General features: G+C 60.9%; 128 protein-coding genes, 2 tRNA genes and 5 pseudogenes (1 of these 135 cut by a window edge). 50 read left to right on the top strand and 85 right to left on the bottom strand.

Annotation, left to right across the window (positions count from 1 at the left end; translation table 11 throughout):
* The coding region (locus ACTJKL_RS00005) for a cadherin-like domain-containing protein (RefSeq protein ID WP_440851842.1) at positions 1-1,236 on the top strand (1,236 nt) is incomplete at its 5' end.
* A 63-nt stretch (positions 1,237-1,299) separates the two neighbouring features.
* Here the strand turns inward: ACTJKL_RS00005 and ACTJKL_RS00010 are convergent.
* The gene (locus tag ACTJKL_RS00010) at positions 1,300-2,133 is read right to left on the bottom strand and encodes a response regulator (RefSeq protein WP_440851843.1); all 834 of its coding nucleotides are present in this window, start codon (positions 2,131-2,133) and stop codon (positions 1,300-1,302) included.
* A gap of 104 nt (positions 2,134-2,237) precedes the next feature.
* Positions 2,238-3,851 (bottom strand): SMc04171 family calcium-binding repeat protein, encoded by a 1,614-nt coding sequence (locus tag ACTJKL_RS00015; RefSeq protein ID WP_440851844.1) that lies wholly within the window; start codon positions 3,849-3,851, stop codon positions 2,238-2,240.
* Between the two features lie 187 nt (positions 3,852-4,038).
* Between ACTJKL_RS00015 and ACTJKL_RS00020 the strand changes: the two genes are divergently transcribed.
* Together ACTJKL_RS00020 and ACTJKL_RS00025 are read left to right on the top strand one after the other, a co-directional pair.
* The gene (locus ACTJKL_RS00020; RefSeq protein ID WP_440851845.1) at positions 4,039-5,448 is read left to right on the top strand and encodes an adenylate/guanylate cyclase domain-containing protein; all 1,410 of its coding nucleotides are present in this window, start codon (positions 4,039-4,041) and stop codon (positions 5,446-5,448) included.
* Positions 5,449-5,563: 115 nt separating this feature from the next.
* Positions 5,564-6,223, top strand: coding sequence for a dihydrofolate reductase family protein (locus ACTJKL_RS00025; RefSeq protein WP_440851846.1), 660 nt, complete (start codon positions 5,564-5,566; stop codon positions 6,221-6,223).
* Positions 6,224-6,318: 95 nt separating this feature from the next.
* Here ACTJKL_RS00025 and ACTJKL_RS00030 read toward each other — a convergent pair whose 3' ends face one another.
* Positions 6,319-6,582, bottom strand: a complete 264-nt coding sequence (locus ACTJKL_RS00030) for a hypothetical protein (protein WP_198516835.1) — start codon at positions 6,580-6,582, stop codon at positions 6,319-6,321.
* 402 nt (positions 6,583-6,984) lie between these two features.
* Between ACTJKL_RS00030 and ACTJKL_RS00035 the strand changes: the two genes are divergently transcribed.
* Positions 6,985-7,626, top strand: coding sequence for a TerC family protein (locus ACTJKL_RS00035; RefSeq protein WP_100673778.1), 642 nt, complete (start codon positions 6,985-6,987; stop codon positions 7,624-7,626).
* A 166-nt stretch (positions 7,627-7,792) separates the two neighbouring features.
* Here the strand turns inward: ACTJKL_RS00035 and ACTJKL_RS00040 are convergent, their stop codons facing one another.
* The 4 genes from ACTJKL_RS00040 to ACTJKL_RS00055 all read right to left on the bottom strand — a co-directional run bounded on the left by ACTJKL_RS00040 (position 7,793) and on the right by ACTJKL_RS00055 (position 13,458).
* On the bottom strand, positions 7,793-10,432 hold the full coding sequence (locus ACTJKL_RS00040; protein WP_440851847.1) for a mechanosensitive ion channel domain-containing protein: 2,640 nt from the start codon (positions 10,430-10,432) through the stop codon (positions 7,793-7,795).
* Positions 10,433-10,471: 39 nt separating this feature from the next.
* Positions 10,472-10,933 carry a GFA family protein gene (locus tag ACTJKL_RS00045; protein WP_275597743.1) on the bottom strand — a complete coding sequence of 154 codons (462 nt, stop codon included), beginning with the start codon at positions 10,931-10,933 and terminating at the stop codon, positions 10,472-10,474.
* A 41-nt stretch (positions 10,934-10,974) separates the two neighbouring features.
* Positions 10,975-11,535: a DUF924 family protein gene (locus ACTJKL_RS00050; RefSeq protein WP_100673781.1), complete on the bottom strand. Its 561-nt coding sequence runs from the start codon at positions 11,533-11,535 to the stop codon at positions 10,975-10,977.
* A gap of 147 nt (positions 11,536-11,682) precedes the next feature.
* Positions 11,683-13,458, bottom strand: coding sequence for an SLC13 family permease (locus tag ACTJKL_RS00055; RefSeq protein WP_275597742.1), 1,776 nt, complete (start codon positions 13,456-13,458; stop codon positions 11,683-11,685).
* A gap of 283 nt (positions 13,459-13,741) precedes the next feature.
* On the opposite strand from ACTJKL_RS00055, the gene ACTJKL_RS00060 reads away from it, so the two are divergent.
* The gene (locus tag ACTJKL_RS00060) at positions 13,742-14,161 is read left to right on the top strand and encodes a hypothetical protein (protein WP_440851848.1); all 420 of its coding nucleotides are present in this window, start codon (positions 13,742-13,744) and stop codon (positions 14,159-14,161) included.
* A 36-nt stretch (positions 14,162-14,197) separates the two neighbouring features.
* Positions 14,198-14,482, top strand: a complete 285-nt coding sequence (locus ACTJKL_RS00065) for a hypothetical protein (protein ID WP_026168635.1) — start codon at positions 14,198-14,200, stop codon at positions 14,480-14,482.
* 144 nt (positions 14,483-14,626) lie between these two features.
* On the opposite strand, the gene ACTJKL_RS00070 is transcribed toward ACTJKL_RS00065, so the two are convergent.
* From ACTJKL_RS00070 to ACTJKL_RS00080, 3 genes and pseudogenes are all read right to left on the bottom strand, one after another.
* Positions 14,627-14,965 carry a DUF1515 family protein gene (locus ACTJKL_RS00070; protein ID WP_338283495.1) on the bottom strand — a complete coding sequence of 113 codons (339 nt, stop codon included), beginning with the start codon at positions 14,963-14,965 and terminating at the stop codon, positions 14,627-14,629.
* A complete protein-coding gene (locus ACTJKL_RS00075) occupies positions 14,958-15,209 on the bottom strand; it encodes a hypothetical protein (RefSeq protein WP_440851849.1) in 252 nt (83 codons plus the stop codon). The genes ACTJKL_RS00070 and ACTJKL_RS00075 overlap by 8 nt, the downstream gene beginning before the upstream one ends.
* Before the next feature lie 120 nt (positions 15,210-15,329).
* Positions 15,330-16,141, bottom strand: a pseudogene (locus tag ACTJKL_RS00080) (lysozyme family protein).
* A gap of 229 nt (positions 16,142-16,370) precedes the next feature.
* On the opposite strand from ACTJKL_RS00080, the gene ACTJKL_RS00085 reads away from it, so the two are divergent.
* Entirely contained in the window at positions 16,371-17,213 is an 843-nt protein-coding gene (locus tag ACTJKL_RS00085; RefSeq protein ID WP_440852180.1) for a glycosyltransferase family 2 protein, read from the top strand.
* A gap of 67 nt (positions 17,214-17,280) precedes the next feature.
* Here the strand turns inward: ACTJKL_RS00085 and ACTJKL_RS00090 are convergent.
* The 4 genes and pseudogenes from ACTJKL_RS00090 to ACTJKL_RS00105 form a co-directional block, all read right to left on the bottom strand.
* Positions 17,281-17,764, bottom strand: a pseudogene (locus tag ACTJKL_RS00090) (hypothetical protein).
* Positions 17,765-19,561, bottom strand: a complete 1,797-nt coding sequence (locus ACTJKL_RS00095) for a hypothetical protein (RefSeq protein ID WP_440851850.1) — start codon at positions 19,559-19,561, stop codon at positions 17,765-17,767.
* Positions 19,562-19,759: 198 nt separating this feature from the next.
* A complete protein-coding gene (locus ACTJKL_RS00100; protein WP_440851851.1) occupies positions 19,760-20,179 on the bottom strand; it encodes a hypothetical protein in 420 nt (139 codons plus the stop codon).
* A 50-nt stretch (positions 20,180-20,229) separates the two neighbouring features.
* Positions 20,230-21,066, bottom strand: a pseudogene (locus ACTJKL_RS00105) (terminase large subunit domain-containing protein); the annotation flags it as partial.
* Positions 21,067-21,208: 142 nt separating this feature from the next.
* Here ACTJKL_RS00105 and ACTJKL_RS00110 point away from each other — a divergent pair.
* The gene (locus ACTJKL_RS00110) at positions 21,209-21,550 is read left to right on the top strand and encodes a GFA family protein (protein WP_018095310.1); all 342 of its coding nucleotides are present in this window, start codon (positions 21,209-21,211) and stop codon (positions 21,548-21,550) included.
* A gap of 25 nt (positions 21,551-21,575) precedes the next feature.
* On the opposite strand, the gene ACTJKL_RS00115 is transcribed toward ACTJKL_RS00110, so the two are convergent.
* The gene (locus ACTJKL_RS00115; RefSeq protein WP_020487478.1) at positions 21,576-21,731 is read right to left on the bottom strand and encodes a DUF3309 family protein; all 156 of its coding nucleotides are present in this window, start codon (positions 21,729-21,731) and stop codon (positions 21,576-21,578) included.
* 338 nt (positions 21,732-22,069) lie between these two features.
* On the opposite strand from ACTJKL_RS00115, the gene ACTJKL_RS00120 reads away from it, so the two are divergent.
* Positions 22,070-22,474, top strand: a complete 405-nt coding sequence (locus ACTJKL_RS00120) for a hypothetical protein (protein ID WP_018095312.1) — start codon at positions 22,070-22,072, stop codon at positions 22,472-22,474.
* On the opposite strand, the gene ACTJKL_RS00125 is transcribed toward ACTJKL_RS00120, so the two are convergent.
* The gene (locus tag ACTJKL_RS00125) at positions 22,471-22,836 is read right to left on the bottom strand and encodes a hypothetical protein (protein ID WP_100674885.1); all 366 of its coding nucleotides are present in this window, start codon (positions 22,834-22,836) and stop codon (positions 22,471-22,473) included. The two genes, ACTJKL_RS00120 and ACTJKL_RS00125, sit on opposite strands and share 4 nt — an antisense overlap.
* Before the next feature lie 171 nt (positions 22,837-23,007).
* Here ACTJKL_RS00125 and ACTJKL_RS00130 point away from each other — a divergent pair, with 171 nt between their 5' ends.
* From ACTJKL_RS00130 to ACTJKL_RS00140, 3 genes are all read left to right on the top strand, one after another.
* Positions 23,008-23,415, top strand: coding sequence for a hypothetical protein (locus ACTJKL_RS00130; protein WP_440852181.1), 408 nt, complete (start codon positions 23,008-23,010; stop codon positions 23,413-23,415).
* Positions 23,416-24,589: 1,174 nt separating this feature from the next.
* Positions 24,590-24,790 (top strand): hypothetical protein, encoded by a 201-nt coding sequence (locus ACTJKL_RS00135; protein ID WP_018095315.1) that lies wholly within the window; start codon positions 24,590-24,592, stop codon positions 24,788-24,790.
* Between the two features lie 163 nt (positions 24,791-24,953).
* Positions 24,954-25,133, top strand: a complete 180-nt coding sequence (locus ACTJKL_RS00140; RefSeq protein WP_275597732.1) for a hypothetical protein — start codon at positions 24,954-24,956, stop codon at positions 25,131-25,133.
* A gap of 13 nt (positions 25,134-25,146) precedes the next feature.
* On the opposite strand, the gene ACTJKL_RS00145 is transcribed toward ACTJKL_RS00140, so the two are convergent.
* From ACTJKL_RS00145 to ACTJKL_RS00155, 3 genes and pseudogenes are all read right to left on the bottom strand, one after another.
* The gene (locus ACTJKL_RS00145; protein WP_440852182.1) at positions 25,147-25,512 is read right to left on the bottom strand and encodes a BA14K family protein; all 366 of its coding nucleotides are present in this window, start codon (positions 25,510-25,512) and stop codon (positions 25,147-25,149) included.
* A gap of 246 nt (positions 25,513-25,758) precedes the next feature.
* Positions 25,759-26,376: pseudogene (locus tag ACTJKL_RS00150) on the bottom strand (hypothetical protein).
* Positions 26,377-26,498: 122 nt separating this feature from the next.
* Complete coding sequence (locus tag ACTJKL_RS00155; protein WP_324761938.1) at positions 26,499-27,035, bottom strand: helix-turn-helix domain-containing protein; 537 nt, start codon at positions 27,033-27,035, stop codon at positions 26,499-26,501.
* A gap of 134 nt (positions 27,036-27,169) precedes the next feature.
* Between ACTJKL_RS00155 and ACTJKL_RS00160 the strand changes: the two genes are divergently transcribed.
* The 3 genes from ACTJKL_RS00160 (at position 27,170) to ACTJKL_RS00170 (ending at position 28,675) form a co-directional block, all read left to right on the top strand.
* Positions 27,170-27,859 carry a S24 family peptidase gene (locus ACTJKL_RS00160; RefSeq protein WP_440851852.1) on the top strand — a complete coding sequence of 230 codons (690 nt, stop codon included), beginning with the start codon at positions 27,170-27,172 and terminating at the stop codon, positions 27,857-27,859.
* A 205-nt stretch (positions 27,860-28,064) separates the two neighbouring features.
* Positions 28,065-28,394, top strand: a complete 330-nt coding sequence (locus ACTJKL_RS00165) for a hypothetical protein (RefSeq protein WP_338283476.1) — start codon at positions 28,065-28,067, stop codon at positions 28,392-28,394.
* Positions 28,391-28,675 carry a hypothetical protein gene (locus tag ACTJKL_RS00170; protein ID WP_100674863.1) on the top strand — a complete coding sequence of 95 codons (285 nt, stop codon included), beginning with the start codon at positions 28,391-28,393 and terminating at the stop codon, positions 28,673-28,675. The genes ACTJKL_RS00165 and ACTJKL_RS00170 overlap by 4 nt, the downstream gene beginning before the upstream one ends.
* 19 nt (positions 28,676-28,694) lie before the next feature.
* On the opposite strand, the gene ACTJKL_RS00175 is transcribed toward ACTJKL_RS00170, so the two are convergent.
* The 4 genes and pseudogenes from ACTJKL_RS00175 to ACTJKL_RS00190 form a co-directional block, all read right to left on the bottom strand.
* Complete coding sequence (locus tag ACTJKL_RS00175) at positions 28,695-29,417, bottom strand: pentapeptide repeat-containing protein (RefSeq protein ID WP_440851853.1); 723 nt, start codon at positions 29,415-29,417, stop codon at positions 28,695-28,697.
* Between the two features lie 228 nt (positions 29,418-29,645).
* A complete protein-coding gene (locus tag ACTJKL_RS00180; RefSeq protein ID WP_440851854.1) occupies positions 29,646-30,644 on the bottom strand; it encodes a Tim44 domain-containing protein in 999 nt (332 codons plus the stop codon).
* A 180-nt stretch (positions 30,645-30,824) separates the two neighbouring features.
* Positions 30,825-31,724 (bottom strand): glycosyltransferase family 2 protein, encoded by a 900-nt coding sequence (locus ACTJKL_RS00185; protein ID WP_440852183.1) that lies wholly within the window; start codon positions 31,722-31,724, stop codon positions 30,825-30,827.
* Between the two features lie 246 nt (positions 31,725-31,970).
* A pseudogene (locus ACTJKL_RS00190) lies at positions 31,971-32,063 on the bottom strand (Stf0 family sulfotransferase); the annotation flags it as partial.
* Between the two features lie 1,121 nt (positions 32,064-33,184).
* Between ACTJKL_RS00190 and ACTJKL_RS00195 the strand changes: the two are divergent.
* From ACTJKL_RS00195 to ACTJKL_RS00205, 3 genes are all read left to right on the top strand, one after another.
* Complete coding sequence (locus tag ACTJKL_RS00195) at positions 33,185-33,598, top strand: hypothetical protein (RefSeq protein ID WP_440851855.1); 414 nt, start codon at positions 33,185-33,187, stop codon at positions 33,596-33,598.
* Between the two features lie 296 nt (positions 33,599-33,894).
* Entirely contained in the window at positions 33,895-34,368 is a 474-nt protein-coding gene (locus tag ACTJKL_RS00200; protein ID WP_440851856.1) for an SMI1/KNR4 family protein, read from the top strand.
* A complete protein-coding gene (locus ACTJKL_RS00205) occupies positions 34,365-34,793 on the top strand; it encodes a hypothetical protein (RefSeq protein WP_440851857.1) in 429 nt (142 codons plus the stop codon). The genes ACTJKL_RS00200 and ACTJKL_RS00205 overlap by 4 nt, the downstream gene beginning before the upstream one ends.
* On the opposite strand, the gene ligD is transcribed toward ACTJKL_RS00205, so the two are convergent.
* Complete coding sequence (ligD, locus tag ACTJKL_RS00210; protein ID WP_440851858.1) at positions 34,770-35,759, bottom strand: non-homologous end-joining DNA ligase; 990 nt, start codon at positions 35,757-35,759, stop codon at positions 34,770-34,772. The two genes, ACTJKL_RS00205 and ligD, sit on opposite strands and share 24 nt — an antisense overlap.
* A 129-nt stretch (positions 35,760-35,888) precedes the next feature.
* Here ligD and ACTJKL_RS00215 point away from each other — a divergent pair, with 129 nt between their 5' ends.
* Entirely contained in the window at positions 35,889-36,341 is a 453-nt protein-coding gene (locus ACTJKL_RS00215) for a hypothetical protein (protein ID WP_440851859.1), read from the top strand.
* Positions 36,334-36,573: an EsV-1-7 cysteine-rich motif-containing protein gene (locus tag ACTJKL_RS00220; protein WP_440851860.1), complete on the top strand. Its 240-nt coding sequence runs from the start codon at positions 36,334-36,336 to the stop codon at positions 36,571-36,573. The genes ACTJKL_RS00215 and ACTJKL_RS00220 overlap by 8 nt, the downstream gene beginning before the upstream one ends.
* Before the next feature lie 737 nt (positions 36,574-37,310).
* Here the strand turns inward: ACTJKL_RS00220 and ACTJKL_RS00225 are convergent.
* The 6 genes from ACTJKL_RS00225 to ACTJKL_RS00250 all read right to left on the bottom strand — a co-directional run bounded on the left by ACTJKL_RS00225 (position 37,311) and on the right by ACTJKL_RS00250 (position 39,839).
* A complete protein-coding gene (locus ACTJKL_RS00225) occupies positions 37,311-37,514 on the bottom strand; it encodes a hypothetical protein (protein ID WP_440851861.1) in 204 nt (67 codons plus the stop codon).
* 315 nt (positions 37,515-37,829) lie between these two features.
* Complete coding sequence (locus ACTJKL_RS00230; RefSeq protein WP_440851862.1) at positions 37,830-38,030, bottom strand: hypothetical protein; 201 nt, start codon at positions 38,028-38,030, stop codon at positions 37,830-37,832.
* Between the two features lie 52 nt (positions 38,031-38,082).
* Positions 38,083-38,448 carry a hypothetical protein gene (locus ACTJKL_RS00235; RefSeq protein WP_003528213.1) on the bottom strand — a complete coding sequence of 122 codons (366 nt, stop codon included), beginning with the start codon at positions 38,446-38,448 and terminating at the stop codon, positions 38,083-38,085.
* A 59-nt stretch (positions 38,449-38,507) separates the two neighbouring features.
* Positions 38,508-38,750: a hypothetical protein gene (locus ACTJKL_RS00240; protein ID WP_440851863.1), complete on the bottom strand. Its 243-nt coding sequence runs from the start codon at positions 38,748-38,750 to the stop codon at positions 38,508-38,510.
* Positions 38,635-38,871 carry a hypothetical protein gene (locus ACTJKL_RS00245; RefSeq protein WP_440851864.1) on the bottom strand — a complete coding sequence of 79 codons (237 nt, stop codon included), beginning with the start codon at positions 38,869-38,871 and terminating at the stop codon, positions 38,635-38,637. The genes ACTJKL_RS00240 and ACTJKL_RS00245 overlap by 116 nt, the downstream gene beginning before the upstream one ends.
* Entirely contained in the window at positions 38,871-39,839 is a 969-nt protein-coding gene (locus ACTJKL_RS00250) for a peptidoglycan-binding protein (RefSeq protein ID WP_440851865.1), read from the bottom strand. The genes ACTJKL_RS00245 and ACTJKL_RS00250 overlap by 1 nt, the downstream gene beginning before the upstream one ends.
* Positions 39,840-40,029: 190 nt before the next feature.
* Here ACTJKL_RS00250 and ACTJKL_RS00255 point away from each other — a divergent pair, with 190 nt between their 5' ends.
* Complete coding sequence (locus tag ACTJKL_RS00255; protein WP_440852184.1) at positions 40,030-40,251, top strand: hypothetical protein; 222 nt, start codon at positions 40,030-40,032, stop codon at positions 40,249-40,251.
* 316 nt (positions 40,252-40,567) lie between these two features.
* On the opposite strand, the gene ACTJKL_RS00260 is transcribed toward ACTJKL_RS00255, so the two are convergent.
* The gene (locus ACTJKL_RS00260) at positions 40,568-40,774 is read right to left on the bottom strand and encodes a CsbD family protein (RefSeq protein ID WP_028006131.1); all 207 of its coding nucleotides are present in this window, start codon (positions 40,772-40,774) and stop codon (positions 40,568-40,570) included.
* A gap of 178 nt (positions 40,775-40,952) precedes the next feature.
* Between ACTJKL_RS00260 and ACTJKL_RS00265 the strand changes: the two genes are divergently transcribed.
* Positions 40,953-41,213 (top strand): hypothetical protein, encoded by a 261-nt coding sequence (locus ACTJKL_RS00265; protein ID WP_440851866.1) that lies wholly within the window; start codon positions 40,953-40,955, stop codon positions 41,211-41,213.
* 298 nt (positions 41,214-41,511) lie between these two features.
* Here ACTJKL_RS00265 and ACTJKL_RS00270 read toward each other — a convergent pair whose 3' ends face one another.
* Genes ACTJKL_RS00270 through ACTJKL_RS00285 form a run of 4 tightly spaced genes read right to left on the bottom strand, consistent with a single transcriptional unit; the run spans position 41,512 to position 48,301 of the window.
* Positions 41,512-43,629, bottom strand: a complete 2,118-nt coding sequence (locus ACTJKL_RS00270; RefSeq protein ID WP_440851867.1) for a pyocin knob domain-containing S74 family peptidase — start codon at positions 43,627-43,629, stop codon at positions 41,512-41,514.
* A gap of 11 nt (positions 43,630-43,640) precedes the next feature.
* Positions 43,641-45,143 (bottom strand): hypothetical protein, encoded by a 1,503-nt coding sequence (locus ACTJKL_RS00275; RefSeq protein ID WP_440851868.1) that lies wholly within the window; start codon positions 45,141-45,143, stop codon positions 43,641-43,643.
* Positions 45,143-47,890: a phage tail protein gene (locus ACTJKL_RS00280; protein WP_440851869.1), complete on the bottom strand. Its 2,748-nt coding sequence runs from the start codon at positions 47,888-47,890 to the stop codon at positions 45,143-45,145. The genes ACTJKL_RS00275 and ACTJKL_RS00280 overlap by 1 nt, the downstream gene beginning before the upstream one ends.
* A gap of 6 nt (positions 47,891-47,896) precedes the next feature.
* On the bottom strand, positions 47,897-48,301 hold the full coding sequence (locus ACTJKL_RS00285; protein ID WP_440851870.1) for a DUF6950 family protein: 405 nt from the start codon (positions 48,299-48,301) through the stop codon (positions 47,897-47,899).
* Positions 48,302-48,366: 65 nt separating this feature from the next.
* Between ACTJKL_RS00285 and ACTJKL_RS00290 the strand changes: the two genes are divergently transcribed.
* Positions 48,367-48,636 (top strand): hypothetical protein, encoded by a 270-nt coding sequence (locus ACTJKL_RS00290; protein ID WP_440851871.1) that lies wholly within the window; start codon positions 48,367-48,369, stop codon positions 48,634-48,636.
* Here the strand turns inward: ACTJKL_RS00290 and ACTJKL_RS00295 are convergent.
* Both ACTJKL_RS00295 and ACTJKL_RS00300 read right to left on the bottom strand, forming a co-directional pair.
* Complete coding sequence (locus ACTJKL_RS00295; RefSeq protein ID WP_440851872.1) at positions 48,633-49,223, bottom strand: DUF2163 domain-containing protein; 591 nt, start codon at positions 49,221-49,223, stop codon at positions 48,633-48,635. The genes ACTJKL_RS00290 and ACTJKL_RS00295 overlap by 4 nt on opposite strands.
* A complete protein-coding gene (locus ACTJKL_RS00300; protein ID WP_440851873.1) occupies positions 49,220-49,873 on the bottom strand; it encodes a hypothetical protein in 654 nt (217 codons plus the stop codon). The genes ACTJKL_RS00295 and ACTJKL_RS00300 overlap by 4 nt, the downstream gene beginning before the upstream one ends.
* A gap of 63 nt (positions 49,874-49,936) precedes the next feature.
* Here ACTJKL_RS00300 and ACTJKL_RS00305 point away from each other — a divergent pair, with 63 nt between their 5' ends.
* Positions 49,937-50,332 carry a hypothetical protein gene (locus ACTJKL_RS00305; RefSeq protein ID WP_440851874.1) on the top strand — a complete coding sequence of 132 codons (396 nt, stop codon included), beginning with the start codon at positions 49,937-49,939 and terminating at the stop codon, positions 50,330-50,332.
* On the opposite strand, the gene ACTJKL_RS00310 is transcribed toward ACTJKL_RS00305, so the two are convergent.
* Positions 50,329-52,425: a phage tail length tape measure family protein gene (locus tag ACTJKL_RS00310; protein ID WP_440851875.1), complete on the bottom strand. Its 2,097-nt coding sequence runs from the start codon at positions 52,423-52,425 to the stop codon at positions 50,329-50,331. The two genes, ACTJKL_RS00305 and ACTJKL_RS00310, sit on opposite strands and share 4 nt — an antisense overlap.
* A gap of 60 nt (positions 52,426-52,485) precedes the next feature.
* Between ACTJKL_RS00310 and ACTJKL_RS00315 the strand changes: the two genes are divergently transcribed.
* A complete protein-coding gene (locus tag ACTJKL_RS00315) occupies positions 52,486-52,881 on the top strand; it encodes a hypothetical protein (protein WP_127615553.1) in 396 nt (131 codons plus the stop codon).
* Between the two features lie 53 nt (positions 52,882-52,934).
* Here the strand turns inward: ACTJKL_RS00315 and ACTJKL_RS00320 are convergent, their stop codons facing one another.
* The 6 genes from ACTJKL_RS00320 to ACTJKL_RS00345 form a co-directional block, all read right to left on the bottom strand.
* Positions 52,935-53,174, bottom strand: coding sequence for a phage tail assembly chaperone (locus tag ACTJKL_RS00320; RefSeq protein ID WP_127644567.1), 240 nt, complete (start codon positions 53,172-53,174; stop codon positions 52,935-52,937).
* 95 nt (positions 53,175-53,269) lie between these two features.
* A complete protein-coding gene (locus tag ACTJKL_RS00325) occupies positions 53,270-53,671 on the bottom strand; it encodes a hypothetical protein (RefSeq protein ID WP_017272432.1) in 402 nt (133 codons plus the stop codon).
* A 14-nt stretch (positions 53,672-53,685) separates the two neighbouring features.
* The gene (locus ACTJKL_RS00330) at positions 53,686-54,171 is read right to left on the bottom strand and encodes a hypothetical protein (RefSeq protein WP_440851876.1); all 486 of its coding nucleotides are present in this window, start codon (positions 54,169-54,171) and stop codon (positions 53,686-53,688) included.
* Position 54,172: 1 nt separating this feature from the next.
* Positions 54,173-54,598 carry a phage tail terminator-like protein gene (locus ACTJKL_RS00335; RefSeq protein ID WP_440851877.1) on the bottom strand — a complete coding sequence of 142 codons (426 nt, stop codon included), beginning with the start codon at positions 54,596-54,598 and terminating at the stop codon, positions 54,173-54,175.
* Positions 54,599-54,804: 206 nt separating this feature from the next.
* Entirely contained in the window at positions 54,805-55,251 is a 447-nt protein-coding gene (locus ACTJKL_RS00340; RefSeq protein WP_440851878.1) for an HK97 gp10 family phage protein, read from the bottom strand.
* Positions 55,251-56,288 (bottom strand): phage minor head protein, encoded by a 1,038-nt coding sequence (locus ACTJKL_RS00345; protein WP_440851879.1) that lies wholly within the window; start codon positions 56,286-56,288, stop codon positions 55,251-55,253. The genes ACTJKL_RS00340 and ACTJKL_RS00345 overlap by 1 nt, the downstream gene beginning before the upstream one ends.
* 61 nt (positions 56,289-56,349) lie before the next feature.
* On the opposite strand from ACTJKL_RS00345, the gene ACTJKL_RS00350 reads away from it, so the two are divergent.
* Positions 56,350-56,493, top strand: a complete 144-nt coding sequence (locus ACTJKL_RS00350) for a hypothetical protein (protein WP_440851880.1) — start codon at positions 56,350-56,352, stop codon at positions 56,491-56,493.
* Here the strand turns inward: ACTJKL_RS00350 and ACTJKL_RS00355 are convergent.
* Positions 56,490-56,855 carry a hypothetical protein gene (locus ACTJKL_RS00355; protein WP_440851881.1) on the bottom strand — a complete coding sequence of 122 codons (366 nt, stop codon included), beginning with the start codon at positions 56,853-56,855 and terminating at the stop codon, positions 56,490-56,492. The two genes, ACTJKL_RS00350 and ACTJKL_RS00355, sit on opposite strands and share 4 nt — an antisense overlap.
* 80 nt (positions 56,856-56,935) lie before the next feature.
* Here ACTJKL_RS00355 and ACTJKL_RS00360 point away from each other — a divergent pair, with 80 nt between their 5' ends.
* Entirely contained in the window at positions 56,936-57,097 is a 162-nt protein-coding gene (locus ACTJKL_RS00360; RefSeq protein WP_127520902.1) for a Thivi_2564 family membrane protein, read from the top strand.
* A 23-nt stretch (positions 57,098-57,120) separates the two neighbouring features.
* Here ACTJKL_RS00360 and ACTJKL_RS00365 read toward each other — a convergent pair whose 3' ends face one another.
* The 5 genes from ACTJKL_RS00365 to ACTJKL_RS00385 are packed head-to-tail and all read right to left on the bottom strand — an operon-like array spanning position 57,121 to position 60,645.
* The gene (locus ACTJKL_RS00365) at positions 57,121-57,615 is read right to left on the bottom strand and encodes a DnaT-like ssDNA-binding protein (RefSeq protein ID WP_440851882.1); all 495 of its coding nucleotides are present in this window, start codon (positions 57,613-57,615) and stop codon (positions 57,121-57,123) included.
* 51 nt (positions 57,616-57,666) lie between these two features.
* Positions 57,667-58,008, bottom strand: a complete 342-nt coding sequence (locus tag ACTJKL_RS00370) for a hypothetical protein (RefSeq protein ID WP_440851883.1) — start codon at positions 58,006-58,008, stop codon at positions 57,667-57,669.
* A 14-nt stretch (positions 58,009-58,022) separates the two neighbouring features.
* Positions 58,023-58,991 carry a DUF2184 domain-containing protein gene (locus ACTJKL_RS00375; protein ID WP_088195469.1) on the bottom strand — a complete coding sequence of 323 codons (969 nt, stop codon included), beginning with the start codon at positions 58,989-58,991 and terminating at the stop codon, positions 58,023-58,025.
* Positions 58,992-59,016: 25 nt separating this feature from the next.
* Positions 59,017-59,487: a structural cement protein Gp24 gene (locus ACTJKL_RS00380; RefSeq protein ID WP_440851884.1), complete on the bottom strand. Its 471-nt coding sequence runs from the start codon at positions 59,485-59,487 to the stop codon at positions 59,017-59,019.
* Positions 59,488-59,499: 12 nt separating this feature from the next.
* Positions 59,500-60,645 carry a DUF2213 domain-containing protein gene (locus tag ACTJKL_RS00385; RefSeq protein ID WP_440851885.1) on the bottom strand — a complete coding sequence of 382 codons (1,146 nt, stop codon included), beginning with the start codon at positions 60,643-60,645 and terminating at the stop codon, positions 59,500-59,502.
* Positions 60,646-60,738: 93 nt separating this feature from the next.
* Here ACTJKL_RS00385 and ACTJKL_RS00390 point away from each other — a divergent pair, with 93 nt between their 5' ends.
* The gene (locus tag ACTJKL_RS00390) at positions 60,739-61,215 is read left to right on the top strand and encodes a hypothetical protein (protein ID WP_437405123.1); all 477 of its coding nucleotides are present in this window, start codon (positions 60,739-60,741) and stop codon (positions 61,213-61,215) included.
* Between the two features lie 2 nt (positions 61,216-61,217).
* Here the strand turns inward: ACTJKL_RS00390 and ACTJKL_RS00395 are convergent, their stop codons facing one another.
* Genes ACTJKL_RS00395 through ACTJKL_RS00405 form a run of 3 tightly spaced genes read right to left on the bottom strand, consistent with a single transcriptional unit; the run spans position 61,218 to position 64,444 of the window.
* Positions 61,218-62,600, bottom strand: a complete 1,383-nt coding sequence (locus tag ACTJKL_RS00395) for a phage portal protein (RefSeq protein ID WP_440851886.1) — start codon at positions 62,598-62,600, stop codon at positions 61,218-61,220.
* 8 nt (positions 62,601-62,608) lie between these two features.
* On the bottom strand, positions 62,609-63,940 hold the full coding sequence (locus ACTJKL_RS00400; protein ID WP_440851887.1) for a phage terminase large subunit: 1,332 nt from the start codon (positions 63,938-63,940) through the stop codon (positions 62,609-62,611).
* A gap of 3 nt (positions 63,941-63,943) precedes the next feature.
* Positions 63,944-64,444, bottom strand: coding sequence for a terminase small subunit (locus ACTJKL_RS00405; RefSeq protein WP_440851888.1), 501 nt, complete (start codon positions 64,442-64,444; stop codon positions 63,944-63,946).
* Positions 64,445-64,466: 22 nt separating this feature from the next.
* Here ACTJKL_RS00405 and ACTJKL_RS00410 point away from each other — a divergent pair, with 22 nt between their 5' ends.
* The gene (locus tag ACTJKL_RS00410) at positions 64,467-65,210 is read left to right on the top strand and encodes a trypsin-like peptidase domain-containing protein (protein WP_440851889.1); all 744 of its coding nucleotides are present in this window, start codon (positions 64,467-64,469) and stop codon (positions 65,208-65,210) included.
* Between the two features lie 119 nt (positions 65,211-65,329).
* Here the strand turns inward: ACTJKL_RS00410 and ACTJKL_RS00415 are convergent, their stop codons facing one another.
* The 10 genes from ACTJKL_RS00415 to ACTJKL_RS00460 form a co-directional block, all read right to left on the bottom strand.
* Positions 65,330-65,599, bottom strand: coding sequence for a hypothetical protein (locus ACTJKL_RS00415; protein ID WP_440851890.1), 270 nt, complete (start codon positions 65,597-65,599; stop codon positions 65,330-65,332).
* Complete coding sequence (locus ACTJKL_RS00420; protein ID WP_440851891.1) at positions 65,599-65,961, bottom strand: DUF6864 domain-containing function; 363 nt, start codon at positions 65,959-65,961, stop codon at positions 65,599-65,601. Before ACTJKL_RS00420 ends, ACTJKL_RS00415 begins: the two co-directional genes overlap by 1 nt.
* Positions 65,962-66,096: 135 nt before the next feature.
* Positions 66,097-66,282, bottom strand: a complete 186-nt coding sequence (locus ACTJKL_RS00425; protein WP_440851892.1) for a DUF4177 domain-containing protein — start codon at positions 66,280-66,282, stop codon at positions 66,097-66,099.
* A gap of 490 nt (positions 66,283-66,772) precedes the next feature.
* Positions 66,773-66,847: transfer RNA gene (locus ACTJKL_RS00430), tRNA-Met, on the bottom strand.
* Entirely contained in the window at positions 66,827-67,180 is a 354-nt protein-coding gene (locus ACTJKL_RS00435) for a hypothetical protein (RefSeq protein WP_440851893.1), read from the bottom strand. The genes ACTJKL_RS00430 and ACTJKL_RS00435 overlap by 21 nt, the downstream gene beginning before the upstream one ends.
* 386 nt (positions 67,181-67,566) lie before the next feature.
* Entirely contained in the window at positions 67,567-68,184 is a 618-nt protein-coding gene (gene nusG / locus ACTJKL_RS00440) for a transcription termination/antitermination protein NusG (RefSeq protein WP_440851894.1), read from the bottom strand.
* Positions 68,181-68,624: a GcrA family cell cycle regulator gene (locus ACTJKL_RS00445; RefSeq protein WP_440851895.1), complete on the bottom strand. Its 444-nt coding sequence runs from the start codon at positions 68,622-68,624 to the stop codon at positions 68,181-68,183. Before ACTJKL_RS00445 ends, nusG begins: the two co-directional genes overlap by 4 nt.
* On the bottom strand, positions 68,621-69,397 hold the full coding sequence (locus ACTJKL_RS00450; RefSeq protein WP_440851896.1) for a hypothetical protein: 777 nt from the start codon (positions 69,395-69,397) through the stop codon (positions 68,621-68,623). The genes ACTJKL_RS00445 and ACTJKL_RS00450 overlap by 4 nt, the downstream gene beginning before the upstream one ends.
* Positions 69,339-70,079: a DNA replication protein gene (locus ACTJKL_RS00455; RefSeq protein WP_440851897.1), complete on the bottom strand. Its 741-nt coding sequence runs from the start codon at positions 70,077-70,079 to the stop codon at positions 69,339-69,341. The genes ACTJKL_RS00450 and ACTJKL_RS00455 overlap by 59 nt, the downstream gene beginning before the upstream one ends.
* A 1-nt stretch (position 70,080) precedes the next feature.
* Positions 70,081-70,296, bottom strand: a complete 216-nt coding sequence (locus ACTJKL_RS00460) for a hypothetical protein (RefSeq protein WP_003528137.1) — start codon at positions 70,294-70,296, stop codon at positions 70,081-70,083.
* A gap of 137 nt (positions 70,297-70,433) precedes the next feature.
* Between ACTJKL_RS00460 and ACTJKL_RS00465 the strand changes: the two genes are divergently transcribed.
* Positions 70,434-70,736, top strand: coding sequence for a DUF982 domain-containing protein (locus ACTJKL_RS00465; protein WP_003528135.1), 303 nt, complete (start codon positions 70,434-70,436; stop codon positions 70,734-70,736).
* A gap of 80 nt (positions 70,737-70,816) precedes the next feature.
* Here the strand turns inward: ACTJKL_RS00465 and ACTJKL_RS00470 are convergent, their stop codons facing one another.
* From ACTJKL_RS00470 to ACTJKL_RS00495, 6 genes are all read right to left on the bottom strand, one after another.
* Positions 70,817-71,386, bottom strand: coding sequence for an MT-A70 family methyltransferase (locus tag ACTJKL_RS00470; protein ID WP_440851898.1), 570 nt, complete (start codon positions 71,384-71,386; stop codon positions 70,817-70,819).
* Between the two features lie 235 nt (positions 71,387-71,621).
* A complete protein-coding gene (locus tag ACTJKL_RS00475; protein WP_440851899.1) occupies positions 71,622-71,831 on the bottom strand; it encodes a hypothetical protein in 210 nt (69 codons plus the stop codon).
* Complete coding sequence (locus tag ACTJKL_RS00480) at positions 71,831-72,208, bottom strand: hypothetical protein (RefSeq protein WP_440851900.1); 378 nt, start codon at positions 72,206-72,208, stop codon at positions 71,831-71,833. Before ACTJKL_RS00480 ends, ACTJKL_RS00475 begins: the two co-directional genes overlap by 1 nt.
* A 60-nt stretch (positions 72,209-72,268) precedes the next feature.
* Positions 72,269-72,673, bottom strand: coding sequence for a hypothetical protein (locus ACTJKL_RS00485; protein ID WP_440851901.1), 405 nt, complete (start codon positions 72,671-72,673; stop codon positions 72,269-72,271).
* A 340-nt stretch (positions 72,674-73,013) separates the two neighbouring features.
* Positions 73,014-73,136, bottom strand: a complete 123-nt coding sequence (locus ACTJKL_RS00490) for a hypothetical protein (RefSeq protein ID WP_440851902.1) — start codon at positions 73,134-73,136, stop codon at positions 73,014-73,016.
* A 133-nt stretch (positions 73,137-73,269) separates the two neighbouring features.
* Positions 73,270-73,926, bottom strand: coding sequence for a DUF2312 domain-containing protein (locus ACTJKL_RS00495; protein WP_440851903.1), 657 nt, complete (start codon positions 73,924-73,926; stop codon positions 73,270-73,272).
* Positions 73,927-74,003: 77 nt separating this feature from the next.
* Between ACTJKL_RS00495 and ACTJKL_RS00500 the strand changes: the two genes are divergently transcribed.
* On the top strand, positions 74,004-74,261 hold the full coding sequence (locus tag ACTJKL_RS00500; RefSeq protein ID WP_318875660.1) for a hypothetical protein: 258 nt from the start codon (positions 74,004-74,006) through the stop codon (positions 74,259-74,261).
* Between the two features lie 2 nt (positions 74,262-74,263).
* Here the strand turns inward: ACTJKL_RS00500 and ACTJKL_RS00505 are convergent, their stop codons facing one another.
* On the bottom strand, positions 74,264-74,515 hold the full coding sequence (locus tag ACTJKL_RS00505) for a hypothetical protein (protein WP_318875663.1): 252 nt from the start codon (positions 74,513-74,515) through the stop codon (positions 74,264-74,266).
* Between the two features lie 86 nt (positions 74,516-74,601).
* Here ACTJKL_RS00505 and ACTJKL_RS00510 point away from each other — a divergent pair, with 86 nt between their 5' ends.
* Complete coding sequence (locus ACTJKL_RS00510) at positions 74,602-75,387, top strand: S24 family peptidase (RefSeq protein WP_440851904.1); 786 nt, start codon at positions 74,602-74,604, stop codon at positions 75,385-75,387.
* Positions 75,388-75,396: 9 nt separating this feature from the next.
* Here ACTJKL_RS00510 and ACTJKL_RS00515 read toward each other — a convergent pair whose 3' ends face one another.
* Entirely contained in the window at positions 75,397-75,672 is a 276-nt protein-coding gene (locus ACTJKL_RS00515; RefSeq protein ID WP_440851905.1) for a hypothetical protein, read from the bottom strand.
* 569 nt (positions 75,673-76,241) lie between these two features.
* On the opposite strand from ACTJKL_RS00515, the gene ACTJKL_RS00520 reads away from it, so the two are divergent.
* Genes ACTJKL_RS00520 through ACTJKL_RS00590 form a run of 15 tightly spaced genes read left to right on the top strand, consistent with a single transcriptional unit; the run spans position 76,242 to position 83,792 of the window.
* Complete coding sequence (locus ACTJKL_RS00520) at positions 76,242-76,499, top strand: hypothetical protein (protein ID WP_440852185.1); 258 nt, start codon at positions 76,242-76,244, stop codon at positions 76,497-76,499.
* The gene (locus ACTJKL_RS00525; protein ID WP_440851906.1) at positions 76,499-76,735 is read left to right on the top strand and encodes a hypothetical protein; all 237 of its coding nucleotides are present in this window, start codon (positions 76,499-76,501) and stop codon (positions 76,733-76,735) included. Before ACTJKL_RS00520 ends, ACTJKL_RS00525 begins: the two co-directional genes overlap by 1 nt.
* Before the next feature lie 35 nt (positions 76,736-76,770).
* Positions 76,771-77,706, top strand: a complete 936-nt coding sequence (locus ACTJKL_RS00530) for a hypothetical protein (RefSeq protein ID WP_440851907.1) — start codon at positions 76,771-76,773, stop codon at positions 77,704-77,706.
* Positions 77,706-77,948 (top strand): primosomal protein N' family DNA-binding protein, encoded by a 243-nt coding sequence (locus ACTJKL_RS00535; RefSeq protein ID WP_440851908.1) that lies wholly within the window; start codon positions 77,706-77,708, stop codon positions 77,946-77,948. Before ACTJKL_RS00530 ends, ACTJKL_RS00535 begins: the two co-directional genes overlap by 1 nt.
* On the top strand, positions 77,945-78,895 hold the full coding sequence (locus tag ACTJKL_RS00540) for a recombinase family protein (protein WP_440851909.1): 951 nt from the start codon (positions 77,945-77,947) through the stop codon (positions 78,893-78,895). The genes ACTJKL_RS00535 and ACTJKL_RS00540 overlap by 4 nt, the downstream gene beginning before the upstream one ends.
* Before the next feature lie 2 nt (positions 78,896-78,897).
* Positions 78,898-79,329, top strand: coding sequence for a hypothetical protein (locus ACTJKL_RS00545; RefSeq protein WP_440851910.1), 432 nt, complete (start codon positions 78,898-78,900; stop codon positions 79,327-79,329).
* Complete coding sequence (locus ACTJKL_RS00550) at positions 79,326-79,640, top strand: hypothetical protein (RefSeq protein ID WP_127642683.1); 315 nt, start codon at positions 79,326-79,328, stop codon at positions 79,638-79,640. Before ACTJKL_RS00545 ends, ACTJKL_RS00550 begins: the two co-directional genes overlap by 4 nt.
* 1 nt (position 79,641) lies before the next feature.
* Positions 79,642-80,391: a DUF5131 family protein gene (locus ACTJKL_RS00555; protein WP_440851911.1), complete on the top strand. Its 750-nt coding sequence runs from the start codon at positions 79,642-79,644 to the stop codon at positions 80,389-80,391.
* Positions 80,388-81,017: a hypothetical protein gene (locus ACTJKL_RS00560; protein ID WP_440851912.1), complete on the top strand. Its 630-nt coding sequence runs from the start codon at positions 80,388-80,390 to the stop codon at positions 81,015-81,017. Before ACTJKL_RS00555 ends, ACTJKL_RS00560 begins: the two co-directional genes overlap by 4 nt.
* A complete protein-coding gene (locus tag ACTJKL_RS00565; protein ID WP_088203249.1) occupies positions 81,014-81,220 on the top strand; it encodes a hypothetical protein in 207 nt (68 codons plus the stop codon). Before ACTJKL_RS00560 ends, ACTJKL_RS00565 begins: the two co-directional genes overlap by 4 nt.
* A 3-nt stretch (positions 81,221-81,223) precedes the next feature.
* On the top strand, positions 81,224-81,643 hold the full coding sequence (locus ACTJKL_RS00570) for a DUF968 domain-containing protein (RefSeq protein WP_440851913.1): 420 nt from the start codon (positions 81,224-81,226) through the stop codon (positions 81,641-81,643).
* Positions 81,640-82,152, top strand: a complete 513-nt coding sequence (locus ACTJKL_RS00575) for a DUF1643 domain-containing protein (RefSeq protein WP_440851914.1) — start codon at positions 81,640-81,642, stop codon at positions 82,150-82,152. The genes ACTJKL_RS00570 and ACTJKL_RS00575 overlap by 4 nt, the downstream gene beginning before the upstream one ends.
* Positions 82,149-82,340 (top strand): hypothetical protein, encoded by a 192-nt coding sequence (locus tag ACTJKL_RS00580; RefSeq protein WP_440851915.1) that lies wholly within the window; start codon positions 82,149-82,151, stop codon positions 82,338-82,340. Before ACTJKL_RS00575 ends, ACTJKL_RS00580 begins: the two co-directional genes overlap by 4 nt.
* A gap of 47 nt (positions 82,341-82,387) precedes the next feature.
* Positions 82,388-82,621 (top strand): hypothetical protein, encoded by a 234-nt coding sequence (locus ACTJKL_RS00585; RefSeq protein ID WP_440851916.1) that lies wholly within the window; start codon positions 82,388-82,390, stop codon positions 82,619-82,621.
* Entirely contained in the window at positions 82,608-83,792 is a 1,185-nt protein-coding gene (locus ACTJKL_RS00590) for a site-specific integrase (protein ID WP_440851917.1), read from the top strand. Before ACTJKL_RS00585 ends, ACTJKL_RS00590 begins: the two co-directional genes overlap by 14 nt.
* A gap of 87 nt (positions 83,793-83,879) precedes the next feature.
* On the opposite strand, the gene ACTJKL_RS00595 is transcribed toward ACTJKL_RS00590, so the two are convergent.
* From ACTJKL_RS00595 to ACTJKL_RS00635, 9 genes are all read right to left on the bottom strand, one after another.
* Positions 83,880-83,955 (bottom strand) — tRNA-Lys (locus ACTJKL_RS00595).
* Between the two features lie 126 nt (positions 83,956-84,081).
* Positions 84,082-84,999, bottom strand: coding sequence for a PhzF family protein (locus tag ACTJKL_RS00600; RefSeq protein ID WP_440851918.1), 918 nt, complete (start codon positions 84,997-84,999; stop codon positions 84,082-84,084).
* Positions 85,000-85,175: 176 nt separating this feature from the next.
* Positions 85,176-85,925, bottom strand: a complete 750-nt coding sequence (locus ACTJKL_RS00605) for an NUDIX hydrolase (protein ID WP_440851919.1) — start codon at positions 85,923-85,925, stop codon at positions 85,176-85,178.
* A gap of 2 nt (positions 85,926-85,927) precedes the next feature.
* Positions 85,928-87,034 (bottom strand): endonuclease/exonuclease/phosphatase family protein, encoded by a 1,107-nt coding sequence (locus ACTJKL_RS00610; RefSeq protein WP_440851920.1) that lies wholly within the window; start codon positions 87,032-87,034, stop codon positions 85,928-85,930.
* 145 nt (positions 87,035-87,179) lie between these two features.
* Positions 87,180-87,623, bottom strand: coding sequence for an NlpC/P60 family protein (locus ACTJKL_RS00615; RefSeq protein WP_100674869.1), 444 nt, complete (start codon positions 87,621-87,623; stop codon positions 87,180-87,182).
* Positions 87,624-88,401: 778 nt separating this feature from the next.
* Positions 88,402-89,736: a TadE/TadG family type IV pilus assembly protein gene (locus tag ACTJKL_RS00620; RefSeq protein ID WP_440851921.1), complete on the bottom strand. Its 1,335-nt coding sequence runs from the start codon at positions 89,734-89,736 to the stop codon at positions 88,402-88,404.
* A gap of 546 nt (positions 89,737-90,282) precedes the next feature.
* The gene (locus ACTJKL_RS00625) at positions 90,283-92,022 is read right to left on the bottom strand and encodes a TRAP transporter large permease (protein WP_275599866.1); all 1,740 of its coding nucleotides are present in this window, start codon (positions 92,020-92,022) and stop codon (positions 90,283-90,285) included.
* Complete coding sequence (locus tag ACTJKL_RS00630; protein WP_338283959.1) at positions 92,019-92,720, bottom strand: TRAP transporter small permease subunit; 702 nt, start codon at positions 92,718-92,720, stop codon at positions 92,019-92,021. Before ACTJKL_RS00630 ends, ACTJKL_RS00625 begins: the two co-directional genes overlap by 4 nt.
* A gap of 40 nt (positions 92,721-92,760) precedes the next feature.
* The gene (locus ACTJKL_RS00635; protein WP_275597723.1) at positions 92,761-93,900 is read right to left on the bottom strand and encodes a TRAP transporter substrate-binding protein; all 1,140 of its coding nucleotides are present in this window, start codon (positions 93,898-93,900) and stop codon (positions 92,761-92,763) included.
* A 275-nt stretch (positions 93,901-94,175) separates the two neighbouring features.
* Here ACTJKL_RS00635 and ACTJKL_RS00640 point away from each other — a divergent pair, with 275 nt between their 5' ends.
* Entirely contained in the window at positions 94,176-95,504 is a 1,329-nt protein-coding gene (locus ACTJKL_RS00640; RefSeq protein ID WP_440851922.1) for a PQQ-dependent sugar dehydrogenase, read from the top strand.
* A gap of 185 nt (positions 95,505-95,689) precedes the next feature.
* On the top strand, positions 95,690-97,459 hold the full coding sequence (locus ACTJKL_RS00645) for an adenylate/guanylate cyclase domain-containing protein (RefSeq protein WP_440851923.1): 1,770 nt from the start codon (positions 95,690-95,692) through the stop codon (positions 97,457-97,459).
* A 234-nt stretch (positions 97,460-97,693) separates the two neighbouring features.
* On the opposite strand, the gene ftsZ is transcribed toward ACTJKL_RS00645, so the two are convergent.
* Entirely contained in the window at positions 97,694-98,731 is a 1,038-nt protein-coding gene (ftsZ, locus tag ACTJKL_RS00650) for a cell division protein FtsZ (protein ID WP_018095334.1), read from the bottom strand.
* Positions 98,732-98,956: 225 nt separating this feature from the next.
* On the opposite strand from ftsZ, the gene ACTJKL_RS00655 reads away from it, so the two are divergent.
* A complete protein-coding gene (locus ACTJKL_RS00655; RefSeq protein WP_440851924.1) occupies positions 98,957-99,151 on the top strand; it encodes a hypothetical protein in 195 nt (64 codons plus the stop codon).
* Between the two features lie 36 nt (positions 99,152-99,187).
* Here the strand turns inward: ACTJKL_RS00655 and ACTJKL_RS00660 are convergent, their stop codons facing one another.
* The 4 genes from ACTJKL_RS00660 to ACTJKL_RS00675 form a co-directional block, all read right to left on the bottom strand.
* A complete protein-coding gene (locus tag ACTJKL_RS00660) occupies positions 99,188-100,900 on the bottom strand; it encodes an HAD-IIB family hydrolase (protein ID WP_411933639.1) in 1,713 nt (570 codons plus the stop codon).
* A 138-nt stretch (positions 100,901-101,038) separates the two neighbouring features.
* On the bottom strand, positions 101,039-102,130 hold the full coding sequence (locus ACTJKL_RS00665; RefSeq protein ID WP_440851925.1) for an ABC transporter ATP-binding protein: 1,092 nt from the start codon (positions 102,128-102,130) through the stop codon (positions 101,039-101,041).
* Entirely contained in the window at positions 102,118-104,148 is a 2,031-nt protein-coding gene (locus tag ACTJKL_RS00670) for an ABC transporter permease (RefSeq protein WP_440851926.1), read from the bottom strand. The genes ACTJKL_RS00665 and ACTJKL_RS00670 overlap by 13 nt, the downstream gene beginning before the upstream one ends.
* 7 nt (positions 104,149-104,155) lie before the next feature.
* Positions 104,156-104,497: the final stretch of an ABC transporter substrate-binding protein gene (locus tag ACTJKL_RS00675; RefSeq protein WP_440851927.1), read on the bottom strand. It continues 639 nt past the right edge of the window; only the last 342 of its 981 coding nucleotides appear in the window; the start codon falls outside the window, past its right edge; the stop codon is at positions 104,156-104,158.

The following is a 104,497-nucleotide window of genomic DNA, read 5'->3' on the forward strand; positions in this document are numbered from 1 at the left end:
GAGGACAACTCCGCGCCAACCCCTGCGACATTCAATTTCACCGTCAACCCCGTCAACGACGCTCCCATACGCAGCGGCGATCTGAGAGCGGCGGTCGCAGAGGGCGGAACCTATAAGCTCACGACGGCCGATCTCGGCTATTCCGATCCGGACGACACCGCAGCGGGTGTTAGCTTCAACGTCTCGAACGCCGTCAATGGCTCTGTCCTCGTCAACGGGTCAGTGGCCGCCAGCTTTACGGCGGCGCAACTCGCAGCCGGCCTCGTCTCCTTCCGCCACAACGGCTCGGAGACCACCGCCGCCTCCTTCCGGGTCGTCGTCGAAGACGGCAACGAGGACAACTCCGCGCCGACGCCTGCGACATTCAATTTCACCGTCAACCCCGTCAACGACGCTCCTAGCCTTACGCTCACACAGCACCTCACCCGCATTGCCGAAGATGCCTCGACGGGAACGGCCCAGAAGGTTGCTACTCTTGTGATCGCCGACGACACTCAGGGGACCAATCTGCTGACTTTGAGCGGCGCGGATGCGTCGCTGTTCGAAATCCGCGGCAACGTCCTCTGGTTGAAGGCAGGAGCACGGCTCGATTTCGAGACAAACCCATACCTCGACGTGACCATCGGGCTTGACGACCCGTCTGTCGGAACAGGACTAGAAGCAACCAAGACGATCAGGGTGTCCGTCACCGACGCCATTGAGCGGTATATCGGCTCGGCCGGCGCCGACCGCCTCACCGGCACCGCCGCGAACGAGACCTTTGACGTAGGAGCGGGCAACGATGTCATCAATGGCGCAGCCGGCAACGATACGATCATTGGCGGCGCAGGAGCCGATCTGCTGACGGGAGGAGCGGGGAACGATATCTTCGTTTTCAAATCTACCAACGACTCGGCGCCCGGTTTCTCCGGCTATGTGAACAATGTTGCATATGGGTCGGCCTCTGGTGCCGGACATCGCGACACCGTGACAGATTTCGCGAACGGCTTCGATCGACTCGATCTATCGGCCATCGATGCGAACACCGGTGCGGCCGGCAATCAGGCCTTCACGTGGCGAGGCACCGGCGAATTCTCCCGTCACGCGGGCGAGCTCATCTACAAGACGTTCAATCCGGCGGGCACCCTCGACGACAAGACGATCATCTATGGTGATGTCAACGGCGACGGCCGAGCTGATTTTCAGATCGAGCTTTCCGGGTTGAAGAGCCTCGCGACGGGAGATTTTCTGTTGTAACCCAGTCCGGCACGGCAAATTCCGACCTCAATCGGCGCCGGTCGCCCGAATGGCAATCGCCCTTCAGGCCGGAATCTTGGTCCTCGCGTTCAACGTTCTCACCTTGGTGAGGGTATCGAGGTTCTGATTGACGCGGCAGTAGAACTCCTCGTTGACGAAGGGACGGACGATAAAATCGTTGCCGCCGGCTTTGAGGAAACGGGCGGAAAGCAGCCGGTCCGTCGACGACGACACACCGATGATCCTTAGCTGATGCGGGCCGTGGGCGGCGCGGATTCGCCGCGTAAGTTCGAAACCGTCGATATCGGGCATATTGTAGTCGGTTATGACGAGGGCGATGTCCGGATTGCTCTTCAGGATTTCCAGCGCCGCAGAGCCGCTGTCCGCCAAGCTCGTTCTGAAATTGTAGCGCTTCAACTGCGTCGTCAACACGGCCCGCGCCGTCGCACTATCGTCGACGATCAACACGTGATGCTGCTGGTTCGTCAGGAATCGGCAGACGGATTCTGCCAGCATATCGACAGCAAAGACGCTGTCCTTGATGACATAATCGACAATGTCCTTGGCGAGGATCGCCTCGCGCGTGCTCTCCTGAAACGAGCCGGTGAAGACGATCGTCGGTACGCTCATCTCGATCAGGTAGGTGAGCGCTTCGCCGTTCTCGGCGCCTGGAAGGTTGATATTGGAAATCGCGAGAGATGGCGCGAAGGAAGCGTTTTCGACCGCGAACTGCAAGTCCTCGTAGTCGCGACAGACGATCACGTCGATATCGAAAAGCTCCTTCAGCCGCTTCGAGACCATCGAGGCAAAGAGGTTGGAGTCCTCGGCAAGCACGATACGGTGTTCGCCGAGGGATTCGCCGGAAAAGTACATTCCGGAAATGCCGAAGAATGACATTGATCGCCTATGAAAAAGAGTGTCCCCGGAAGGCACCCTAGGAGCATAACGCTTTATCCGGTGTTAATGGGCGCACTCATCCCGATGTCCGGCGAAGGCATCCCTCAAACGAAGACGACATCATCCGCCGAAAGGTCGGCAAGTGCGACCTTGTCCAGCAACAGACCGAATGTATCGGACCCGTTGAAGGCGATGTAGAGCCCGTCTTCGGTCTCGGTCGCGGCGGCAACCAGGTCTGCGAAGCTCTCGATGCGCGTCGTGTCGGGTGCATATCCGGTAAAGCGCAGCAGGTCGCCTCCGTCCGCATCGAAATCCGTGATACGATCCACACCTGCGAACGAAAATGTATCGGACGACCAAAGGAAGGTATCTGCCCCTGCTCCGCCCGTCATGACATCGTCACCCGCGCCCCCCCAAAGCACGTCGCTTCCGGCGCCGCCGTCCAGACGGTCGCTGCCGGCGTTGCCGGCGAGCTGGTCGTTGCCTCCAAGCGTGCGGATGGTATCGTTCCCCGAGCCGCCGGACAGCTCGAACCTCTCGATACCTGTGAAGATCAGCGACGTACCCAGCATGCCGGTCGAAGCGTCGAAATTCGCGTCCGGCAGGGGATCGACGACGCGCAACGTATCGCTGCCGGTCCCGCCATCGATAAAGCCTGATGGCGCAACCACCTGGATAAGGTCGTCGCCGGCGCCGCCGTCGATATATGTCTCTCCGTCGCCGAAACTCGTTCCGCCGTCGTAGATGTCATCGTTCCCATCGCCGCCGACGAGCACGTCGTTTCCGCCGGCACTGATCAGGATGTCATCGCCAGCGCCCCCATAAAGGGCATCGTCGCCGCTTCCGGAGGCGACATAGTCCCTGCCGCTGCTGCCGGCGACATAATTGTCGCCCTCGCCCATATGGGCGCTGAGCGAAGACAGATTTCCGGCAATCAGCGTATCACTGCCGCCGCCGAGATCCACGCTGGCAACCTCGATCCCGCCGATCCGCGTGCCCGTCGAGGCAAACCCCTGTCCGAAATCGACGGTGACGTCGTCGGTTCGCCCTTCATCGAAGATGGATAGTTTATCCCAGCCGCTCCCGCCGTCGATCACCGCGGAGGAAAGCGTGGTGATGATGATGTCGTTGTGGTCGCCGGCAAAGATCCGGTTCGCGCCAACAGGGTCGTTGATGATGTCGCCGCCGCTGCCTGTGTCGATCGTGTCGTCGCCGAACATGCTGGTGCCGTCGTCGCCGTCGATGCCATATGGGCCCACGACGTCGTTCCCGGCGCCGGTCGAGATGATGTCGTCGGTGGCGGCGCCGAAGATCCGGTCGTTGCCGCTGCCTGTCGTCAGCACCAGCCGCTCGATGCGATTGAAGAAGATGTGTTCCCAGTTCGCCGTGTTGTAGCCGATGATGCCGTGACCGTGCTCGCCGCTGAACCGGACGTCCGAGCTGACGCTCGACAGGTCGACCACCAGCGTATCGACGCCGGCACCGCCTGTAACCGCGCCGCCGGTCCCGATCAGGCTGATGAGATCATCTCCCTCGCCGCCGTCGAGTCGGTCATACCCGCTCCTGCTTGTCAGACGGTCGTTTCCCGCCCCGCCGTCGACGAGGTCATCGCCGCCGCCAGCTTCGATCTCATCGGCGCCGGCTAGACCCCAGATGCGATCCTTCTCCCCGGTTCCGGTTAGCGTATCGTCTCCGGCCGTCCCCACGACTGTGGTCATGTCGCTCTTCCCCCATGAATTGCGAAGCAGGCCACTAATATTAAATTTCAAAGTATAAATCGAGACGCAGATGAAAATATTTTTTCGCTCTATAAATATAGATTATATTACTTCAAATATAAAATTACTTTGTACCCAAATCGAAATGCGGACTGACCGCCCGCCGATTTCCGTATAAGATGTGTTCATGAGCGAGGCCCAAACCCTTTTCGATGTGCTGCGCCATTCGGCAAGGACGGAGGTCGCCGATGCATTCGAGCGGCTCGTTCTGGATGCACCCGATCACAAGCTTTGCCGCGTCAATGCGCTCGCATTCGCCGCGCGCGAGGGACTCGACGAGGAAGAGACGATCGCAGGCTTTCTGCATGCCTCGCGCCTAGGAATTTTCGAGCTTTCCTGGAACGTGCTCTGTCCCGGTTGCGGCGGTGTACTCGATGCCAACACGTCCCTTAAGACGGTGCAGAGTACGGAATATACCTGCGCGCTGTGTGCCGCCGGTTACGAGCCGACGCTCGACGAGATGGTCGAAGTCACCTTCACGATCAGTCCGCGCGTGCGCCACATAGGGGCACATACGCCGCATGAATTGCCGCCGGCCGAATATTTCCGCCAGATCTACTGGGGTTCCGGCATCGACCTGCAGGAAGAGGATTACGAAGCAAAGCTCGATGAATTCCTGCTGGAGGCGCTGGAACTGCCGCCTGGCGAGAAAGCCGTGATCTCGCTGCAGCTTCCCGCGGAGTTCGTCATCGTCTTCGAGCCGGTGACCCATGCTGCGCAATTCCTGGATGTGAGCGGCGAACCGACAAGGGAAAGGAGGAATCTCGGGCTCGTCTTCGATCGCTCGCACCGCCATCACGAAACGCTGAGCTTGCCGCCCGGCCCCTTGCGCGTTTCGGTGGAGAACCACGCCGAAGTTCGTACCCTGCCCTCGATCTGCGTGGCAGGCGAAGCGCTGCGTGCCCTGCTCGGCCGCCGTCGGCCGTTTCTCACCGCCAAGCGGCTGCTCTCCAACCAGACATTCCGCGACATCTACCGCACCGACACGCTCGATGTGGACCAACGGCTGAAAATCACCAGCCTTACTTTCCTCTTCACCGACCTGCGCGGCTCGACGGAACTCTACGAGCGCGTTGGCGACCTCGCGGCCTTCGACCTGGTGAAAACGCATTTCAACGTCTTGAACGAAATCGTCGCGGCCGAGACCGGCGCCGTCGTCAAGACGATCGGTGATGCGGTTATGGCAACTTTTCCAGCGCCCGACCGGGCTATCACCGCGGCAATGCGGATGCGCGAGGCAATGCGCAGACTCAACGAAGAGCGCGGCAGCGAGGACCTGCTCCTCAAGATCGGCATCCATGAGGGGCCATGCATCGCGGTCAATCTCAACGACCGGCAGGACTATTTCGGTCAGACCGTCAACATCGCCTCGCGCGTCCAGCATCTCGCCACCTCGCGTGAGATCTTCGCGACCGGCTCCGTCCTCGAGGATCCTCGAGCATCCAGTGTGCTCTCTGATCGGGGCCTAAGCCCGGTGGCGCACAACGTGGCGCTAAGAGGGATCGCCAACGAGATCAGCATTTTCGCGATCCCGTGAGCCGCTCCTGCGCTAAAGTTCTCAAAGAAATTCTTGCAGCTTGTGGCGTTTCTGTCGGTATCGGCCTTCGTCCAGCGTCCTAGCTTCGGTAACACCACGAACGAGGAGAGCCGGAATGAGAAAGTTCATCGTTGGCGCATTCGTAAGCCTTGACGGAATCATGCAGGCGCCGGGCGGACCGCACGAAGACCCGGTCGGCGGCTTCGACCATGGCGGCTGGGCCGCTCCCTATTTCGACGAAACCATGGGACAAGCGGTGGACGAGATGTTTTCCAGGCCGTTCGATCTTCTGCTTGGTCGGAAGACCTACGACATCTTCGCCGCACACTGGCCCTATGCCGGCCCTGACGATCCGATCGGTCCGCTCTTTGACCGGATCACCAAATATGTCGCTACGCGCAACCCCGATCTGAGGCTCGACTGGCAAAATAGCCGTACTCTCGGGTCCGACCCGGTAGCCACGCTCAAGAAACTCAAGAGCGAGGAAGGCCCCGATCTGTTGACCCAGGGTTCGACCGATTTCCTGCAGACCCTGTTCAGCAATGATTTGATAGACGAGATGTACATCTCGTACTTTCCGGTCGTGCTCCGAAAGGGCAAGCGGCTCTTCGGTCACGGCGCCATGCCGATGGCGTTGAAACTCGTCGGTTCAAAAGTCTCGGGGACGGGCGTCACCGTCAACCAATACGTCCGCAGCGGTCCGGTCGTGCCAGGTTCGTTCGAGTTCGACCAGCCGACCGAAGCGGAGCTGGAGCGGCGAAGAAAGCTGAGCTGATCTTCTGCCTATAGTGCCGTCGTTCGTCACTGATGCGGGGCTACGGCCCCGCAATTGTCGTGGAAAGACTCCAACCTCCGGCTCCCGGAGGGGCGTCACTTCACAACGACGGAGCCGTTGACGATTTCGATCGTCTCGTCGCCCTGGAGCCCCACGCGGTCGCCGCTCGGCGCAGTGACGAAGCAGCCGCCGGGGCAGATCACTTCCGTGGCACCTGCATCGATTGCAACTTCGACCCGGCTCTCCCCTTCGACGATCACCAGAACAGCGGCCTCGCCGTCCGTGTTTGTAACAGTTGCGGCATGGGCCACGCCAGCCCACAGCATTGCAGGCACCAGAACAACAGCATACGTCTTCATCACATTCGGCGCACGAGCGCCGCCCCCCGTTTCGGCCGGCCGCCTTCCCGTCGCGAGAAGAAGGCGCCGGCCACCCCTCTAGCCGCGGCCAGCCTACCGCATATTTGCTTGATCGTAACCGAGCAAAGGTCAAAAACATGCGGCAGATCGAAGTGCTGCAGGCCTTTGGGTGTCTGATGAGACGCGCGGCGCGGTAGCGCAGAATTTCTCGAAGCGTAAGGCGTGCAGGAAAAAACGATGCGGCGGCTCGAGCCGCGCCGGAGGCACCGGAAGCTGCTCGACGATCGTATCTCTTTCGAAAGTGCCGATTAGTTGACCCGGCCCACTTGATCCGTCGATTGTTCGCGGTCTATGCGTTTTGCGACGCCGCAGGCGTTTCGGGGACAAGAAGGGTTACCACACATGGAGATTTTCACTTCCGCCGGCCTGACGGCACTGCTGCAGGTCATTGTGATCGACCTGGTGCTTGCCGGCGACAACGCTGTCGTTATCGGCCTTGCAGCAGCCGGCTTGCCGCTGGAGCAGCGCAAGAAGGCTATCCTCGTCGGCATTCTCGCCGCCACCGTGCTTCGCATCGTGCTCGCCATCTTTACGGTCCAACTGCTGGCGATCATCGGGCTCCTGCTCGCCGGCGGGCTTCTCCTGCTTTGGGTCTGCTGGAAGATGTGGCGCGAGATTCGCACTGGCGGTCACGAAGGCGTTGACGGGCTCGAAAATGCGGACGCCTCGGCCCCAAAGAAGACTTTCAAACAAGCGGCAACACAGATCGTGATAGCGGACGTGTCCATGTCGCTCGACAACGTCCTCGCCGTCGCCGGCGCCGCCCGAGAGCATCCGACCGTGCTCGTCTTCGGTCTGGCGCTCTCGATCGCGATGATGGGCATCGCCGCCAGCTTTATTGCCCGCCTGCTCAGCCGCTATCACTGGATCGCTTACATCGGCCTGGCGATCATCTTGTACGTCGCACTCGACATGATCTATCGCGGCACAATGGAGGTGTGGCCACACGTTGTGCCGGTGGCTCAGGCGCTGGCTGGGCTGTAAAGCGCTCCGGGAAACCTGCGTAACGGTTTTCCGTGCGGAAGTGCGTCATTTCAACCTGCGGCCGGGGCTCGGCCAAATAGAGAAGAAGGAGCGGCATTTCCGCTCCTTCTTCGCTTTTCCGACCTTCGCCAAGGCACCAGCGCGTCAGGCGTTGTTTTCAGCCGGCTTAGGCCTTCTCTTTTTCGATGACAGACGGTTCGGCGCCGGCGCTTCCGGCTTCTTCCTCAGGCGTTACATCTTCGACCTTCATCGGGAACGGCGCGCCGATCCCCTCGTCACGAAAGCGCTCGTAGATCGAGACGCGAAGGTCGTTGCGAACGCCGCCGGCCGTCAGCACGTCAGCGACATAGATCCGCAATTCGAACGTCATTCGCTCGTCTTGGAAGGCCGTAAAGCCGACATTCGGAGCCGGATTCTTGAGGATCATCGGATGGGCTGCGGCGATTTCGTAGAGCAGCTCGATAACCCGGCGCGGATCGCTGGCATAGGTCACGGTCACGGCGATTTCCGACCGGCCGAGCTTGTTGCGGTGCGTCCAGTTTCCGACCGACGCGTTGATGAGCAGGGAATTCGGCATCATGATCGATTGATGCTGAAAGGTCTCGATCTCGGTCGCGCGGACGGAGATGCGCCGCACGAAGCCTTCGGTCGTACCACTGACGATCCAGTCGCCCACCTTGAAGGGACGCTCCACCAGCAGGATCAGCCCCGAAACGAAGTTGGAGACGATGTTCTGCAGGCCGAAACCGACGCCGAGGGAGAGAGCGCCGGCGACGAGGGCGAGGCTCGAAAGATCGATGCCGGCGGCAGACAAGCCGATAAGGCCGGCTATGCCCACACCCATATAGCCGATACCGGTTCGTATGGAGTTGCGCACGCCGGCGTCGACACGACTGCGCGCCATGACGTTGCCGTCGATCCAGCGCTGCACCCAACGCGTGACGAGATAGCCGAGGGCAAAGAGCAGTACTCCCGCGAGAATGCCCACCACCGAAATCGTGATCGTACCGATCCTGATTTCGGTCAGCACCTGATAGGCCCAGGACTCGATATCCGCAGTCTTGAAGCCCCACTGCATCAATATCAGCGGGATGAAAAAGGAGAGAACGAGCACATAGATGCCGAGACCGGCAAAAAGGCCGAATTGGTCGAGCGCAACCGGCTCCAGATGGAAGCGGCGCTCCAGATAACGCCCCGCTACCGTTTCGGCAAACGCGCCCTGCTTGGAGACAGACTTGCCCGTAAGGAGGCCGATATAGACCGTCACAAGGATCGCGCTCGTTACCGTGATCTGGGTAGCGATGAAACGCGCCAGGCCGACATAGCCCGACAATGCAGTCGCGATAAGCGCCGCCCCCAGCAGGAGGAAGGAGAGCGAGATTACGCGCGGCCAGGCATGTCCCGGTGCATCGTAAGGCTCATCGGCCCTCAGCACAGGCCGGATCCACGCCATCGACATCAGAATGAGACCGATGATGATGGATGCCACGAAGCTCTTGGCAATCGTCAACACCACCGGGGAACCGAGAGACTCGCTGATGCTGCCGAGCAGATAGTCGAGCCCGTTGACGAGCGCCATCGCGAAGATCGGCACCATCAGCATTTTGGCACCGCGATCCGAAACACGCACGAGTCGCCAGCTCGACCGGTGCGGCGATAGCACCGCGCCTGCCAGCCTGGCTATGAAGAACAGCACGACGCCCATGGCGAGCGTGATCGCAACGATGGGGGCGATATCCGGCCGCAAGACGTTGAAACTACTTAGGAAGAAGTAGCTCGACATAGCGAAGGCTGTGAGCGCCAGAGTCGGGATGAGCGTCGACCAGAACGCAAGCGAAAGCTGCCGGAAATAGGTGGGCTCGTCGTCTTCCTCGTCGCGCATGAGGACCGGCGAAAAAAGCCTGTAACCGCCGACCAGGAAGAGCAGCGCGGCGCAGAGCGAAAGGAAGATCGCGCTCAGCAGCGGCACGCGCTTGTAATTCCAGGCGAATGTCAGCCAACCGCCGATGCTGCGCGACAGTGCCATCGCCTCGTGCATCGTTGCGGTGATTGCCTCGCTCAGCATCGCCGCCGAGACATCCGTATGTCTCAGCAGAGTGTTGGAGAAGATTGCCCGGCGCGTCGCGGTGATCCGGTTGGCAAGTTTCCTCGCCTCGATCGATAGGTTCTCCGCCTTGCCCGTCAGAGCATTGATCGCCCCGCGCTCCGCCAGGAGCCGTTTGCGCTCATCGGTGATGACCGCGTCTTCGGGCGGCTGTCCCTCACCGGGAGGATCGCCGAGTTCCGTGAGCCTCGCCTTGATTTCGTCGAGCCTCGGACGAGTGGGGACGGAGGCCGCGATGATCTGCTTCGAAAGCTCGTCGACCTGCACCCTGAGTTCGGCGAGCATGGCGTCGTCGTCCTCGACGGCATTGGTACGCTCGATGAGACGCTTCAGCTCCCGGTCGGCCTGGGCAAGCTGACCCTCCGCCTGCTGCAGTACCGGCGATGCGGCATCCGGCGCCTGACCGGCCCCCGTTTGCTCCGCCCGCTGTCCCGGTTCGGCCTGCGGCGCAGGCTGGCCGGCTTGGGCAGGCTGGGCCGGTGCGGCCGGCCGCGTTTGCTCGACGCTCGGCGCGGGCTCCTGCGCAACTGCGTATCCGCCGGCAGCAAGCGTCAGCGCACCGAAAGACAGGGCAATCGAAAGCGCCCTTAGTTTATCCAGGAGATGCAATTTCCTACCCTTCGATAATCCCTGCGCCGCGCAGAACCCCTCCAGGCTTCGCCGATGACCGGTCTGCACATGCATAACGGCGAAAAGATGCAAACCCTTTGAGGTCTAGGCTGATCTGAACAGTCTCGCGGTTCAATCCCCTTCGGAATGCGCGGCGTAGTCTGCCAGCAACTGTTCGTAATCCTCCAGCGGTGGCAACGCCGCATAGCTATGAACGGCGGATGTGCTCACCCACGGCAGCTTTTCACTGGTCCAGGTTTCGATGAAAGGCCTGCACCAGCTGGGATCGTCGAGCATGGTCGCGCGGAGATTGACGAACCAGTCCATGCCTTCCGGGCGCGTGAACATCCAGCTCATGCAATGAGGACAGAAATAGTGGCGCGTTGCGCCATGAAGGCCGCCGATGACAGGCTCGCCGCGTGTGACCTCGAAGCCTTCGCTCGGAATGGCGACACTCAACGAGAACGCACTCCCGGTCATTCGCTGGCAGCCGGTACAATGGCATGCCATCGTGAGAAGCGGTTGCGCGCTCACCTTGATGCGGACCTCTCCGCAACGGCATCCCCCTTGCCAGGGCAGTTCTCCGGCACTCATGGTTTCCTCCTGATCTCAGCGTTTTCCGCCATGGTTCATGTCTAGAACCCGGCGCCCGGCTGCGCGAGGTACTCTTCCTCGGCCGGTGACGAAGTGCGGGCCAAAATGCCATTGCGATGCGGGAAGCGGCCGAACCGCTCGATCACGTCCCGATGCCGGATCGCATAGTCGAGGTAGCCGGCGTCTCCTAGTTCCGTGAACAGCTTGACCGACATGGTCTGGTCGGTCAGGTTTTCGGAGTGTTCGAAGGGCATATAGAAAAACGCGCGCCATTCCGTCGGCACTGCCATGTCGGCGCTCGCGCCGATGGCGAGCTTCGCCTCGCGCAATGCCAGACAATCGGTGGCAAAGGCCAAGGGCGACCCGCGATACATGTTGCGCGGCATCTGATCGAAAAGAATGACCGCCGCCAGCCAGTTCTGCGGGGTCTCGCGCCAGACATTGTCGAGGTTTCTGGACAGGGCCAGGTGCGACGCCTGAAATCGCCGCGCGCACTGCTCATCGAGTCCGGGATCCGGCGTGAACCAGTGGTCATAGGAAAGTTCCGTGAACCAGAATTTCAGCACCTCTTCCGGCGTGCAGATCTCGATATCGCCAGTCATGACGCCCACATGCCTCCCTGCTGCCAGAGCAATTCCACAAAAGATACGCTTCCGCCGCAAGATAGGCGGCGATCAGGCCGTTTCCACCGAATGCCTGCGATTTAGCAGGCGATCCGTATTCGCGCGGTTCCATTTGTCCCCGGCATTCTAACGCAGCGGCCAGACCCACATCAGCATCGGCACCGCGACGATCACGATGACGATGGAAAGCGGCAGCCCCAGTCGCGGGTAGTCGCTGAACCGGTAACCCCCGGGTCCCATTACCAGCGTGTTGCATTGGTGGCCGATCGGCGTGAGGAAGTCAGAGCCGGCACCGATCGCTACCGCCATCAGGAACGCGTCTGGCCTGTATTCGAGCGCCGTTGCAAAACTGGCGGCAATCGGCGCCATGACGAGGACCGTGGCGGCATTGTTCAGGAAGGGTGTCACCGCCATGGCCGCAACGACCATGATGGCAAGCGCCCCCGCAGGCGGTAGATTCACCGCCATCCCGCTCAGCCAGCCCGCGATCAGGTCCGAACCGCCCGTCGTGCGTAAAGTGTCGCTGACGGGAATCAGCGCGGCAAGCATGACCAGAATCGGTCCGTCCACGGCGCGGTAAACGTCACGCAGAGGGATGACGCGAAACACCACCATGGCAAGCGCCGCGGCAAAAAAGGCGATTTGCACAGGCACGACCCCAACCGCGGTCGCCCCCATCGCGGTCGCCAGAACAAGCAGCGGGACGGTGGCACGGCGAATGGTGCCGAGCAGAATTTCCCGTTGTGCGAGCGGCAGGCAGCCGAAGTCCTGCAGGAAAGACGGCAAGTCCCTTCGGGTACCCTGCAGCACGACGATGTCGCCGGCCCGCAGCCTGATGCTGCCAAGCCTCTGTTTCAGTCGTTCGCCTTGGCGGCTGACGGCCAGCAGGTTGATGTTGTGATTGTTGAAGAGCGCCAGGCGCTGAGCCGACATGCCGATGAGCGGTGAGCCGGTGGCGATTACCGCCTCGATGGCTTCGGTCTCGGCTTTCTCCTTGTCGTTCGGCATCGGCGCACGATCGCCGGAGATCTTGAGCTTTGCCTGGGAGACGATGCGGTCGAGCGCAGCGGGACCGCCTTCGAGCAGAAGGATATCGTCCAGTTCGACGACGACATCGGGCAGCGGCGCCAGATGCGTGCCGCGACGGAAGACGGCGATCACCACGGCTCCGCCATCGCCGATCTTGACCAGATTACTGAGCGGCTTGCCGATCACCGGCGATCCGGCGGGCACCATCGCCTCGGACGTGTAGTCGGTGATCTCGATCGCCTGATGCATGCCGACCTGCTGACTTTTCCGCTCCGGCACCAGGCGATAGCCGAACAGCAGAAACACCGCGCCGACCAGTGCCAGCGAAGCGCCGACGGGCGTGAAGTCGAACATGGTGAAACTCTCGCCCGTCAGATCCGCACGCACCCGGGACACGACCACGTTGGGCGAGGTGCCGACCTGCGTCATCAGGCCACCGATCAGCGAGCCGAAAGCCATAGGCATCAGGAAGACGGACGGTTGCACATTCGAGCGACGCGCGAACTGGAACGCTACCGGAATCATGATCGCAAGCGCGCCGATGTTCTTGATGAAGGCGGAAAGGACCGTGACCGTGACGACGAGAAGAGCGAGCTGTGCCCTTACCGATTGCAGGTCCGGAAGAAATCGCTGGATGGCCGCATCGACCACACCCGAACGCGCAACGCCCGCGCTGACGATCAGTGCGCTGCCGACGATGATGACGATGTCGTCGCTGAAGCCGTCAAAAGCGTTATCGAACGGAACGATGCCGACGGCTACCGAAAGCATCAACGCAGAGCAGGCGATGATGTCGTAGCGAAAGCGACCCCAAATGAAGAAGATCATCATGGCGCCGAGCACGAGAAACGAAAGGGTCTGTTCGGCGGTCATGGGCAGTACCTGAGCAGCGACTCGTCGGAAACCGGGGTTCTGTTTGCAAGCCCATTTACCGACACCGGATCAAACGCGCGATACCACCCGAAGGTTCGGGCGGCATTGCGCGAGCATCGGCGGGCTTCGGCCATTACATCGTTCAAAGATTTCTGCCTATGCAATCGAAATATCGCGAAATCCCCACGAAACGCGGGTGGTTGCCGCGACACGCCGAACTTCCTGCTTTCTTTGCACGTTGTCGAATAAGGAATAAGGTGGTGCAACTCATGTGAGACGAAGCATGTACATGAACCGTCACGCGATGCAATCCGCCGCAGCCTACCGCATCTTCCCCGAAATCGAAACGAAGGCGGAGAACCGTGTGACGATGCAGGCCGCTGCAGGACATCCCCACACGTCCATCGGGAGGCGCGGTGCCCTGAGCACAGCTCTCTTCACCCTCTGCGCCGCGGTCACGCTCAGCGCCTGTACATCGACGCAAACGGTTGGCTACGGCCCCAGACTGGAACCCATTCCCGGCAGCATCACCTATGGCGGTCAGCCGCGAACGAAGCTGACGAAGGCGCCGATCGGCAGCATGGTGCCGCACCAGTTCTTCGACACCTATGGTCACCGGGTCTACGAGACCTATGTCATTAATCCGGACCGCTCGTTGCGACTGACCAGCCGCCGCATAGATTACGACATCTTCAGCGACTGAACGCCGGCGAGAATCATGCAAGTGGCGAGGATCGTCATGAAATATGTTCTTCCTATCCTGTGCATGCTCACACTTCTGACCGGCTGCGAGGCGACCTCGATGGGCTATTCGCCCTATTTGGAGCCGATTCCCGGCAGCATCACCTATGGTGGCCAGCCGCGCACCAGGCTTACCAAGGCACCGGTCGGCAGCATTGTGCCGCATCAGTTCATCGATCGATTCGGCCGCCGGGTCTACGAAAGCTATGTCATAGAGCCGGACCGATCGTTGCGGTTGGTAAGCCGCCGCTATCGCGACCTTCCCCTCTTCGACGACGACTGAATTGGGCCGCGTTCCTGCGCTGGAGCACCCTGGAGCCTCTTCGAGGAAAGTGACGCCGGTCGGGCCAACGGATTGCGGTAAAAAAGGAACCTCTTGCAACGGCGTCTTCAGCGCCGCTGCAACGTAATTACTGCGAAAATTTCTCTACCCTGCCTTCGTGAGCATCAGCACGCGTCTTGCCACATCGGCAAAGGTCACGCCGAGCGCCGCCCCACCGATGCCGATAACGCCGAGAGCGCCCATCCCCATCAGCTTCCATTTGCGCACGTCCTCGGTCACCGGTTTCATCGCGGCAATATCGTCCTTGACGAGCATCATCGAGCCCTCGAGGGTCCGCATGCGCTCGACCAACTCGTCCATCCGGCGCGTCATGGATACGCGGCCGGCATCCGATCTGTCCTCCGATCGGCGCAGGTCCTCCCGCAGGTTCTTCACCTCGGCGACCAAGGTTCCGAGCTGTTGGTGAACGCCGGCGTCAATCATCTCCGCCCTCCCCGTGTCTCGCACACTCCGCCCTTGTCCAGACGGATGCCGCGCAGAGGCCGACCACCGTGCGGTCGATCTTGCGCTGGTCGATCTGCGTCGCGCCGCGGGCGCCGGCAAGTTCAGTTCCCACGATGCTGCGAAGGCCGCTCACATCGGCCGGTCCCGAAGTTCCACAGCCCGCCAGAAGAAGAACAGACGTCATAGTCAAAGCGCTTCGCGTCAGCGCTCTTTGCTGCTTCATTGTTCTGCCTTTCGATTGAATTGCGGACCGCGTGCGCGGCATTCGAACGGATTTCGAGTATGGCCCAGGAAATTCCGGCCAGGATCAAGGCAGCGATGACCAGGTTGCTCCAGGGAAACGTCATCGTGTGAGCCTCAAAGCGTCGCGGACCGCCGGCATCGACCAGATCGCGTAAACGGCAAAGCTGACGATTATGACGAGGATCGCAAGCTGCACCCTCCAATCCAGCGCGACGAGGTTCAGCTCCTTCAGCGCCGTGACGATCGTACCGCCGGCCGTCAGCAACCAGGTCCAGAAGCGGCCGGACCGGGAAACCGGCTTGCGCGGGCGTGCCGGAACCACAACCGCCGCCGCCTCGCCCGCTCGGTCCGCCTCGACCTCTCGTGGACCGGCTGCCAGCACCGCGCGAAGCACGGCCTCCAGCTTTTCCGGCCGCACCAGCGCTCGGTTGAGCCCGTCGCCGGCATAATAGGACTGCCCGCGCCTTATTCGCTGCCGGTCACCCTGGCTATCGGCGAGAACCGGCAGAGACGCCCATTCCATCGCCGGCGCCTCGCGAATTCAACGGGGCCGATTTCGCCGGAGATAAAGCCGGCGAAACCACGGCGGTTCAGAAGGTGGAGGGCGAGCCGGTCCTGAAGCGCAGGATCGAAGCGCTGATCTCCGCCCAGTCCCGGTACTTCCTTCAAAAGCCCGGAGAGCGTGGCCCGCATGAACTGATAGCCCCCCGCCGCACTCGATCCATGCGCCCTCGCCCACCCCTTCTGCGCAAGGATCACCTCGGCGATCGCCATGTGCGTAAGCGGCTTTGTGAGCTTTCCCTGGTTATGTCCGTAGATCACGTCGTAAGACGCGCGGCCTTTGCTGCCGACTTCCGCCTCCCGGATAAAGTCGAGCAGCATCGCCGCGCCCGGAGGCACGGTTTGGGTCATGGGTTTCCTTTCTGCTGAAACTGCAGTTCGTCGGCGAAAAAAGGCGGACGAAGGCCTGTTGAGATTCGGGATACGCGCCGCGGCTTGTTTGATCTCCTCAACAGGCCTTCGTCCGTTGCGAGCTTGCTGCCGCCGAAGAAGCGCTTGGCGCTCTCGCCATGGACGCCCGTTGCGGATCGTTGCGCCATTGGATATGTGCAAGACTGATTCAACGGTAGAGATAAAATCAGTGCCCAAGCCGAAGGTTGTCGTCGTTTTCCCCGTCTACAATGGCGAAAAGACACTCACCAGCAGTCTACGGTGCATTGCCGAACAGACGTTCGATGGCTTCGAAGCAATCATTCTCGACAATAAATCGACGGATAAGACGGTCGACATAGCCGAGCAATTTTGCCGGTCGGATGAACGCTTCTCCGTCGTCAAATGCGCAGAACATGTAAGCGCGATCGATAACTTCGCGAGAGCAGTCCGGCTCGGCGCCGAACGTGGCGAATATTTTTGCCTGCGTGCATGCGATGACCATTCGTCGCCGGATTTTCTCGCGCGCTTGGTTGAAGCACTTGACGAAAATCCCGGAAAGCTTCTTGCCGCATGCTCGACGAAGCTGGTAGGGCGAAGCGGGTCCAGAATCAAAGCCCCGGACGACTCTGTCTTCGAATTCACAAGTAAATACGTATCAGGCAAGGTCCCAAGAAATCTAACGTTCCCGGCTGAGTGGATCTACGGTCTGTACAGAGCCAGCGCAAAAGAAGTGCTCATGGAACGCTGGTTCGAACTTGGAAATCCTTGGTGTTTCGCATCATACGTCGTTTCAGAACTTGTCGTCCGCGACCTCGTAGTGTACGTCGACGGACCAACATTCGACTTCACAGAGGGATCTGGCTCTGAGGCGCGTTATGGGGCCAAAAGTTTTCGAGATCGCCTAACTCAGAGACTGAAATATACTAAAGGCTCCTACAATCTGGTAAAAAAGCTTCCAGATGTCAGCTGGTCGATCCGGATGAAATTCTTTCGGATGTGTTGGAACGACGCGCGACGAAAGACTCGGTATAAGATTTTTTGGATTTTCTAATGTCATTTGATGGCAATTGTTTCGTTGCCACAGCGCAGCTTTGTATGTCGATCCGTGATAGGACAGGCTAGAGGTCGGCAGATGTGGACCACATTGCGTCAATCTGCTCGTCCGAGAGGCCGAGGGCGGTGCCAATGAGGTCGATGAGCGGATGCGCGCGGTTGAATGTGGTGGCGTATTCCCACTCAATTTTCGCAACCTCCTTCTCAGGACCTTCCTGCATTGTCTCAATAGCGGCCGCGACCTGAGCCGGAGTAAACCCGTTCTTGACGAGGCCTAGACGAAACCGACGGGTGGTCAGTAGCGGAAGCGATGCACGGACTTGCTCCGTCGTCGGCGGTACATAGCTTTGAACCGGAAAGTCCGGATGCTGCTTCATCCAGGTACGGATTGCTGGGTTCGCACCGATCGAGTCGTCAGGTGTGGAAACGTGGTTCGAAACGTTCCTCCACGCCGTTGATCCTCAACGTGAGATCAAGGTCGTAGATGCCAGGGGTCGGCGTATCCGTGACCTTGTGGACGGTGACCACCTCGAAAATCGACTTTTCCATTTAAGCGACCCTTTGCATGATGTTGTACTCGCCGTTGCCATTGACTACTCCGCGTGAGCGCCAGGTCCCCGCCAATGCTGCTCCGGCGCTCGGGTGGGTCGATGGGACGTAGTACCTGTTGATCGAATTGTGGAGGGTGGGGGTGCCGGAGGCATTGCGTGCAATGTTGGCGTCGTTACCCAGTGCCACAATATGGCCGAGCGGAAAGCTCGTGTCGTTGGCACCAGTTCCAACATAGACCTCCGCCGCAGTAAACCCGAGGGCATGGGTGTGGCTGGTAGACGTGACGGAGTTTGTCGTCGAGTTGGTAATGTCGCCAGGCGTACCGAGCGTCAGGGTGCGATCTGCGGCAAGCGTGCCGCCGCCGGTCAGGCCGTTGCCGGCGATGATCTGTTTTGCAGAATTCGCCGGCGTGTATCCATAGATCGAGTTAAGGTCGGCCGAGGATAGGTTTCCGGAGTGATAGACGACGTGCTCGGCGCCGTTGACCTGGAATTCCAGGCTGTCGACGCCGCCGGAATTCTTCAGTGTGAGGGCCGTGTCTCCGCCGGTCGCCGTATCGTTATAAATGCGAAGCCCTTGATTCACCCCCGTGCCGTCGGTGTGCTGGATATAAGCTTGGCGAGTGGCCCCCTTATAGAAGCTCACATACGGATCGTCGGTGGAGGCGGGGCCAACGATACGTATCGCCTCGCCGGGGGTGGTGATCGTATGGGTGCCGGTCTGGCCGAGCGTCGTGATGCCGTCATAGGCTCCGGAAATTCTGGCGTTCGGAACGGTTCCGGTCGTGAGATTGGAAGCGCTGTTCGCACCGAGATTGGACCTCGCCGTCGCGGCGTCCGTCGAGCCCGTACCTCCTTCGGCGAGCGCAAGCGGTGTTGCCAGCGTCAGGCCCGAGGAATTGAGGCGGCCGACTTCCGTTCCGTTTACGTTCCACACATGAGAGGAGTTGGCCGGGACCGTATAGTTCAGGGTCGAACCCGTGATCGTGAATCCGTAACCGCTGTAGAGCTGGATATGCTTCGAAAGATCGGTACTCCCGGCAGCAACCGCATTGGCGAAGCTTACGCCGGACGAGAAATTCTTGCCCGCCATCAAGCCCGGAAGCCGTGCGTCGGAAATCGTTCCCGAGCTGAGATCCGAGGCCGATCCGGACGACGCCACTGCCGCAAGGCCGAGCGTGGTCTTCACGGCAGTGGCGCTGGTGTCGTCGAGGATCGTTCGCGCAAATGGTGTCAGCGCCGTGGTCGCATAGACATCCGATGCGGTCGTGTAGATCGTCCTGTCTGCGGCGGTCGTCAGCCCGGAGATCGACTGCAAACCGGCGTCGTAGGCCTGCACGTCCGCTCCGATTGCCACTCCGAGCGTCGTCCGGGCGGTAGCCGCATCCGTGTCGTCCAGGATCGCTTTGGCGAAGGCGGACACACCCAGGGTCGTCAGCGCCGCCGCTGCGTCTGCGTCGCCGAGGATCGTGCGCGCGAACGGCGTCAGCGCCGTCGTGGCATAGGCATCGGCTGCCGTTGTGTAGATCATCCTGTCGGCGGCAGTCGCGAGCGCGGCAATCGATTGCAGGCCGGCGTCGTAGGCCTGCACGTTCGTACCGATCGCCAATCCGAGATTGGTCCGGGCTGCGCTTGCCGAGGTCGCCCCCGTTCCTCCTGCCGTGACCGGCCGCGCGGCATTGGCGTCGGCGCTGAGGTCATCCACAAGCGCATTGTAGGGCACGCTCTGAATGGTCGTATTGAACACACCTTTCGTGCCGGCAGGTGGTGAATAGACTCCGCCTGTGCGTGGCATCGTAACCTCCATGAAATAAGGCGGCTCCGAAGAACCGCCCGTGGTTTCCCGTTTCGTTCATTCCGCTGGACTGCCGGCAACACTCTTCCTTGATTGCCTTAGCCCCACCAGCGCCACACCCGGCCCTTGGGTTGCTTCGACAAACTGACGTCGTCAGGCAGGGTCGTACGACCACGTTGTCAACGCCGTATCGCGGGCTCAGGGCAAGGTCGGGAGGCACGCGTTCGGTTTGGTTCGGGTGTCCCTCACTTCTCCCGTACGCTGATTGTAGAATCTGCCGTCATCGAGTTTTGACCAGTCGCCGTTTCGCATGGCATCGATTTCAAGGCGTCCTCTTTCAAGCTCCATCAGTCGCACCGGATCGGACTGCTGCACCTGCTGCTGATAGAGTGTCTGCAGAATCGCGCGCTGCTCTTCGCTGAGGAACGGATTGCCGAGGGCTTGAAGTAGCTCCATCCGGGTCGGGGCTTGCGGCGCCTGCTGCTGCCCGATCGCCTGCGCCTCTGCGATCTGCTCGGGCGAGGCCGGGGCGCCGCCCATGAGCGCCGGCATGATGCCGCCCTGCGCATTGGCGAGCTTCCGGGAGCCTTGGAACTGCGCGGGGATGCCCTGCGGCACGTTCATGCCGGGGAATTGGGCCCGGTACTCAGGCGTCTGCTCGAAGGCGGCGATCCGAGCGCCGGCACGCCCCTGGTGCGCGCCTCCCGCTCATGGGCGGGATAGCTGTCGATCACCCGCTGGCGATCCTCGAGCGTATAGTGTTCGGCATCCTCGATCGTCATGGTGATCACCGCGCGATCCGGCGATTTTTCCATGAGGTACCTGGCCACGACCGCGCTCAGGCCCCTGAGCGGCGTAAAGGTGACCGCGATGGCGCCGCGCGTTGCATTGGTGCGGGTAATCCCTTCGAAATAGACGTCTTCCGGCGGCTCCTCGTCGAACCAGACGTAATCCACCGTATTGGCCTGCCATTTGGCGCGCCCCTGTTCGTATGCCTTGAAGAGCAGCGTCGAGGCTCTGCCCGAAACATGCCGCACCGTCACGCTGTCGAGAGCACCGGAAGCGCCGGCGCGGCGCGTCGTCGCCTTGATCGCCGCTTTCGGGAGAAATCCGGTGCCCCACTCCTCCTCGTTGAGGGGCGGCCCGACCAGTAGCCGTTGCACGCCGTCGCGGGTCAGTTCATAGGACTCCGAGCCCGCCAGCAAGACGATCGGCCGGTCGAACCGCCGGCCCTGCCACCAGTCGGGATAGCGCCCGGTCAGGTGCATCGCCGCCTCCGCTGCGCCGGCCAGCGTCTTGCCGAGCTGGTTGCCGGCCATGAACAGCCTCTCGCGAAAAGCCGCGCCCGCCGCATGGAACTCCCGCTGCTTGGCATAGGGCCGGTAGGCGGCAAGGATATTCGTTCGTTGCCGCCTGTGGAGCTCCGCCATCAGCAGCATCTGTTCCCTGAGCATCGCGGAAAGGCCGGACGCAATTGTCCCCTCGGATGGGTTGGATACGCTCATCCGTGATCACGCCTCTATATTTTTGCGAATTGCGGTCGTAGCCGGCGTAAGCATCGCTTCGTCTTTGCTGGACTGCGCCGGAATAAGATCAATAATGTCCCCAATGCCGTGCTGACATACGAAGCGCCGATGGGAGAAAATCATGATCGAAGGCCATTGCCATTGCAGGGCGGTCCGCGTCGCGGTCCCCGTCCGCCCGGAGACGCTCGGCGATTGCAACTGCTCGCTCTGCAGCAGGCTCGGCACGCTTTGGGGCTATTACCCTTCCAGCGAGGTCAGCATCACCGATCCTGAAAGAAAGCTCGTCGGATATGTCCAAGGCGACAGGACCTTGACCATGCACCACTGCGGCGTTTGCGGCTGCATAACCCACTGGTCGCCGGCCGGCCGCAGCTCACCGCGCATGGGGGTCAACATGCGCGTCTTCGATCGTTCGGTCTGGGAAGACATCCCGCACCGCCTTATCGACGGCGCGAGTTGGTGAAATCGGCTCTGTGTGCCTCGGGCCTTCAGATTCTGCCCATCAAGAGCAAGATCAACAGGACCACGACCAGAACGCCGAGAATTCCCGAAGGGCCGTATCCCCAGCCGGACGAGTAGGGCCAGGCCGGAATGGCGCCGATCAAAAGCAGGATCAGAATAATGAGGAGGACGGTGCCAAGCATATTGCGGTTCTCCCTTGCACGATCGAAATTTCTGCGAACGAAATCACGCGCCAAATCGAGTTTCTGCAGCGACTTTTGCGCGCCTCCGAAGATGTGGGTGCGCTACAAAGAACATCGTTCATCCTACGAATGCGAGAAGTCAGAATATGTTCCACGCCCCACGCGACCCATATGCGGGCAACACTCAATCAGAACGGGCAGTTTCCTTGGAAGCCTGGTCCTCGTTTTCCGATTTGTCACATCTGGAACAGCGAGGCGGCGTGAAAGGGCCTTTTATCTGCATGTTCTCATACGCATGAGAACATGCTAATTTTCTTTTTTTCTCGGAGGGGAAACCGATGCCACGTATTGCAAATCTTTATTTCAGAACGGCGATTGTTTTTTTGATCCTGGGCATTTCGATCGGCCTGCATATGTCGATCACAGGCAACCATGCCGCAACGGGCGCCCACGCCCACGCCAATCTGCTCGGCTGGGTAACCATGGCGATTTTCGGCGGCTATCACGCGCTTAATCCTCAAAAGGCGGCAAGGCGGCTGGCGGTGATTCAGTACGCCGTCTACACCTTCGGGGTGGCCGTCCTGATTCCGTCGCTCTACCTGATGCTATCCGGAAACACGGCCGTGGAGCCGATCGTCGCCGTTTCGTCGCTCATCGCCTTCGCTGGCGTTCTGCTCTTTGCCGTCATCATCTTCTCGAGCAGCGAAGCGTCTGTTTCGGCAAGAGTGGCGCCGACGCATTAAAGCTGCACTTTCGCGGGCGGCACGCGCTTTCGCAGGCCGCCTGCCCTCTTCCTGGCGGGAAGCAGTGGCCGGATCGCAGCGTCCAGCGCGCGGATCCGGTCGATGATCTGTTCGTCCGACAAATCGTCAACCCCGCCGGTTGCGGCACTCAGGTCCTTCGGCAGAACCGAGGCGACGAGCTTCAGATAGGCTTCCGGCTTCTCGTCGCGAATGCGAGCGATGACCTCGCTGCCATGCTGGGCGAAATCCGCGCGCACGGCACCGAGAAAGCTGCTCCCCAGCGGGCTGCCCTCACCTCTCGCAGCCGGCATGCCCGCCGCGTCCGGCGCTTCCGCCTCCGGCATGGCGCTCTGATCTTTCATCATGAATTTCTCCGCTCCTCGTCCTTCTCGGGCCGGCAGCTCATGACCACAATTTCTGGAACAATCTTCCCGCCATATGCAATCCATAATTGCGCCAGAATCCCGGATCAGATTGGCGCAACAGGACTGTGCCGCCTCGTTTATCGAAGAGAAAACCGCCACGGAGGGAATATGCGCCGAAGCCTCGCCACCGCCTTTCTCATTGCCGCATCGACGATCTCCGCCTCTGCGGGGGAACGGGGCGAACCGCAATACTTCGTGAAGGCCTGGCTTCAAATGCCTGACAGAAGTTTCGAGCAAACGAGCGGCTGGTGCGATGGAGAAGATGATTGTTTCGTGCCGATCGGTGAGCACGTGATCCAGTTGCGGGATATGTCGGCCTCATCTTACACGTTCAGCTTTTGGAACGACCCCTCGCAGCAGGATGCCTGCTGCGTGAGCCACACTGGTTTTCCTACGTTGCGCCTTTGGAGCGGACGTCCCCGCGTCGTTCCTCTTTACTACACCCCGAGAGTATCAGGCGACCCGGGGCAGACACTCTTCGGCAACCTCGTCATAGCAGTCGAGTACTTGGGCTAACCGCCTCCGGTCGCCGAAGCCAGGTCTCTGAAGCGGATCCCTTGGGAAAGCATGTTGGATGCCGCCTATTCCCGCCATCTCGATAACGCCTGTTTAAGTGTCATCGTTGGCCCAGGAGGGGCTGGCCCTTCCTTTCACTCATGGACTTCTCCTCATGAATATCTGTGTTTCGCGGGTATTGCGGTGGATCAAATTCATTTGCGGCCGGCGATGCCGCCCACTCGCCCGGCGCCGCTGGCGCCTGGATCATGCGAGATTTTGGGGTCAACGCGTCTTCACGCAGAATCCGCCTCGCGGATTCGGGTGACGCGGAAGCGCACCGCCGGCCGCACACGGCGCCGCGGCGTCTTGGAACGCGCGGCATCGCCGTGAACCATGAATCGGAAGTGAGGAGCACGCCGCGCCGAGAGGAGCGCCGGACGTTTTCGAGGTCGCCTTCGCAGGATCGGAGCAGGATTGCAATTCCTCCTCCACTCTCATCTCTCTGTGCTTGTCACAGAAATCCAGCAGCGCCGCGTCTGCGGCGCGGGAAGCGTTCTTTCGGCTCAAGGGCTTGGTCTCACTGGAGCCTGTGACGACCACAGGGATGAGGAGATCAAACAAGCCGGGGCGGGTATCAGAATCTCAACAAGCCATAGATCACGATGCTGAAGCCCTGAGAGGATAAAATTCCTATCCTTGATTTATGGAATACCGCAAATGCCTCTCGGTGCGCAAGCCTTCGTCACGCCAAGAGCGCTTGTTTTTCGATTTGCCCACGGGAAATCTCTCCGATGTCTCACGACGGACCGCAGGAGGTAGGTTCGCCTGCTGCTGCCAACGCGCGGCCCGCTATGAACCCGCTGCTCGGATGCCTGCTTGATGAAGAGGCTGCTCAAATTTTGTTGTACGGATGTATATTATAATTTCCTTGCATAAGACATTGGCCTCTGCTTCAATCCTGAAAGGCTGATGCTTGAGGGCTTGGGTATATATTTCGATAATGATGTCTCGGATGAACGGCAGCGATCGGTTCGCTATCGTTGCTCGATGTCGGACGACGTTTCGTGCCGAGGCAAAAACACATTGCTTTGAACATTACTATAGAGACTGAAATTTAGGCCAGTATCCCGATCGTCGGGGAACCACGACAGCCCGCAATGCATTTGCCTTCCCGAGAGAAGGAGCTTCGTCCATGCGCAATCCTTGGATCTATGTTGCCGTCGGTTTCATCGTCGGTGCCGGCTTGTTCGTCACCACGGCCTGGCACCGCACGCCCCTCGCCGAATCCGGTCAGTTCGCCAGCGTAAAACTTGAAAAGACCGATCGCCTGCAGGGTGGCGTCCAGACTTCGTTCGTCATGGAGCGTTTCGGCCCGGTTAAATCCGTCGAGTAACCGGGGACGACGTTCAAACCTGCACCGGACCATTTACAGGTGCGGCAGGCAGCGCTTCAGGCATGCCGGGCACCGCCGCGAACTCTTGCTTTCCGCCGCCGGATGCGCAAGTTACTCGCGCCGGGGTCATGCCGGCGCTGAATGGCGAACGAGGAAGACTGCGGTGAGTCCAGATAACAAGCCCGATGCCGAAATCAGGGTCGAAAAGCGAACGAACGGGCGCTGGGCCTTCGTCCTCAGCTATCGCGGCGTCACCTATCCGGCCCAGGGTCAGTTCGCCACTCAGCTTCAGGCGCAGTCCGCGGCTTACGTCGCTGTTAAGCTCCTGCGCAAAACGCGCTGAGGGGTTATCCCCTCTAATTGTAAGGCGAGTTACACCGGCGGCGCCCGCCGTCGAAGGGCTGAAACGTATCGTCCGCAGCGCGATACGAGGCGTAGCGCTCCTGGCACCAGCGAAGATGCGCATTGGCGTCGACCTGCCCCCTTTGCCGTTGGCGCAGGCGCGATCTGTCCACCGCCCGGGGCGAAGGGCCTCCCACCGTCGCACCGGGGCCTATGCCGATGTCGGGAGCCCTGCCGCGATAGCGGGAGCCGTAGTTCGGATATCGCTGTTGCAGGAAGTCGCGGTATTCCCTCTCGATGAAGAGATCGTGGTTGCTGGTTCCCGCGGGACGACCGGCGCAAATTCCCGTGCTGCAGGTCTGGGCTTGTGCCGGTAGCATACCTGTCGCTACGGCAATCACCGCAAAGGCGAGCATTGCTGAAGCTTTCACGGACTTACCTTCTTTCTGCTCCGGGGAAACGGTCGATGCGCCTCGACATGCTCGTTCGAGGCACCTTCGCATTGAACGCATTTAACCTCTATTCGCCCAAAAGTGCAGCGGTTTTGGGACGATGGTTTGCCCGGCATTCTTGTGGCACGGTCTGAACCGGCTTAGGCCGGATCGAAATATAGGATATTATTCCTATTATGGAGTAAACGAAATATCCTTCTTCCCATATTCACGCAAGCCCTTTTCGAAGAGGAGGGCATTCAGGCCCCGCTTCAGCCAATCCAATTAGGCTTCCGGCATCATTCTCAACCCTTCGTAATCCATCACGCAGACGTTGAAGACGGTGGCTTTCACCTGCCGCCCCTCCTCGCATCCGAGCAACAGGCCTTCGAGCCTCATCATTCTCTCCGCCGCGTTCTTCGCCTTCACGGCGCGGGCCTCGCTCGGCTCGCTTGCATGTCCTCTTACGTGGCCGATCTGCTGGGCTCTGACGCTTGGAAACGCGATGCCCGTCAAATGATAATAGCGCACCATCGCCGCCGCGTAGTCGTCGCCCGCCTCCCGCTGCTGCTCGGTAATCCGCCCGTCTAGAAACAACCGGCCGAGCGTGTAGCCGGCGAGCGCGCCTCTCGTCTCGAGGCCATGCATGCGCTTGCGCGCTGCAAGCGCCACAGCCATGGCCTCCTTTTCGCTTTCCTGTTTGGACCACTCCGGCTTTATCTTGCCGCATGCAAAGCGCTCGGCATTGGCCTTCCGCGGCCGTCCGAGTTGTGCCTTGCGCTTTGCACGCAATTTCTGAGCCTTGGTCAACATGGGAATCCTTTCGAGCGTGGTGATTGAGACATCCGTTGCGGGCGACCTGCCGTGAAGCGGCGGGACGTGACGGTATTCAGGGTGAACTGAGGGTGGGTATGGAATACGAGCCGCCGCAAGGCTCAGCCGACGGTGTCATCTCTGGAAGCTGCCCGGCTTCCGGCGCCTCCATCATTCACGACCGCAAGCACGGTCGTGTGGTCTCTATGGAAGATGCGGCCGATCCCCGCCAGCGAGAGATCCCGGCGGCGCTCATAGACCGCGCGCATGCAGGCATGCCTCGGCTTCACCAGCCGGCGCTCCCGGCGCACACTGATGATGTCGTCCCAGCTCACACCGGGAAAATCCTCGAGCACGGCGGCAACGATTTCCTCGATCGGCGCTCTGTCGCGGCCGGCCTCATTCGACGCACCGGTATCTCGGCTGCCAAGCAGAATTCGGGCCTGGGCGAGCAGCCGCGCTCCCGCATCGGCGAGATCGGCTTCCAGTCTCGCAATCCGCCGTCCTTTCGCTTCGTTGTCGGAAGCAAGGTCGACCAATTGTCCTTCGAGCTCTTTGATGCGCGCAGATCGGCCCATCGCTTCGCTCGGGCGGGCCAGCCGCTCCCGTACGGCGCGATAGTGTCGCGTCTGCCTTGCCAGTTCCGAATTCTCCGCCACTGTTCTCGAACTCCCTTTGCCGTGCTCCGAGCAGTCGCGGTGCCTCCGCAGCCGCGACTTGACTTTACCAATGACATCTATAATGTCGTGTTGTCAACATGATTTATGTTATCAACATTGCTAAGTCCCGTGTCATGAGCGAAAGAGCTGAAAGATTGCGCGAGGCGCGCGTCAAAGCGGGCTATCGGTTCGCCTCCGACGCAGCGAATGCCTTGGGCATCGTGGCCTCGACCTATCGCGCCCACGAGAATGGGCAGAACGAGTTCGAACTCAGCGAAGCGGAGGTCTACGGCCGCAAGTTCAATGTCGACCCGCTTTGGCTGCTGACCGGCACCGACCGCCGAAGCTCCACGGGCTCCGCGACCGGCTCGACAATGGTCGAAGTCGACGCGCCGAACGCCCGGATCGGCGCCAAGGTGATCGGCCAGGGGGAAAAGATCCCGGTCTTCGGTCAGGCCGTCGGCGGGGTTGATGGTGAATTCATAATGAACGGCAACGTGCTGTACGAAGTCATGGCGCCGCCGATACTCTCGGACATCTCGGGCGCATATGCGGTCTCGGTTTCAGGCGATTCGATGTACCCCCGCTACGAAGACGGCGAGGTCTGCTTCGTCGATCCCAGCCGCCGTGTCCGGAAAGGCGACTACGTGATCGCTCAGATTCGGCTGGAAGAAGGCGGGGCCCTGCTGGCCTACGTCAAGAAGTTCGTGCGCCACAACAGCTCCGAACTGGTTCTCGAGCAGTTCAACCCCCATAAGGAACTGCGCTTCGAAGCCTGTACCGTTCACTCGGTCCATTATATCGCGCTCGCCGGCAACGCCTGAGGGACGCAAAGCCCCCCCAGTCGTCGGGCGAAAGTCGAACCAGCGAGCTTATTCCTTTGCCGCACCCCGACGGCATCACTCATGTCGGCTGACTCAACACAATTCGTGTTGACATGTATCGTGTCAGATGCAATGTTGGGTGAACACAGGGCAGAATTGCACGGCGGACGAACGCCGGCAGCGATACGAGGAGAATAAGCGCCACATGTCCCTCCCCCGCATCAGATCCGATCTTCATGGCCAGGTCGACGAACTCTTCGCCGCCGACTTTCTCCGTTCAACCGACGCGCAGAACCAGATGGCGCTCAAGTGCTTTCTCTCCTCCGCCTATTCCAGCCTGGCTTCGCTCGCCTGGCATCTTGGTGCAGATGGGCATATCTTCCAGCGTGAAGCCCGGCCCGCGTCGGATCTCGTCGACGACGCCTTCTTCGCACTCAATCGCGAGCGCGAGTTCGGCAGCGGCGCGGATGCGAGCCAGGTCCAGCGGCAGCTCGGTACGCACAATCCCCGGCAGCAATTCGGAGGCGCCCTGTGATCCGCGCCGAGACATATGCCGTCGTCAATCTCGCTGCCCTCAATCTCATCGAGGCTGTCAGTGCCGCCTACTTCGTCACCGAAAGCCAGGCCATAGCCCGTCATGAGTTTCGCGCTCGCGAAATGCTGAAGAAAATCGCCTTCGCTCTCGGCTATGATCTGGCTGAAGCGGCGGCGCAGGACGATCGGCCGCAACGGAGAGCCGGCGCGGAGTCGCCGCAGGCACGACCGGGTCTCAGGCTTGTGTCCGCCGAGCTTGCGGCACCGAACGGTGATCGTTGAAGCGCCCGACCTTCACGCTTCAATCGTCGTCGGGAGGGCACGGCCATTTAGCGGGCACGGCCAGTCCCGACGGCAACTTGGTCGCGCCGTCACCGCAGGTGAGATCGACCTGTTCCTGTGTGAGCCCGGAGGCTCTGGAAAGGTCGACGCCCTCTATCCTCGTCAGGAAAAGAAAGGCGCGATCCAGATCGATCGGTCCTTCGAGAACCGCACCGCTCAGCTTGGCGCGCGAAAGATTGGCCATCGCGAAGCGCGTGCCCGTCAGTACGGCCTTGTCGAAATTGGCGCGCCCGAGTTCCGCTTTCTCGAAGTCGGCGCCTGCCAGCCGTGCTCCGGTGAAGTCGGTGCGCTGCAGCTCGGCACTCGCGAAGGATGCATTCTCCGCAGAGATGGCTGAAAAGTTGCCGCGATAGGCCTCCACCCTGCTGAAATTCGCCTTGTCCGCTTTCGCCCTGGCGAGCGAAGCACGAACGAGCGTCGCCTTCTCCAGATTAGTGGACGTGAGATTGGCCCCGCGCAGGTCGGTCATCGTAAAATCGGTGTTGAACAAATTGCTGTCCGGGAGGTCGCTACCACCCAGCATGATCTGCTTTTTGTTGCAATCCTGCCAGTCCGTACCCGGTCCAGCAGCGCTTTTGCAATCCGCCGCTGCGGCGACGCCGGCGGCAAGGGCCCACACCGTGATCGCCGCAGCGCAGAACGTTGTACGCGCGCTGCCACCCGTCTTGCCAAGCTTCGTCATATCGCCGCTCCTCGATCGGCTGCGGGCGAAAGATCAGCAGGCCGACACGTGCCGGACTGAACGAACCACCGCGCAGAACTCAACCGGAATTCAAGATGTTAAGGCGAATCCGCCCGTCAGAAAAGAGCGGCAAAGAGCAGCGCCGTCAATAGCCGATCTTCGCCTTCTTCTGATCGGATCATGATGCCGGTGGCAGGCTTGCCGCCCGGCGGTCAGGCTGGCGGGCGTTCAGGCCTCGACGCCCTGGATGGCAGATACCTGCCAGTCGGCGCCGGGCTTTCGCGCGAACGTCCATATCTCGACGGCGTCTGTCGCCTCGTCGGCATTGCCGCTCACGACCCTGCCGGTGGCCCTGTCACGCATCACGTCGATGCTCTCGTAGCGCATGGCGACCGTCGCATATTCGGTACCGTTTTCTCTCCATGCCTCCGCGAGGTCGCCCTGAACGAGGTGAACGTCGCGGACTTCGTTCTTGAGGCCCTTTGTTGCGTTGTCGCTCAGCTCTTCCGCGAGGTAGGACATGGCTTCGGGTGTGGTCAGCTTACGCAGCGCCGCATAATCCTCCGCTCCGTAGGCAGCCTGCACATCCTTCAGCATCGCCTCGAAGCGATCGAGATCGTCTTGGCCCACGCTGATCTCATCTGTCTGCACCGGTACCGGTGCGGCGGCTGACGCCCCTGTGGCAGCGCCGCCACCCATGGCTTCACCTATCCGCGGAATACGGAAGGACGGCGCTGCGCCGGCTGCCGCCGAAGAGCGGGCCGCGGCAGCGGGCGCCGAATAGGCCGGACGCTGGTTGCGGCCGAAGAAGCGCATTGCCAGGGAGGTCAGCAGAACGACGAGGCCGACCTGCAGCAGCAGGCCGAGGAAGCCGATGCCGCCGCCGATGCCATGGCCGAGCAGCATGCCGATGAGACCGCCCATCATGAGACCGCCGAGCATGGATCCGCCGAAACCATTGAAAAAGCCCGGCCGTGCATTGGTCCGGTTCTGGCTGGCCGGATTGGTCGCGGTCGAAGGCTGGGTGCTCTGCCGCGGTGTCATGGTTCTGTCGATCGGCGCGGCCGGTGCCGGTGCCGTCCGAGTGACCGGCGGGGCGGAAAAGGTCCGGCTGCCGCGCGAGCCGAAGCCACCGCCTGCCCGCCTCGCGTCAGCGACGTCGACCACCGTCATCATCGCCGCAACACCGATTGCCGCAATGGCCAGAACACGTCCGAAACGCTGCATTTCCACCCTTCCCTGTCTCTCGACCGCAATCGGTCAATACGAGGTCATATAGAGCCAGAGGCGCAGGAATTTAAGAGTGCTGCCCCGTCTTTCCTCGTATTCGGTGTGAGCTAACGGTAAACTGTCCACCCGATGAGGCGTTTGGCGCCGTTCCTCCCGATGCCTCGGACGCGGCTAGGGCTAGCGCAGGGGTCCGATAAAGCCGAGTTCGAGCAACTGCCTGGAACTCGAGAACCGCGTCGAGCACGCATCGGAAAAGTCGAACTCACCGGTCTCCTGAAGATCTTCAAACATCTTGCGGTAGACGGCCGCAGCATCGAAATACTGCCCGTCGGCGACTGCCTGTTCGATCTTTTCCTTGTAGTCGGAGAAGAACTTGAAGTGCAGCAGCACACCGGAGACGGCGGTGAAATTCCTTTCGCAGGGCAACGGCTGATGAATGCTGACGCCGAGGCTGCATTCGCTATCCCAGAAGATGACAGGATATTTGATGAGTTCGAGCAGATGGGCGAATTTGCGCTTCCGCGGACCGCCCGTGATGCTGATCGCCCGCTTCGTATGGCTGATCTCGTATCCGGAGCCGTCGAAATGATCGGCGATTTCCCACGGCATGCGGCCATCATCGCTGTCGAGCGTGGCAGCCCCGAGCGGTCCGATCGGATACATGTCGAGCATCGGGGCTGCGAGGCGCTTTTCCCCTTTGCTCTCCAGCGCTCGCAGAAGAGCATCGAGCGGCCGGTTCTCGCAATCCTCGTAGATCAGGAACTCGTCGGAATCGACATTTAGATACCACCGGTTCCAGCCATAGTGCTCGAACAGAGCCTCTCGCCATTCACGCCCCCTGCGGGCATCGCGATACCGCACCGGCGAGCTCCAAAGGTCCACGTCGGCTTGCGCAAGCAGATAATCCCGCGTCGCGTCCGACGATACGTCATCGACGCAGATGAAGCGGGTAACGCCGAGCCTTCGGTAGTGTGCGAGAAACGAAGGCAGCAGCTTCCGGTCGTTATGCGTATTGAACACGAGCGGAATGTCTTCCTTGCCGAGCGCCCGCTGCCCGCCCGGCGTCAGGCACGACATCTCGATCGTCCGCTTCCGCTTGCGGACCCGCGCCGTCAGCTTGTAGGTTTCGTAACGGGTAAGAACGCGATCGAATATCCCTCTCCGAACCCGCTCGCTCTCAGCTCGGCGAAAAGGATAGTGAAGTTCTTTCAAGGTCTGCTCCCGATCGACCGCTGCGAGAGGAAGCGTTTATCGGCATCGGCGCGCGAATTCAACTCCGCCGCAACCGCGGATCTTGCGCCGGCTGAGGGCAGAACCGTCGGCCTAGAATGCAAACGGATGCCGCGGTCGCAGGGTCCGGCTGCCAAGCTTGACGAAGTTCTTGATCTTTCCCGGAATGTGCTCCCGCCGGTCATACACAAGCGGCTGTGGCGACTATGCGAAGTCCGCTCGTCAGCTTAGCCGGAGCGATCCAGGCGTAAGCCGAACCATTGCTGCGTTCCGAGAGAATTTGAGGTTTTTGGTGGGTGATCACGGGCTCGAACCGTGGACCCGCTGATTAAGAGTAATCTATTTTTCTCTGAACAGCCTACAAATCAAGTAAAGCGGTTTCCAATGCCGTGCGATAACTATACCTGAAAACGCGGAACATTTCGTGAATTGGAAACCGCAAATTAGGTGTTCTTTGGCTGATCTGCAACAGGAATATCGAATACCGCCGCGTCACGGCCTGATGCCCTCCGATGACCATACGGTCTACTCGCTACGGCAAAGTTTCCAGACAGGATCGAGAATGCCGGTTGCTCCGACCGCATGCAGGCCGACCTCACCGAACGTGCCCTCAGGCCACCTTTATGAGCACCTAGGGGAACCGAGCGGGGCCCTAGGCGTTCCCGACCATAGAGACGGAAAATTCTCATGGACAATCAAAGATATAGCCTGAAGCGTGAACCGGATGGGACTTGGACGGTCTTCGACGTCTTCTCGGGGGAACCAGCGGTCTTAGGTCCCGACAGGCTCTCCTCGCAGCTCAGCCCTGAGGAGGCCCATGAGGTCGTGGGTCTGCTCAACCTTTTGGATGCCCTTAGGCGGGACATCTTGGAGCCCCCTCCGACGATCCATTAGGGGGTCTCTGCGTGTTCTCGATATGCTGATACTCGGGGATGCCCTCGCCGAGGTGCCGTGAAGTGGCCTCGGCAAAAGCACTAAGTGGCACCTCAGACGCTGGCGTCGATAGTAGAGGACGAGGCCTAGTCAGGAATTCGGCGGCTAGAAATTCCACGCTGGTGTTGGCTCTCCAATTACAACTTGCGACAGTAAAACGGCGCGCACCATTAAAACGTAGGGTAGTTTCTTATCCACTAGCCTGATAGCTACATGACGTTCGTGAGCATGACCGAAAGGATGCAGGCTCAGCGAACTATCGATGCAGCAGACGACCACGCCGCACACCCTTCTGGACGACCTGCCGCCGACTCAACAGAGAACCCGGGGTTCGCCCTATCCAAATCCAACAACGCGCAACAGTGGAGATCGTCATGACCGAAAACTCTAAGATCCCTCCCGCCAAGAAGACAATCGAAGACCCACCCGAATACGGGGCCGCCTCCGGCGATGGCACGTCTTCCAGCTGGTCTGGCAGGGGGAAACCACCCGAGGCAGAATCTCAAGAAAATCTTCGTGGCCAGCTTAAATGGAATGAGCAGCGTAGCGGCGAGACCGAAGCCGGTTATCAACAAAACGGGCAGTCCGCCGTAGCCCCCTCCGAAACCGGGGATCAGGCGAAGGAGACGGCAGGTACAAAAGACTGGTTGGGCGGGCCGCAAAACGGAGCCGAAGCGCCTGGATCCAAGGAGAGTGGTCCGACAGGCTCGGGGAAAGCGCAGGGCGAAGGGGCAAGAAACCCCCAAACGGGCGAAGGATATGCAAGAAACCCACAAACGGGGGAGTAGCAGCCCATAATGCTGCGACTTCGCTGCGCCCTACGCCAGCATGAGTGCGAGCGCGGGACTGATCTGAGTATTCTCACGGTAACTGGGACTGAAGCGGACGCGGCACCGATTTCGTGCGGAGTTACGCCTATTCCTCGATACCTTCGGAGAGCTGGAACACTGCCGCCTCGTCCTCTCTCGGCCTGATGCCCTTGAACGATGCGTGCTGCAGTTTCCACCGGGATCGATTTTCTCTCGACAGCCTAGCCGAGTTTTGCTTCATTCCGCCCGCTATGCGTGGAGAAAGCTCAAGGCTCATGATCAACGACATCGTCAACTTGCTCGATCTTGATGACAAGCACGAATTGTCATCGCTGCAGCCACCCCCAGAGAGCGTTGTCATGAGCATCGCCGCGCGCTACCCCGATATTTCCAAACAATACCTTGAGTTCCTTCGTGCAGTTGGGACGGGCTCAACTACAAGAGAGTTCTACATCTACCAACCTGAGTCCGCATCCTACGTTGAACAGCATACATCTTTTCAGCTTTACCAGTCTGCCTCCCGTGAATTGTATGGTCCACGATCTGAAGGTCCTGTCCCTGCCGATGCGGTTGCTATTGCAGACAGCGGTGCCTCCTGGCGATATTGCCTTTGCCCCTCATTGGGGGGCGCAGTCTTTTGTCTCGACATGGCCGGCCCAACATTCGAGACGCAGGCGGAGGACTTCTTCTCTTTCGTAGCCCAAACGGTCCTGCGGAAAAGAAGTAGCGCATCCGTGGAGCGGAAATGAACTGGGCCAAGACATTCGCATTGAACATTATCGCACTGACCCTGGCCGCCGGGCTTGGCATGATTGCAACCTCTGAAGTCGCCTACCACCACGAGATACCTGTAGGCGAACTTCCTATCGCGCCATGGGTAAGGGCGACCTTCGCTGCCATCGTTGTCGCCGCAATTGCTCCCCGAACGGGTTTCTGGGCGAGGTTCGCGGTTTTTACAGGGGTTTACTTGCTGGAATTGGCGCTGGCCGTGCTGACCACTGCTGCCGCTATCGAGATAGTGACCACCTATTTCGACGGTGATGGCGAAGCAGCGAGACCTTGGACTTATTTTGGCGCGATCACGCCGGTCATCAGTGGTGTTGCGGGTTATTTCACGTTGCGGCAGTTCAGAAGACCGGTAGCGAATAGCTCAGCAGAGGCAGTGCGGCCGTAGCTCGTAAATGGAAGCCTCGTCTTCCCGCTCCCTGATCCCCTTGAAGGATGCATGCCGCAGCTTCCCGTCGTCCGTCCAGGCGCGATATTCGACCTCGGCGACCAGCACCGGCTCGACAAAGACGGCGCCTTTCCTCCTGAGGGCCACGGCCGGCGTTTTCGTCGCCATCCCCTCGAGCAGCTTGCGCAGCTCGCGCGAGAGCTCGTGTGACCAGCCGGTTCCGCAGCCGCCGACATAGACGAGGCCATCATCCTGCCGTGCCGCCAGCAGAAGCCGTCCGAGATGACCAGGCACGGTTGACAGCTCGTATCCGACGATCACGAAGCTATCGCGCCGCTTGCAGGTGATCTTCTGCCACCACTCGCCGCGGCCCGAGCGGTAGGGCTTCTCGACGTGCTTGGCGATGATGCCTTCGAGGCCATGCGCGCAGGCGACCCGGAAAAACTCGTCGCCGTCTGCCTGGACCTCTTCCGATAAGCGGATTGCACCCTCGCGGCCAGCGACGAGCGGCTCCAGCAATCGCCGGCGTTCGCGCAGGGGCAGCCGGCGAAGGTCGCGGCCGTCGAGGTAAAGGAGATCGAAGGCGTAGAAGACGATGGCGCCGGCTTCATACGGCGAGGGCAAGCGGCCAAGCGCCCGCTGCAGCATGCCGAAATCGGAGCGGCCCTTGTCGTCGAGCACGACCGCCTCGCCATCGAGGATCGCGGTTTTCACGGCCAGTCGCCGAGCGTCGTCGACAATCGTCGGAAAGCGTTCCGTCCAGTCGTAGCCGCCGCGCGTGAGCACCTTCACCCGCCCGGGCTCGATGTGCACGGCAATCCGGTACCCGTCCCATTTCACCTCATAGGCCCAGTCTGGACCTTTCGGCGGCTTGTCGACCAGCGTGGCGAGACAAGGATCGACCCGCGCCGGCATAGAATCAGTAGGAGGGAGATCGCGCGGCTTCTTTGAGGATGCTTTGGCCATAGGTCATTAACGCACAGGCTTTCGAAAAGCCGAATTGACGCTTTCGGTTGAGAGAACATATTAGGAACATTCGACGGCGATGCGGCGCCATTTCATCAATCCGGGGCGGAAACTAGAAAGACGCGCGTCATGCGAACACTTGCCGATGAGCTAGGAACCGCGATTGAAGTTGATCTTGCGGTAATGCCTCCGCACCAAAGGCGGGCCTACGCCGGCCTCGACCAGTATCGCCGTCCCGTTGAGGTTCGCGGCGTCCAGGAACTCGCTAAGGGAATTGCCGAATCCTTCGGGGCGTTTGCCATCTTCGATGTCGAGACGGTGCTGCGGTCTCCGGCGATCACGCCATTCGTTACGCAGACGCTCTACGCGATCCCGCTCGAACTGAGGCGGGCCGCCTGCGACCGCGACCGGCGAAAAGCAGAAAGCGCGCGCAAGGAGATGGCGCGGATAATCTCGGCCGCACTGCTGGCGCGATACCATTTCGAGCCCTTGAAGCACGTCGGCGCCTCCTGCCATCCGAATTGGGAAGAGGCCTTCGAGCAGCAGTTTGGCGCCGGCCGACGAGGCGATCGACATGAGTGACGAACTGGGCGCGAAACCCCACTACGAAGCCGGGCCGTATGTACACTACTGCGAGCATCCGGGCTGCACGAAATGGGGCAGCTTTGGCTTCGCAGTCGGCCGCGGCGAGCCGAACTGGTTCTGCTCTGAGCATCAGCCCGAATGGAAGTCGTCTTTGGCGGGAACAAAGGCGCCCGCCGAGGAATTATCACGCTGCCGAGCAATTCGGCATTCAGGTCCCCCAACCTGTTAGCAGGTGCCCGCGCCTCGCCTCGCGGGCACTCACATTTTTAGCCCGACTCTTGGTGCCTTTGCAGACCGGTCGGCTTCAGGCGGAACATACCGTTGCCTGTCAGGTTCACTAAGAACACAGAGGCAGTCGTATGCACCCGCTCAACGTCGCTGGAATCATGATCCTGCTTATTGTCATTGCGCTATTCGCCTCTGCATGGATTTTAGTTTAACGACACCCGCCGTCCTCTATTCTTTCTTCGGAACCATCCGCGACATTAGTGGTTAGAGGGGCCCGCGTAAGGCGGGCTGCTGATGAAGAAAATGTGACGTTCTCCAGAACTGCAAGGCAGCACCCTCTTCTAGCTTCGGGGTGCTGCCGTTCTTCTCTCATCAATTTAACAGCGCCTTCGCAACCAACCAGAACACGCCGAGTTAAACTGCCGTCGGCACTTGTACGAGCGCCGGCGCTTCCTCGGTATGTCGATCCCTTCTACCGCATGGACGGGATCGATACCTTTGGCAGCGCCCCAGCCTGACCCGTCTTGGCCGCCAGCAGGCAAAGGAAGCGCTGTGTCCGATGACGGCGGCGGCGGAGACGACACTACACGCCCAACGGAATGCTGCAGCCTTGGAACAAAGTGGCACGAGATGCGTTACCGTGTCGCCGCGCTCTCTGCGGCACAGGTCGCCAACCTGTTTAGCAGTGCCCGTGTCGTCCCCGCGCGCGGGCATTCGCTTTTTCCGCCCTTCAACCGTTCACTTTAGCTCGCCGCTTTCGGGCTTGCCTTTTGCTCGTCTGCGCTCGTCCAGCAGATTGAGCAAATCGGTGAGATCGTCCGCATCGAAATAATCCAGGCCGGTCTGCGACACCCCCTCCCATCGAGCAGGCCAGCCAGTGAAGCGATCAATCACGCTCCAAAAGCCGTTGCTGTCGTCATGCAATTCGTATCGCTGGGTCATACCGGCAGTTTAGCGCGCCCTTAAACGCTGCGCTACAGCGTCTAAGTGCTGTGCAACGATTGGCAAGGTTGGCGGCGGGGTGAAGACAACTCGGGCAGCCCCGCTCCCCAAGACCGAGAGGGCCTGACAGAGAAAGAGCTGCAGCGGCGGAAGTGGGCGAACACTGCAGCTCCCAATCGCGACGTGGTCATCGAAAGGCTGGGGCTTATTCGCCCTGTTCCATCCAAGGGAACCGCTTCGAACGTCGCTTGCACATATTCTACTCTCAGCAGGGGCAGAATCAAGGAAAAGCGCCGGATTGGTGGGCGCTGACGCTCAACGTCTCTTCTGACCGGGGAATGGCTCTCGCCCCAAGGCCTTGGCGATTTCCCGATAATCGCGCCCGCCCATCCCTGGTATCCGCAGCATCTCGACTGCGGACAGGTGCTGCATATCTTCGGCCACCTCATATCCGAGCTGGTTAAGCTCAGAGAGGAGCCACGGCTTAAGCTTCAGGTCTTCAAGTTTCGTGCTCATGCCGAGATCAGATCAGGCCAGCGCGCAGTGCGCAATTGCATGATTATGCAAATCAGCGCCGCAGCTGCGCGCCGTCTCGTTGGCTGGCCTCGATCCTCTGCAGGATCTCGCGCATCACACGTGTATCGATGGAAAGGCTGTTGAGCGTGTTCTCGACTGCCTTCATTGACGTCGCCGCTTCGGCTGCCTGCTTCTCCACTGCCGAAATCCGAAGCTCGTGATTGTCGATCTGCCGGAGTGAGACTTCAGCCGCTGTCAGGCGCTTGTCGAGGCGATCGATGGAATTTGCCTGCGAATCCTGATTAGCGTTCACCCTCTCCCATGTCGCGCCCCACGCTATGAGGCCGCCGGCAAAGCCGAACAGGATCACCAGGGTGTTGAGGTTATATTCAAACCTCCATTTCGGAGTTGCGACCATCTTTTCGTTTTCCTGTGTTTCAGCCAATGCCCTGCCCCTCGTATGCAATGCTGGATGGTTTACTGCAGCGCTTCGCCGTGGCGGGCACATTCCGCCTTCGTCCAAACTGCCGCTGCGCAGATGCCGACGACGGTCCGGTCAATTTTCCGCTGATCTGCCGGTGTCGCGCCGCGCGCGCCGACTAGATCAGTGCCCACCACCCGGCGCAGTCCGTCGACACTTGCCGGCGCCGAAGTCCCACATCCCTGGAGGGCAAAGATCAAAGCGAGAGCGGACATCGTCCGCAGTGCGGCCAGCTTCATTGTTCTGCCTTTCGATGGATTGACGAACGTCGTCGCCGCCCTGCCGGTAGATCCAAGCGAGGACGACCGCGACGATGAAGAGAGCGGCCGCAGCCACGATGAGGCGAGGAGCGGAGAACATCACGCCATCCCCTCCACCTGTTTTGCCACCGCCTTCCGATCGGCGTTCTTGCGCCAGTAGAGGACGCCGGCAATGCCGCCGAACGCGACAAGGATCAACAGGAGGTTTTGCCACGGTATGCCGCCGATCGCAGTGAGCAGCGAGGCGCCGCCGCCGATAACAGACGGGGTGATCACCTCTTTCGACTTCCACCAAGGCGCATCGAGGCTCGGAGGCGTGACAGCTACCGGTACCGGCTTCTCCTCGGTCACCGGTGCGACTTTGACCTCCGGCCGCGCTGCTTCACCCGGGGTGAGCGCCACCAGCGCGGTGTGCATGGCAGCGCGCGTTTTTGGACCAACGTCGCCGTCGACCTGCAGGCGCTGGTCGGCCTGGAACTGAAGGACGTTGTCGGCGCGGTAGCCGAGAAGAACGAGCGAGATGCGGGCCAGCCGGTCAAACCTATCGGCTAAGCCATTCTTGCCGCCGTTTATCTTTCTCGTAACGGTCTCACAGTCCCCTTCGTCGGCCCAGCGGTTCAGGCCCCGGGTGTCCCAGTAGAACAAAGGCACCAGGCCCTCCCAAGGGTCGGTGTTGACAGCATCCGGGTCCCTGACGAAGTCCGGGCAATCGAGGCCAGCCGCGCGGCACCAGTTGCGGAACTGGCGATAGTTGTCCTTGCCGGTTAGCTGCATGCTGGTTCGGCCGCGGTAGAGATAGCCGTCGCCATCCGTCTCCGGCGTGTTACCGAGATCGGTGCGCGTGTCGTAGCGCTGCTGCACCGACGTCGGCCCCCAGATCTCGCGGTCGTAACGGAAGTCTCCGCTCTCATGCATGAGCTGGGCGAAATACTGGGCGAGCCGGTGCGGCCGATCCACGCCGAACCGGTCGCCGTACCTGTCCAGCGCCACAAGCACAGACGTGAGGTTGCTCTCGTTCACCCTACCCTTTGCGGCAGCGCGAACGTGCTGAGCGGTGATGGCGCTCATTCGTTTCTCCTGATTGTTGCTGGGGAATGCTCGGCGGGCTAAGCCGCACTGGTTAATGGCGGCCGGCAGTGGTCCGGCTTAAACTGAAACTGGTCGTCTCGCCCCTCGTAGGCGGCCGCGAGGCTCGTCACCGGCCGCAGCCTTGACGGGCCTCGCCATTGATCCACATCAATGGAAACGGGACTCGGACATGGACGATAGCGAAGCGAAACGCGCCGGCCGAATAGAGCCGGCTTCTGACCTCTCGGAAATCGCGGCACGCTGCGCCGATTCGAACCTTCTGGATTTTGCGGCGCAACTTGCCTGCCTAGCCGAGGACCTTAAAGCTCTCGCGGCCAGGCCTATCGAGCCCACGCCGACATCGGGCGAGCCCGACGATCAGCCTGAAGAAGGCTTCCCCGGCATCATTTGAAAGTCGCGTTCCTCAAGGCAGCAGCGCCACTATGAGCGACGCGACAAAAGCGACTTCGGCGAAAGTTGCAATCCATTCAATTATTTTGACGCGTTCTGCTGGACGCATCGCAATCCTCCCTGGGTGCGCTCCTGGCAAAGAGACGCGCCCGCTTAAGGAATGTTGCAGCCCAGCCTCATCCCCGAACGCGAGTTCGAGGGCGACCGGGAGAGTGTCCCGAGCCATATGTCACCTTGCTGTGGGAGGATGTGTCTGCCCTATAGGCAATAAAAAACCCCGCCGAAGCGGGGCTAAATTCCAATTGGACCGTTACAACTCAGTCCCATTTCTGTTGATTGTACCAGTCGTCGAGATCCCGGCGCGCCCGATCTTTCTCGATCCCGTAACGCTCCTGGATCTTGCCCTCGAGCTGGTCGCGGTTGCCCGAAATTTCATCGAGATCGTCGTCAGTGAGCTGGCCCCACTTCTCTTTGATCTTGCCTTTTACCTGTTTCCAGTTTCCTTCAACGCGGTTCCAATCCATCGTTTCCTCCTGGATAGTCAGACACCCATGAAAGTAAAACTCGCGACGGCCGCTTAGGTTCGATTGCCTCGAATCGGCGCCCCCTGTTTTACGGGCTCAAGCTTGTGTCCGGAACATTTCGTCAGAGAAAAGGGTTCTTTGCAGATGCTGCCCTGGAACCGGTTCCGAGCGGTGAAAGATGGATGTGAAGAAGGCAGGAATATCGCGGCTGCTTTTGGCCGCACCAGATCTGCGTCGCAGCACGTGGATGATGGAGAGCCCCGCGTTTCGGAAGATATGCGAGGAGTATGAGCACGCGTGCTTGCGACGCGATGGGCTTCGCTGCTCAGCCGAGAAGGACAGCGAGACCCTGCTTAGATCCGAGACCGAGTGCAAAAGCCTGGAAGCCGCCGCGATTGCTTACATTCGCAAGCAGCGGCAATTTTCCGGCCTGGTCTGAACGACAGGATCACCGCAGTGCTTTGAGGAATTCACTCGACCTGCATCGGAAACCGTGCCCATATGGTTGAGCCGGAGCCGTCGTTCGGATCACGAAAAGGCAAGCACAATGTCTTACGATTGGGACGGCAAGCGATCTCATCGGAAGAGCGTGATCAGGTTCCTCGCCGCGCTGGCGCTTCCAGCCGTACTGCTGAGTTCAGCGATTGCAGTCGCCGAGTGGGCGAGAGAGCCATCGCCTACAAGGGTGGCCACTGAAACGCCAGCTCTGCGATAAGGATGCCAGACTCGGCTGAATTTCAGGCAAGGCCAAGGTGGGCCTCAATATGGGCGAGCCGTTCGGCAAGGGCGTCCTTTTCCGAATTCAGGGCAACAATCTCTTCTCCCTGCAGCATGTTCTTGTGAATGACGCACTGTAGCGCCGCGACGATATCCGCCGTTATCAACCCGTAGTCCATCGTTTGGAAAACCGGCGCGACACCCGTTTTCTCGAACGTCGCGCCAGCCGTGACCCCGTCACGGCGCACACCTTCGTTGATCACTTCCGGAACGGTTACAGTTCTCGAGACGGTGTTGCCGTCCTCGTCGAGGAATTCCACCTCCATCTCATAGGACGGAATAATTTCGCGTCCTATGTCAACCATTCCGTCCTTCTCACCAGTGACCGCATGCGGGACAACCTGTTGCGCTTCGTGAGCGATGAAGCCCGTAACAACCCCTTTTTCCGGTGCGTCGTTCCACCTGTGAAATACCGGTCGCAACGCCATAATTTTCAGTTCGGCATTGTCCAGAATGTCGAACTGTTCAGGCGTAAGCGAAAATGTAACGATCGGCTGAACATCGTTCTTAAGTCGGTGATCCGATGTTGTGCTATAGGTCGTCCCCGTTGTCGTTAAGCTAATGCTGCCAACGTTTGCGTTCAAACGGCTGTAAAATTCCTGCACTACACCGTCAGTACTCAATCGACCTTGAATGAACGGGTTGTATCCGTCCGACCGACGCCAAACACGCCCCGTTCCACGGACACAAAACCCAGTTGTTGTACCCGTAGAAGGGTCGATTACGGTTGTAGTCCCCCAAAGTAAATCTCCGTTATTTTCCTCTACTCTCCCGCGTTCTGCGCTGTTCGTCTTAAACGTCAACGGGTGAGAGGTGAGTGTGGCTAGGTTTATAGTTGTTGGTCCTGCCTCCGCTCTAAATTCCATCCCACTGCGTCTTAAGGCAAGAGAATTGTAACTAGTCCCATTGTCAAGGAATATGCTGCCCGTGGAAGTAAACCCGTTGAAAGTGTTGTTACCACTAGTAAAGTTGTTTACGCCGTTTAGCGCCGGAGTCATTATCCACGGGTCCCACGTCACACCGTCGCTTGACCAACGCGTATATTCAAACCCGCCGTGCAAAAGCCCTTGCACCCAACGGTTATTGAATTTTCGAGCCATAACCCAAAGCATAGCGGTATACCCGGAGCCGGCTGCACCGCTTGGGCCGTTAGTCCATGTTCCGGCAATCGTATAAACCCCAGGGACGGTAATCGTGTTGAAATTGCCGTCCACCAGTCCCACGCCCGCCTCAGACGGGACGGGGGCGGAACCTCCAAACGTTGGGCCTAAAGTACCTGTACCGTTAAGTAGTTCGAGCACGGTACTTTTTGAGAGAATATTAAGTCCGGTTGCGCCTGCATCGTTTGTCGTGAGATTTTCAACCCAAGTGCCCCACGTGGTTCCGCCGTCGATGGTCACGCGCGTGAACGTTCTAGGGTCACCTACCGTGCTGGTAGTCAAAATTTGGTGGGCAATTTGTGAAGTGCGGCGGAGAACGAGCATCGAACCGAAACTTCCGGCAGGGTCCAAGGGTCCGCCCTGGCCCGCGCTTGCCGAGACGTAATAAAAGCCCGTGTAGACGTTGGTCAGGTCATTAAGCGTAACGTTCGGATAAGGCATACCGCCTTGAAGGCTCAAAACGCCGAGCCCGAACGCTCCGACCTTCATCAACGCGTTCGCCGTCGCGTCACCGAGGCTGCTTTGCACCGGGACAAGCGACATTGCTTGCGGCCCGGTGAAATACGGAACGCGGTTTGCCGCGCCGGTAATCTCGGCAAGGGCGGTAAGCGTCGCATTGTCGAGGCGCTGGATATAGGTCGACAGCGCCTGCGCGTTGACTGTCTGCTGCTGCAGATAGGCCGTGTCGCGGACGATCCAGTAGCCCTGCCCGGCCGCCGTCGTGCCGCGCCAGGGCTTGGCCAGCGTCAGCTGCGTGTTGCTGTCGACGGAGAGGATCGGAACCGGGTTACCGTTGCTGCTGTCGAGGCCGAAGAGCCCGCCGGCAATGAGGGCGGTGGCCCAGGCGGTTCCGGCACCCGTGACCACGGCGCTGCCGGCGGTCACGGAAACCGTGCCCGTTACATAGGGTGCAGTCATGTCAAATTTTCCTAAGCTGGGATGCCGAAGATGTAATAGCGGATGCCTAACGGCGGATCAGCACCGTCGGTTTGCCACTCGAAACTATCGTCTTCGTAGTAGTCGCCGACATTGCCGCGAAAGGTCCGAAACCTCGCGTTGTTCGCCGTCAATTCGCAGTAGGTGCTGTTACCGGTGTGAGATTGCCCCTGATAGCTGTATTTCAGGATGTCCAGGAAAGGCATACGCACCCGGTTCTGCCAGGATGCGTTGATGCTGAAGAGACTCCCGCCTCCGTGATAGGTCATGTATTTGACCATCGGGAACATGCCCGCTCCGTCGAAGGGGATATCGACGACGTTGCCGTTCCCTGACGTGACGTTGAAATAGCCCTCCGCCAGGATCTGCACCTGCGGCCAGCGGGTATCTATGATGATGTCCGCCCACGACGGGGGATTCGCAGCTCCGGGTCTGACGAATTGCACAACGTCTTGCGTCCCGTCATTGAATTGACGAAGGACGTTATACGTCCCGGACGTGGGCGCGCTATTGTCCTCCAGATACAACATGAACCGAGCGCGCATGGCCTGCGTCGCATCGAAATAGATGCGCGTTCCGTCGAACCAGTATTCGGCCCCGAATTTCAGATCCACGGGGTTGTTCGGATACATGATCGTTGAACCCGTGTAGAAATGCACATCCAGCGCAACATTATCGGTGACGGGAAATCCGCACTCATAGAACGACTGACCGGACGGAAGCGCGATGTCAGCCGCCCTGATGACTTTGACGGGCAAGCGGGTGCTGTCGAACGCAAGCTGCGCGTAAGTCGCGGTATCGACGTTATAGCCCGGCTTCGCAATCCTCATGGCATTGCTAGCAAACCGGATGGTTTTCGTCCCATTCGGCGTCAGGTTGGGAGCGTCGGCGATCGGCGTGCTGTCTCCGGGAAGGTCCCAAACGACGAGGCGTCGGTACCGGGTAGAGAACGGGTTGAAAGCGTCGATATCGTCTTGCTGGTCGATGAACACAGCCGTGCAGAACTCGGAACTCCAACTCGTCCCGTTCGGGTACTCGCTTGCGTTAATCAGCCAGCTTCCCTGATCACGGTTGCCGGTGAAATAGGAGCCGCCACGTCCGGACCGGTATTTCCCCTTGTCCTCCCAATCCACCATATTCTGATTATAGCGGATGCTGCCGTTGCCCTTGCGCTGTTTCCAATCAAACAGTGGCACGTTGTACCGGAGCTTCGGGAAGAACGACTTGTCGTAAATCCAGATGCTTTCACCGGAGCCGCCAAATTCCAGCGTTTCAAAATTGCTACGCGGTGCACCTGCGGGAGTTGTTCGGACGCCTTGCCCTCCGAACGTATTGCACACCGTGATGTCCGCAACTTCCATGTTGAGATACTTGGAATTGTAGAGAAACTTCGACCGCTGGCTGTCCGGCGTGGTGCGCGGATCGTCGGCGTTGCTTTTCGTGATTTTGAGACAGCCTGCGCCGGTCGAGTCGGGGCCAATCATCGTGCGAACCATCAGCTGAATATCTCGATCGTGCCGTTGTTGAGGTCGATTTTCATTTTGCCATTCAGCGACTGAAGCAGGCCGGCGTTGACCGTGCCGATATTGGCAATTGCCAGTTTCAGCGCGCCGTTCTCGAAGACCATCGGGTAATGGCGGTTATTGCCTGACGTGACGAGGAACTGATCCGCCTGGACCGCCATGCGCGACTTCTGCACGCCGCCCTCGGTGTAAAGCTCCACATAGAAGCCCGACACCTTGAAGCTCTGACTCGTGCCCGCCCGTAAGAGCACCGAGAAGCGGGCATCAACCCCGGTCGGCGCCGCGACCGCTTCGAACTTCACCAGGCCTTGCGCGAAGCGGCCGTTGAAATCGGCACTCACCCCATTGATGCTGGTAGCAAGTGAACTGTCTCCATTGGCGCGTGCGGTCTCTTCCTGGATTAGCCGGGCAAGATTGTCGCCGACCTCAGCATCGAGGCTGGTGATCTGGGTAGAGAGTGCGCCGTCGGCATTAGCGCGCGCGGTAGCCTCCGTCTGGATGGCCGCCGCGTTATTGCCGGTTTCGGCCGTGAGCTGCGTGATCTGGCTGCTCAGCGCGGAGTCTGCCGTCGCTCGCGTCGTCTCTTCGGTGATCAGACGCGCATTGGTCGTGCCGAGACTCGACTGCAGATAACGCAAGAACTGCGCCGTCGCCTCGTTTTCGGAGACGCGCACCCGGCGCTCCTCGGTAATCTGGGCCAGCGCGTCGCCGATGGAGGCAACGATCTGCTGGCGTTCGATCTGTCCGACGGCGCCTTCGAGGGAGAACGCGTCCAGCAGCTCGACGAGGCGCGGACGGAAGAACTCATCCATCTCCTGTTGCAGTTCCTTGAAGCGGTTGAGCGCATCGTCCTGCAGCTGCTGCAGGCCGGTGAGCAGCGTCTGCAAGCCGGTCGCCTGCGCCGTGGTCATCCAGGGCGTGAACGTGCGCAACCGGTCGGGCACGGTCGTGATCGTCGCCCGGGCATTGTAGACCTTGCCGGAGGCGACGTTCTTCGTGGTGCGGAACAGACCGTCCTCGGGCGAGGTGCACTGATCCTCGAACAGCTCCGTCGTGCCTTCAATCTGATAGGAGAAGCGCACCGCCGTGATCGTCGGATCGTCCGGCGGGATCCAGGTGAAGACGAGCGCCGGCGTGTCGTAGCCCTGCGCACCGTTGATCATGCCGACGGCGACGTTGAAGTTCTGCACGGTCGACAGCAGCGACGGGTTGATCGGCGGCGTCGGCGGAATGACGATAGGTCCGGGCTGGATACCGGCGTCGTCATAGATCGCAGCACTGGTCTCCGAAAGCACCAGCGTGATGCGCAGCCGCTCGTCGGCCCTCCATTCGCTGATCAGCCAGCTCTTGCCGCGCCAGGTAATCCATTCGCCTTCCTGCACCGCCAGGCCGAAGCGACGGCTGACGGGAACCGTCGCCTTGCCGCCCATGCGGTTCTGCCGGTAGCGGATATTGAGCAGATACTGCGCAATGTCCGGATCGGTCACCTGCAGGAAATCGACGCTCGTCTGCCGGTTGCGGCCGTCGGCGGCGATGTCCGCATTTACATAGACCGGCTTCAGACTTTCCGGGTTCCACATCGACTCGATCGAGGTGAACTGGCCGGAAAGATGATTGAATCGCTCGAATGCCGATGGCCGGAACTGCACGTCTTTGGCGCGATCGATGGGAATATCTACCGCGGTTAGATCCTTGACCGGGATCTGCGGCGCACCGGGGATGACGCCGGAGAGGCCGCGGCGGTTGAGGCCATAGCCTGCCATGGCATCGTCGAACTGCTTCAGCACCTCGGTATGGTCATCGTCACCGCTGACGAAAAGTGAGCACTCATAGGTCTTCTTGCCGTTGGCCCGCAGCGTGTCGCATACGTTCATCGCCACGAAATAGGTGGCGAGATCGATCTGGCCGAGGCTCTTGCCCTCGCCGATAAGCGTGCGGCCGGAGACGAGCGCGCGAAGTCCCAGCTGGTAGTTGAGGCGGTGAACGGCAGGGTTCTTCGTGTGCGCCCAGGTCGATGGCGTATTGAGCCGCTGCGTTCCGGATCCACCAGCAACCGTCGAGTCCTTGCGCGGGTCGTATTCGCGCAAGCCCCGCAGCACGAATTCAAGTTCCGGGCGGCCCTTCGAGCCAAAGACCTTGTCGCTATAGATGCGCTCGACGACGACATAGCAGATCCCGGCATTGACGCTCGTGCTCTTCCACTTGTTGCCAAGGGCTGCAGAGACGTCGACCAGCTTCTGATCGACCAACTGGCCTGGCCTGCCATCGTAAAAGCGGATCGTCAGGACCGGGTCGCCAGAGCCGTTGACGAAGCCGTCGATATGATAGTTCGCGACCTCGTTGCCGATGACCGGCCGAGATACCAGCGCTTTCTTCTCGCCGTAAATGTAGACGTAGGGCTCCAGCCCGTCGCACCAGCCATTTGCGAGCACAAAGACCTCGGCATTCCATTTGTTGCCGCTGCCCCACTTGGCATAGAAAGTCCGCTGCCCCTTCGTCTTGCCGATGCCGTAGAGCGTGCCGACAGGCACATCGCCGCCGAACTGGATTTCGCCCTGGACGGCCGTGTATTTCCGCTTCTGCTGCTTCTGCTGGGTAAGCTTGCCGATCGCCAGCTTGGCACCGAAGGCCAGAGCACCACCAATGAGGCTGGCAGCAAGCGCAGAGCCGCCGAACAGCGCGCCGGCGATTGCTGTCGCGATTGAAGTGAAGATTGCCATGTCAGGTTATCCGAGGTGAAAGGCGGCAATGACGTCGGCGAGGCCGTGATCGCTCCGGCCGCGCTCGGTCTTGGTAACGAAACGGCCGCCGAGGCAGACGCCGACATGCTCGGCGCCGTCGGAAAGGCGCAGGATGACGAGATCTCCGAGGCGCGCTTCCGCTCCACCCTTCGGCTCTTGCCCGAGCTCCGCCGCAAAGAAGCTCACCAGCGACGTGTACCCGCGCCGGCGTAAGGCCCGCTGCGCGCCGGCGAGCGTCCGATAGGCGCCACAGTATTTGGCTACAGTCGCCGAGCCGGACAGCGCGTCGACAAAGGCGCAACCGAGCATGAAGCAATCGGCCGAGCCATAGGCATAGGGTTTCGCAAGCTCACGCACGAGCGTGGCTTCGACGATCCGGAAGCGGTTCATGCGTTTTCCCCTAGACTTTGAGTTGCATTTTTGATTGGAGACAAGCCCGCAATCAGGAGACCGGAATGACTGACTCGGAAATGCGCGCCACCGTTCAGGCCACCTTCATGATGCTCCAGCGACTGGTAGTCGAAGTCGCCGCGATGAAAGGCGATGAGGCTGCAGACTGGATCGACGAATTCCGCGACAGCTTGACCTCAGAAATGAAGAAGGCCGAGGAGCTGCAGGCCCGCCGTGCCGATATCGAGCGCTCCGCGACGACGCGGATGCTCATCGATGGAGTTGCCGTCATGGCGAAACGTCATCTTGAGCAGAGATCGCGATCAGACAGCTAACGCGACACCTGTCCCCATTCCTCGGGGATGGTCGCATTTGTCGCCACGTGCTCCAGGCCCGTGTCGGTCGGATTATTGTCGAACTGCTGCTCGGCCTGCGAACGCTTGACGCCGGTGGAGCCCCGCGCCGATCGTCCGGGCGGCTGCAGGTCGATCATCATCGTCAGCGTCCGCTCGGAGCCGGAGACTGCGCCTTCGTTGTAACGGACCTGGTCGATCTCGTAGATCGATGAGGCGAGGATACCGAGGACCGCATCCGTTTCGGGATCTCCAGCTAGATGGGAAATGATCACCGGAGTATTCTGGTAGTTGTATTGCTCAATCTGAGAGACTGCGTCCTCGGGGTTGCTGACTGGGATGTTTGAGAAGACGATAGTCCGCGTCGTCACGGCGACGCCCACGCCGCTGACCAGTTCGCCCGGCTCGAGAAACCGGTTCGGAAGATAGGTCAGACCGTTATAGGTGTAGGGCCGCCCACCACGATGGTAGCCGACGGTTCTGCCGGGTAGATCGAAACGGATGAGGTCGAGCCGTGCAAGGCGGCCGGTTTCGAGCGCAGTCTCGACTGCAGGATCCAGCACACTCATGAGAAAAACATCTCCGTAGCGGAAAAAGAGGCTTCGCGGCCGGCCCAAGACTTGGGTGCCGAAACACTCCCCGGATCAACGGTCATGACGCAGGACGGCTTCTCGAAGTGAACGGTGGCCGCCGTGGTGAAATGCTGGGTATCCAAGCCGAACATGATCGTCAGAGTGACCACGCCGCTGGCGTTCGCCGTGGCGTTCTCGACGATCCGGTGAAGAGACCGGACGAGCGCCGACATCCTGAACTCGACATAATCTCCCGCTGTTAGCTTGAAGCCAGCAGGCAGACCAGCAACAACGACGGTTCGGCTATTGGTGATGAACTGAAGAACCGCGCCGCCATTGAATACCCCTCCCCCTGCTTTCGTGCCGGAGAGAGGTTTTCCGTTGTTGTGGGCAATAGGCCGCGGCCGAAACAGGTCGTAGCCGAGGAAAGGTGCACCTCGCGAGCTCGACTTCATGACGAAAGCGTCGAAGAGGCCATAGAAAGCAGGGATCATCCAGTTCGTTGTGTATTGCGCCTTCCAGTACGGGGTGCCGGCGGCCTGCTCTTCGGAACGTCGGCCCTCCATCATTGACACGTCCGTTGGATTGACGGGATCGAACTGGCAGTCTCGCCAAGGTAGCGTCGGCAATAGAATCGGATCAGCCATGTTGGTTGCAATCCAGGGTAATCGCCGCAATATGCAGCGGCAGGGAATTAGGGAGCAGAATCAGTGCCCACAATCGATTTCAGCGGGACAACCCAGCAGATGCTTCAGCTCTTGGCCGATGAACACAGCAAGCTGGTCAAGCAAGTATCGGACCTGGAATTCAGGGCGAATGCCCATCGCTTTATGTTTATGTTTGTTGCAAGCGCTTTATCGAACATCGATGAATCTCAGTACGAGGCGCTGATGGCCATGACAGAGAACGCGCGGAAAGCGAACATCAACTCAGCGGAGAAGTTCGCGAGTGATCCGAAATTGACGCCCGAGCAGCGGTCCGGTGCACGACGTGCCTTCGAGGTAATGGCGGAGGAAATGGAGGAATTCCTCACATCAATGAGGAAGGCTAAGAGCGGTGAAAGCATCTTCACCGTGATCCAAGGCGGGAAATCCATTGAAGATTAGCGGTCTTCGCCGTTCTGGTAGATGTTTGCCTTCGCCGCGTCATACTGTTTTATGGTCTCGACGGAGACGCCTCGGCTCTCCGACCGAATGACAGGCCTGAACATCGGCCCCTCCTCAGCAATTACCCGAAGGATGATCTCGCGCGGCCCATTTTGGCTTGGCTGACCGCCCGATGGCGCCACGTTCCCATTTGCCGGTCGTTGAAGGCGATGGTTCGGAATGACCTCCTCGCCACCCTTGAAACGGACGAGCTCCGGCCCCTTTTCACCAACCCATGCGACGCCAGGACGAGCGGAGCTCGTTCCGTTCGCATACCCACGCAGCCCAGTCCATGGGTCCACCTTTGAGCCACCGCCGAAGAGCCAACTGAGGAGTCCTCCTCCGCCAGCCCCTGCGCCGGCGCCGCTGACCTGAAACACGGCATCGAGGACGTCGTTCAGCAGCTTGTCGGCGATGCGGTCAAGCACCCCCAAAGCCGCGTCGCCGAAAGACTCCCATACCGATTTGCCGTTCTCAATTCCCGCGAAAAAATCATCGAAGAAGCCTCCGGTTACTTCTTTAGCAAAATCGAGCGCGATACCCATCTGGCGGGTCTCTTCCTCGATTGAGGCCATGACCTGCGCAAGGGACGAGAGCTCGCTCTTCTGTGCATCCGTGAGCGAGATGCCGCGCTGCTGCGCTTCGTTCAGAAGCTGCGTCTCGTAGCGGAGTGCGGCCGCCGCCTGTTCGGTGAGGCCGATAGCGTCACGCTCTGCCTCAAGCGCAGCGATCTGGCGCTCGGCCCCAGCAACGATATCGGCGTACTTCTCCTGCTCGCTCTTACCGCCGGTGCGCTTCTTCGATTTCTCGTCGACATCGGCGAGGCCTTTGGCAAGATCCTTGATCTTTCCCGCTGCCGTCGAGGCGTACTCACCAATGACACGCAGACCCTCGCCGACGAAGTCGGTGCCTTGTGCGGAATTGTACGCTTCCTGCGCAGCCTTCATGGCCGCCCTAGCAGCGCCCGGATTGGGGTTCTCCGGACGACCGAATTCAACTGGCGGAATGATCATCCTGTTGTAGGTTTCGGGACTGAGTGGTTGTCCTATAGACGCGGTCCAAAGGGCATACTTGTTGATCAGATTATTGAGCCCGTCGACGGCCTTCTGCACCATGCTCTCGATGCCATCGATTACCTTCTTTGCTGTCGAATACACGAAGTCTGAAATAGCCGCTGGCAGTTTGGCCCACACCGCTTCAATTGCCTCGTAGCCGCCAACAAACGCGCCGATGACTGCGTTGATCCCGTTCTTCGCGTCAGCCACGATGTCTCGACCGATAATTTCCGCAAGCTCGTCGCGGAAGATGTTGGCGGCTGCGACAGCGGCCGCGATGCCGGCCACGAAAGCGACGGCAGGGTTCGCTAAAGCAAATGCGCCGGCGACGATACCTAACTGGACGACGAGGCGCCCCAGCAGAGCGATTAGCGATACGATCCCGCCGACAATTGCCGGTGCATACAACAGCGCGAGAGCAGCTGCAGCGGCGACGGCGTAGGGAGCAATGGTTTCGAGAACATCCGCCAAGGCTATCAGCGCCGATTGCGCCAGCTTTGCCCAATTCACCATCTGCAGGCCAGCGGCAGCCAGCGCGATTATGCCGATCGTCAGAAGGCTAACTGGAGAGAGCACCGACAAGAAGGCTGCACCCAATCCCTGGACTGGTCTCTCCATGGATGAAAGGACTGCGGCCAGCTGCGTGCCCTGCTGAAGGGCAATTTGCAGCGGGCCCATTCCCATCTGCGCGCTGACAGCAATGTCTTGGAACTGAGCGGCTATATTTCCAAGATTGCCGCGCGACGATGCTCGGTTCTGGTTGGCAGCCCGGTTCATCATCTCGATCTGCTTCGACGCTGACGCCGCGGCGACACCCTCTGTTGCATAAGCCTTGGCGGCAGCCGCCGCGGCTCCGGTCGCACCGCGATTGGCACCCGACAGCCCGTTGGCGGCGGCCTCGGCGCGTGCTGCGGCGCCGGTTAACTGATCGAGGGCTTGCGTACCCTTCTCAACGGAACCACTTTCAACCTGCAGTCCGAGTGTAGCGACATCTGCCATGGCTTTTCCTTTTCAAACAACGTGCGCTATCGTCCTGCCGATTCAATCGGAGGATGATTCATGCGCTCGGTCGTGAGTTTGGTTCTGTGTTTCGTGTTAACAGGCGGCCAAGCGTTCGCAGCGTGCAACGCTGACCTCCTTTCGGTCGAGGAATGGTCTGTGCGACGGCTCGACGACCAGAACATGGAAGTGCAAGTCGTCGTCAAATCGGCCGCTCAGAAACCAATCCGCATGCTTGATGCTGATTTCGGCTTCAGGGACGCCCTTGGCGGGCACGTCGCCGCAGACGCATTCGACCGAGACATCGATATTCCAGCCGGGGGATCCGTGAGAGCAGTTACAAAATGGCCGACGACTTTTGAGCGGCTGCTAAAGCTCAAGCACGAAGAGGTAGCGGCATATGCTTGCGTCCGCGGCGTCCTCTATGACGACGGCACCAAGGAAGAGTTCAAGTGATCGGAGGCGGCCGCAGCCGCCCCAGCCGTTTTCGAAACTTTATGAGATCTCGTTCATGGCGCGCTCGCCTCTCGCGCCCTGATCGATTCGGTTTCCTTCTCGATCTCGATGCAGAAACGGGCATCCATCGCCCTGATGATGGCGATCTCCTCACGACGGATGATATTGCCGGTCAGCTGGCACCAAACCGAGAGTTCACCATGAGAGATGGGGACTGGACCCGAGAACCCCGGCGGCTGCGCCTGCCGAAGCTCCCAGAACCAATCCCATAGGAAGGCGCCGTTATCCGGCACCTCCTCTTCCGGGCTTTCGATCTCAAAGCTCTCGTTGCGCTCGCGCCTGGTCTCACCGTCCTTGTCTCGGACGCTGTCATAGCGGGCGACAATCGCTACGGCTTCGCAGAGCCTTTCGCCAAGCTCTTCGTAAAATTTGCGCGGTCCTCCGAGGCCGTGGCGACCTGGTCATAGATCCAGCCGGCCTCCTCAAGGACCTCGCGCGCCTTCTCGAACGTGCACTCCGGCTTTTCACCCTTCCAGTTGTGATCGCCCCAGTCCCACGACGCGACGGACGCCGCCGCCTTGTCGAGGTATTCGGCTTCGACCTTGCTGGCGGTGAGCTTCTTTTTCCGGCTGGCGAGGAACTTGTCACTGTGCTGCCGAACTACCCGCTTTACCGCATCGCTCTCCGCGGATCGGATCATGAAACGAATACCTACGAGCTCATCGGTATCCGGGCCGGTGAGGTTGAGCTCAAAGAGGTCTTCAGAATTGACAAGTTTGGAGATATCCAAGGGTCACCTATCGATTACGGGATTACATCGGGATTGACGCGGATCGGCAGCTGGTTGAGGCCGATCGTGAAGCGCTCGAGCTCGAAGTCGTCGGAACCGCCGCCGGGATAAAGCGGGCCGGACACGACGCCGCGGCTGTAGAAAATCGTGTTCGTGAACCCCTCGCCGCCATCGTTGCGCTCGACTTTGATCGCCATGTTGTCGAGGTTCAGAGGATTGCCGAAAGTGCGCAGGATGACCTGGCCGGCATCGTCATGCACTGAGGCGACCTCGATCTGCGGATCCCCGGCGTTCGCCGTGCCCTTCTGTTTCTGGGTCACCGGCTCATCGAGGGTGTTGTAACTGTTCATCGTCGACTCGGCGCCGAAATCGCCGATGTTTCCGACTTTGCCAACCTGCACCCAGGTGAGCGCCGCATATGCTGAATCTATAAGATCGGTGTTCTGGGCAGTGGCGCAAACATAGACCTTGCTGCCCTTCTTCGTTGCCTTGTTTGCCATGTCAGTTCTCCGGTTCGAAGGCGATGTACGGAATGGTGACGGGGATCTGCACCCGGTCACCGTCTTGGAGCGGGCCAGCCGCCCATGGCTCGCTGCTGATCGTGATCTTCACGCCAGAGGCGAATAGGGTTTGGTTCTTGAACTGGTCGATGACCTGATCGGCGACATCGAGGGCGCCAATGATGCCCTGCCCGACCGGCCAGACGACCGAGACCTGCAAGAGACCGCGCTTCTGCTGCGGGTCGTTGCCCATCGTGATCTGACGTGTCTGGTTTGGCAAAAAAGCCAAACGAAGGTATTTCGCCGGCGTCTGCTGACCGGCCGGCGGGAACACGATGTTCGGCGCGGCGACCGGCAATGCCTGTGGCATTGCAAGGAGCCGATCGGTGAGCGCCTTGAAGATGATTGCGTCGGTGCCTGCCGCCATGTATCGGTTACCTATGTCTGAACGGCCGCCTCTCACCGACGATGAAGCCTATGAACGCATTCATGCGGCTCTGCTTGCCCTAGGTCGTGAGAAAGGTGCAACGGTGCGCGCGGATACGAGCCTGAAGGCCGCGCGGAAGGCCTTGACCTTGCTGCAGCTTGGGCTTGTGGCGGCTATGGAAAAGGGAAGCGACGCAAATGCCGCGGTTAAAGGCCGAGACGCGCCTTCAGCTCCGCCGCCTTCCGATCAACGATAATCGGCCAGTTCTGTGCGGCGAGCCTAACGAAGCCATCAGCCGGCTGGCCGTTAGCCCCGTACTCCCGGTGCCCGGCATATGAAGCGGTGTATCCGAAATAGAGCGTATCTCCGATGTCCGCTCCAGCGATGACTGCCTCGATCTGCCCGAAATCAGCGGCATAGGTTCCGCCCGTCACCGGATTGGCCGACGAGTTGATCGCCGGCATCGATGTAGACGACGCAAGCAGTGACGCTCGCAAAAATCCCGTGTCCACGCGCATACGGCCGCCTTGCCCGACCGGCTTCTGCATTTCCTCGACGACCTCTTGTGTCGCCTCCTTGAAGATGGCCTCGACTGCACCTTCGACCTTGTCGGCCCATTGCGCCACGGCAGCGCTAAAAGAGAGCGTTGCCATTAGACGACCTCAGCACTGTACCGGCGCACCACGGCGTCAATGTACGAGACGCGATACTCAATTCTGCATCTGCAGCCGGATATCTCCGATACTGGCGCGCGCGGGTCGCCCGGAAACCGGAGAAGCGCGCCAGATGGGCTCTGAAATACTTCATCCACCCCGAGACTCTTGCCGTTGAGGACACGGTGGGTGTGCCGCACACGGCTGTCGCCGGCCGACCGCCATACCTTCGTGACGTCCTGCGCCTGGACCTTCCCGGCCTCGATCTGCTGCCGCATCGCCTCGTCGCGGGCGGAGCTGAGTGCCATCATGGTTTCGGTCCGCGCCAGCATCTCGCCGCGGAGAAGCAGGTTCTTGTCGCGCAACCGGCCGACTATCTTCGTGAGGGCCTCGCCGGTGACCGGCTTGCCCGCTCTGATCGCAGCCATGACGGTCCGGTCGAAACGCTTGTCGCGCGTCTTGAGCTCGAAGTACCGGTTCATCTGCTCCGGGTCGCCGGAAGCAAGATGCAGGCGCGCCCGCTCAATAAACTCGATCTGGTATCGCGTCAGACCGATCATGCCCCCCTCTCGGCGGCCGGTGACGCGGCTCTGCCGGCCGACGACATCGAGGGCCGTCGATGTCGGGTTGGCGCCTCTGGCAAGCCCCTGCTCCAGCGCCTGGCGGATGCCCTGCCGCTGGTCATCGGTGATGTGCGTGACCATCGTCGAGGACAGATCTCGCAGGATCGCCTCGGCCGCCGGGTTACGGACGCCGAAGCGCCAGATGACCCGGTTACCCTGCGGGTCCATGACCTTCGGCAGTTCGCCGACTGCATTGGTACCGCCGGCGTTGAATGCCTCCTGCAGCGCGATTTCCAGCGCGGAGAAGGCCTCCGGCTCAATCTGCATTGCCTCGACCGCGCCGTTGATGTCTCCACGCTCCAGACGCTCGACCACGCGGCCGAGAACAATCGTCGACTTAATCGTCTCGATCGCTTCTCGAAATGCCGCGGCGAGGCGCGGCTCATAGGTGGACAGCAGTTCGTCGAATGTCATGCCGTTGCCTTTCGCCGAACTGCTTCTAAGTACCTGGTCTCAACCTGCGGAAAGGAACCCGATGAACCGGAATGGGCTCTATCTCGTGATCGCCGTGCTTGCCGTTGTCGTTATTGGACTGGGTGTCTACGTCTACCGCGAGGAGACTAGATCCGGCGTCGAGATCAAAATTGGCGAGGACGGGCTCTCGGTTCAGGAGAACTAAGCCGCAATCCTTCCTTGGACGATGAAGACGACCGGCGTGATGCCGTCGTATTTGTTCGGGTCGCCGTTGATGATGGCGTAATCGGCGCCGTTGGCGGTCACAACGTCGCCGACAGTCGGCTCGATGGCTAGGCCTGCAGCGGAGATGTAAATCTGCATATCTCCGCTGAGGATGACGGTTCCGTCGATATAGCGGGCCTCGTAGGCCATCGGGACGAGCGTGGCCGGATAGGACGTCACGACAGAATCGCCGCCGTAGACAGGATCCGGAGGCGTGATCCGCTTCACAGTAGCGGATTGGCCGTACTTGGCGATGAGGCGCTGCGCCGTCGCCTGCAGGCGTGCATAGATCGGGTTCGCCATCCTCCGCCCTTCCTTTTCGAGAGCTAAGCCTTATTTACGCCTCATTGCCGCAAGGCTCTTTGTTCAAGGATCTGGGGGACATGTCCGCCACAATCAGCATCCTCGTGACCATCCTCTTCGCCGGGGTTGTGCTCTATCTCGTGCAGAAGCTTCCAATTGACCCTACGATGAAGCAGAGGGCTCAGTTCGTTATTTTGATCGCCGGAATGGTCTCGTTGCTCGGCTCACTGGGCGTATTCTGATCAAGTGCGCGCGATGCTTGGAGCTACACCACCAAAGCACCCGGCCAGACCGGCACGAGATACGGCCAGAGCAGCCCTTCGATCGTGGTCACGACAGGCGTTGCGAGCGCGACGAGGTCGTCGATATCCGTTGAAGTAGAGGTTGAATACTCGACCTCAAGCTGTCCGATTTTCTCGCGCTTCACCGTAGACGTGCCTGTTACGACCGGCGAAAGGCTGCCTGGGTTCGTCAACTCGAGGAATGCGGCCTCATACGAGGCGTTGATAAGCGCGACCGGGATTTCGCCCGAGGGGATCGCCTCGCCGTAATAGGTCGTCGCGCCCGTGCGCGGCCAGGCTCGCTCTTGGGCGTACCCGCCGGTCCTTCGCCCGCTGAACCGAGGCTCATACCGATCGATCACCAGAGAACCGCGCTGGCGTGCGGCGGTCTTCTGGGCATCGGTCGTGCCATCGGGAAAGACATAGCCGGCTTCGGTTGCGTACGCCGTGAAGCCGTCGTTCGTGCCGTATCCAGCCATGTCGATCTCCGATGAAAGTGGAGGCCCGGCAAGTTGCCGCCGAGCTGATTGTCAGGGCTGCGTTGCCAGCTCTTCGAGAGCAGCGACGATCTCGTCCTTGGTGGACGGGGTCTTTTCGCCGAGCAGCTTCTTGGCGGCCGACTTGAAGGACATGAACTGCACGTTCTGGTCCTTTGCCATTTCGAGCACTTCCAGTGCCGTCTTTGGAACGTCGCTGTCCTGGTTGGCGGCAGCCTTGGAAGCGCCCTCGATCTTGAGGAATGGAAGGCGCTTGGCTTTTTCGAGATCGACGCCTTCGAGATCGACGTCGCGGGTCTCACCCGGTGGGATGTAGACCGCCCGCCCCTTGGAGCGGACGCCCTGCAGCGCCTTGCTGTTGTTGGTGACCTTCATGACCGATCCTCCGATTACGGTGCGGTGATTTCGTCGCCGTAGGCAGCAGCACCGGGCAGACGCCATTCGGTACCGCCGGTACGGGCGATGATGCCGGTTTCGAAGCCCATGATGGACTTCTGGCGCGGCTGGAGGACACGGCGCGGCATCGGCAGGTGGAAGCGGAGAACTTCCGAATCCCGGCGATACACAACCATGCGGCCGCCGCCGTCCTGAGAGGCATTCGCGAGCTCGCGCAGCGGCTGGATGTCGAGCTGCTGGCCGGTTTCCGCCGTGTAGACGTTGTTGCGGCGGATGTATTCCAGGAGCGTCAGAAGGCCGTCGCCTTCGCCGAGGCGGCGGGTGGCGATGAGACGGAACGCTTCCGGCGGCAGCCGCAGCGTGTCGACCCATTCGACCTCGGAAGTGTTCTCCCGGACGCTGGAGATCAGGTCGTTGATGTCCCGGAGGATCTGGTCGTTGGACTTCGCCGACCAGAAGGTCGAAGAGCCCGTGCCATCCGCGGCAACGTCAACACGCGAGACCTGCGGGTCGTTGACGAAGCCGGTCCAGTTCTTCTCGGTCGTGCCGACCATGGCAACCGAGTTGAGCAGGCGCTCGACCTTGTCGGAAGCCGACATGGCCTTGGTGCCGTTCAGGTCGATGCCGTAGAGGGCCGCCTGATTGACCTCCTCGAGGTTCCACTCCCAGCCGGAGCCGATCATCGCGAAGTCATGGCTGGCCATGTCCTTCGTTGCCTGATTGAACGGCATGTCGGTACCGGCGCCGGAGAGGAACTTCGCCTCGCCTGCGGTATCGACGGTGAAGAACGTCGTGCCGATCGCCCAGGCGTTGCCTTCCGTCACCACGGGCACGTGAGCGCCGTAGTTGAAGGTCGGATAGCGCCGCTGGTAGATGCGGGTCTCGATGTTGCGCCCCTGCGCGATGACGAAGGGGAACGCGGCCTGCGCATCAGCGAAGGCCTGACGGATGATCTGGTTCATAGTTCAGGGTTCCTTTCGCGAGGCGTTACGCCTGATGGCGCAGGCCAAGGCTGATCTGGACGATGGCGCCGTCGGTGCCCGCTTCTTCGAAGTAGGCATCGGGGATGGCCGGGTTGGCGCCCGTATTGTCCGTGTTGGTGTAACGGCCGGTTGCGGTCACATAGTAGACCGGGTCACCGGCAGCGACCGTAGCACCCGCAGTGACGTACATCGTTCCCATCGTCATGAAGGCGCCGGTGAAGTACTGCGGATAGGCGTCGGGATTGCTGGCGCTGGGCGGGACCGCGGGATTGAGCACCGCGAGGCCGAGGAAGTCGCCGGTGGACAGGATGGCACCGCCATGATCGCCGGCGCCGCGCTGAGCAGGGGCGCCGAACTTAATGCCGGCCGCAGTCTCGACAGTGCGGCTGACCTTGTTGCACTTCTCTTCGGAAGCGATCTGGCCTGCAAGCCCCTTCGCGGGAGCCGCGCCATAGGTGGTCTGGTAGGTAGCCATTGAAGCGCCTCCTTAGTTGGCCGCTGCAGTGGTCTTGCCGGCCTTCATGTCGGCGACCATCTGGGAATAGGCGTCGGTCACGACCTTGTCGGCGTCGCTGACCTGGGAAAGGCCCTGCTGCACGACGGTGCGGAAGGGATCGGCGCCGTTCTTGCTGGCATCCTCGACGAGCATGTCGAAGCGGGCGTCGATATAGGCTTCCGACTTGTCGGCGACGGCCGTATCGCCGAGCTTGGCGACGACGACAGCCTTGCGGATGGCAGCGTCGGAAAGGCCTTCGGTCTTCACGTCCTTGGCGATCGTGAGCGCCTTGGTGATGAGATCGGCACGTGCCTGGACGCGCTTGTCGAGATCAGCGTCGGAAAGGATCTTGCCTTTCAGCGCGTCAAGCTCGGCATCCTTCTTCGCCAGCTCGGCATCCTTGGCGGCCAGAGCCGTCTGATGTGCCTTCTCGGCGTCGGAGAACTTGGTGTTGGCGTCGGCAAGGCGCTGCTGGAGCGTGCCGATCACCGTGGCACCCTGGTCGGTTACTTCAACCGGGATGCCATCGACGGTAACCGTCTTCAGGGTCATGATCTTGTCCTCTTTCGGTTTCTGATCACTGGTGAACGGGGCAGCGCCCCACGACCTCACACCGTCCCCGATGCGAGCTTCTGATCCGGCGCGGCCGCGCTGCACGATGGCGACGTGGTTGATCCGGATATCTTTCTGGATGGCGTCGTACTTCTCGCCCGCTGGCGTGGTGCCCGGCTCCCATGCGAGGTCGCACGTGTAACCGGCGGAGAGCTCGCGCTTGCCGCCCTCGATCTCGCTGATGGTGGCACCATCCATGACTATGAGCGGGATGCGGACGAACTCGCCGTCACGGGCGACCTCGTCGCCGATCTGACCGACCGACAGGGTTTTCCAATTGTCAGCGGTGACGGCCTCGTCCGGATGGTCGTTGGTCACCGGCTTGTGCGCGTAGCTGCCGAGGCTGGCCTTGTCGAAGACCTGGTCCTCGGGCCGATAGACCTTCACGACCTGCATTTCCGGCTTGCCGACCTCATGGCCGGCGTAAAGCTGGATGCCGGTGCGCGCGGTGCGGACGTCAGCAACAAGGTAGCCGTCGGCGGTCCGTCGCGTGCCCGCGATCGGTGCAGCATCCACGAATTGCATCCGGATATCCTTTCGGACTCGACACTACGTCAAATATGTGCGCGAGCTAATGTTCGGGGCTGCATCTGCAGCAAGCAAAGGGGGGAGATGTCGATGAATGAGAACTTCATTCTTGGGGCAAGTATCTTTTGCCTCTTAGTCGGAGTTTTGTTTTGCTGGCCACCGATCGAGAGGTATCGCGGAGCAAAACAAGTTGGCGCTTTCGGAATGTTGCTCGTTCTTTGTGGAGTGGTGCTCATGACCACATTCAAATGGACCGAGGTCGCTATAAAGATCAGTGATTTGGAGTTTAAGCTTGCAGCGGCTGTGGAGGACGCTCGCTTGGCAAAAACTCAGCTCGCGAACAACGAAAAGGCGTTTGCGTCCTTTGCCAAACAGTTCGACCCAAATGCTCAAAAGCAGGCGATAGACGCCGTATTTCACCAGCTACCTGCTGAGGATACCGGGGTCGATCCGAACAAGGCGAAAGACGCTTTCCTCGACGCGTTCCAAAGGTCGGGAATAAAAGTCGTTCCGGCGGGTGCTGTGGATCGACTTAGCACCACCGTGAAAGAGGGTGAATGGGGCTAACCCTATTCGCGCGGATCACGCAGATTTTCCGGATCAGAGCTGACACTTGCGGCCTCTAATTCCGATGCGCTTGGCTCCTGCTCGGATAGTTTTCCGTACTCCTCGATCGCAGCATCGAGCCCCGGCAGTGAGCCGTCCTCAATGAAAGTATTGACCAGAGCATCCGAAACCGCATCGCGCGGGATGATCTCCTGCCCCGTACCGCTTCCGACCAGCTGCCGAGCGGCGTCGGCCTTCGTCTTGAAGACGTCAGCCTTTTCCTTCTCCGACATGCCCCAAAGCGGCGCCCACTCGTAATAGATGTCCGGGTCGCGCGAGCCGAGCGCGCTCCGGATGATGCACTCGTCGAGGCGCGCCATCGCCGGCGTCATCTCGACGGTCTGCATGGCCTGCAGCCGGTCGTAATAGTTCCGCAGGTCGCTTTCGCCGGTGGCGTTCATTCCCGCCGGTGACTGGCCGAGCAGCCGGGTAGCCGGAATGTCCGCGGCGCCTGACACGATCTGCAGGAACGACATGAGGACTTCGGGCAGCGTGGCGAAGCTCGCCGTCTTCTGTTCGTATTCCTCTTCCTTGTCGAGGAGGAGGTCGCCGTTGATGCCCTTTGCCGTCGCCGCGAGGGTGTACCGCTCGAGGATCTTCGCCCGATACTCTGCGTTGCCGAGGTTCTGCATGAAATCCGGAATGCGGATCACGTTGACTTTGGCCTCGAAGACGAGGCTGGCAATGTTCGCCGCGGTGCCGTCGGCCTGCTTGATCGCATCGACGACCGACAAGAGCACGCTGTCGCCCCAACCGGCATAGGTGGTCGTTACGATGTCTTCGTCCGGCTGCTGGCTGCCGTTGAAGATGACCAGGCGCGACGGGTGAATTTCGACCTGCGCGCCATCGGCCGAGTTCAACTGATAGACCTTCGGTTTGCCATACCATTCCGACGCCGGGTCACGATCGATCTCGCCGGCCGTGAGGTGGCGACGCGTCATGACAGTGAGGTATTGCAGGCCGCCCTTCCCGATGCGCTCGACGTCAAGCGGCTGCGTCAGGTCCTGGTCGCCGGTACCGATGACGAGCGCAGCGCCGCCCCAGAGACGCGCCTTGATGCGGGTCTCCAGCAGCTTGCCCATGACGTTCAGGCGCTTCTCTTCGGCTTCGATCGCCTCGATCTGCGGCTTCTTCGCCTGCCAATCGCGCCAGGCGCGGATGCTGTCGAATGCCGGGATGTCGACGATCTTCCGGGGGAGCCATGCACCACGGTAGGCGTTGAGCAGCTCCTCATCGGTGAGCATCGGCATCGAATAGACGTTAGCCGCGGCCTTGTCCCGGCTGGTACCCAGACTGGCGACCATGTTTGTCAGGCTGTCGCGGACGAACGCGATGATGTTGGCCATGTCCGCTCCTAAACGTTCGTCAGCGTGAAGGACGAACCTCCAAGCATCAACTCGGTGAGAGCCCAGACCAGGGCGTCGGCCCGGTCAGGTGAACCCTCTCCGAGGTATCCAGATGGCGTGAAATTGCACATCTGGTCTTCAAGGTCGGGGAAGTCTCCGACGTGATGAACCTTGCCCTGCTCATACAGCGCGCTGATAGGCTCTGCTCGCACCGCTTTGCCTCGGCTGGCGACGACTTCCTTGAAGGGCGCGGTCTTGTCAGCCGTCGAGACGGTGAAGCGCACCATGTCGCCGCCGAAGTTCCTTTCCCCGATGATCCGGTGTGCCTGGTGACGATGGTAGAGGTCGACCGCTCGCCTGCCCCACCCTTCTGGTGACAACTGGCAAGTGCCGTCCTCAAGAATGTAGCCATGCCCATCGATGCCGAGGCCGGCGACGACGATACCGATGTCGTCACCCGCGCCATCGCCTCTCGTACCGGAGGGGTCGACGGAAACGACGATGCGCCGCATCTCAGGAGCGCTGGCGACACGCAGACTGTCTATGCCCGGCATCAGCTTCCCGTCGGGCGCCTTGCGATCCTCAAGAGCCCAGAGCGCGCCGCTGACTTCGCTCGCCCATTCTCCGGCCTCAAACCGCAACCTCTTCGCTGCGGACATCGAGGCCAGAACCTCGAAATACTCAGGCGGCAGGTTCTCCGAGTTGTCGGCAGGATTCACCTGCATCTCGGCATAGTCTTCCGGCTTAGCCAGCTTCTCCTTCGTGCCCGGCTTCATCTTGGCCCGTAACATCTGGAAGCTCCAATGGAGCTTAGACGGCGGGTTGCAGTCGAAGTAGGCCTTGAGGGCTAGGTACCTTCTGCCTGTCGCTGCCGCTATCGCTGGGGCCAACTCGCACTTCTGCGCCAAGCGGGACATTGCCGTTTCGACGGATGCCCAAGGGATTTGGCTGCTCTCGTTGAAATAGAGAGTGGCGTATTCCTGCCCGAGGATCTTCTCGACCCGCTCTTTATCATCGAGGCCGGCTATCCAGATCTGCGATCCGTTCGGCAGCTCGACATAGAAGTCGGTCTTATCAAACCGCACCCGAACCGACGGGAAGCAGAGCGCCAGAACCTTTGGCAAGGTATCGGACCAGACCGACGTCTTCGCGTGGTTGAACCTAAACCTGAATATGGCGTGCCGCGAACCCGGAGCGTTTATCGCTCGCTGGATCAGGGCGCGGCATAGAACGAACGTCTTTCCAGACCGAGACCCACCGCGGAGCATGATGTTGCGTGCCGGGCCGGCAAGAAGGCGATTAGCCTCTCGCTGTTTCTCCGTTAATCGAGCTACCTGCATGGGTCACAGTTCGGCGTCCTCTGGCAAGACATTGAGACTCATGCTCCCAGAGTGCTCGACACGCTCGATGAACATACCGAGGTGCTTGGCAAGCTTCTCCAAGGCGCTGTTCTTGTCCCAGACCTTAATCTTGTGGACGTGCTCGACCTCTCCGTCGCCAATGTTGCGGGTCACCACTTCGACCGAAGCGACCGCGGCGGCTGTGTCGTCATCCCACTCTTCGGGTCGGAGCAGCCTGCCGTTCGCATCGAACACACGGCGTAGATCGGAGAACCCGATGCGCGATAGCTCTTTCAGCACGCGCTCGACGGTGGCCTCTGCCTTCAGAGCGCCCTTCCCTTGGATCTCGGCCACGCGCTCTTGAATGCTTTCATTTGCATTCAAACGTGCTGCGTTTCCCCTGTTGGCTTTGAAGCCGGCGGCGACGTACGCCTCATCTGCTGTCTTGCCTTTGGCGAGCGCCTGCGCGAACTTCTCGTGCCGCGCGTTCTTCAGGACGGGCATGGTTCAACCTTTGGGGGAAAGTATGGCGATTGAGCAGCAGTCAGTGCAGTCTCTCTTTATAGAAATGTTCTTTGACCAAACTCGGCTGAGTACAGGAACTGCTTTTATTGCAAACGCAGCGCACGACCGCGTTCTGATCACGAATAGGCACAATGTTACCGGCCGGAGGCAGGACAATAATCAGCCCCTCTCGCCACACGGCGGCGTCCCGAATAAAATTCGGGTGTGGCACAATGATTTTGTCGGCCTCGGGCACTGGCGTTCGATCGACTACCCTTTGTACGACAACTCTGATGTCCCGTTGTGGGTGGAACACCCCGTTCTAGGGGCCGCGGCCGATTTCGTAGCGCTGCCGATTGATATTCCCGGCTTTGCCGTAGTCTACCCCTACAATTTGGCGGCCCCGCAAGATGGGCTGTTAATTCGAGCATCCGACCCGCTGAGCATTATTGGCTTTCCCTTTGGACAGGCCGCCGGCGGCCTGTTTGGGATGTGGGTAACTGGTTTTGTAGCGTCGGAGCCGGACGTCGATTTCGAAGAGAAGCCTATTTTTCTGATAGACAGCCGCACGAGACCTGGTCAGTCGGGCTCCCCCGTTATTGCTGCTCGCCGGGGCATGGTTCACCGCAAGAGCGGGAACATCGGCATGGGTGGTGAAGCTGTCGAGTTCCTTGGGATCTACAGTGGGCGGATCAACGACCAGTCAGATCTAGGATTCGTTTGGAAACGATCTGCAATCAAGGAACTCGTCGACACCGTTCAGTAACGTGCTCGGGACCCGCAACGGCTGCTGGTAACTAGGCACAGCTCCAAACACCATCGCCTGAAAACTTAAGGCGGCCACCCTACCGCATAGACGTCGGTCATCGGGTGGTCGAACCTTCGCTATTTAGCTTTGCCGAACAACAGGCCCAACGCAAAAGTGATAGCACTCATCAAAGAGGTCGTGACTGAGGCCCTGTCGACACCTGGCTGGAGCGGGTAGAAGAATACCAACGCCAGCAAAGCAATCAATAAAACGATAGCGACAGAAGTGATATTCGTCGGGGCATGGTCTTTCGTGCCAAACAATCCCCCTAGAGCGCCACGTTCCTTACTGGTTATTATGGCTTTAGCGATTTCTTCGTTTTCAGGCAGGTCAATTCTACTCGCCATCACGCAACTCTCTTAATGAAGGAGTACGTGATCACCCGCGGCTTAGCGTTGTCTTTTGAGGCAAGCGTAACAACGTTCAGCACCAATATGAGTGGCATATTGTTGTTGAGGGTCGCCACCTGGCTCTCCCAGGTTACGCCTAGCGGATTGTCGAAGTTGATTAGGCCGATTTCTACCGATTTCTCTGACGAGCCCAGCACCCTGACATTTTGCGCGCCACCACTTTCATACTGGAAAGAGATAGTGAAACTCAGATCTTCAAAAGGCAGCGTGAACGCGAAAACATCCCCAGGCAGCACGAAACTACCAGAGCTGGCAATAGTATACGCTCCAGGCCGCTTGGATTGCGCTATTCGGATCATCGGGGTGTCCTATCTACTTAATGGCACCAGGACTTAATACGTGATTCCGCGACGCTTGGAAGTCATTAAAGACTGAGCGGGCGTACCTGCGCGTCGACCCGAGGGAAAGGTCGGCAATCAGGATGCTCTCAGTTATCAGGCTGGCGAGCTGGGCTGCTCTACTGCAACGCTTCGCTTAAAGAACAGCACCCAATGGTAGGTATTGCGCGGGGCCGCCTGCACGAGGGCATATCCCTCTGCCGCCTTCTCGTTGATGAAGGCTTGCATGCTCTTGAGGCCCCCTGGGCCGGTATCGAAGCGCTCGACGAGGTATTCGGGCATCCTCATCTCCTCAAAGCGAAAGCCCCGCTACCTGTTACGGAGGCGGGGCCCGATGTTAACGGGCGCCATGACGACGAACATATGCCGAACAAGTTGAGGCAGGCGCCTGCCGCACTACTTGTGATCCCGCGCGGCGTGCCGGCGAGCGTGGTATAATCCCAATTCGCTGTAGAGCCCCTAGCCTTATTGACCAGCTAGGCCATCGCGCGGGAACCAGCCCGCGTGGCGGTGTGCTCGTGTTCGTGCAAAACGGTACCGGCCATGATGCGTCGGAAGAACTTACAAGAACCTGATCATCACACTTCAACAGGGCTGTCGGTGATCATTCTACTACTCTTCATGCTCGGTATATCGGGCTATTTATTGGTCGAGGGCTCCTTAATCCGCGGGTCCCCCGGCGGATCGAAAGTCTACCTGCCCGCCCCGCAAACACAGGGTCTCTGAGGAGAATATCAGGTCGCAGGTCGGTCGGTGACCGCACCTGAGAGTTTGGTTGCAGGCCCGGGAATCGAACCCGGTCTTTCGTGGTTATGAGCCACGCGGCTTACCAGTTGCCCTGCCTGCGGAAACGGATATTGACGGGGCCAGCACGGCCTGCTTCTCTCGCGCAATGAAGCATCGCTATCCCGTAGATTGGAAGTCCACCCAGGTTCACCCGGTGCTGATCGCATTGGGTAGGGAACTCAATGGCAGACGCCTGCATCCAACCCTGATTCATGCGTTCGACAGCCGATCGGACATAGTCACTGATCACGTCGCGTCCATTCGCCATATTTCTGGCAAAGAGCATGGCCGACGGAAAGGCTTCTACCAAATCACGGTTGAAGGGCCGCGTTTCAGCGGGACATGGAACTTCCTTGCCGGTGAACTGCAAGACCTGGTCGATGAAGGCGACCACCCTACCGCATAGACGGCGGTTATCGGGTGGTCGCGCTTGCCCAGTCGGGGTCTATCTGCATTTTCCAGCAGCACTACCGGGCAAATAAAAAAGGCCGGGGCGAAACCGCACCGACCTTCCTCATCATCGTATATTAAACCAGTGCCAGTACATCCGTGGTCAAAAGTCGAAAACGATGCGGCAATTGCGAGCGGCGAGCTTGTCAGCGCTCATAAGCAATGCCGATGACCAGCATATAGGGGGCCACTGTGTTCTAAACAAGGTGGGATGCGTGAAATCTGAATTTTGGGCGCATTTCTCCCACCGCCTATATCGGCGGTGGCCCGGCGAGTGTTCCCTCGATTGAGGTCCGCAACTGAACAGCCACACAAATCACTTGAGGAAACCTATACGGCTTTGCGGAGATTTTCAACCTCCGCGTCAGCAGTGAGGCTGTTCAATTCACTGATAATTTTCAGCACTCGCTCTTTGATCTGCAGACTTAGAGAATCTATAGCCCTCTCCGCCTGATCGACCATCGAGACGCGCGCTTTCCGCCCCTTCGGCAGGATCTTGCGAAGCTGGCCGCGAAGGTGCTGGATCTGCTCGTGGCGCTCGTTCTCCTTCCGGCAGTGCTGCTCGTAGAGGAAGGCCTGCCGGCGCTCATGCTCGGCGAAGTACAGGGTCTCGATCTCTTCATCGGGGAATTCGAGTGGTCCGTAGTTGGCGCCGCGGAGAAAGCACACGACACCTTCGACGCGGCGTAGCTCCTCAAAGTTCAGCCTGGGCAGGTTGACGAAGGCATAGCCGACCAGGAACGGGAAACGCTTCTGGAGGATCTGTTTCGTCCGGTGATGCCTCAACTCGGTGTAGAACGAGGGCATGAAGATGTCGAAGCCGTCCTTGCGGCAGTTCCGCTCGATGATCGACTCCATGCGCCGGCTTTCTGGGAGGCGCTCGTCAGCGGCCGCCATGCGCTGATAGCCCGGTGCCGTCCTGATTGCGTACCAACGTGATCTGTTCATGCTTTTCCCTCGTTCTTCTTCGGCAATGACCGAGCATGGTGGTTTCGGCAGTAGCGGCCCGTCGTTTCCGCCGCACAGAACAGGTATGGGCCGCCGGTGTTTAGCGGCCAGCAGCATTCGCCGGCCGAGAGATGGTGGAGGAGCTTTGCGGATTGGAGCCGCTCAGCGTCGTAGGCCGTCGCCGGGATCTCCGGTTCCCGCTTCAGTTCCGGCGCCCGCTTGCGTGGCCTCGTCGGCTCGGTAGCCTTCCTTGCGCCGGGTGCGCGGGTCTTCTTCCCAGCATCACCGCGCCACGGGAAGAGACCGCGGTTGCGGAAGGCCAGTCCGACAATGACGTTCCGGCTGACGCCAAAGCGCTTGGCGATCTGGGAGGCCGAGAGATCAACCCTCCAGAGCTTCGCAGCAGCCTCGATGTCGACGATACGGTGCTGGATGGTCATGCCGCGCGCTCCTCTTCGACAGGATCCACCGCTTCGATGTCAGCCTTCACCTTGCCGCGATACGCCATCTGCTCGGCGGTGACCTCGCTGGCATCGGGAAGCTCGAGCATGCGGGCGAGCTCGTCGGCGCGCTCCGGCGATACCGTCGGAGGCTTGACGTTCAGCTTGGTCTGGATCCTGCTGCGGTTGACGCGGACGGCGATCGGCGACCAGACCTCGTCGATAGCCCACAGGTGGACGGTGCCCGCAGGCAGTTCCCGAGACTTGGCTAGCTGGGCGAACTCCAGATGGTCGACACCTTCGGCAACCCGGACGAAGCCCTTTTCCGCCAACTCGATGGCTCGCTCACGCTGGGTAACGCGCAAGTCCAGCAGGCCATGAGAGCTGGGCAGAGTCCGGCTGACGGAGTCCTCGATCGCCCTAAGCGTTTCCTGCTTGCGAATGCGATCCTCGCGGATCAGACGGCATTCGGCATTGGCCATGGCCGCAAGCTCCGCCGGAAGGGGAATGAAAGCCTTGTTGATGTTTTCGTATTCGCCGCGCTTCAGCTTCACGTAGGCCCGGCGCAGCCCGTAGACCGGCACGTTGCGAAGGGAGAGCCGGTATTCCTCGACCGGGTTTGCAGCAGTGATCGTTTCTGAGATCCGCATGCCGCCGCTCATGAGGCCTTCGATGCACTGGCCGATTTCGTCGGCGCCGGCCGGCGCGAGCTGTTCAGTGAGAGCGGAAATCTCCTGCTGCAAGGTCGACAGCTGGGCCGGCAAATTGTTCATCTGGTTCACCGTAGAGTTCTCGTTTCAGCCTTGCGTGGATGTCGTGGTGGCGTTGCACGGATGGGCTTTGCGGCCGGGGCGGCGATTGCGATTGCTGCAACGGCCGGTCGTCGTATTTGCCTTCGAGGATCGAGACGAAGCTCTTCGGCTGGCAGAGGAAATCGAGGTCGGCGCGCCAGCCGCGGTCGTTCTCGCCACGGCAGAACCGGCTGCGGCCGATCCGCTCGATGGCATCGAGGACGGCAGGGAGGCCATGTTCTTCGATCCGAAGCAGCAGCGAGCGACGCCGGGATGCCGTGACGGCCCTCGGCACGGAAAGCCCGGACCGACGGGCCATGTCCGAAAACGCCGTGACGACCTGGTCGACGGCCGTGGGGGAAGAGCCCCCTTTAGGGGGCGAAGGGGGTATGGATGATTGGGGTTTAGGAGAAGGGGGTGTGGGGGAAGAACCTCCGGGGGAAGAAGGATCAGCACCAGCGTCTGAAACGTCTTGATCGTCTGCATTAAGACGCTTTTCAGACGATTTAAGACGTTCGTAATAGCGTCTGTTTCTGGCCTGCCGCTTTGAGAGCATCGGCTCTTGCGGCGCAGCCTCAGCCTCGAACGCTTCAGCAGCGACGAGCGCCTGCTCAATCGTGAGACCGGCAGCAAGCATGCGGCGGATGGCGGCCGAAACGGTCATCTCACCACCACGATTTTTCTGTCTCGTCGAAGCCGGCGAAACGAATGGGCTTACGGGGAGCGTTCAAAGCCGCCATCTGGCATACCGTCGGGCCTAACCGATCGCGGTTCATCTTCATGTTGATGAGGGTGTCGGCCTCGTGTTCCTTGATGTCCAAGGCCTCGGCAATCGCCATCGTGTCGGGCCCGAACTTGGCGTAGGCTTCGAGGAAGGTCATGACGCACCCCCGACGAGTAGCGACGAAGATCGAACACCGAACCTCTTGAACCCGCTGAAAAGAGACAACAAATCAACTCCGGGCGCTGGTCCGCAGCGCCTCCGTTGATAGACACCGTCGTAATCAGTGAGGGTGAAATGAACTCGAAGACGTTTGCTCGACCGGTTTACCTGAAGGAGAAAAAGGACCTGATCAGAGAAATCACGAACCTGGTCGATGCCATTGATTTTCTTGAGGGTTGGCCGGAGCACGACCGCGACATAGTGCACGACGCCACCCTGAAGACTTGCTACATGGCGCATGACGGCCATAAGCCCATTCAGGTTGCGCGGGATGCGATGCGAGCCTTCGGAAAGAAGAAGGGCATCCTCGTCAAAGCACCTGCAGTTCTTCCCTGGATGATCAAGGACAACTCCGGCAGCGGACGCGTCTCTGCGTAAATCACCATTCGAGGTAGAGAGGCTGTTTTCGCAGCCTCTCTGTTCCCGCCCCGGTAGCGCGCATGGAAGGTAAAGTTTGATCATGCCGCCACCTCGTTGAACTTGTTGACCTCGTTACCGAAGGCGTGCCAGCCCGCGCGGTGTTCTCGAGCGAACACGTCGGCGCGCCGCGCGTGCGGCATCACGCGGTCGCAGAGGTCATAGAATTCGTCCGGCTTGCGGCTGTGCTCGCGAGCTATGCCGTCGAAGATTGTTGGCGGGACATGAAACTGCTTCGGATTGCCGAGCGTGCCGACGAGCACGATCTCGCCGGTCGTACGGACGCGATATCCGGTTCCCATGCGTACCTTGCCGGCGGCCGTCGTCTTCCGCCAAGCCATGAAGCTCTTGTACTCGAAGCCCCAAGCCTTCAGGCACTCGACCGCGAACGGGAGATGCGGCGCTGTAGCCCAGGAATAGATCAGGCAATCCATGCTGGCGAGTTGACCGACGGGGAGCGCGCGGATCTGCGCGGCGCTCATGAGGTCGTAGTGCGCCGATGCTGACTTTTTGGCGCCCGCGTCGCTGTAAAGGTCGAACGGCCACGGAATGTCGATGACGATCATCTCGTAATGGATCGGGAGAAGCGGGTCGAAGAACCAATCGGTCACGCCACACCTCCCGGCTCGCGGAACAAACACAGCCCAGCATCGGTTGCTCCACCAAAGAGGAGGTTTGAATGCCTAAGACGCCGATCCCGAGGCCCAATGACCCTGAGTTCCCGCCAGACATGCCGCCGGATGTGCCGCCAGATCTGCCGGAGCCACCGATCGAAGAGCCAGAGCCCGACGTAGGCCCGGACGAGGTGCCTGGGGAGGAGGTCCCGCAGAGAATGAGCAACTGAGGTCATGCCGCGCTCCCTGCCCGATCTCTGCGATCAAGCGCCTTAAGGTACGCACCGCGGATCTCTTCGAACCGGGCGATGTCGTATTCCTTGGTCTCGATCTCCATTTCGGGACGAGGCTTCTTTGAACGGCGGCCGTGGTCTGCCAGCCAGGTCTGGGCACTGGCAATGCGGCGGTCAAGCCATGCGATCATTTCGGCGGGGTCGGTCATCAGTGCGCCACCCCGTACTCAGCCTCAAGGCTTTCGAGCCACTGCATGCCCTTCCGGGCCATGGCGCGGTGATTGTCCTTGCAGCAGCTATCCGTAGTGCGCTCCGAAATCTTCTTCCAACCGCAGTAGAGGCGCGCGATTGCCGTCCCGAGGGCTTCGTCAAAGCTGGGATAGGAACCATGGAACGGGCCGCCGTGTCCGCAGTATCCGCCGAAGTTGTCGCTGGTCGTGTATGACCAGGTGCCATCGACGTTGCGCATTACCCCGATACGGCCGTAGCTCCATCCCTTCTTGTCGAGGTCTGTCCGGAACCATTGTAGGGCTTCGACGATCGCCGGGGGTGGCGCTGGGTCGAACCGGAAAGCAAGCTGCTGCATCACTGATCCTCGTCCCTCAGTTCCGGGCAGACCCACTCAGCGAGCGACGATCCCCACTCCCTAAGCTTTGCCGCCAGCCGCATTCGATTCCGCAAGCTCAGCCAGCGCACGAATACGGGAGGTTTTTTCGATGAATTCTGCATGGTCTCTCCGTGCCGCGCGCAGCAGCTCCTGTTCGCTCTTCGCGGCTTCCGCAGCCGCATAAAGTTCCATCATCTGCCAGTGGCGAACGACGTCGGTTTCATTGTTCCACCACGCCTTCAGGCGACGCTCCGTCCACTGCTTCTTGGGTTCGCCTTTGTGCGGAAACAACTTTTGGAGTTTCAACGCAGCCTCGTATAAGATGTCGCTGACGCGGCCTCCGCCGCCGATCGACCTAACGAGGTAATTTGCAGTAGCAACGTCAGACATCTGCTTGCATTTCCCTTGTTTTGCCTTGTCCAGAATTCTGGATTTCTTTTCCATTTTTTCGGTTCCCGCATGTGGCAATGTCTCTTTGCTTAGGAGAGACTGCACATGCCCAGGAACTTCCTTTCAGATGGAGAGAGCGGCGCCGCTGGTACGGCTGCTGCTCCCTCCGATGCCCGCAACGGGCAGGTATTCCCTTTCCGCAGAGCCCGGGCGCCGCACCCTGCCTCTGCCGCCGGTGACGATCCCTCGTCGTCACCGGCAATCCCTCTCGGAGACGCTGTTCAAGCCGTAGTCATGAGACTGGCGAACAAGCGGATCCGCTTGAGAGTTGCTGGTCCCGGCCGGGAGGAGGATGACCGGGACCAGCGTTGAGCGCCTCGGGAGGTGAAAGCGCTCAATTCTTTGGGCGATAGCCGTTCCGACGAAACTCACGCCCGACGAAGCCGGGGACGATCAGGGTCAGTGCTGCCATCCAGAGAACGGCGCCAGCGGATGCAATTAGGATGGACCAGGTCATGCAGCCCTCTTCTGATCTGAATTTGGATTGGACGGAGCCACGCGGCTCACCTGGGCGCGATGAAAATCCACCCTGCCCTCAATGGTTCTTTGAGCTGCGGCGTCTTCTGATCTGGATGTCCGGAGGTATTCGCTCATGCGACTTCCTCCGCCTGCTCGTGCTCCTGCATCGCCGCCTTGCAGCGTGCGCAGTGCTCTTCCGTGTAGGAACCGCAGCCGGCTCGATCGAGGCAGTGGGGGCGACGAGTAGATGGCGGCTTGGCCGCGAAAAGAGGCGCCCGTTTTTCGTCCGGGCCAGACGCGCTTGCAACGGCGTTTTTGGCTACTTCTTCACTTTCGCCTCCTGCGCTCGTTGCGATCTCTTCCTCTTCACGGGCGATCATGATGTCGACGGCGGCGATCAGAGCCGCGCGGCCGACTTCCGTCTGCACGCCGGCAGCAATCGTCTCGACGAGCTTGGCGCTGACATCCGCCTCGATGATCTCGCCCGTGGTCGGGTCAAATTGTTCAATGTTTTCTCGTGCGCGGGCGGGCGCAGGCGCATGAGGGGATTTGCCCTCGTAGGCGCACAGGTACAAATCGAAGATGGCGCCCTGCTCCGCGACGGTGTCATGGCCCTTCTTCGCGACCTTGCGCAGATGAGCGACGACGTTGCCCATGGCAGTCTTGTCGAAGCCCATAGACTTTGCTTCCGCGTAGATGTCGCGGATGTCCTCGCCGATCGTGTCCTGCTCTTCCTTCAGGCGAAGGATGCGGTCGATGAAGGCTTTGATCTGGGCGTCGGAGGTCATTGCGCGCCCTCCGCCATACGGATGAATTCAAGGATCGCTGCCCGACGGGCGCGCCAATCAACTGAACGGGAGACCCCATGCCGCTGACCGTGGGAAAGATCAGATACAAGCCGGGGCCGGACGGTTTTGCCCCGATCTTCGATCTCGGAGCACCTACGCTCTTTGCCGACCTCGTGACCGAGCTCGATGAGATCGACGGCGTGGTTCGCATGACCTTCGCGGTATTGTCTCGAAACGGCGACGGCGTGCCCAAGGCAATCGTTGCCGTCCGCATGAGGATGCCCAAGGATGTCGCCTGGAAGATGTGCCGCGACCTGCGAAAGCTGGAGAAGTGAGGTCATTGGGCGGCCTCCGCAAATGCGGACCGGTTCACGGTCGCGGGCCACTCAGCGGCATCTGGCCAGTTCTTGGCGAACCAACCGACGACCTCGTCATATTTCTTCGCGGTGAAGGTCTTCCCCTCCCTTATTCGGGGGAAGAACCGACCGTCTGCGGCGCAGAGCCGACCAACGGTGGATTCGCTCAACCTTTCAGCGGCGCAGTAGCGCTCGGAAAGCGTCAACAGGTGATTTGCGAGTTCCGTTTCCATGCCTTCGTTATAGTGGGATGTTTCCCACTTTGCAATAGGAAACTTCCCATTCGCCAACAAAGGTGGAAAAATCCTATTCTCGCACGATGAAGAATCTCAAGGAAATCGTAGAGGCGCGATTAGCCGAATTGGGGCTGGGCCCGGTCGAGGCGGCTGTTCAGGGCGGCATTGAGCGAACATTCATCAGGGACATCGTCGAAGACAAAAAGAAGTCTGTCCGCGCGAATAAGCTAGCCGAGCTGGCGCGCGCGCTGCGGCTCGATCCGGCCGCGCTCGCGCGAAACGAAATGCTGCCCATCGAAAAAGAAGACGTCGGCCAGAAGCTGAAACTCGTCTCCAGCTTCGACCCAGATGCCGACGAAGTTCGTGAGGATGAACCGAGCCACGGCTATACCCGCGAGAATTGGCGCGCACACATCGAGGGGGCAATTCCAGAACTGGACGTTAAACTCGGCGCCGGCGAAGGCGTGATCGGAGACGTTATTACTTTACCGGTTGGGGCGGGAACCGTCGCTGGACACCAGGTCGTAGCCGAATGGTTCATTCCAGATTTTTACCTCCGGAATGAAGCCAAGGCGTCTCCATCCAACACGATCATAATGGAGGTGGTGGGGGATTCTATGTTCCCGACATACGCTCCAGGAGACAGGGTGATTGTTGACCTCTCGCAAAACAAGCATGTCTCCGACACGGTGTATGCCATCAGCGCCGGGCACACTGAACCCCAGATCAAGCGGCTGGTCTATGTGCCACTGAGCGACCCTCCGCAGGTTAAGATCATCTCTGACAACACCAGCGTCGAAGCTTTCACCGTAGAACTCGAGCAATTGACCATCATCGGCCGCATTTGCGGCCACATAGCCCGGCGGTAGGTAAGTATTTCATGCGCTGCGCCTTAGAAAGCGCTCGTCGCGCGTTCTAATGTCAGCCACGACGATGCCGACCACTAATGCCTGAAATTTCTCTCGACTGAGGCGGAGCGCCCGCCCGCGCTTCTCCTGCGAGAGAAGCAACCCCCCTCGCCCGTCGAAGGTATTGCTGACACGGAAAAGGTCCAGCCGAACACCGACGTCGACGAGATAAATACCCTCCCCTTCATACTCTGTGACGGGCGCAAGGAGCGCGTAATCGCGCGCCCCTCGAAACGTGGGTTCCATTGCATCTCCGGTAACCGCGTGTACGCGGAAACGGCTAGATAGAACCTCCTCCGGCGCCACCACCGGAAAAGTCAAATTGTGCATTCTGCCCTCGTGATTGATTGTCACACCCCAGCATCAGGATGCGCCTGCAAGTTATCCCGTCGGTTGCATTTGGCGAGGGCAATATTCCGGCTCGTACTTTGTGGATTGTCATAAAACCTTCACGAGAGTGGTTGGTCGGGGAACGCTGTGTGACAGCCCTCATCGTCTCCACAAGAAAGAACCCCCTGTTTTAGCCGGGCCCGCCTCGTCGAAAAAGCGGCCGGCAGCAACGACTGTCACAATTCCCCTCTCGAACGACTCGATTTTCACAATTCATGCCGATCCTTCACGCGCCGTTATCCGGCCGCGATTTCCCACCTTCGAAGCACTGAAATAGGAAATGTCCCACTTTCCTCTTTGCAAGTGGGAAACTTCCTACTATCGTTTCTTTCATCAACACACGGCCACGCCGGGAGATGAAAGCGATGAGCATCCAAGCCGTAATCCAGAGCATCAAGTCCAACGCCGCCTGCCTGTCACACGCGATGCGTTGCGACCCGTCGGATGCAGACGCACAAGCCGCGCTCAAGGATTTCCTGCAGCGCACCTATTCCGACCTGGCTTCGCTTGCGTGGCATCTTGGCGCTGACGGCGACGTCTTCCAGCGCGAAGCCGTACCTGCATCCGAACTCGTCGATGACGTCTATTTCTCGATCAACCGCGAGAAGGAATTCGAGGCGCCGGCCTACCGCCAGCCCTACTCCACGCTGAACCACCCCCAGCAGTTCGGGAGCGGGTTCTGATGACCCGCGCCACCTGCCCCGCTTCCGAGTTCGGATGCACCTGCAACCGCTGCGCTGTTGATCGCGACGACGATCTTGAAGCGCTCAAGCAGTTCAACAGGGCCACCACCACAACGGCAACCTTCCTCATTCTCCTCGCCGCCCTCCTCGGTCTGATGGCCGTGGGGCTCCTCAGAACCGAAAGCGCAATGCAGCGCGCAGCCATCATCAACCAGGAGTCAATCGTATGGAAATGACAGATACCAATCCTTGGGCGTGGTGGCAGAACGCCTTGGCCGGCAACATCGGCCCGATGCATGAAGGCGTTCCCCAGCAGGGCTACTACCGCACCCGCTTCAAGGGCGGCCAGTGGGAGCCGGTGGCGATCTGGCTCGATGAAGGCGGCGCCTGGCTCGCGATGCGCGGCGAACGCATGGTCGATGCCGCCGACGCTTGGAACTTCTGCCGCACGCATCCGGTGAGCTACGAAGCCTACCAGAAGGCCATCGAGGGTGCCGGCTGGGATGACGAGCCGCCGATCGCAGCCATCGGCCACAATCTTCCGGCAGATCCGTTCGAAGCCCTCAAGCTGGAGTATGAGGCGGAGAAGGAACAGGCCGAGGCGTTCATGAAAACGCCCGTAACGACGCAGGATCAGGCTGATAAGGCCGCGATCTGGTCGAAGCGGCTGACCGCAATCAAGAACAAGGCCACGGACCTGCACAAGGTCGAGAAGCAACCGCACCTCGATGCCGGCCGCAACGTCGACAACAAGTGGCGCGGCCTCAAAGAGGATCCGGACACGCTTGCGAAGAAGCTTAAGGCGCACGTTACGCCGTTCTTGCAAGAGCAGCAGCGCCTTGAATACGAGCGCCAGCAGCGCGAACGCGACGAAGCCGAACGGAAGCGCCGCGCGGCCGAGGAGATGGCCGCCAAGGCTGACGCCAGCGACACCGCAGCGCAAGCCGCAGCGGAACGCCTGCAGCAGGAAGCCGACAAGCAGGAACAGGCAGCAAAGGCGAAGAACGCCCAGGCCGGCCGCACCGGTGCCCGTGTCAGCCTCCGCACGTTCCTGTCGGCTCGCATCGTTGACTACGACAAGGCTTTGATGGCCTTGGGCAACCACCCCGAAATGAAAGCGCTCGTCGAGACGCTCGCCAACCGCGCAATCCGCGCCGGTGTCGACGTTGATGGTGTCGAGCGCATCGAAGAGCAGAGGGCCGCCTGATGACCGAAGCAACACCCCTCCTCGTCGCCGCCGTCAAATTCAAGTGGCAGAAGGACGAGAAGACTTACGACTACTTCATCCCCGGAGACCTCACCGTCGCAGTCGGCGACAAGGTCATCGTGGAGACAGCGCGTGGCGAAACCACCGTCGAGGTCATGGCAATCAAGCCGAATTCCGAAATGGCGCAAAAGACGATCGTTCGCCTCGTCGAGCCTGAAGCCGTCGAAGGAGAAGAGGCATGAACGCGCATATTCCCGCCCTTTCCGCCGGCGGTAGCGTCATGGCTATCGTTCCCCAGACCTTCGAAGAGACGTTCCGCGTCGCGCGCGCGGTCGTCGCCTCCGGCCTCGCGCCGTCGGCGCTCATCGGCAAGCTGACCGGCGACGATGCCGCAAGCGCGGTTGCGGTTGCCATCATGTCCGGCGCCGAGCTCGGCTTGAAGCCGATGGTCAGCCTTCGGAGCTTCACGGTCATCAATGGAAAGCCGGCGCTTTACGGCGACGGACTGATCAATGTCGTTCGCATGTCTGGCCGCGTCGAGTATTTGCGCACCGGCTGCGACGAGATCGGCGGCAAGCTCGTCGGCTTTTGCGAGGCGAAGCGGAACGACACCGGCGAAGAGAAGCGTGTCGAGTTCTCGCAGGATGACGCTGTCCGCGCCGGCCTCTGGCAGACCGAGGCCATGGTCACGAAGTGGAACAAGTGGGACAAGAAGAACGAAACGAAGCCGAACGATAGTCCCTGGTATCGCTTCCCTAAGCGCATGCTCGCGTGGCGTGCCGCCGGCTATTGCCTTCGCGAACTGTTCGGCGACGTCCTCGGCGGCATCCGCGACGAGTTCGAGGTGCGCGAGATCGACGAAGTCGAGACGATGCGCGACATCACGCCGGCGAAGGCTGCCCAGCCTCCAAAGCCGCCGGTACCGCCAGCGCCGCCGGAACAGGCATCGAAGACCATTGAAGCCGAGCCTGCGGTCGAGGATGAGCCGGCCTTCGACCTTGGGGACTTCCTGGAGCAGCTCGAAACGTCGCTCGCCGGCGCCAAGGATGAAGTGGAGGTCGAGGAGATCTGGACCGACTTCGACGCCCCGGCCGTGCTGGAAACGAACGGCCATGCCGACATGATCGACGCTGCGTTCGCCATCAAGAATCGTCGGCTTGCGCAACTTTCGCCTTTGAACGGTGGCTGATCATGCGGAAGAAGGAAAAGCCCCCGCTGATCCAGGCGATCATGACGCCGCGCGGCCTCCGCGCCCACACCCAGGACGACGCCGAGAAATTGGCGTCGATCCCGGAAGGCCAGATTTTCGAGATCGTGCCTGTCACCAAACGGTCTGATCGGCAGCTGCGCACCTACTGGAAGGCTCTTGGCCTGGTGGTCAAGGTCACTCAGAAGTGGACGACGGCGGAGAACCTGCACCGCGACATCAAGATGACCCTCGGCTACCGCGAGCAGGTCGTGAACATGCGGACCGGCGAAATCACTCTCGTTCCGGACAGCATCGCTCTCGACAAGATGGAGCATGCCGAGTTCTGCGAATTCATGAACCAGGCCATGGCGCTGATCGCTGACACCGTCGGCTTCGATCCGCTGGCCTTCCTAGCTGAGGAGCGCGCAGCATGACGGAAGCACCGAACAAAGCAGATTTCATCGTTAACGAGCGCCCTGGCGAGTACGAGGCCACCTTCTCGGTGAGCGGCACGATCCGGGTAACGATCAAGGCCGAAAGCTTGGATGAGGCTCGCGCAAAGGCCGACGCGATGACCGAAGACGAAGAGTTCGGCTTGGAACTCGACGAGGCGGACGATGTGTCGCTCAATTGGGTCGGCAAGACACGCCCAATGTATCTCGTGACCCGCGACGGCCGGACGATGCAGGTCAGCCGACTTGAACCGGGCGACCTGCCTCGCCAACCCGACGAGCGGGGGTTCTGAAATGGCTGAGAACAGCAAGATCGAATGGACCGATCACACCTTCAATCCGTGGATCGGCTGCACGAAGGTCTCTCCGGCATGTGATGGCTGCTACGCTGAAAACCTGATGGCGAACCGTTACGGCCGTGTCCAGTGGGGAGCCGGCGAAGATCGGCAGCGCACGGGCAAAGCCAATTGGCGTAAGCCGCTCGCTTGGGACAAGGCTGCCAAGGAAGCCGGAACCCGCCCTTATGTCTTCTGCGCATCGTTGGCCGACGTCTTCGACAACGAAGTCGACGAGATGTGGCGCGCCGATCTGTTCACCCTCATCGCCGCAACGCCAAACCTGATTTGGCTGCTACTCACCAAGCGCATTGGCAACGTCATGAAGATGACAGATCCTATGCGCGGAAATCCGATGCTGCCGACCAACGCGGCGATTGGCGCCACCATTGCGAACCAGCCGGAATATGACCGTGACCGGATGAAGCTCTGGGAGGTCAAGGAAGCGCTCCGGCCGCTCTTCACCTTCGGAAGCTTCGAACCGCTACTCGGCCGTGTCGTCCTCGACAAGTATGCGCCGGACTGGATCATCACCGGAGGCGAGACCGACCAGGGGCCGCACAAGGCGCGACACACCGACCCGGACAACTTCCGCTATCTGCGCGATCAGAGCGCCGCGCTCGGCCGTGCCTTCTTCATGAAGCAGATGACGCGCAAGGCGCCGATCCCGGCTGACCTTCTCGTTCGCCAGTATCCGGAGTCAGCATGACCGATCGTCCTATTCTCTTCTCCGCCCCTATGGCCCGCGCGCTGCTCGCCGGCCGCAAGACGCAGACGCGAAGGCTTTGCAAGGACCAACCACCGGCAGGCGTGACGATCATCCGGAAGACTATCCGGCCGTTTGGCAAAGAGCCGTACCACGCATTCGAGCGCCGCACGAAATTCGGCAACTTCGGAGGCGAAGTTCCAGTGAAGATAAGCCGTGGCGATCGTCTGTGGGTAAAGGAAACTCATGCCCGCGTCGGCGACAACGGCGACGATCACATGGCCTGCCCTGACCTGACGAGGCTGGTCTACTACCGCGCCGACGACGTGCAACCGGAGCTTTCGCGCTGGCGTCCGTCGATCTTCATGCGCCGGCAGGATTCGCGCCTGACGCTTCTCGTCACCGACGTTCGCGTCGAGCGGCTGCAGGACATCAGCATCCCTGATGCTCTGGCGGAAGGCTGGCCGGGAGCGGTCGAAGCCAAGAACATGCCCGCGACGAAGTGGTATCGCCACCTGTGGGACGAGATCAACGGCGCAGGCTCTTGGGAAGCCAATCCTTGGGTTGCCGCCTATTCCTTCCGCGTCATCAAGCAGAACATCGACCAGATCGAGAAGGTGGCAGCATGAGCGCCTCCTTCGACAAAGCCTCGATCATGTCGACGCTGACCGACGGCATGAAGATGAAGGCCCAGATGATCAAAAAGGGCCTCACCGCCGCCCGCGTCCGCTGCCCTCAGTGCGACGGCTTCCTTCACGCGCGCCTCGCCGGCCGGAAGAACCACCTTCGGTTCTGGTGCGACGGCCCGTGCAAACGACAGATGATGGAGTAGACCATGGCGTCCCGCATTGCCAATTTCATGCGACCAGACCCGACACCAAAGCGCAAGCCGACGAAGAGCAAGGATTATCTGGCATTCGTGCACGAGCTTCCCTGCTGCGTCTCCGGCCGCTACGGCGTCGAGGCTGCGCACCTGTCTTGCGCAGCGACTCGGTACGGCCATTATGGTCGTGGCAAGGGCAGCAAGGTTTCAGATCGCTGGGTTCTTCCGTTGCACCCGGACGAGCACCGCCGCCAGCACGGCATGAACGAGGAGCGCTTCTGGCGCGCCGCGCGGATCAATCCGCACGTCCTGGCTCTGACCATTCACGGACTCTGGTCCGACATGGGCGAGGATGCGGCGCCATTCGCAACTGCTATCATCAATCAGACGCTTGCGACCGCCGGCGCGCTCCGGTCGAGGAACGAGGTATGAGCACCGACACGCTCGACATGTTAGCAACCGAAGCGAAGTCCTCGGCTATCATCTCGGAATGCGGTGCCTACCGGTACCGCCTCGATCGGCAGTGGGACGGCGACAAACCCAAGGTCGCCTTTCTCATGCTGAACCCTTCCACCGCCGACGCCAGCCAAGATGACCCGACAATTCGCCGATGCGTCGGCTTTGCCAGGACCTGGGGCTTCGGCGGCTTGATCGTTGGCAACCTCTTTGCCCTTCGATCCACCGATCCGAAGGCCCTTTACGACCATCCGGATCCGATCGGGCCGGACAACGATCAGCACATCCTTGCGATAGCCAAGAGCGCCCGTAAGATCGTTTGCGCGTGGGGAACCCACGGAAATCTTCATGACCGCGGTCGCGAGGTCGCCGAGCGGCTCGAATTCTTCGACCTGGTGGCGCTGAAAGTGACAGCGGACGGACAGCCAGGCCATCCGCTGTACCTCGCTGCCGATACCCAACCTAGATCGTATTTTGCGCCATGACAGTTACGCCCGACCTCACAAACGCCACCCCCGCCACGCGCGAATACTACGCGTTGCCGGAATCAGTCCGCGAGGAAGCAGAGGCAATAGTCGGTAAGCCGCGCCCCATGACCCACGTCGAGATCCTGCTCGCAGTCGGGAGGGCGATTGCGAACGAGCAGGAAGCCGCAAAGAGAGGTGAAGGATGAGAGAGCGCCGGCCTTCCCTTGTCCCGCCGGGCAGTTGGCCACCGCGGATGACGGCAGACATGGCAGCGGGATATTGCGGCGAAAAGCACGTCGAGGATTTCCTCGAGCGCGTCGGAACGACCTATCCGAACCCGCGCATCGTTGACAGCACGCGACGGAAGTTCTGGTATCGTGAGGATCTGGACCGGGCGATGAACCTCAGCACATCGACGATGTCTTCGGGATTGGGAGCGAAGTTCCGTGAGAAGATCAGGGAAAAGCGGAACAGTGGAACTGCCTAGGCACGTGCACCGCGTAATCAAGCGACGCGCCAACGGTTCGCAAACCGTCTACACCTTCTACACCCGGTTCCGGAACACCAAGGAGGCGTGGCCGTCGATCGCCCTTCCGGAACCGCTTGAGAAAGAGTTCTCCGAACGCCTGTCGATTTGCGAAGCCATGGCCCGCGATGAAAAAGGCTTCCTGCTGGACGGCAAGCGGCTACCGGATCTGAAGAGCAAAGAGTTTTGGCCCGAGGCCACGAAGGCGCACGAAGCATTCATCCGTCGCGGCCGCCAAGGCATCAAGGATTTCAAAGCGCTCGTCGAAGCCTTCCAGAGCGAGACCAATCCCTTCTGGACCAAGCTGGCGCCTTCCACCCAGCGCGGCTACAGAACCTCTGGCGACATTATCAAAGAGACGTGGGGAGACGACCTCCCGGTCGACTTGACGACGGTCGATGCGCAGGACGCGATAGACGCCCTCGGAGAGACGCCGGCGAAGGCAAACCAGTTCCGAGCATTCCTGTCCCGCCTGATGGCGTGGGGCGCCTCACGCGGCTACTGCAAGACGAACGTCGTGGAGATGACGGAAAAGATACCGGGCGGAGAACCGTGGGTGCCGTGGCCGAACTGGGCTTTTGAGATCCTGCTGGAGCACGCACCGTTTCACATGCAGATGATCGCCATGTCGGCATTCTTCACCGGGCAGCGCCAGGGCGACGTGCTGGCCATGACCAAGCCGAAGGCCGGCGAGAATACAATCGCCGTCCGCGCGCAGAAGACGGGAAACACAGTTTGGATTCCGATCCACTTCGCCTATCGAAAATGGATCGACCGAGTGCCAACCTCGGACAGCGTGATGCTGCACGCCGGCGCTCGCGCCACGTCATACAAGAGCGCAGACGGATTCCGGACCGAATGGCAGAAGCTCATGGCGAAAGAGGCGTTCAAGCCGTTCCGTGAGAACCGCATCGTCTTCCACGGTCTGCGCAAGAACGCAGTGATCAATCTGCTGGAGGTTGGCTGCACCGAGAACCAGGTGGGGGCGATCTGCAACATGTCGGCGCAGATGGTGCAGCACTACGGCCGAGAGGTGGCTCTGAGGAGCCTCGCGAAGGACGCGATGAAGCTCATGGAAGCGCGCTGGAGCGAGATCGAGCCGGCCGCCTTCAGGAACAAGAACGGAACGTGAATTGGAAACCGTTTCCAATTTCTTGGAAACCAGTCATCCGGAAATCCCGGACACCTTCGAAATTGCGCAATGATTTCAAGGGGTTTTTGGTGGGTGATCACGGGCTCGAACCGTGGACCCGCTGATTAAGAGTCAGCTGCTCTACCAACTGAGCTAATCACCCGACCGGAACCGCTTCGCTGCGGTCTGGTGGGGCGTATAATGGCGTTCGCCGGGCTTGTCCAGCGCCCTTTGCAAGTTTTCTGCAAAAATTTCAGCGCGGTGCATTCGTGCGTCCTTCGCCGCCACTTCAGACCGTCAACTCCCCTTCGGCAACTTTTGTGGCATGGCCGCCTATCCGCGCGCTCGCGATCTTGCCCTCCGCTATGTCCAGATGCAGATGAATGAAGGAAGGGCGGCCCATTTCGACCCCCTGCTCGATCAGCATGGGGTGGTGGCCATCGACCAGGCCGTCGAAGAAGTTGATGGCGCCCGAAAGAGCGGCCGCGGCCGAGCCGGTTGCCGGGTCTTCGACGAGGCCCATGCCCGGGGCGAACATCCGGGCATGAAAGCGGGCTGTATGATTGATGCCGCCGCGACAGTAGAGATAGGCTGCAGCGAGCCGGCCCTCGGCAAGCGGTGCAAGGTGCTCCCAGCGCTGCGGATCGAATTCCACCGAAGCCGCCGCGCCGACGTCATGGAGGGGCACCATGACGAAGGGAACGCCGGCGCTCCAGAACGACGGCACATGATTTTCAAAGCCGACCTGCGTCGTCTTGAGCGCAAGGGCGTCGGCGATCTCCTGCCGGTCCAACTGCGCGTGGAGCCGGATCGGTTTGCGCGGCAGGTCGAATTCGGCGAAGGTCGCCGCTCCCGGCTTCAGCCTGACGGCAGCGCGGACCGGCCCCACGCTTTCTTCCAGCACCTGCATCAGTTCGAGCGCACTGTTGGCCTCCCCGTAGGCCGCTTCCGCAATTGCTACGGCCGCTCCGACTGTCGGGTGTCCGGCGAAGGGCAGCTCGTGTGCCGGCGTGAATATCCGAAGCCGGGCGGAATGGGCGGCGTTGCCGGGCCGCAGGATGAAAACCGTTTCGGAAAGGTTGAACTCCTGGGCGATCGCCTGCATGGCTTCCTCGGCAAGCCCCTCGGCCTCGAACACCACTGCCAGAGGGTTGCCCGCCAGCCGTTTCTCGGTGAAGACATCGTAGATCGCGTAACGCCGTGCCATACATGTCCCCTTATTGGTCCGGGTCGTTGTAGATTAGGTCCGGGTAGCGCGGTATTACGAAGATCCCGTCTGCCGACGCCGCGACGTCGGGTCAAAACTCTGCTGTGCCGCACCGCTCGCGACCTTGCAACGCCAGCGCCCCGGCGGCAAGGCAAAATGCCCGCGGCGACGTACCTTCACGCCATCTGCTGCCCGCGGCTACGCGCAAAAAGCCATTCAAGTATGGGTGGAATGAACGGCGGATAATTATGTGCGGTCGGCTCTGGCCCCCGGATCGCCACCGCCTCGTCGATCTCGGGATGGGGATCGGCAGCAACATGCGCCGCCACCCGTGCAAGGATTTCCTCCGCCGTGGCCGCCAACCGGAAAACGCGGAAGACGGTAAGGGTGCCATCCATGCGGATGGCGTGCCAGCCCGGCTCTGCGATCGCCTCGGAAAGCGAGATGCCGGTTTCCTCCATGACCTCGCGCGCGATGTTGCGCGCGACGTCGCAGCGCCCGTCGATGATGTCCTCTGGCTCCAGCGAACCGCCGGGGCTATAGACCCGGCCCGGATTGGCCGTGTGCGCACCCATGCGGATGGCGATCAAGGCGCCGTCCGAAGAGACGAGCATCGGCATGCCGAAGATATGGCTCGCGCCCGCCGCCCTCGTTTTCCGCCACCAGAGAAAGGTCGAATAGGGAACGATGTGGGCCCGCGCGCTGATGCGCCCGTCCGTGATCCGGACCGACCTCTGCAGTACCATCCGGCCGTCGAAAAGGTGTGGGTTCGCGGCGATTTCCCGCTGCCAGCTTTCGCGCGCCCGATCCGCCTCTGCCAGATGGAACGGATGGGGCTCGGGCGAGACCTCTATATCGATGTCCGAGACCGGGAAGATCGTCCCGTCGAGAGGCCATTGCCCCTGGCTGGTTTCCAGTAAGGTCATCTTCAAATATCCAAGGTCATTACAACAGGGCAATGGTCGGAGGCTTTCGGACGGTCCCAGCCGGTGCGCGGATAACGCTCGACCTCCTGCCCCGCGGGAAAGATCGTGCGATAGGGCTGCCCGGAACGGATGATTTCAGGCAGCCGGGCCGCGTTGCGGCGCGCCAGCTCCGGCGACAGCCAGATATAGTCGAGCTGGCAGAGATGCCGATCATCCGGCCCCCGGCTATGGAAGAGCGTCCAGCGGTCGAGGACCGGCCGGCGCAGATTAGGATTTTCGACAAAGCCGTCGTGGCTCAGGATGTCGAGCGCGCTCGTCGTTTCCTCATGCGGCACGAATTCATAGCCGTTGCGCCGGTCGCCCAGCACCTTCACCTTCTCCTGATAGTCATTCATATCGCCACAGATGGCGAAGACTTTGTCGGCCGTATGTCCGCGGCCGAAGCGGCGTTCGATGATATGGCGCACGGCCTTCACCTCCGCGACACGCACGGCCATCGTCGCCTGCCGGCCGTCGAGACCTTCGCGCGCCGGCCCCATGGACTTGAAATGCACCACATAGAGGGTCAGCGGCCTCCCGCCGATTCTCACATCCAATTCGAGGCAATCGCGTTTGAAGATGCGGTCGCGGGGCCGGTTCGTAAGTGCCAGTTCGTCGCTGAAAAGGTCGAGATCCTCATAGGTGAGCGCAGCGTGGCTCTTTACCTCCAGGCACTCGATCTTCTGGCCGCCGCGGGTCTCCTCCCGCATCAGCACGGCGACATCTATGCCGCGGGAGTCGTTGCCTTCGATCAGATATTTCTGGCGATAGCCGTTGCCGGCCATGCGAAACAGATAGCCATATTCGAAGGCCTGCAGCGCCGCCATGTTGTCGGCCTCCTGCAGGCAGAGAATATCGGCGTCGCAATCGGCAATCGCCAGCGCCGACATCTGCCGGGTGTCGTCCGTATGCGCGATCGTGCGTGCCTCTTCCAGACGCTGGTATTCCGCCTCGCTGCGAACGTCGAAGAGCCGCAACACCCGATCCTGCTTGAGCTGGTTGCGAAAGCCGGAAAAATCGAAGCGGCTCATGAGGTTTTCGATATTGAAGGTGGCAAGGCGAAGCGACATCAGGGGCAATTCCACATTGAATTGCCGCGGAGATTAGAGCGGGACGAGCAAGAGTGTAAAGCTGCAGATTGTGCCGCGCGCGAGCCCTCCGCGGCGTCGCCGTCCGCCGGGAACCTTGCGATGAGCCCGTGCGCGGCCTTGGCCGCTATCGTCTTACCGCCACCACCTGGGCCCGGCTGAAATAGGACAACTGCACGCGACCCGACTGGTTGCCGCCGATAAGACGTGCGGTCGATTTGGACATCTGCGACAGGACGCCGACGTGATAGCTCCGTCCGGCTCTGACGACGACGACGTCGCCCGGCTTTGCGTAGGACAGCTTGACGGGCGCACCGAACCTCAGCCACGAGCGGGCGATGCCATAGCTCTTCGGTGGCTGCCGGCCGGATTTCCGGGCGACCATCCCCATGAAATGGCCGCACCAGGGCGTACGGGCCGGATTGATGCCGAGAGCGGCGCGCAGGCGCCTGTTGTTCTTCACCTCGTGCAGCCCGGCATATTGCTGGGCCTGGGTGAGCATTCCCGCTGATGCGGTGTCGGGTGACGTAAGCGCAAGAAATGCTGCAGTCAGAAGCGCGACAACCTTCATGAGTTGGTCTCCCTCACGGCGCTGCGCGTCCAATCAGACGCAAAGTCGCCGTAGCACCTGGTTTTGCCGCATCTTCCGGATTGACTTCGATCCAAAAGATGCAGCCGGCGCGGACGGCGTCATGCCGGCCTTCGCCTGCCTCTTCGTCTCCGTCCATCGCAAGAAGTTCGCCCCTTCCGCAGACGCGCATATGCACGCGCCGAGCCGCTCCGCATTCGGGAATGCGTCCCGATCGCAGATGAAGATGGCTCCGGAATCAAAGGGCTAGAGCGTCCTCCACCGAGGCGTGCAGCGACGGCCGCGCCCAGCGCCCGTTAAAGGCGCCAAGGCCGCATGCCTGGATCGCTGCACGGTCCGCCCGTGAGCGGTACCGTGTCGGCAGCCGTCAAGGCTGCACTACGCCTTCGGCACAAAGCACAAAGGACTCTCTAGCGCTTTGAGGCTGCACATGACCGTCTCCGAAAACCGAATATGGATTTTCAGCGCGGTGTTGCAGCCGGCCCGCGAATTGCAATGGCCGTGCCCCCAACCTGATGGCGTTCGCTTTGCGAGAGTTCGAAATTCCCCTGCCAGCCGGTGGTCAGCAGGCGAAAACTTGCCGGCTAGGTGAAGCGAAATTGTGGCAAAGACCGCTTGACTTGCGCAATTGGCGTCGATTTCTTCGCCAATTCGCTACTGTGGCCCGAAATTGGCGCGTTTTTGCCTATCGGTCCGCGGCTGTTGACCCTTATCCCGCCCCGGCGGCCAGCATGGCGGCCTGGCGTCGCTGCTTTCAGGATCAGCGCACCAGACGAATGGCGCCCGGATAATTGAAATGGGTATTGGCAAGCTCCTTGCTGCAATCCATCTTGAAAGTACTGTTGCCGATCAGCGTGATCTCCTGTGCGATCAATCTGATGCACTCACCGCTGGTCGTGCCGTTGCCGGCATATTGGAGCTCGCCGGCGTCGGGCAAATAGAGGATCCCTGTCAGCGAGGATTTGCTGTTGCCGTTGATGACGGCTGGTGCGGCGTTGCCGTGCTCTGCAACGATCGAGAAGCCGGCCCAACTGCCCTCGAGCGAAGGCGAGATATTGAAGGTGGCGCCTCCATTGATTCTGAGTTCCGCATCGTTGATCAGGAAAAAGGTCACGCCCTGACCGCTGACGACCGTCTGGCTGCCGAGTTCGAGCCGGCCGCCGTCGATGATGTAATTGCCCGCCTGGAGTGCGACTGCTCCTTTCAGATCCAGGCCTCCGTAGGTACCGGGTTTCAGCGTCACCACATGGCCGTCGGCATTTTTCGGTGTCTTTCCGGTGCCGTTGCAATCGCCGTTGCCGCCGCCTCCGGCGACGTAGGCCTGACCGCAGCCGGAAAGATCCGTCCAGCCCGAAGGCCTGGGGAGCACCTTGCTCGCAAATGGATCGGGTATGCGCGGCGATCCTTCCACGGCGGCCCCGCAGGCGAGCTGCACTGCCTGCGGCGAGCTGTAGATGCCGCCCGCCGCGTAAAGACACTCGGCTTTGAGCTTGCCTGAGCCGCCGATATAGACCGACTGATCGTCGTCGGAGTTCGAAAGGACCGCGCATCCCGTCAGATCGGCAATTGCGCTGCCGCTGACCTCGAATGCCCGGTCTGCCGTGCGATGAAGGGCAAGAATGCAGGCCTCCGCCCCGGAGGCGCGCGCGGCAATCGCCAGGCGCCGGATCTGCAGCGGCAGGCGCTCGAGGAAGAGCGGCTTGTTGTCCAGCACGAATTCGGCGGTAGCGGTATCTTCATTCACATTGCGCGTGAACTTTACGGACAGCGCCTGCGTGGACGGCTCCGTGGCGACGGCCAGCGCGTCGACGACGCTCTCCTGCGGCAGCGCATAATTGCTCCAGAAGAACTTTTGCGCCGCGGCGTAGGCGTCGTCCTCGGTCGCGCCCTCGCCATAGGCGCGGACCGAGCCGAGCGCGGCCGCATCGAGAGCGCTCTGGATTTTCTCCGCCTCCAGGTAAGCCCCGGCGAAGTCGATCGCCAGCGCAGCCGCGCCGATGATCGGAACGAAAGCGATCGCGCCCAGAACGGCGAAGTTGCCGCTCCTGTCGCGCACCAATCTTCTCAGATGCAGGCGGAACGTCGCGGCCCTCATAGCCTTCCCTCTCAGCAGCCCCACCGCAACACATAAGCATTAACTAATTTTAGGATCGTTACCAAACACGTTCGGCTTTTATGAAATCTCTACAGGAAGGGCGGGAGACCTCGACTTCCATCGCGACAAATTCCGGAAGCGCCCGGGTGTAAAGCTCTCCAAGCCGCCTCCTGCGCAAGAATCGGTCGTAGTTCGTAACAAATCGCCCTGAAAAGTTACTGGACCAAGGCCACCGATCTCGTCAAAAATAACGGTGCAATCAGGGAAATGATTTCAGTAGCAATTTAGATCGGAGCTCCCTTCGGGGTGAACGCCGATTGCGAGGATTTACCCGGTCGAGCTCGCGGCAGCCCCCGGGCGGAGAGTGATGGATATGCCCGGGGCGTCTGGCAGCCGGGTGTGATATTGCCGCCGGGAAAATAGAGAGATTGAAATTTTCGCCGCAATTTACCAGGACCCGCTCGCTGACGGCGGGCCCTGGTTTTGTATGGGCGCTCCTGGCGCCGGGTCATTTCCGCGGCGCCGTTCATCGCCGCAGCAAGCGCGTCAGCCATAGAGATATTCGGGCAGCCAGAGCGTCATGCCCGGCCAGATATACATCATGATCATGCAGAGGATGACGATGAGCATGTAAGGCATCATGCCCGCGAATATCTGGTTGAGGGTAACCTGCGGCGGCGACACGCCCTTGAGATAGTAGGCCGACATCGCAACCGGCGGGGACAGGAACGCAGCCTGCAAATTGACGAAGACGAGCACGCCCCAGAGGATCGGGTCGATGTCGAAATGGTGGAGCATCGGCAGAAAGATCGGCACGAAGATGATGATGATCTCGGTCCATTCGAGCGGCCAGCCGAGAATGAAGATGATCGCCTGAGACAGGATCATGAACTGCACCGGCGTGAGATCCAGCGCGAGAACCCATTGCTCCACCAGCGCCTGTCCGCCGAGGATCGCGAAAACGGCGGAGAAAAGCGCCGACCCGACGAAGAGCCAGCAGACCATGGCGGTCGTCTTCGCGGTCAGGAACACCGCCTCCTTGGTGCGCTGCCAGTCGAGAGTCCGCGCCTGGAGCGCCAGCAGGAAGGCACCGGCCGCGCCGACGGCGGCGGATTCCGTCGCGGTGGTTATGCCGAACAGGATCACCCCGAGCACCACCACCGTGAGGATTGCGAGCGGCATGACGGAGGAAACGAGGAGCTTCACCACCTGCAGCCGTTCCGCCGTCATGTTGCGGTAGTAGCGCAGCAGCGCGAAGACGGCGATTGCGGCGGCAAGGCCGAACCAGACGTAGAAGCTCGTCGCAGGGCCGCCAGCCGCTGCAGGCCCGGCATCGGCTACCGGCGCGCCGAGCTCTTCCAGCCCCTCCGGTGCTTCGGTCGCGGCCGCCTGTTGATGAATGACGACATACCACCAGAGAAGCCAGAGCGTGGACGCCGTCAGCAGCAGCGGGAAGAGCGCCGCAGCAAGGTTCTTGACGAGTTTCCAATAGGTGAGCCGTCCCTCTTCCCCTTTGATCCCGAGCGCGCGTGATGGCGAGACGAGCGCTGCGAGAAGACCGGCGAGCATGTTGGGTGAATAGACCTCTGCGAAATGCTTCATCCATGGCGGCACCGGGACGCGCGTCTGTTCCTCGGGCAGACTCGGAGCGATCTTCGGATTGAGCATCGCCCAGCCGAGGACATAGGCGAGATAGAGGAGCGCCAGAAAGAAGCCGGGAAACATCGTCGCCGCATAAAGCTTGACCACCGACTGGCCGGCGACGGCCGCATAGACGATGATCATCACCGACGGAGGGATCAGGATGCCCAGCGTGCCTCCGGCGGTGATGACGCCCGAGGCAAGCTTCACATCGTAACCGGCCCGCAGCATCGGGTTCATGGCGATCACCCCCATCAGCACAACCACGGCGCCGACGAGGCCGCTGGCGATGCCCCAGAAGGTGCAGACGATGAGCGTTGTCACCGCGAGCGATGCCGGAACGCGCCGGAATGACAGCTGTATGCTGTAGAACATCTTGTCGACCAGCGCGCCGCGCTCCATCACGTAGCCCATCAGCACGAAAAGCGGGATGGAGATCAGCACGTCATTGGTCATGGCGCCGTAGGTGCGCTGGACCATGAGATCGAAGACGCGATTGTCGATCCAGGGTTCCACCGGATTGTAGAAGGCGTAGAAGCCGAACAGCATTCCGAGACCCATGAGGGTGAAGGCCGTCGGAAATCCCATCATGATCACGACCACGATGAGGCCCAGCATCGTCAAACCAAGAAAAGGTTCACTCACCGCTCTCCCCCTCCGAGGCCGCGCTGCCGGGCCGCCCTGTCGATATCCTGCGCGCGTTCGATGGCAGCTTCACGCGTTTCCTCGTCCAGGTGCTCGCTATGGGCAAGCTGCTCGGCGACGACATCGATCTCTTCGACGTCCTTCAGCCGCGCCGGCCACGCCCCGGTTCTAAGACAGACGATGCAGCGCAGGATCTCCGCCAGTCCCTGAAGAATGACGAGTGCGCCTGCGATCGGAATGACCGTCTTGAAGTAATAGATCGGCGGCCCTTCGGCGGTCACCGTCGAGTGCTCGCCGATCCGCCATGACAATGCGGCATAGTCGTAGCCTGCATAGATGAGGGCGGCGATCCCGGGCAGGAAGAAGAAGATGTAAAGGATGAGGTCCAACGCCGCCTGCGTGCGCGGCTTCAACGAACTGTAGATGAAATCACCGCGCACATGCGCGTTCTGCGCCAGGGCATAGGCGCCCGCCAGCATGAAGAGGCTGCCGTAGAGCATGTTGCTGGCATCGAAGATCCATGCGGTCGGCATGTTCAGGATATAGCGTTTGAAGACTTCACCGCAGACCAGCATCATCAGACCGATGATCAGCCACGCCGCCGCCTTGCCGGTCCAGACGCTGATGGCGTCGATCCTCATGAGCAGATGCTGAACGTTCACGCGCACCCCCGGGATGGCCAGGTCCTGACCGTACATCACCGGCCCTGAGCCGGTGATGTGCTGGATCGGGATGAAGTCAGAGCGACTTGGCGACCCCGTCTCGCCCGAAATAGTGGTCGAAGGCCATCCGCCGGTTGACGACGGTATCCTGCTCCCAGCGTGTCGCGCGTTCGGCAAAGGCGATCTGGGACTGCAGAACCTCCTTGAACACCGGATTTTCCGCCGATTTCTTCTTCACCACCTCGTCATAGACTTCGAGTTGCCGCTTGAGGATCGCTTCGGGCGTCTTGTAGAACTTGACCTGATCGGCCGTCTGCATCTCGCGATAATCCGTGGAATAGCGGTCGATCGCTTTCCAGGCCATGTCCGCCGACGCCGCGTCCACCGCATTGGTTATGATTGCCTTCATCTGGTCCGGCAGGCCGTCGAACTTTCCTTTGTTGAACAGGATTTCGAATGTCTCGGCATTCTGATGATAGCCCTGCAGCATGCAGACCTTGGAGACGTCGGGAAAGCCGAGCAGGCGATCGGATGAGGCATTGTTGAATTCCGCCGCGTCGAGCAGACCGCGGTCGAGTGCGGCGACGATCTCGCCTCCCGGCAAGGCGTTGACCGCTGCGCCGAGCCCTGTGAACACATCGATCGAGATACCGACGGTGCGAAACTTCAGTCCCTGCAGGTCCTCGGCCTTGGCCACCGGCTTCTTGAACCAGCCCAGCGGCTGTGTCGGCATGGGCCCGTAGGGAAACGACACGACATTGGCGCCGATCGACTCGTAGAGCTTGGCGAGCAGGTCCCTGCCGCCGCCGTATTTGTGCCAGGCCAGCATCATGTTGGCGTCCATGGCGAAGCCGGGCCCCGATCCCCACAGCGCCAGCGCAGTCTGCTTGCCGTAGTGATAGACCATCACGCCGTGGCCCCCATCGAGCGTTCCTTCGGAAACCGCGTCGAGCAGTCCGAATGCCGGCACGACGGCACCGGCCGGAAGCACCTCTATCTTGAGGTCGCCACCAGTCATATCGTTGACCTTCTTTGCGAAGTCGAGCGCGAACTCGTGAAAGATGTCCTTGGACGGCCACGTGCTTTGCCAGCGCATGCTGACCGGCCCTTGTGCCCTCACGATGCTCGGCGCTGCAGCCATGGCCGCCCCGGCCGCTGCGGCGCCGCGGAGAAATTTGCGGCGCGATGGCCCCCCGCTTTCGGCTTTGTGTTTCATGCTTTCCTCCCAAGGCTGCGCGCGAACTCCCTCCCCTTTTGGGAGCGGACTTTTTCGCGGGCATTCACAATCGCTGAAGAGGCACAAGCATCGTCTGGAGACGCGCTGCGCCCCGATTTTTTTCTTGCTGCAGGAGAGAATACTCCCGAATGCGCCCCTCGCAAAGATTGCAGGGAACGAGCGGAGAACGCTGCCAGTCGGATGCGGAAGGGAATAGTATGGCCCAGCGTTCTGTCTCACTGCGAGAGCGGCCGATCTCTTCGGGAGGGCATGGCATGACTACCGTTCCGCGAAACCTGATCGTCATCACCATGGCCGGTGCGCTTATGGCCGGCTGCGCCGGCGTTTCGGCCCGAAATGCGGCTCGCACGACGGGCCTAGTCGGCTACGGCCCGAATCCGACTTTGCCGAAACCGAACCCCACGGTGATCCCGACCGTCAACATCGCCGACGCAAAAGGCTGGCAGGAAGGCGCCACGCCGACACCCGCAAAAGGGCTGAAGGTGAACGCCTTCGCTGCGGGCCTCGATCACCCGCGCTGGCTGCATGTACTGCCGAACGGCGACGTGCTGGTGGCCGAAACCAATGCACCGGCCAAGCACGACGAAGGCTTCAGCCTCAAAAAGGCATTCATGAAGCTGGCGATGAAACGAGCGGGTGCCGCACCGCCAAGCGCCAACCGGATCACGCTTCTGCGCGATACCGACGGCGACGGTATCGCCGATCTTCGCAGAACCTTCGCGGAAGGTCTCAATTCTCCCTTCGGCATGACGCTTTCCAAGGGCAAGCTCTATGTCGCCAATACCGACGCGCTCGTCGCATTCCCCTATTCCCGCGGTCAGACTCGCCTGGGCACGCCGGAAAAGATCATCGACCTGCCGTCGGGAAATCTCAATCACCATTGGACGAAAGACGTGATCGCGAGCCCGGACGGACGAAAGCTCTATGTCACCGTCGGCTCCAACAGCAATGTCGGGGAAAACGGCATGGCTGCGGAAAAATATCGCGCGGCCGTTCTGGAGGTGGACAAGGCAAGCCGCCGCACCCGGGTCTTCGCTTCGGGCCTGCGCAATCCCAACGGCCTGTCCTGGAACCCGGAAAGCGGCGAGCTCTGGGTCGCCGTCAACGAGCGTGACGAGCTTGGCGACGATCTCGTTCCCGACTACATGACCTCCGTCAGGGACGGCGCCTTCTATGGCTGGCCCTACAGCTACTTCGGTCAGAATGTCGATGCGCGCGTCAAGCCGCCGCGCCCGGATCTCGTGGCGAAGGCGGTAAAACCCGACTACGCTCTTGGTTCGCACACCGCTTCGCTGGGGCTGACATTCTCCGAAGGCGCATCGCTCGGGCGCGCCTATGCCAACGGTGCCTTCGTAGGCCAGCACGGCTCCTGGAACCGCAGCGTCCACAGCGGATACAAGGTGATCTTCGTTCCCTTTGCCAAGGGCAAGCCGAACGGCCGACCGAGAGACGTCCTCGCCGGCTTTGTCAGCCGGAGCGGGAAGGCGATGGGCCGGCCGGTCGGCGTTGCGATCGACGAGCAGGGCGCCCTGCTCGTGGCCGACGATGTCGGCAATGTCATCTGGCGCGTCAGCCGTAGATAGCGGTCTTCGCCCCGATAGACTTGCCGCTTCCCCATTGCTACTCTCCCACTCGAGGCGATCGCAATGCGATTTTTCATGGCGTCCGCGGCTCTTTGGAGCGGACCGGAAAGTACGCACGAATTACCGCTCACACATGTTCAACCGATCGGTATTTTCGCTCACGACATCGCCGGGAGACGGACGGCATGAGGCGGCTGGCAGCGATCATGGACGCGGACGTCGTCGGCTATAGCCGGCTGATGGGGCTGGATGAAGCAGGCACGTACCGGGCGGTCAAGCAATGCCGTGATGCCTTCATTCTACCTTTGGTCGCGGCCCATGGCGGAAGGATCGTCAAGCAGGCGGGAGACGGGACGCTCGCGGAATTCGCAAGCGTTCTCGATGCGGTCGCCTGCGCGGTCGCGATCCAGCGAACGATGCATGATCACGCCGGAGGCGCCGAAGCGGAGCGTCTGGAGTTGCGCATCGGCGTCCATCTCGGCGACATCGTCGCTGACGATGGCGACATCCATGGCGAAGGCATTGCCGTTGCCGAGCACCTGCAGGAAATGGCGCCGCCCGGCGGCGTGTGCGTGTCGCAGCAGGTTTATGACCAGATCGGCTTGAAGGTGGATTTCCCCTTGACCGAAATCGGCTGCAGGACATTTGCCGATCTTCCCGGTCCGCTCCGCGCCTGGGGCTGGCAGCCGGGCGGCGCGGCAGGGGAAGTGCCGCCGGCGCCGGCGCAAACCGACCCCCTGCCCGGTAAGAAGCGCCCATCGATCGCGGTCCTGCCCTTCGTGAATCTTTCGAGCGCCGACGAACAGGAACATTTCTCCGACGGCTTTACCGAGGAGTTGATCACCACGCTCGCCCGATGCCGGTGGCTGCGCGTCGTCGCTCGCAACTCCTCCTTCACCTTCAAGGGGAAGGCGGTCGACGCGAGGAGAGTGGCGGAAGACCTGGGTGTCAAATATGTGATCGAAGGCAGCATACGTCGCGCGGCCAACCGCATCCGCATCACGGCGCAATTGCTGAGCGGCGAAACCGGCATGCTGCTCTGGGCAGAACGCTACGACCGCATGCTGGACGATGTTTTCGTGCTCCAGGACGAGATCGCGGGGCAGATCACCGGCACCGTGGAGCCGGAACTCGGCTTCATCGAATTCGCTGCGCTGCGCGGCCACACCGCGACGGACATGGATGCCTGGAACATTTACCTCAAGGCGCTATGGCATCTTTACAAGTTCGATCTGGAAAATCTGAGGATATCCAAGACGCTCTTCGAGCGGGCGGTCGATCTCGAGCCCGCCTTTGCCCAGGCCCATGCGCGGCTTGCCTATGTCCATATACAGCTCGGCTGGTACGGCCCCCTGGAAGAGCGGGCCGACCGGATCGCCGACGCGACGGCGCTCGCGGAACGCGCAATCGCGCTCGACGACCGTGAGCCGGCCGCCCATCTTGCCCTCGGCCGGGCACGGGCGCTCGGCGGGCAGCCGCAGCGGGGCATAGACCACCTGCGGAATGCGCTGAGGCTCGATGCAAGCTTCGCCCAGGGCCACTTCGCCCTCGGGCAAGCGCTTTGCTATGTCGGCCGCCCGGAGGAGGGCATTGCCGCGATCAACGAAGCCTTCCGGTTGAGCCCCCGCGATCCGCATCTGTGGACCTTTTACAATATGGTGGCTATCGCCCACTATCAGTCGGGTCGCTTCGCGCAAGCCGCCGAAGCGGCCCGTGCCTCCCTGCGCCAGGAGAACGCCACCTTCTGGCCGGCAATGGTCCTGGCGGCCTCGCTCGGCGCCATCGACCGGACCGACGAAACCAGTTCGGCCGTGGCGAACCTTCTTCGCCGTCGCCCGGACATGACCGTGAAAACGGCCCGCGCCGAATTCTACTTCGGCAGCGTGCCGGTCATGCCGGAAGATTTCATCGCCCGTTTCGTCAGCGATCTGCGCCGCGCCGGCCTGCCTGACTGATATCCAGCTGCTGCCGAATGGCCCGCTCGAAGGGACATGCGGCGGCGCCTGTCCACCACAGCGTAACCGCAAATAAAATCGCCCACGTGGTGCACGTCCCCTCTCCCCCCTTGCGGGTAGAGGGCCAGCGTGAGGGGCAAACTGCAGCAGGGTTGTGTTCCCTGAAACCCCGCCCCCGTTCGTCACTTTCGTGACATCTCCCCCGTACGGGGGTATCCGCCGGGTCGCCCTATCCTATTGCAGCGTGCGCGAAGGAGCGGCGGCCGCCTGGCCGTTCATGGCCTCCGGCGCCGTCGCCTGAGTTCCGCGGTTGCTGTCGAGGCCGGTCGCGACGACGGACACGCGGAAAGTGCCGTCCAGGCTCCGGTCGAAGATCGCACCGACGACGATGTCGGCTTCGTCGTAAACTTCCTCGCGGATGCGGGTCGCCGCCTCGTCCACCTCGAAAAGCGTCATATCCATTCCGCCGGAGATCGACACGAGCACGCCTTTGGCACCGCGCATGGAGACTTCGTCGAGCAGCGGGTTGGCGATCGCCGCTTCCGCCGCCAGCATCGCGCGGTTCTCGCCGGTCGCTTCGCCCGTGCCCATCATCGCCCGGCCCATGCCCTTCATCACCGTCTTGACGTCGGCGAAGTCGAGATTCATCAGCCCCTCCTTGACGATCAGGTCGGTGATGCAGCTGACGCCCGAATAGAGGACCCGGTCGGCAATCATGAATGCGTCGGCGAAGGTCGTCTTGGCATCGGCGATGCGAAAGAGGTTCTGGTTGGGGATGACGATGACCGTGTCTGCACTCTCCCGCAGCCGCTCGACGCCGAGCTCCGCCGTCTGCATGCGCCGCTGTCCCTCGAAGCTGAAGGGCTTGGTGACGACCGCAACCGTCAGGATCCCGGCCCGCCGCGCCGCTTCCGCGATCACCGGCGCCGCTCCCGTACCGGTTCCGCCGCCCATGCCTGCCGTGACGAAGCACATATGCGTGCCGCCGAGGTGGTCCATGATCTCGTCGATCGATTCCTGCGCGGCCGCATTGCCGATGTCGGGCACCGAACCGGCGCCGAGACCCTCGGTGATGGCAGCGCCCAGCTGGATCCGCCGCTCCGCCTTCGACGTCGCCAGCGCCTGCGCGTCCGTGTTCGCGGCGATGAAATCGACGCCCTGCAGGTTTTCGGCGATCATGTTGTTGATCGCGTTGCCGCCGCCGCCACCGACGCCGATGACCGTGATCTTCGGGCGCATCTCGGTAATGATCGGCTTCTTGTATTCCGTCATGGTTCTTCTCCTTGGGCAGTTCCCCGGCCGCCCGAAAACTCGGAACACGGAGAGCGAATGCGGTGCGGCGCGAATCAGGCGCCTTCATTCTAGGAATTCAAAAAAGCCACAGAGAAGGCAAGAGCGACAAAATCATGGCAGTCCACAACTACCTTCGTCGGCAGGGGAACAAAGAAATATCCGGGCACGTTCAATCTGGGTTTCGCGCAAGGAGGAATGGCTGCCATGGGTACCGAACAAGCCCCGACGGCGAAGGGCAAGCAATCCAGCACCGGCCTGCACAAAGGCGCCGCCAAGGAAGAGAAAAAGACCGAAGCACAAAAGGGATCGGACCTTAGAAAAGGCGCCGATCGGTTCGACGAACGTTCGAAAAGCTCCGACGGCCGCAGCGCCGCCTCGAAGCAGAAGCCGAAAAAGTAAAGAGACGTCTCTTCAACGCCCGCCGCGGGCGCCGGCTCAACCCGCTTCGGATGCGGGCGCGGTGTAGCGCCGGCGCACCGCCTCGGCCAGCCTCTGCCGACTTTCGGCAGGCGAGAGCGAACGATCCTCTTCTATGCCCGCAGCCTCCTCGGCCAACTCCTCGTCGCCGATGTGTTCCTCGAACCACTTCGAGTAATCGCCGTGGCGCAGATGGTGCTCCCAGGTCGCGTCGTCTATGCCTTCGGCGATCTGCAGAAACATCGTCAGATTGTGGGCGCGCAAATTCATCTCGTTCTTCGGACCGCGGAAATAGAAGCTTGCCTCCTCGCCCAACCGGCCCTCCGCATATTTGCGCGTATGCCGCTTGCGGGCTTCCCGAGGTTGCTCGCTCTTGATCCGCCGAACCGGCGCGGGCGGCGTGCGCCGCCAGAAAAGAACCTCGTCTTCCCCGAAAGCAGCATCCAGCCCGTCCGGCAGCGCCTCACCCAAGACGGAGCAAACCGTCGCGATTACGTCGCGCGCCTTGGGACCGAGCGCTGCGACCGCAGTGATCTCCTTGAGAGCATCGGGCGAGACAGAGTCCGGGTGGACCGTGATCATGATCATGCCGGAGCGGTCGTCGGAAAGCGCGAGCGAGGCACTGTCGCGCGCTGCGGGCATGAGATGATGGGCCTCGTCGATAATCAGCCAGTGCGGCCTGCCGGTCTTGGCACGCAGAGCCGACAAGTCGGGCATCAGGCCGGCGAAGAACTCGGGCCGGTCGTTGGGCTCGACGCCTGTTGCGCTGACGACGACGTTATCGTCCGGATTGGCCAGGAGCTCCAGCACCTCCCTGCCCGTAGGCGCGACAGACCCGTTCCCCACGGTCACCGCGCCTTCAAGCCCCTCATAGTCGCCCTCCGGATCGAATATGCAGAGCTGGAAGCGCCGTTCCCGTAATCGCTCCGCAAGGGCGGTCGCCAGTCTCGACTTGCCGATGCCGGAACTCCCCGCTATCAGCAGCACGTCTTGCGGTCCGATCTCCACCGGCCCTTCGTCATCCTCACCGATCGGCACCTGGTGGCGGGCACTCGCGCACAACGCATAATCGGACTCCATGATCCGGTTCATCAGTTGCTCGACGCCGGCCCCGCGCACACCCTCGAGGATCACGTCGGCCGTGTCCTTGAGCGCCGGCAAGGCGTTGGCCACGGCGGCCCCGCAGCCGCACATCCTCAAAAGCGCGTGATCGTTCTCGGCATCGCCCACCCCCACCACGTTGAGAAAGGAAAGCCCCATCTCCTTCAGGGCCGCCTTCAGCCCCGTGGCCTTGTTCACACCCGTCGGGAGCACCATGACGGCGCCCTTGTTGAAGATGATCTCGAGTTCGAGGCCGAGCTCGTTGATCGCTTCGAGCGCGGCTGTCTGGAACGGCTCCCAGGTGGCGACGATGGAACGGCCGACCGACATCCTGTCGACGCCCTTCTCCTTGAGGCGCTCGATGAAGGCCTCCGGCGGCGAGGGTGCAAGCAGCCGCTCCTCGCCGGTTTCCGGCGTATAGAGCAGCGCACCGTTCTCGACGACGACCTTGTCGAACACATCGATTTCGGGAAATACGCTCTTGAGGTCCGGCAGTTCGCGCCCGGTCACGAGCAGAAGCTTGCGCCCGCTCTCCTTCAGCCTCTTCAAGGTCTCCAGAGTTTCCGGACGGACGGCACCGTAATCGGCCAGTGTACCGTCGTAATCCGTCGCAAGAGCCATGACATACATCTGCGTGCCGCCTCCTTCTGTTACCGGCCGCCGGATCCGCTCGATCTTTAGCCGCCGCTATTGTCGTGCTGCACGGTGGAACGTGCAAGGCCAAGGCTGGTTCCGGCCCGCAAGGCCGCCTGTCGCCGCAAGCTTTGTCTAAAGCCGCCAGCCTCCACTCACGACGAAAGGAACGCGAGCACCGTCGCAGAGCGGCACGCTGCTATAGGCTTTGAGGCTTTGCCCGTCGGGGAGCGCGAGTGTGAGTGCGGAGCGTTCGCCCTCGAAGACCGAGGAGAGAACCCGCATCGGGATGCCTTCGCCATTCCGATGAACCTGCTCCGGACGAATGAGCACGTCGCAAAGCGGCCCCTCGCCTGCATGCGCTTCGACTGCATGCGCTTCGATTGCATGCCCTTTGCCGCCGCGCCTGTCGGCAAGCGCAGCGCGGAGGAGCGGCCAGTCGAGCGCACGCCCCGCTCCCTCCGGCAAATTCAACCGCACGATCGCGCCGCGACCGATCAGCCCCCCCACCACCCGACCCTCAGGCCGCGCATAGATTTCCGCCGGCGGCGCCACCTGAAGAAGCTTGCCTTCCGACATCACCGCGACGTCGGTCGCAAGCGCCATCGCCTCGGCCTGGTCGTGAGTCACATAGATCATCGTCGCGCCGGAGCGCTCGTGAAAGGCGCGGAAGGTCTCCTCCATCGACTTCCTCAAATGCTGATCGAGATTGGCGAGCGGCTCATCGAGCAGCACCACGTCCGGTTCCGTGACCAGGCAGCGCGCCAGCGCCACACGCTGCCGCTGGCCGCCGGAAAGTACAGCCGGCCGCCGATCGGCGAAATCGGCAAGCTTCACCAGCGAAAGCGCGTCGCCTACCCGCTTGCGCCAGGCCTCGCCGGAAAAGCCGCGGACCTTCAAGGGGTAGCCGACATTCTCCGCCACCGTCATATGCGGCCAGAGCGCATAGGATTGGAATACCATCGCCATGTTGCGCTTCTCCGGCGGCAGCACACGGGCTGCATCCGAAAGCCGGCGCTCGCCGAACTCGATCGAGCCGTCCGTCGGCTGCTCGAAGCCGGCGATCATCCGGAGCACCGTCGTCTTGCCACAGCCGGAAGGCCCGAGCAGCGCGAGAAACCCCTGCTTGCGCAGCGCCAGCGACACGTCCGAAACGGCCGGCCTCACCTGCTCTGCACCTTTGCTGCCGAAGTCCTTGGTCAGGTGGTTGAGGATCAGTTGCGCCATGGCAGCACGCCCTCCGGCAAATATTTCGCGAAGAATTCCAGCGCCGCCATCAGCCCGATGACCATGACGACGACGAGCACCGAGAGCGCCGAGGCGAGATCGGAAGAGCCGCTGTCGTCGAGATTGAAGATCGCGACGCCGAGCGTCTGCGTGCCGGCGGACCAGAGGAGCGCCGAGACGGTCAATTCGTTCGCCGCGATCAGGAAGACGAGGATGACCGAAGCGCCGGCGGCCGGCGCCAGAAGCGGCAGCAGCACATCGCGCATGCGGCGCAGGAACCCCGCGCCCGCAAGCCGCGCCGCCTCCTCGAGCGAGGGATCTATCTGCAGGAAGGCGCTCATCACCGGCTTGAGGCTAACGGCGAGGAAGGAGGAGAAATAGGCGGCAAGAATGATCCAGATCGTACCGTAGATCGAAACGCCGATCAGCGGCAGCGGTGCCGCGAAGGCAAGGATGAAGGCGACGGCGAGCACGATGCCGGGCAGCGCATAGGGGATCTCGATCAGGATCGCCATCAGACTGGCAAGCCGCCCGCGCCGCGTCACGAGCAGGTAACCGGCCGGTACGGTGACCGCAAGCAGGCCGACTGCAGCGGCGGAGGCGAGGAAAAGGGAATTCTTGAGCGCCGTCAACGTCATCGACTGGCGGAAGAGTATTTCCCCATAGGCGTTCAAGGTCATGGTGTCGAAACTGAGCGGCACGCCGTAGGCCGGCACCAGGGAACTTGCGACGAGCGCCAGAAGCGGTGCGACCAGCAGCAGCGCCAGGATTGTCCAAAGCAGCGCCTCCGCGGCGAACCGCATGCGCCCGAGCGTGAAGGCGGCCCTCGCGCCGGCAAGGCCGATCAGGCGATAGTCTCTGCGCTTGAGGGCTCGCTGCTGCAGAAGCAGCCCTGCGGCGGAAATCAGGGCGATCAGCGTCGAAAGCACCGCGATTTCGCCGAAGGTGGACGAACCGAAACTCGCAAACCGGCTGAAGATCAAGGTCGGCAGCGTTTCGATCGAGGCGGGAATGCCGAGTATCGCCGGGATACCGAAATTGCCGATACCGGATACGAAGGCGATCGCCGCTCCGGCGATGAGCCCCGGAGAGGAAAGCGGCAGAACGATGTCGCGAAGGACGCGCCAGGGCGAGGCGCCGCAAAGCCGCGCCGCTTCGACCCCGTCGCGGGGCGCCGCTGCAAGTCCGGCCCTGATCGGCAGGAAGACGAGCGGCGCATGCTGTACGCCGAGAAGCAAGGCGATCCCCGCAAGCGAATAGAGTGGCTGAGGGCTGCCGAGCGGCGGTGCAAGCCCCAGCGTCTTGAGAAGGGGGCTCGATGGACCCGACATCTCCACCCAGGCGAGCGCCGTCACCTGCGGGGGGATCATCATCGGCAGCATGAAGGCGAAGCTCAAGGCAAGCTTGCCACGGATGTCCGTGAGCGCCACGACAAAGGCGAAGAGTGCCCCCACGAAGAGCGAGATCGCCGTGCCGCCGGCCGCCGTGATCAGCGTATTGCGGAGCGCCGCGAAGGTCGCCGCCTCGAAGAGCACCCCGACCGCCTCGCCTTCTTCGAGTCCCTTGATACCGGCCCATCCGAGTCGGATCAGCGGCAGCGCCGAAAGCAGAAAGACTGCGCCGAACACCAATGCCAGCAGCCATGCGGGCTCCCCGCCCGCAGACATGCGCGGGCCACGCAGCCGGAAATATGCCGCTCGCCAACCCGTCCCGGCCTTCGAAGAGTTCGCCTTAGGCGATCGACCCTCCGTCACGTAAGGTGACGGCGGCACCTCGAAGCCGCGCAGCGTCCGCGTCAGCGGTTTCGGTAGCGGAGCCCGGCTCGGTTCCCTGCTCCGGTCGGCCTCCTCCTCCATAGCGCCGTCGAATGCGAACCGAAGCCAGGACCGCGCCTTCGATAGAACGCGCAGCGGGCGCTCCAGCTTTTTCAAGCCGGAACCTCCCTCCGCATTCGGGTCGGCAGCCGGCGTGCAAGGTACCCGGCGCCCGCTGCGGGCGATCTCGTCAGTGTCCGGCATCGAGAGGTCAGTTGGTACCGAGAATGCCGGAGAAGGTTTTCAGGTCCGCCTCGGAGTTCTTCACGGCTTCGGCAGCATTGACCGGCAGCACCTTGATCGTCTCGCGCGCCGGGAAGCCCTCCGGCAAGGCCATCCCGTCGCGCGCCGGGATATAGCCCATTTTCACCGCCACTTGCTGGCCCTCCTCGGAGAGCAGGAAATCAACGAATTTCTTTGCTGTCTCCGGGTTTCTTGCGGTCTTCAGGATGGCGACCGGCTCGGTGACGGCGGAAACGCCCTCGGCCGGGAAGACGAATTCCACCGGCGCACCCTTGGCCTTCTCGCGGATGGCCATGAAATCGACCACCAT

This window comes from Sinorhizobium sp. 22678, from assembly GCF_052044265.1.
GTDB lineage: Bacteria > Pseudomonadota > Alphaproteobacteria > Rhizobiales > Rhizobiaceae > Sinorhizobium > Sinorhizobium meliloti_A.

Bases quoted from the DNA above. Each gene is read 5' to 3' on its own strand.
- ACTJKL_RS00010 (WP_440851843.1), bottom strand. From the start codon at position 2,133: ATGTCATTCTTCGGCATTTCCGGAATGTACTTTTCCGGCGAATCCCTC.
- ACTJKL_RS00015 (WP_440851844.1), bottom strand. From the start codon at position 3,851: ATGACCACAGTCGTGGGGACGGCCGGAGACGATACGCTAACCGGAACC.
- ACTJKL_RS00020 (WP_440851845.1), top strand. From the start codon at position 4,039: ATGAGCGAGGCCCAAACCCTTTTCGATGTGCTGCGCCATTCGGCAAGG.
- ACTJKL_RS00025 (WP_440851846.1), top strand. From the start codon at position 5,564: ATGAGAAAGTTCATCGTTGGCGCATTCGTAAGCCTTGACGGAATCATG.
- ACTJKL_RS00030 (WP_198516835.1), bottom strand. From the start codon at position 6,582: ATGAAGACGTATGCTGTTGTTCTGGTGCCTGCAATGCTGTGGGCTGGC.
- ACTJKL_RS00035 (WP_100673778.1), top strand. From the start codon at position 6,985: ATGGAGATTTTCACTTCCGCCGGCCTGACGGCACTGCTGCAGGTCATT.
- ACTJKL_RS00045 (WP_275597743.1), bottom strand. From the start codon at position 10,933: ATGAGTGCCGGAGAACTGCCCTGGCAAGGGGGATGCCGTTGCGGAGAG.
- ACTJKL_RS00050 (WP_100673781.1), bottom strand. From the start codon at position 11,535: ATGACTGGCGATATCGAGATCTGCACGCCGGAAGAGGTGCTGAAATTC.
- ACTJKL_RS00055 (WP_275597742.1), bottom strand. From the start codon at position 13,458: ATGACCGCCGAACAGACCCTTTCGTTTCTCGTGCTCGGCGCCATGATG.
- ACTJKL_RS00060 (WP_440851848.1), top strand. From the start codon at position 13,742: ATGTACATGAACCGTCACGCGATGCAATCCGCCGCAGCCTACCGCATC.
- ACTJKL_RS00065 (WP_026168635.1), top strand. From the start codon at position 14,198: ATGAAATATGTTCTTCCTATCCTGTGCATGCTCACACTTCTGACCGGC.
- ACTJKL_RS00070 (WP_338283495.1), bottom strand. From the start codon at position 14,965: ATGATTGACGCCGGCGTTCACCAACAGCTCGGAACCTTGGTCGCCGAG.
- ACTJKL_RS00075 (WP_440851849.1), bottom strand. From the start codon at position 15,209: ATGAAGCAGCAAAGAGCGCTGACGCGAAGCGCTTTGACTATGACGTCT.
- ACTJKL_RS00095 (WP_440851850.1), bottom strand. From the start codon at position 19,561: ATGCCACGCACAGGCGGAGTCTATTCACCACCTGCCGGCACGAAAGGT.
- ACTJKL_RS00110 (WP_018095310.1), top strand. From the start codon at position 21,209: ATGATCGAAGGCCATTGCCATTGCAGGGCGGTCCGCGTCGCGGTCCCC.
- ACTJKL_RS00115 (WP_020487478.1), bottom strand. From the start codon at position 21,731: ATGCTTGGCACCGTCCTCCTCATTATTCTGATCCTGCTTTTGATCGGC.
- ACTJKL_RS00120 (WP_018095312.1), top strand. From the start codon at position 22,070: ATGCCACGTATTGCAAATCTTTATTTCAGAACGGCGATTGTTTTTTTG.
- ACTJKL_RS00125 (WP_100674885.1), bottom strand. From the start codon at position 22,836: ATGAAAGATCAGAGCGCCATGCCGGAGGCGGAAGCGCCGGACGCGGCG.
- ACTJKL_RS00130 (WP_440852181.1), top strand. From the start codon at position 23,008: ATGCGCCGAAGCCTCGCCACCGCCTTTCTCATTGCCGCATCGACGATC.
- ACTJKL_RS00135 (WP_018095315.1), top strand. From the start codon at position 24,590: ATGCGCAATCCTTGGATCTATGTTGCCGTCGGTTTCATCGTCGGTGCC.
- ACTJKL_RS00145 (WP_440852182.1), bottom strand. From the start codon at position 25,512: ATGCTACCGGCACAAGCCCAGACCTGCAGCACGGGAATTTGCGCCGGT.
- ACTJKL_RS00160 (WP_440851852.1), top strand. From the start codon at position 27,170: ATGAGCGAAAGAGCTGAAAGATTGCGCGAGGCGCGCGTCAAAGCGGGC.
- ACTJKL_RS00165 (WP_338283476.1), top strand. From the start codon at position 28,065: ATGTCCCTCCCCCGCATCAGATCCGATCTTCATGGCCAGGTCGACGAA.
- ACTJKL_RS00175 (WP_440851853.1), bottom strand. From the start codon at position 29,417: ATGACGAAGCTTGGCAAGACGGGTGGCAGCGCGCGTACAACGTTCTGC.
- ACTJKL_RS00180 (WP_440851854.1), bottom strand. From the start codon at position 30,644: ATGCAGCGTTTCGGACGTGTTCTGGCCATTGCGGCAATCGGTGTTGCG.
- ACTJKL_RS00185 (WP_440852183.1), bottom strand. From the start codon at position 31,724: ATGTCGTGCCTGACGCCGGGCGGGCAGCGGGCGCTCGGCAAGGAAGAC.
- ACTJKL_RS00195 (WP_440851855.1), top strand. From the start codon at position 33,185: ATGACCGAAAACTCTAAGATCCCTCCCGCCAAGAAGACAATCGAAGAC.
- ACTJKL_RS00200 (WP_440851856.1), top strand. From the start codon at position 33,895: ATGATCAACGACATCGTCAACTTGCTCGATCTTGATGACAAGCACGAA.
- ACTJKL_RS00205 (WP_440851857.1), top strand. From the start codon at position 34,365: ATGAACTGGGCCAAGACATTCGCATTGAACATTATCGCACTGACCCTG.
- ligD (WP_440851858.1), bottom strand. From the start codon at position 35,759: ATGGCCAAAGCATCCTCAAAGAAGCCGCGCGATCTCCCTCCTACTGAT.
- ACTJKL_RS00215 (WP_440851859.1), top strand. From the start codon at position 35,889: ATGCGAACACTTGCCGATGAGCTAGGAACCGCGATTGAAGTTGATCTT.
- ACTJKL_RS00220 (WP_440851860.1), top strand. From the start codon at position 36,334: ATGAGTGACGAACTGGGCGCGAAACCCCACTACGAAGCCGGGCCGTAT.
- ACTJKL_RS00225 (WP_440851861.1), bottom strand. From the start codon at position 37,514: ATGACCCAGCGATACGAATTGCATGACGACAGCAACGGCTTTTGGAGC.
- ACTJKL_RS00230 (WP_440851862.1), bottom strand. From the start codon at position 38,030: ATGAGCACGAAACTTGAAGACCTGAAGCTTAAGCCGTGGCTCCTCTCT.
- ACTJKL_RS00235 (WP_003528213.1), bottom strand. From the start codon at position 38,448: ATGGTCGCAACTCCGAAATGGAGGTTTGAATATAACCTCAACACCCTG.
- ACTJKL_RS00240 (WP_440851863.1), bottom strand. From the start codon at position 38,750: ATGAAGCTGGCCGCACTGCGGACGATGTCCGCTCTCGCTTTGATCTTT.
- ACTJKL_RS00245 (WP_440851864.1), bottom strand. From the start codon at position 38,871: ATGTTCTCCGCTCCTCGCCTCATCGTGGCTGCGGCCGCTCTCTTCATC.
- ACTJKL_RS00250 (WP_440851865.1), bottom strand. From the start codon at position 39,839: ATGAGCGCCATCACCGCTCAGCACGTTCGCGCTGCCGCAAAGGGTAGG.
- ACTJKL_RS00255 (WP_440852184.1), top strand. From the start codon at position 40,030: ATGGACGATAGCGAAGCGAAACGCGCCGGCCGAATAGAGCCGGCTTCT.
- ACTJKL_RS00260 (WP_028006131.1), bottom strand. From the start codon at position 40,774: ATGGATTGGAACCGCGTTGAAGGAAACTGGAAACAGGTAAAAGGCAAG.
- ACTJKL_RS00265 (WP_440851866.1), top strand. From the start codon at position 40,953: ATGGATGTGAAGAAGGCAGGAATATCGCGGCTGCTTTTGGCCGCACCA.
- ACTJKL_RS00270 (WP_440851867.1), bottom strand. From the start codon at position 43,629: ATGACTGCACCCTATGTAACGGGCACGGTTTCCGTGACCGCCGGCAGC.
- ACTJKL_RS00275 (WP_440851868.1), bottom strand. From the start codon at position 45,143: ATGGTTCGCACGATGATTGGCCCCGACTCGACCGGCGCAGGCTGTCTC.
- ACTJKL_RS00280 (WP_440851869.1), bottom strand. From the start codon at position 47,890: ATGGCAATCTTCACTTCAATCGCGACAGCAATCGCCGGCGCGCTGTTC.
- ACTJKL_RS00285 (WP_440851870.1), bottom strand. From the start codon at position 48,301: ATGAACCGCTTCCGGATCGTCGAAGCCACGCTCGTGCGTGAGCTTGCG.
- ACTJKL_RS00290 (WP_440851871.1), top strand. From the start codon at position 48,367: ATGACTGACTCGGAAATGCGCGCCACCGTTCAGGCCACCTTCATGATG.
- ACTJKL_RS00295 (WP_440851872.1), bottom strand. From the start codon at position 49,223: ATGAGTGTGCTGGATCCTGCAGTCGAGACTGCGCTCGAAACCGGCCGC.
- ACTJKL_RS00300 (WP_440851873.1), bottom strand. From the start codon at position 49,873: ATGGCTGATCCGATTCTATTGCCGACGCTACCTTGGCGAGACTGCCAG.
- ACTJKL_RS00310 (WP_440851875.1), bottom strand. From the start codon at position 52,425: ATGGCAGATGTCGCTACACTCGGACTGCAGGTTGAAAGTGGTTCCGTT.
- ACTJKL_RS00315 (WP_127615553.1), top strand. From the start codon at position 52,486: ATGCGCTCGGTCGTGAGTTTGGTTCTGTGTTTCGTGTTAACAGGCGGC.
- ACTJKL_RS00330 (WP_440851876.1), bottom strand. From the start codon at position 54,171: ATGGCAAACAAGGCAACGAAGAAGGGCAGCAAGGTCTATGTTTGCGCC.
- ACTJKL_RS00335 (WP_440851877.1), bottom strand. From the start codon at position 54,598: ATGGCGGCAGGCACCGACGCAATCATCTTCAAGGCGCTCACCGATCGG.
- ACTJKL_RS00340 (WP_440851878.1), bottom strand. From the start codon at position 55,251: ATGGCAACGCTCTCTTTTAGCGCTGCCGTGGCGCAATGGGCCGACAAG.
- ACTJKL_RS00345 (WP_440851879.1), bottom strand. From the start codon at position 56,288: ATGACATTCGACGAACTGCTGTCCACCTATGAGCCGCGCCTCGCCGCG.
- ACTJKL_RS00350 (WP_440851880.1), top strand. From the start codon at position 56,350: ATGAACCGGAATGGGCTCTATCTCGTGATCGCCGTGCTTGCCGTTGTC.
- ACTJKL_RS00355 (WP_440851881.1), bottom strand. From the start codon at position 56,855: ATGGCGAACCCGATCTATGCACGCCTGCAGGCGACGGCGCAGCGCCTC.
- ACTJKL_RS00360 (WP_127520902.1), top strand. From the start codon at position 56,936: ATGTCCGCCACAATCAGCATCCTCGTGACCATCCTCTTCGCCGGGGTT.
- ACTJKL_RS00365 (WP_440851882.1), bottom strand. From the start codon at position 57,615: ATGGCTGGATACGGCACGAACGACGGCTTCACGGCGTACGCAACCGAA.
- ACTJKL_RS00370 (WP_440851883.1), bottom strand. From the start codon at position 58,008: ATGAAGGTCACCAACAACAGCAAGGCGCTGCAGGGCGTCCGCTCCAAG.
- ACTJKL_RS00375 (WP_088195469.1), bottom strand. From the start codon at position 58,991: ATGAACCAGATCATCCGTCAGGCCTTCGCTGATGCGCAGGCCGCGTTC.
- ACTJKL_RS00380 (WP_440851884.1), bottom strand. From the start codon at position 59,487: ATGGCTACCTACCAGACCACCTATGGCGCGGCTCCCGCGAAGGGGCTT.
- ACTJKL_RS00385 (WP_440851885.1), bottom strand. From the start codon at position 60,645: ATGCAATTCGTGGATGCTGCACCGATCGCGGGCACGCGACGGACCGCC.
- ACTJKL_RS00390 (WP_437405123.1), top strand. From the start codon at position 60,739: ATGAATGAGAACTTCATTCTTGGGGCAAGTATCTTTTGCCTCTTAGTC.
- ACTJKL_RS00395 (WP_440851886.1), bottom strand. From the start codon at position 62,600: ATGGCCAACATCATCGCGTTCGTCCGCGACAGCCTGACAAACATGGTC.
- ACTJKL_RS00400 (WP_440851887.1), bottom strand. From the start codon at position 63,940: ATGCAGGTAGCTCGATTAACGGAGAAACAGCGAGAGGCTAATCGCCTT.
- ACTJKL_RS00405 (WP_440851888.1), bottom strand. From the start codon at position 64,444: ATGCCCGTCCTGAAGAACGCGCGGCACGAGAAGTTCGCGCAGGCGCTC.
- ACTJKL_RS00410 (WP_440851889.1), top strand. From the start codon at position 64,467: ATGGCGATTGAGCAGCAGTCAGTGCAGTCTCTCTTTATAGAAATGTTC.
- ACTJKL_RS00415 (WP_440851890.1), bottom strand. From the start codon at position 65,599: ATGGCGAGTAGAATTGACCTGCCTGAAAACGAAGAAATCGCTAAAGCC.
- ACTJKL_RS00420 (WP_440851891.1), bottom strand. From the start codon at position 65,961: ATGATCCGAATAGCGCAATCCAAGCGGCCTGGAGCGTATACTATTGCC.
- ACTJKL_RS00425 (WP_440851892.1), bottom strand. From the start codon at position 66,282: ATGCCCGAATACCTCGTCGAGCGCTTCGATACCGGCCCAGGGGGCCTC.
- nusG (WP_440851894.1), bottom strand. From the start codon at position 68,184: ATGAACAGATCACGTTGGTACGCAATCAGGACGGCACCGGGCTATCAG.
- ACTJKL_RS00445 (WP_440851895.1), bottom strand. From the start codon at position 68,624: ATGACCATCCAGCACCGTATCGTCGACATCGAGGCTGCTGCGAAGCTC.
- ACTJKL_RS00450 (WP_440851896.1), bottom strand. From the start codon at position 69,397: ATGAACAATTTGCCGGCCCAGCTGTCGACCTTGCAGCAGGAGATTTCC.
- ACTJKL_RS00455 (WP_440851897.1), bottom strand. From the start codon at position 70,079: ATGACCGTTTCGGCCGCCATCCGCCGCATGCTTGCTGCCGGTCTCACG.
- ACTJKL_RS00460 (WP_003528137.1), bottom strand. From the start codon at position 70,296: ATGACCTTCCTCGAAGCCTACGCCAAGTTCGGGCCCGACACGATGGCG.
- ACTJKL_RS00465 (WP_003528135.1), top strand. From the start codon at position 70,434: ATGAACTCGAAGACGTTTGCTCGACCGGTTTACCTGAAGGAGAAAAAG.
- ACTJKL_RS00475 (WP_440851899.1), bottom strand. From the start codon at position 71,831: ATGACCGACCCCGCCGAAATGATCGCATGGCTTGACCGCCGCATTGCC.
- ACTJKL_RS00480 (WP_440851900.1), bottom strand. From the start codon at position 72,208: ATGCAGCAGCTTGCTTTCCGGTTCGACCCAGCGCCACCCCCGGCGATC.
- ACTJKL_RS00485 (WP_440851901.1), bottom strand. From the start codon at position 72,673: ATGGAAAAGAAATCCAGAATTCTGGACAAGGCAAAACAAGGGAAATGC.
- ACTJKL_RS00490 (WP_440851902.1), bottom strand. From the start codon at position 73,136: ATGACCTGGTCCATCCTAATTGCATCCGCTGGCGCCGTTCTCTGGATG.
- ACTJKL_RS00495 (WP_440851903.1), bottom strand. From the start codon at position 73,926: ATGACCTCCGACGCCCAGATCAAAGCCTTCATCGACCGCATCCTTCGC.
- ACTJKL_RS00500 (WP_318875660.1), top strand. From the start codon at position 74,004: ATGCCGCTGACCGTGGGAAAGATCAGATACAAGCCGGGGCCGGACGGT.
- ACTJKL_RS00505 (WP_318875663.1), bottom strand. From the start codon at position 74,515: ATGGAAACGGAACTCGCAAATCACCTGTTGACGCTTTCCGAGCGCTAC.
- ACTJKL_RS00510 (WP_440851904.1), top strand. From the start codon at position 74,602: ATGAAGAATCTCAAGGAAATCGTAGAGGCGCGATTAGCCGAATTGGGG.
- ACTJKL_RS00515 (WP_440851905.1), bottom strand. From the start codon at position 75,672: ATGGAACCCACGTTTCGAGGGGCGCGCGATTACGCGCTCCTTGCGCCC.
- ACTJKL_RS00520 (WP_440852185.1), top strand. From the start codon at position 76,242: ATGCGTTGCGACCCGTCGGATGCAGACGCACAAGCCGCGCTCAAGGAT.
- ACTJKL_RS00525 (WP_440851906.1), top strand. From the start codon at position 76,499: ATGACCCGCGCCACCTGCCCCGCTTCCGAGTTCGGATGCACCTGCAAC.
- ACTJKL_RS00535 (WP_440851908.1), top strand. From the start codon at position 77,706: ATGACCGAAGCAACACCCCTCCTCGTCGCCGCCGTCAAATTCAAGTGG.
- ACTJKL_RS00540 (WP_440851909.1), top strand. From the start codon at position 77,945: ATGAACGCGCATATTCCCGCCCTTTCCGCCGGCGGTAGCGTCATGGCT.
- ACTJKL_RS00545 (WP_440851910.1), top strand. From the start codon at position 78,898: ATGCGGAAGAAGGAAAAGCCCCCGCTGATCCAGGCGATCATGACGCCG.
- ACTJKL_RS00550 (WP_127642683.1), top strand. From the start codon at position 79,326: ATGACGGAAGCACCGAACAAAGCAGATTTCATCGTTAACGAGCGCCCT.
- ACTJKL_RS00555 (WP_440851911.1), top strand. From the start codon at position 79,642: ATGGCTGAGAACAGCAAGATCGAATGGACCGATCACACCTTCAATCCG.
- ACTJKL_RS00560 (WP_440851912.1), top strand. From the start codon at position 80,388: ATGACCGATCGTCCTATTCTCTTCTCCGCCCCTATGGCCCGCGCGCTG.
- ACTJKL_RS00565 (WP_088203249.1), top strand. From the start codon at position 81,014: ATGAGCGCCTCCTTCGACAAAGCCTCGATCATGTCGACGCTGACCGAC.
- ACTJKL_RS00570 (WP_440851913.1), top strand. From the start codon at position 81,224: ATGGCGTCCCGCATTGCCAATTTCATGCGACCAGACCCGACACCAAAG.
- ACTJKL_RS00575 (WP_440851914.1), top strand. From the start codon at position 81,640: ATGAGCACCGACACGCTCGACATGTTAGCAACCGAAGCGAAGTCCTCG.
- ACTJKL_RS00580 (WP_440851915.1), top strand. From the start codon at position 82,149: ATGACAGTTACGCCCGACCTCACAAACGCCACCCCCGCCACGCGCGAA.
- ACTJKL_RS00585 (WP_440851916.1), top strand. From the start codon at position 82,388: ATGACGGCAGACATGGCAGCGGGATATTGCGGCGAAAAGCACGTCGAG.
- ACTJKL_RS00600 (WP_440851918.1), bottom strand. From the start codon at position 84,999: ATGGCACGGCGTTACGCGATCTACGATGTCTTCACCGAGAAACGGCTG.
- ACTJKL_RS00605 (WP_440851919.1), bottom strand. From the start codon at position 85,925: ATGACCTTACTGGAAACCAGCCAGGGGCAATGGCCTCTCGACGGGACG.
- ACTJKL_RS00610 (WP_440851920.1), bottom strand. From the start codon at position 87,034: ATGTCGCTTCGCCTTGCCACCTTCAATATCGAAAACCTCATGAGCCGC.
- ACTJKL_RS00615 (WP_100674869.1), bottom strand. From the start codon at position 87,623: ATGAAGGTTGTCGCGCTTCTGACTGCAGCATTTCTTGCGCTTACGTCA.
- ACTJKL_RS00620 (WP_440851921.1), bottom strand. From the start codon at position 89,736: ATGAGGGCCGCGACGTTCCGCCTGCATCTGAGAAGATTGGTGCGCGAC.
- ACTJKL_RS00630 (WP_338283959.1), bottom strand. From the start codon at position 92,720: ATGTACGGTCAGGACCTGGCCATCCCGGGGGTGCGCGTGAACGTTCAG.
- ACTJKL_RS00635 (WP_275597723.1), bottom strand. From the start codon at position 93,900: ATGAAACACAAAGCCGAAAGCGGGGGGCCATCGCGCCGCAAATTTCTC.
- ACTJKL_RS00640 (WP_440851922.1), top strand. From the start codon at position 94,176: ATGACTACCGTTCCGCGAAACCTGATCGTCATCACCATGGCCGGTGCG.
- ACTJKL_RS00645 (WP_440851923.1), top strand. From the start codon at position 95,690: ATGAGGCGGCTGGCAGCGATCATGGACGCGGACGTCGTCGGCTATAGC.
- ftsZ (WP_018095334.1), bottom strand. From the start codon at position 98,731: ATGACGGAATACAAGAAGCCGATCATTACCGAGATGCGCCCGAAGATC.
- ACTJKL_RS00655 (WP_440851924.1), top strand. From the start codon at position 98,957: ATGGGTACCGAACAAGCCCCGACGGCGAAGGGCAAGCAATCCAGCACC.
- ACTJKL_RS00660 (WP_411933639.1), bottom strand. From the start codon at position 100,900: ATGTATGTCATGGCTCTTGCGACGGATTACGACGGTACACTGGCCGAT.
- ACTJKL_RS00665 (WP_440851925.1), bottom strand. From the start codon at position 102,130: ATGGCGCAACTGATCCTCAACCACCTGACCAAGGACTTCGGCAGCAAA.
- ACTJKL_RS00670 (WP_440851926.1), bottom strand. From the start codon at position 104,148: ATGCCGGACACTGACGAGATCGCCCGCAGCGGGCGCCGGGTACCTTGC.